At 60.8% G+C, this 115,343-nt stretch carries 104 protein-coding genes (2 of these 104 only partly in view); 54 read left to right on the top strand and 50 right to left on the bottom strand.

All coding sequences use genetic code 11. From position 1 onward, the window contains the following. The 4 genes from KW846_RS14420 to KW846_RS14405 all read left to right on the top strand — a co-directional run. A protein-coding gene (locus tag KW846_RS14420; protein WP_102700850.1) for a metal ABC transporter substrate-binding protein crosses the window boundary here: on the top strand, window positions 1-704 show its 3' portion. 223 nt of this gene lie to the left of the window's left edge; 704 of the gene's 927 nt are visible here — the last part of the coding sequence; its start codon lies off the left edge, out of view; its stop codon occupies window positions 702-704. A gap of 101 nt (window positions 705-805) precedes the next feature. Then, window positions 806-1,564, top strand: a complete 759-nt coding sequence (locus tag KW846_RS14415; RefSeq protein ID WP_218482983.1) for a metal ABC transporter ATP-binding protein — start codon at window positions 806-808, stop codon at window positions 1,562-1,564. Then, window positions 1,564-2,463, top strand: coding sequence for a metal ABC transporter permease (locus KW846_RS14410; RefSeq protein ID WP_095968106.1), 900 nt, complete (start codon window positions 1,564-1,566; stop codon window positions 2,461-2,463). Before KW846_RS14415 ends, KW846_RS14410 begins: the two co-directional genes overlap by 1 nt. Further along, on the top strand, window positions 2,464-3,375 hold the full coding sequence (locus KW846_RS14405) for a metal ABC transporter solute-binding protein, Zn/Mn family (protein ID WP_218482939.1): 912 nt from the start codon (window positions 2,464-2,466) through the stop codon (window positions 3,373-3,375). It begins immediately after the preceding gene. A gap of 96 nt (window positions 3,376-3,471) precedes the next feature. Here the strand turns inward: KW846_RS14405 and KW846_RS14400 are convergent, their stop codons facing one another. The 4 genes from KW846_RS14400 to KW846_RS14385 all read right to left on the bottom strand — a co-directional run bounded on the left by KW846_RS14400 (window position 3,472) and on the right by KW846_RS14385 (window position 7,385). Then, on the bottom strand, window positions 3,472-3,702 hold the full coding sequence (locus tag KW846_RS14400) for an MbtH family protein (RefSeq protein WP_116580111.1): 231 nt from the start codon (window positions 3,700-3,702) through the stop codon (window positions 3,472-3,474). An 81-nt stretch (window positions 3,703-3,783) separates the two neighbouring features. Further along, on the bottom strand, window positions 3,784-5,184 hold the full coding sequence (locus tag KW846_RS14395; RefSeq protein ID WP_218482937.1) for an aspartate aminotransferase family protein: 1,401 nt from the start codon (window positions 5,182-5,184) through the stop codon (window positions 3,784-3,786). A gap of 198 nt (window positions 5,185-5,382) precedes the next feature. Then, a complete protein-coding gene (locus tag KW846_RS14390) occupies window positions 5,383-6,708 on the bottom strand; it encodes an ATP-binding protein (protein WP_218482934.1) in 1,326 nt (441 codons plus the stop codon). Then, entirely contained in the window at window positions 6,705-7,385 is a 681-nt protein-coding gene (locus KW846_RS14385) for a response regulator (RefSeq protein WP_095968102.1), read from the bottom strand. Before KW846_RS14385 ends, KW846_RS14390 begins: the two co-directional genes overlap by 4 nt. Before the next feature lie 294 nt (window positions 7,386-7,679). Between KW846_RS14385 and KW846_RS14380 the strand changes: the two genes are divergently transcribed. From KW846_RS14380 to dsbG, 4 genes are all read left to right on the top strand, one after another. After that, entirely contained in the window at window positions 7,680-8,399 is a 720-nt protein-coding gene (locus KW846_RS14380) for a hypothetical protein (RefSeq protein ID WP_218482931.1), read from the top strand. Window positions 8,400-8,494: 95 nt separating this feature from the next. Next, window positions 8,495-10,231 (top strand): protein-disulfide reductase DsbD, encoded by a 1,737-nt coding sequence (gene dsbD, locus KW846_RS14375; protein ID WP_218482929.1) that lies wholly within the window; start codon window positions 8,495-8,497, stop codon window positions 10,229-10,231. Then, window positions 10,231-11,085 (top strand): TlpA disulfide reductase family protein, encoded by an 855-nt coding sequence (locus KW846_RS14370; RefSeq protein ID WP_218482927.1) that lies wholly within the window; start codon window positions 10,231-10,233, stop codon window positions 11,083-11,085. Before dsbD ends, KW846_RS14370 begins: the two co-directional genes overlap by 1 nt. Beyond that, the gene (gene dsbG / locus KW846_RS14365; RefSeq protein ID WP_102700840.1) at window positions 11,061-11,828 is read left to right on the top strand and encodes a thiol:disulfide interchange protein DsbG; all 768 of its coding nucleotides are present in this window, start codon (window positions 11,061-11,063) and stop codon (window positions 11,826-11,828) included. Before KW846_RS14370 ends, dsbG begins: the two co-directional genes overlap by 25 nt. Before the next feature lie 62 nt (window positions 11,829-11,890). Here the strand turns inward: dsbG and KW846_RS14360 are convergent, their stop codons facing one another. Together KW846_RS14360 and KW846_RS14355 are read right to left on the bottom strand one after the other, a co-directional pair. Beyond that, window positions 11,891-12,709 (bottom strand): alpha/beta fold hydrolase, encoded by an 819-nt coding sequence (locus KW846_RS14360; protein ID WP_218482925.1) that lies wholly within the window; start codon window positions 12,707-12,709, stop codon window positions 11,891-11,893. A 203-nt stretch (window positions 12,710-12,912) separates the two neighbouring features. After that, window positions 12,913-25,911 (bottom strand): non-ribosomal peptide synthetase, encoded by a 12,999-nt coding sequence (locus KW846_RS14355; protein WP_218482923.1) that lies wholly within the window; start codon window positions 25,909-25,911, stop codon window positions 12,913-12,915. 375 nt (window positions 25,912-26,286) lie between these two features. Here KW846_RS14355 and KW846_RS14350 point away from each other — a divergent pair, with 375 nt between their 5' ends. Continuing rightward, a complete protein-coding gene (locus KW846_RS14350; protein WP_218482921.1) occupies window positions 26,287-26,835 on the top strand; it encodes an RNA polymerase factor sigma-70 in 549 nt (182 codons plus the stop codon). A gap of 126 nt (window positions 26,836-26,961) precedes the next feature. Here KW846_RS14350 and KW846_RS14345 read toward each other — a convergent pair whose 3' ends face one another. The 3 genes from KW846_RS14345 to KW846_RS14335 form a co-directional block, all read right to left on the bottom strand. After that, window positions 26,962-27,966 (bottom strand): GNAT family N-acetyltransferase, encoded by a 1,005-nt coding sequence (locus KW846_RS14345; protein WP_218482919.1) that lies wholly within the window; start codon window positions 27,964-27,966, stop codon window positions 26,962-26,964. 76 nt (window positions 27,967-28,042) lie between these two features. Next, entirely contained in the window at window positions 28,043-28,801 is a 759-nt protein-coding gene (locus tag KW846_RS14340) for an ABC transporter substrate-binding protein (RefSeq protein ID WP_256356715.1), read from the bottom strand. 153 nt (window positions 28,802-28,954) lie between these two features. Continuing rightward, on the bottom strand, window positions 28,955-29,581 hold the full coding sequence (locus tag KW846_RS14335) for a TetR/AcrR family transcriptional regulator (protein ID WP_218482914.1): 627 nt from the start codon (window positions 29,579-29,581) through the stop codon (window positions 28,955-28,957). 177 nt (window positions 29,582-29,758) lie between these two features. On the opposite strand from KW846_RS14335, the gene KW846_RS14330 reads away from it, so the two are divergent. The 8 genes from KW846_RS14330 to KW846_RS14295 all read left to right on the top strand — a co-directional run bounded on the left by KW846_RS14330 (window position 29,759) and on the right by KW846_RS14295 (window position 39,092). Further along, complete coding sequence (locus KW846_RS14330; RefSeq protein WP_218482912.1) at window positions 29,759-31,561, top strand: acyclic terpene utilization AtuA family protein; 1,803 nt, start codon at window positions 29,759-29,761, stop codon at window positions 31,559-31,561. Window positions 31,562-31,573: 12 nt separating this feature from the next. Beyond that, window positions 31,574-32,443: an SDR family oxidoreductase gene (locus KW846_RS14325; RefSeq protein WP_007973449.1), complete on the top strand. Its 870-nt coding sequence runs from the start codon at window positions 31,574-31,576 to the stop codon at window positions 32,441-32,443. Between the two features lie 3 nt (window positions 32,444-32,446). Further along, complete coding sequence (gene atuC, locus KW846_RS14320) at window positions 32,447-34,063, top strand: geranyl-CoA carboxylase subunit beta (RefSeq protein ID WP_218482910.1); 1,617 nt, start codon at window positions 32,447-32,449, stop codon at window positions 34,061-34,063. Window positions 34,064-34,087: 24 nt separating this feature from the next. After that, a complete protein-coding gene (gene atuD, locus KW846_RS14315) occupies window positions 34,088-35,245 on the top strand; it encodes a citronellyl-CoA dehydrogenase (RefSeq protein ID WP_007973453.1) in 1,158 nt (385 codons plus the stop codon). Continuing rightward, window positions 35,242-36,039: an enoyl-CoA hydratase/isomerase family protein gene (locus KW846_RS14310; protein ID WP_218482908.1), complete on the top strand. Its 798-nt coding sequence runs from the start codon at window positions 35,242-35,244 to the stop codon at window positions 36,037-36,039. The genes atuD and KW846_RS14310 overlap by 4 nt, the downstream gene beginning before the upstream one ends. Window positions 36,040-36,163: 124 nt before the next feature. Further along, window positions 36,164-38,125 (top strand): acetyl/propionyl/methylcrotonyl-CoA carboxylase subunit alpha, encoded by a 1,962-nt coding sequence (locus KW846_RS14305; RefSeq protein WP_218482906.1) that lies wholly within the window; start codon window positions 36,164-36,166, stop codon window positions 38,123-38,125. 70 nt (window positions 38,126-38,195) lie between these two features. After that, on the top strand, window positions 38,196-38,738 hold the full coding sequence (locus KW846_RS14300; RefSeq protein WP_218482904.1) for an exonuclease domain-containing protein: 543 nt from the start codon (window positions 38,196-38,198) through the stop codon (window positions 38,736-38,738). A gap of 69 nt (window positions 38,739-38,807) precedes the next feature. Beyond that, window positions 38,808-39,092 carry a pyrimidine/purine nucleoside phosphorylase gene (locus tag KW846_RS14295; RefSeq protein ID WP_007940055.1) on the top strand — a complete coding sequence of 95 codons (285 nt, stop codon included), beginning with the start codon at window positions 38,808-38,810 and terminating at the stop codon, window positions 39,090-39,092. Between the two features lie 85 nt (window positions 39,093-39,177). On the opposite strand, the gene KW846_RS14290 is transcribed toward KW846_RS14295, so the two are convergent. After that, window positions 39,178-39,984: an MOSC domain-containing protein gene (locus KW846_RS14290; protein WP_218482902.1), complete on the bottom strand. Its 807-nt coding sequence runs from the start codon at window positions 39,982-39,984 to the stop codon at window positions 39,178-39,180. 191 nt (window positions 39,985-40,175) lie between these two features. Next, the gene (locus tag KW846_RS14285; RefSeq protein WP_007973464.1) at window positions 40,176-41,111 is read right to left on the bottom strand and encodes a chemotaxis protein CheV; all 936 of its coding nucleotides are present in this window, start codon (window positions 41,109-41,111) and stop codon (window positions 40,176-40,178) included. 463 nt (window positions 41,112-41,574) lie between these two features. Here KW846_RS14285 and KW846_RS14280 point away from each other — a divergent pair, with 463 nt between their 5' ends. From KW846_RS14280 to KW846_RS14270, 3 genes are all read left to right on the top strand, one after another. After that, the gene (locus KW846_RS14280) at window positions 41,575-42,045 is read left to right on the top strand and encodes a hypothetical protein (RefSeq protein WP_218482900.1); all 471 of its coding nucleotides are present in this window, start codon (window positions 41,575-41,577) and stop codon (window positions 42,043-42,045) included. A gap of 475 nt (window positions 42,046-42,520) precedes the next feature. Further along, window positions 42,521-43,414, top strand: coding sequence for a sensor histidine kinase (locus KW846_RS14275; protein ID WP_218482981.1), 894 nt, complete (start codon window positions 42,521-42,523; stop codon window positions 43,412-43,414). Beyond that, entirely contained in the window at window positions 43,411-44,070 is a 660-nt protein-coding gene (locus KW846_RS14270; protein WP_218482897.1) for a response regulator transcription factor, read from the top strand. The genes KW846_RS14275 and KW846_RS14270 overlap by 4 nt, the downstream gene beginning before the upstream one ends. On the opposite strand, the gene yegS is transcribed toward KW846_RS14270, so the two are convergent. Then, window positions 44,054-44,971 carry a lipid kinase YegS gene (gene yegS / locus KW846_RS14265; RefSeq protein WP_218482895.1) on the bottom strand — a complete coding sequence of 306 codons (918 nt, stop codon included), beginning with the start codon at window positions 44,969-44,971 and terminating at the stop codon, window positions 44,054-44,056. The genes KW846_RS14270 and yegS overlap by 17 nt on opposite strands. A 174-nt stretch (window positions 44,972-45,145) precedes the next feature. Here yegS and KW846_RS14260 point away from each other — a divergent pair, with 174 nt between their 5' ends. Continuing rightward, complete coding sequence (locus tag KW846_RS14260) at window positions 45,146-45,433, top strand: hypothetical protein (RefSeq protein WP_371321748.1); 288 nt, start codon at window positions 45,146-45,148, stop codon at window positions 45,431-45,433. Window positions 45,434-45,498: 65 nt separating this feature from the next. Here the strand turns inward: KW846_RS14260 and glp are convergent, their stop codons facing one another. Then, window positions 45,499-46,686, bottom strand: coding sequence for a gephyrin-like molybdotransferase Glp (gene glp / locus KW846_RS14255; RefSeq protein ID WP_218482979.1), 1,188 nt, complete (start codon window positions 46,684-46,686; stop codon window positions 45,499-45,501). Between the two features lie 22 nt (window positions 46,687-46,708). Then, a complete protein-coding gene (gene moaB / locus KW846_RS14250) occupies window positions 46,709-47,248 on the bottom strand; it encodes a molybdenum cofactor biosynthesis protein B (protein WP_015094061.1) in 540 nt (179 codons plus the stop codon). An 81-nt stretch (window positions 47,249-47,329) separates the two neighbouring features. On the opposite strand from moaB, the gene mobA reads away from it, so the two are divergent. Both mobA and KW846_RS14240 read left to right on the top strand, forming a co-directional pair. Then, window positions 47,330-47,944 (top strand): molybdenum cofactor guanylyltransferase MobA, encoded by a 615-nt coding sequence (gene mobA / locus KW846_RS14245; RefSeq protein WP_218482893.1) that lies wholly within the window; start codon window positions 47,330-47,332, stop codon window positions 47,942-47,944. Between the two features lie 76 nt (window positions 47,945-48,020). After that, on the top strand, window positions 48,021-48,242 hold the full coding sequence (locus KW846_RS14240) for a YgdI/YgdR family lipoprotein (protein WP_007973479.1): 222 nt from the start codon (window positions 48,021-48,023) through the stop codon (window positions 48,240-48,242). 85 nt (window positions 48,243-48,327) lie between these two features. Here the strand turns inward: KW846_RS14240 and KW846_RS14235 are convergent, their stop codons facing one another. From KW846_RS14235 to KW846_RS14220, 4 genes are all read right to left on the bottom strand, one after another. Next, window positions 48,328-49,218 (bottom strand): pseudouridine synthase, encoded by an 891-nt coding sequence (locus KW846_RS14235; RefSeq protein ID WP_218482891.1) that lies wholly within the window; start codon window positions 49,216-49,218, stop codon window positions 48,328-48,330. A gap of 120 nt (window positions 49,219-49,338) precedes the next feature. Beyond that, complete coding sequence (locus KW846_RS14230; protein ID WP_007973482.1) at window positions 49,339-49,656, bottom strand: hypothetical protein; 318 nt, start codon at window positions 49,654-49,656, stop codon at window positions 49,339-49,341. A gap of 172 nt (window positions 49,657-49,828) precedes the next feature. Continuing rightward, window positions 49,829-50,065: a glutaredoxin family protein gene (locus tag KW846_RS14225; protein ID WP_007973483.1), complete on the bottom strand. Its 237-nt coding sequence runs from the start codon at window positions 50,063-50,065 to the stop codon at window positions 49,829-49,831. Between the two features lie 104 nt (window positions 50,066-50,169). Next, window positions 50,170-51,378, bottom strand: coding sequence for an ammonium transporter (locus KW846_RS14220; RefSeq protein WP_007973484.1), 1,209 nt, complete (start codon window positions 51,376-51,378; stop codon window positions 50,170-50,172). 328 nt (window positions 51,379-51,706) lie between these two features. Here KW846_RS14220 and KW846_RS14215 point away from each other — a divergent pair, with 328 nt between their 5' ends. From KW846_RS14215 to KW846_RS14180, 8 genes are all read left to right on the top strand, one after another. Then, complete coding sequence (locus tag KW846_RS14215) at window positions 51,707-52,021, top strand: YqjD family protein (RefSeq protein ID WP_007973485.1); 315 nt, start codon at window positions 51,707-51,709, stop codon at window positions 52,019-52,021. Window position 52,022: 1 nt separating this feature from the next. Beyond that, the gene (locus KW846_RS14210; RefSeq protein WP_218482890.1) at window positions 52,023-52,412 is read left to right on the top strand and encodes a phage holin family protein; all 390 of its coding nucleotides are present in this window, start codon (window positions 52,023-52,025) and stop codon (window positions 52,410-52,412) included. Continuing rightward, window positions 52,409-52,753 carry a hypothetical protein gene (locus tag KW846_RS14205; RefSeq protein WP_126050018.1) on the top strand — a complete coding sequence of 115 codons (345 nt, stop codon included), beginning with the start codon at window positions 52,409-52,411 and terminating at the stop codon, window positions 52,751-52,753. Before KW846_RS14210 ends, KW846_RS14205 begins: the two co-directional genes overlap by 4 nt. Window positions 52,754-52,970: 217 nt before the next feature. Continuing rightward, complete coding sequence (locus tag KW846_RS14200; protein ID WP_015094053.1) at window positions 52,971-54,299, top strand: deoxyguanosinetriphosphate triphosphohydrolase; 1,329 nt, start codon at window positions 52,971-52,973, stop codon at window positions 54,297-54,299. A 176-nt stretch (window positions 54,300-54,475) separates the two neighbouring features. Continuing rightward, window positions 54,476-54,868 carry a response regulator gene (locus KW846_RS14195; RefSeq protein WP_218482889.1) on the top strand — a complete coding sequence of 131 codons (393 nt, stop codon included), beginning with the start codon at window positions 54,476-54,478 and terminating at the stop codon, window positions 54,866-54,868. A 247-nt stretch (window positions 54,869-55,115) separates the two neighbouring features. Further along, complete coding sequence (locus tag KW846_RS14190; protein WP_007973494.1) at window positions 55,116-55,742, top strand: response regulator transcription factor; 627 nt, start codon at window positions 55,116-55,118, stop codon at window positions 55,740-55,742. Between the two features lie 8 nt (window positions 55,743-55,750). Further along, window positions 55,751-59,392, top strand: a complete 3,642-nt coding sequence (locus tag KW846_RS14185) for a transporter substrate-binding domain-containing protein (protein ID WP_218482888.1) — start codon at window positions 55,751-55,753, stop codon at window positions 59,390-59,392. Window positions 59,393-59,441: 49 nt separating this feature from the next. Next, window positions 59,442-62,387, top strand: a complete 2,946-nt coding sequence (locus KW846_RS14180) for an HD domain-containing phosphohydrolase (RefSeq protein ID WP_218482886.1) — start codon at window positions 59,442-59,444, stop codon at window positions 62,385-62,387. On the opposite strand, the gene KW846_RS14175 is transcribed toward KW846_RS14180, so the two are convergent. Further along, on the bottom strand, window positions 62,388-62,870 hold the full coding sequence (locus KW846_RS14175) for a GAF domain-containing protein (RefSeq protein ID WP_095966417.1): 483 nt from the start codon (window positions 62,868-62,870) through the stop codon (window positions 62,388-62,390). It abuts the gene before it with no gap. Further along, the gene (locus KW846_RS14170; protein ID WP_218482884.1) at window positions 62,867-63,757 is read right to left on the bottom strand and encodes an ATP-binding protein; all 891 of its coding nucleotides are present in this window, start codon (window positions 63,755-63,757) and stop codon (window positions 62,867-62,869) included. The genes KW846_RS14175 and KW846_RS14170 overlap by 4 nt, the downstream gene beginning before the upstream one ends. A 165-nt stretch (window positions 63,758-63,922) precedes the next feature. Here KW846_RS14170 and KW846_RS14165 point away from each other — a divergent pair, with 165 nt between their 5' ends. Continuing rightward, window positions 63,923-66,244, top strand: a complete 2,322-nt coding sequence (locus tag KW846_RS14165) for a response regulator (RefSeq protein ID WP_218482882.1) — start codon at window positions 63,923-63,925, stop codon at window positions 66,242-66,244. Here the strand turns inward: KW846_RS14165 and KW846_RS14160 are convergent. From KW846_RS14160 to msrB, 3 genes are all read right to left on the bottom strand, one after another. Beyond that, window positions 66,228-66,689, bottom strand: a complete 462-nt coding sequence (locus tag KW846_RS14160) for a MarR family winged helix-turn-helix transcriptional regulator (RefSeq protein WP_007973507.1) — start codon at window positions 66,687-66,689, stop codon at window positions 66,228-66,230. The two genes, KW846_RS14165 and KW846_RS14160, sit on opposite strands and share 17 nt — an antisense overlap. Next, window positions 66,686-67,171 (bottom strand): glutathione peroxidase, encoded by a 486-nt coding sequence (locus KW846_RS14155; RefSeq protein ID WP_008002671.1) that lies wholly within the window; start codon window positions 67,169-67,171, stop codon window positions 66,686-66,688. Before KW846_RS14155 ends, KW846_RS14160 begins: the two co-directional genes overlap by 4 nt. A gap of 227 nt (window positions 67,172-67,398) precedes the next feature. Then, window positions 67,399-67,794, bottom strand: a complete 396-nt coding sequence (msrB, locus tag KW846_RS14150) for a peptide-methionine (R)-S-oxide reductase MsrB (RefSeq protein WP_007973511.1) — start codon at window positions 67,792-67,794, stop codon at window positions 67,399-67,401. Window positions 67,795-68,020: 226 nt separating this feature from the next. Here msrB and KW846_RS14145 point away from each other — a divergent pair, with 226 nt between their 5' ends. Both KW846_RS14145 and htpX read left to right on the top strand, forming a co-directional pair. After that, on the top strand, window positions 68,021-69,232 hold the full coding sequence (locus KW846_RS14145) for a pyridoxal phosphate-dependent aminotransferase (RefSeq protein ID WP_007973513.1): 1,212 nt from the start codon (window positions 68,021-68,023) through the stop codon (window positions 69,230-69,232). Window positions 69,233-69,549: 317 nt separating this feature from the next. After that, window positions 69,550-70,440, top strand: a complete 891-nt coding sequence (htpX, locus tag KW846_RS14140; protein ID WP_007973520.1) for a protease HtpX — start codon at window positions 69,550-69,552, stop codon at window positions 70,438-70,440. A gap of 95 nt (window positions 70,441-70,535) precedes the next feature. Here the strand turns inward: htpX and KW846_RS14135 are convergent, their stop codons facing one another. Further along, on the bottom strand, window positions 70,536-71,192 hold the full coding sequence (locus KW846_RS14135; RefSeq protein WP_218482880.1) for a thiopurine S-methyltransferase: 657 nt from the start codon (window positions 71,190-71,192) through the stop codon (window positions 70,536-70,538). Between the two features lie 102 nt (window positions 71,193-71,294). Here KW846_RS14135 and KW846_RS14130 point away from each other — a divergent pair, with 102 nt between their 5' ends. Next, on the top strand, window positions 71,295-72,062 hold the full coding sequence (locus tag KW846_RS14130; protein ID WP_218482878.1) for a class III extradiol ring-cleavage dioxygenase: 768 nt from the start codon (window positions 71,295-71,297) through the stop codon (window positions 72,060-72,062). Window positions 72,063-72,216: 154 nt separating this feature from the next. Here KW846_RS14130 and KW846_RS14125 read toward each other — a convergent pair whose 3' ends face one another. Further along, on the bottom strand, window positions 72,217-73,890 hold the full coding sequence (locus tag KW846_RS14125; protein WP_007973525.1) for a DEAD/DEAH box helicase: 1,674 nt from the start codon (window positions 73,888-73,890) through the stop codon (window positions 72,217-72,219). 424 nt (window positions 73,891-74,314) lie between these two features. Between KW846_RS14125 and KW846_RS14120 the strand changes: the two genes are divergently transcribed. Further along, window positions 74,315-75,106 (top strand): crotonase/enoyl-CoA hydratase family protein, encoded by a 792-nt coding sequence (locus KW846_RS14120; RefSeq protein WP_218482876.1) that lies wholly within the window; start codon window positions 74,315-74,317, stop codon window positions 75,104-75,106. Between the two features lie 92 nt (window positions 75,107-75,198). On the opposite strand, the gene KW846_RS14115 is transcribed toward KW846_RS14120, so the two are convergent. Next, a complete protein-coding gene (locus KW846_RS14115; RefSeq protein ID WP_116580074.1) occupies window positions 75,199-75,954 on the bottom strand; it encodes a spermidine synthase in 756 nt (251 codons plus the stop codon). Between the two features lie 150 nt (window positions 75,955-76,104). Between KW846_RS14115 and KW846_RS14110 the strand changes: the two genes are divergently transcribed. Beyond that, on the top strand, window positions 76,105-77,451 hold the full coding sequence (locus KW846_RS14110; protein ID WP_007973530.1) for a class II 3-deoxy-7-phosphoheptulonate synthase: 1,347 nt from the start codon (window positions 76,105-76,107) through the stop codon (window positions 77,449-77,451). Window positions 77,452-77,544: 93 nt separating this feature from the next. Here KW846_RS14110 and KW846_RS14105 read toward each other — a convergent pair whose 3' ends face one another. Next, a complete protein-coding gene (locus KW846_RS14105; RefSeq protein ID WP_218482873.1) occupies window positions 77,545-78,774 on the bottom strand; it encodes a winged helix-turn-helix domain-containing protein in 1,230 nt (409 codons plus the stop codon). An 80-nt stretch (window positions 78,775-78,854) separates the two neighbouring features. Continuing rightward, window positions 78,855-79,070, bottom strand: coding sequence for a DUF1127 domain-containing protein (locus tag KW846_RS14100; RefSeq protein WP_218482871.1), 216 nt, complete (start codon window positions 79,068-79,070; stop codon window positions 78,855-78,857). 95 nt (window positions 79,071-79,165) lie between these two features. Here KW846_RS14100 and KW846_RS14095 point away from each other — a divergent pair, with 95 nt between their 5' ends. Further along, complete coding sequence (locus tag KW846_RS14095; RefSeq protein ID WP_007973533.1) at window positions 79,166-80,020, top strand: LysR substrate-binding domain-containing protein; 855 nt, start codon at window positions 79,166-79,168, stop codon at window positions 80,018-80,020. Here KW846_RS14095 and KW846_RS14090 read toward each other — a convergent pair. Beyond that, window positions 80,010-80,759: a sulfite exporter TauE/SafE family protein gene (locus KW846_RS14090; protein WP_371321747.1), complete on the bottom strand. Its 750-nt coding sequence runs from the start codon at window positions 80,757-80,759 to the stop codon at window positions 80,010-80,012. The two genes, KW846_RS14095 and KW846_RS14090, sit on opposite strands and share 11 nt — an antisense overlap. 110 nt (window positions 80,760-80,869) lie before the next feature. Here KW846_RS14090 and KW846_RS14085 point away from each other — a divergent pair, with 110 nt between their 5' ends. From KW846_RS14085 to KW846_RS14070, 4 genes are all read left to right on the top strand, one after another. Beyond that, window positions 80,870-81,826, top strand: coding sequence for a LysR family transcriptional regulator (locus KW846_RS14085; RefSeq protein ID WP_218482868.1), 957 nt, complete (start codon window positions 80,870-80,872; stop codon window positions 81,824-81,826). 67 nt (window positions 81,827-81,893) lie between these two features. After that, a complete protein-coding gene (locus KW846_RS14080; protein ID WP_218482866.1) occupies window positions 81,894-82,355 on the top strand; it encodes a MarR family winged helix-turn-helix transcriptional regulator in 462 nt (153 codons plus the stop codon). A 332-nt stretch (window positions 82,356-82,687) separates the two neighbouring features. Beyond that, window positions 82,688-83,107: an organic hydroperoxide resistance protein gene (locus KW846_RS14075; protein ID WP_218482863.1), complete on the top strand. Its 420-nt coding sequence runs from the start codon at window positions 82,688-82,690 to the stop codon at window positions 83,105-83,107. A 34-nt stretch (window positions 83,108-83,141) separates the two neighbouring features. Further along, window positions 83,142-84,155, top strand: coding sequence for an alpha/beta hydrolase (locus tag KW846_RS14070; RefSeq protein ID WP_218482861.1), 1,014 nt, complete (start codon window positions 83,142-83,144; stop codon window positions 84,153-84,155). Window positions 84,156-84,329: 174 nt separating this feature from the next. Here KW846_RS14070 and KW846_RS14065 read toward each other — a convergent pair whose 3' ends face one another. Together KW846_RS14065 and earP are read right to left on the bottom strand one after the other, a co-directional pair. Then, complete coding sequence (locus KW846_RS14065; RefSeq protein ID WP_007955690.1) at window positions 84,330-84,899, bottom strand: elongation factor P; 570 nt, start codon at window positions 84,897-84,899, stop codon at window positions 84,330-84,332. Between the two features lie 48 nt (window positions 84,900-84,947). Next, window positions 84,948-86,090: an elongation factor P maturation arginine rhamnosyltransferase EarP gene (earP, locus tag KW846_RS14060; protein WP_218482858.1), complete on the bottom strand. Its 1,143-nt coding sequence runs from the start codon at window positions 86,088-86,090 to the stop codon at window positions 84,948-84,950. Window positions 86,091-86,214: 124 nt separating this feature from the next. Between earP and KW846_RS14055 the strand changes: the two genes are divergently transcribed. Next, a complete protein-coding gene (locus KW846_RS14055) occupies window positions 86,215-86,625 on the top strand; it encodes a hypothetical protein (RefSeq protein ID WP_007973545.1) in 411 nt (136 codons plus the stop codon). A gap of 2 nt (window positions 86,626-86,627) precedes the next feature. Next, a complete protein-coding gene (locus KW846_RS14050) occupies window positions 86,628-87,110 on the top strand; it encodes a GreA/GreB family elongation factor (RefSeq protein ID WP_218482856.1) in 483 nt (160 codons plus the stop codon). A gap of 6 nt (window positions 87,111-87,116) precedes the next feature. Here KW846_RS14050 and cysB read toward each other — a convergent pair whose 3' ends face one another. The 5 genes from cysB to KW846_RS14025 form a co-directional block, all read right to left on the bottom strand. Next, window positions 87,117-88,091, bottom strand: a complete 975-nt coding sequence (gene cysB / locus KW846_RS14045) for an HTH-type transcriptional regulator CysB (protein ID WP_015094029.1) — start codon at window positions 88,089-88,091, stop codon at window positions 87,117-87,119. Between the two features lie 113 nt (window positions 88,092-88,204). Then, entirely contained in the window at window positions 88,205-88,708 is a 504-nt protein-coding gene (locus tag KW846_RS14040; RefSeq protein WP_008023285.1) for a universal stress protein, read from the bottom strand. Window positions 88,709-88,803: 95 nt separating this feature from the next. Then, window positions 88,804-89,709: a 5'-nucleotidase gene (locus KW846_RS14035; protein WP_218482854.1), complete on the bottom strand. Its 906-nt coding sequence runs from the start codon at window positions 89,707-89,709 to the stop codon at window positions 88,804-88,806. A 25-nt stretch (window positions 89,710-89,734) separates the two neighbouring features. Further along, window positions 89,735-90,688, bottom strand: coding sequence for a putative 2-dehydropantoate 2-reductase (locus KW846_RS14030; protein ID WP_218482852.1), 954 nt, complete (start codon window positions 90,686-90,688; stop codon window positions 89,735-89,737). After that, window positions 90,685-91,071, bottom strand: coding sequence for a co-chaperone YbbN (locus KW846_RS14025; RefSeq protein ID WP_218479688.1), 387 nt, complete (start codon window positions 91,069-91,071; stop codon window positions 90,685-90,687). The genes KW846_RS14030 and KW846_RS14025 overlap by 4 nt, the downstream gene beginning before the upstream one ends. Here KW846_RS14025 and KW846_RS14020 point away from each other — a divergent pair. After that, window positions 91,070-91,513: a PilZ domain-containing protein gene (locus KW846_RS14020; RefSeq protein WP_218482850.1), complete on the top strand. Its 444-nt coding sequence runs from the start codon at window positions 91,070-91,072 to the stop codon at window positions 91,511-91,513. The two genes, KW846_RS14025 and KW846_RS14020, sit on opposite strands and share 2 nt — an antisense overlap. Window positions 91,514-91,700: 187 nt before the next feature. Next, window positions 91,701-92,777 (top strand): 3-deoxy-7-phosphoheptulonate synthase, encoded by a 1,077-nt coding sequence (locus KW846_RS14015; RefSeq protein ID WP_007973561.1) that lies wholly within the window; start codon window positions 91,701-91,703, stop codon window positions 92,775-92,777. 84 nt (window positions 92,778-92,861) lie between these two features. Here KW846_RS14015 and KW846_RS14010 read toward each other — a convergent pair whose 3' ends face one another. Next, complete coding sequence (locus KW846_RS14010) at window positions 92,862-93,149, bottom strand: GNAT family N-acetyltransferase (protein ID WP_008049058.1); 288 nt, start codon at window positions 93,147-93,149, stop codon at window positions 92,862-92,864. Between the two features lie 641 nt (window positions 93,150-93,790). On the opposite strand from KW846_RS14010, the gene oprI reads away from it, so the two are divergent. Beyond that, window positions 93,791-94,042, top strand: a complete 252-nt coding sequence (gene oprI, locus KW846_RS14005; RefSeq protein WP_003199355.1) for an outer membrane lipoprotei OprI — start codon at window positions 93,791-93,793, stop codon at window positions 94,040-94,042. A gap of 123 nt (window positions 94,043-94,165) precedes the next feature. Here oprI and KW846_RS14000 read toward each other — a convergent pair whose 3' ends face one another. The 3 genes from KW846_RS14000 to KW846_RS13990 form a co-directional block, all read right to left on the bottom strand. After that, window positions 94,166-95,140, bottom strand: a complete 975-nt coding sequence (locus tag KW846_RS14000) for a L,D-transpeptidase family protein (protein ID WP_007973563.1) — start codon at window positions 95,138-95,140, stop codon at window positions 94,166-94,168. Window positions 95,141-95,519: 379 nt separating this feature from the next. Continuing rightward, window positions 95,520-95,813 carry a hypothetical protein gene (locus KW846_RS13995; protein ID WP_003226812.1) on the bottom strand — a complete coding sequence of 98 codons (294 nt, stop codon included), beginning with the start codon at window positions 95,811-95,813 and terminating at the stop codon, window positions 95,520-95,522. A gap of 56 nt (window positions 95,814-95,869) precedes the next feature. Then, entirely contained in the window at window positions 95,870-96,475 is a 606-nt protein-coding gene (locus KW846_RS13990; RefSeq protein WP_007973565.1) for an arylesterase, read from the bottom strand. Between the two features lie 10 nt (window positions 96,476-96,485). Here KW846_RS13990 and KW846_RS13985 point away from each other — a divergent pair, with 10 nt between their 5' ends. Genes KW846_RS13985 through greB form a run of 3 tightly spaced genes read left to right on the top strand, consistent with a single transcriptional unit; the run spans window position 96,486 to window position 100,205 of the window. Next, window positions 96,486-97,169: an ABC transporter ATP-binding protein gene (locus KW846_RS13985; RefSeq protein ID WP_102700327.1), complete on the top strand. Its 684-nt coding sequence runs from the start codon at window positions 96,486-96,488 to the stop codon at window positions 97,167-97,169. Continuing rightward, window positions 97,169-99,673, top strand: a complete 2,505-nt coding sequence (locus KW846_RS13980) for an ABC transporter permease (RefSeq protein WP_218482848.1) — start codon at window positions 97,169-97,171, stop codon at window positions 99,671-99,673. Before KW846_RS13985 ends, KW846_RS13980 begins: the two co-directional genes overlap by 1 nt. Before the next feature lie 34 nt (window positions 99,674-99,707). Then, window positions 99,708-100,205, top strand: a complete 498-nt coding sequence (gene greB / locus KW846_RS13975; RefSeq protein WP_007973570.1) for a transcription elongation factor GreB — start codon at window positions 99,708-99,710, stop codon at window positions 100,203-100,205. 3 nt (window positions 100,206-100,208) lie between these two features. Here greB and KW846_RS13970 read toward each other — a convergent pair whose 3' ends face one another. From KW846_RS13970 to KW846_RS13960, 3 genes are all read right to left on the bottom strand, one after another. Further along, window positions 100,209-100,517: a hypothetical protein gene (locus tag KW846_RS13970; protein WP_007973571.1), complete on the bottom strand. Its 309-nt coding sequence runs from the start codon at window positions 100,515-100,517 to the stop codon at window positions 100,209-100,211. Between the two features lie 248 nt (window positions 100,518-100,765). Then, window positions 100,766-101,200 carry a DoxX family protein gene (locus KW846_RS13965; protein WP_007973574.1) on the bottom strand — a complete coding sequence of 145 codons (435 nt, stop codon included), beginning with the start codon at window positions 101,198-101,200 and terminating at the stop codon, window positions 100,766-100,768. Between the two features lie 103 nt (window positions 101,201-101,303). Next, on the bottom strand, window positions 101,304-102,725 hold the full coding sequence (locus KW846_RS13960) for a transglycosylase SLT domain-containing protein (protein WP_218482846.1): 1,422 nt from the start codon (window positions 102,723-102,725) through the stop codon (window positions 101,304-101,306). 224 nt (window positions 102,726-102,949) lie between these two features. On the opposite strand from KW846_RS13960, the gene KW846_RS13955 reads away from it, so the two are divergent. The 3 genes from KW846_RS13955 (at window position 102,950) to KW846_RS13945 (ending at window position 106,025) form a co-directional block, all read left to right on the top strand. Further along, on the top strand, window positions 102,950-103,759 hold the full coding sequence (locus KW846_RS13955; protein WP_218482844.1) for a TatD family hydrolase: 810 nt from the start codon (window positions 102,950-102,952) through the stop codon (window positions 103,757-103,759). Window positions 103,760-103,956: 197 nt separating this feature from the next. Then, on the top strand, window positions 103,957-105,438 hold the full coding sequence (locus tag KW846_RS13950; protein ID WP_218482842.1) for a methyl-accepting chemotaxis protein: 1,482 nt from the start codon (window positions 103,957-103,959) through the stop codon (window positions 105,436-105,438). A 221-nt stretch (window positions 105,439-105,659) separates the two neighbouring features. Further along, window positions 105,660-106,025, top strand: a complete 366-nt coding sequence (locus tag KW846_RS13945) for an Mpo1-like protein (RefSeq protein ID WP_007973582.1) — start codon at window positions 105,660-105,662, stop codon at window positions 106,023-106,025. On the opposite strand, the gene KW846_RS13940 is transcribed toward KW846_RS13945, so the two are convergent. From KW846_RS13940 to KW846_RS13930, 3 genes are all read right to left on the bottom strand, one after another. Next, entirely contained in the window at window positions 106,026-106,823 is a 798-nt protein-coding gene (locus tag KW846_RS13940) for an acyl-CoA thioesterase II (RefSeq protein WP_218482840.1), read from the bottom strand. A 233-nt stretch (window positions 106,824-107,056) separates the two neighbouring features. Further along, window positions 107,057-107,815 (bottom strand): CHAD domain-containing protein, encoded by a 759-nt coding sequence (locus tag KW846_RS13935; protein WP_218482838.1) that lies wholly within the window; start codon window positions 107,813-107,815, stop codon window positions 107,057-107,059. A gap of 128 nt (window positions 107,816-107,943) precedes the next feature. Further along, window positions 107,944-108,222, bottom strand: coding sequence for a hypothetical protein (locus KW846_RS13930; RefSeq protein ID WP_007973587.1), 279 nt, complete (start codon window positions 108,220-108,222; stop codon window positions 107,944-107,946). Window positions 108,223-108,443: 221 nt separating this feature from the next. Between KW846_RS13930 and KW846_RS13925 the strand changes: the two genes are divergently transcribed. Continuing rightward, entirely contained in the window at window positions 108,444-109,481 is a 1,038-nt protein-coding gene (locus KW846_RS13925; RefSeq protein ID WP_116580055.1) for a patatin-like phospholipase family protein, read from the top strand. Between the two features lie 143 nt (window positions 109,482-109,624). Here KW846_RS13925 and KW846_RS13920 read toward each other — a convergent pair whose 3' ends face one another. From KW846_RS13920 to kdpB, 4 genes are all read right to left on the bottom strand, one after another. Continuing rightward, window positions 109,625-110,314 carry a response regulator gene (locus KW846_RS13920; protein WP_218482836.1) on the bottom strand — a complete coding sequence of 230 codons (690 nt, stop codon included), beginning with the start codon at window positions 110,312-110,314 and terminating at the stop codon, window positions 109,625-109,627. A 48-nt stretch (window positions 110,315-110,362) separates the two neighbouring features. Beyond that, complete coding sequence (locus KW846_RS13915; RefSeq protein ID WP_218482834.1) at window positions 110,363-113,014, bottom strand: sensor histidine kinase KdpD; 2,652 nt, start codon at window positions 113,012-113,014, stop codon at window positions 110,363-110,365. Window positions 113,015-113,145: 131 nt separating this feature from the next. Then, complete coding sequence (gene kdpC, locus KW846_RS13910) at window positions 113,146-113,691, bottom strand: potassium-transporting ATPase subunit KdpC (RefSeq protein ID WP_116580133.1); 546 nt, start codon at window positions 113,689-113,691, stop codon at window positions 113,146-113,148. A 201-nt stretch (window positions 113,692-113,892) separates the two neighbouring features. Further along, window positions 113,893-115,343, bottom strand: partial view of a potassium-transporting ATPase subunit KdpB gene (gene kdpB / locus KW846_RS13905; protein WP_218482832.1) — the 3' portion only. 607 nt of this gene lie beyond the right edge of the window; only the last 1,451 of its 2,058 coding nucleotides appear in the window; its start codon lies beyond the right edge, outside the window; the stop codon is at window positions 113,893-113,895.

The following is a 115,343-nucleotide window of genomic DNA, read 5'->3' as shown; positions in this document are numbered from 1 at the left end:
AAGACATCAAGCGCATCAGCGGCCTGGACGTGATCGTGCTCAACGGCGTAGGCCATGATGATTTCGCCGACCGCATGATCGCCGCCAGCGAAACCCCGAACGTGCCGGTGATCGAAGCCAATGAAAACGTGCCGCTGCTTGCCGCCACCGGTGTTGCCGCCCGGGGTGCCGGCAAAGTGGTGAACCCGCATACCTTCCTGTCGATCAGCGCCTCGATCGCCCAGGTCAACAACATCGCCCGGGAGCTGGGCAAGCTCGACCCGGCCAATGCCAAAACCTACACCGAGAACGCCCGCGCCTACGGCAAGCGCCTGCGCAAGATGCGCGCCGATGCCCTGGCCAAACTGACCCAGGCGCCGAACGCCGAGTTGCGCGTGGCCACGGTGCACGCCGCCTACGACTATCTGCTGCGCGAGTTCGGCCTGGAAGTGACAGCCGTGGTCGAGCCGGCCCACGGCATCGAGCCGAGTCCGAGCCAGTTGAAAAAGACCATCGACCAACTGCGTGAGCTGGACGTGAAGGTGATCTTCTCAGAGATGGATTTTCCCTCCACTTACGTCGACACCATCCAGCGCGAATCCGGCGTGAAGCTGTATCCGCTGTCGCATATTTCCTACGGCGAATACACCGCCGACAAGTACGAAAAGGAAATGACCGGCAACCTCAACACCGTGGTGCGGGCGATTCAGGAGTCGGGGGCATGACTGCCAAGGATATCATCAGTGCACAAAGCCCCGTTCCAAGTGAATCCGAATCCATTGTGGGAGCGGGCTTGCTCGCGAAGGCGGACTGTAATTTGGCAATGATGCTGACTGACCCACCGCTTTCGCGAGCAAGCCCGCTCCCACAGGTTCCCGGCCCGACCCTGGATTTTACCGACATCAGCCTGACCCTCGGGCGCACGACGATCCTCGACAAGGTGACCTTCCAGGTCCGTCCCGGGAGCGTGCATGCGCTGGTCGGCCCCAACGGCGGCGGCAAGAGTTCGCTGATCAAGACCCTGCTCGGGCAAATGCCGCATCAGGGCCGCTTGAGCCTGCAGTGGTCGGCCGAGCCGGGGACCATTGGCTATGTGCCACAGGCGCTGGAGTTCGACCGGGGCTTGCCGATGACCGTCGACGATTTCATGGCCGCCATGTGCCAGCGTCGCCCGGCCTTTCTCGGTTTGAGCAAACATTACACGGCGGCGATTGGCGAGGCCCTTGAACGGGTCGGCATGCAGGACAAGCGCAAGCGCCGCATGGGCGCATTGTCCGGCGGCGAACGCCAGCGGGTGTTGCTGGCCCAGGGACTGATTCCGCCTCCGCAACTGCTGGTGCTCGACGAGCCGATGTCGGCCCTCGATGAAGCCGGGATCCGGGTGTTCGAACGCCTGCTCGGCGACTGGCGAGCGGCGGGCATCACCGTGCTGTGGATCGAGCACGACCTGGAAGCGGTCGGGCGCCTGGCCGATCACGTCACCGGCCTCAATCGCCGGGTGCTGTTCGACGCCACGCCGCAACAGGCACTGACGCCGGAGCGCCTGCTGACGCTGTTCTCGACTCACCCACGGAGCCTTGCCTGATGAGTTACGAAGCTTTTCGCCTGATGGTCCAGGGTTGGGCATCGTCGGGTTATCTGCCCGAGGCGCTGGCCTATGGGTTTGTGGTCAATGCGCTGCTCGCCGGCCTGCTGATCGGCCCGGTGCTGGGCGGCCTGGGTACGCTGGTGGTGGTCAAGCGCTTCGCGTTTTTCTCCGAAGCCGTCGGCCATGCCGCGTTGACCGGCGTGGCCATCGGCATTTTGCTCGGCGAACCCTACACCGGCCCCTACGGCAGCCTGTTCGGCTACTGCCTGCTGTTCGGCATTCTGCTCAACTACCTGCGCAACCGCACCGGCCTGGCGCCGGACACCTTGATCGGCGTGTTCCTCTCGGTATCGCTCGCCTTGGGCGCCAGCCTGCTGTTGATTCTGGCGGGCAAGATCAACGTGCACATCCTGGAAAACGTGCTGTTCGGTTCGGTGCTGACGGTCAACGGCAATGACTTGCTGGTGCTGGCCATTGTCGGTTCGCTGGTGATGGCCCTGGCTTTGCCTTTGTACAACCGCATCATGCTCGCCAGCTTCAATCCGCAACTGGCGGCGGTGCGCGGGGTGGCGGTGAAGGCCCTGGATTATCTGTTCGTGATTCTGGTGACGCTGATCACCGTCGCCGCGGTGAAGGTCATCGGTGCGATTCTGGTCGGCGCGCTGCTGGTGATTCCGGCAGCGGCGGCGCGTTTGCTCAGCCAATCGCTGAAGGGCTTTTTCTGGTGTTCAGTGCTGATCGCCACCGTCAGCACGCTGTGCGGGATTCTCGCGCCGATCGTCTTCGACCTGCCGATTCCGTCCGGTGCCGCGATCATCCTCGTGGCCGGTATCGCCTTCGCCCTGGCCGCCATTGCACGCGGCATCGTCCCCAGCCTGAAAGGGAACCTTGGATAAATGATTTTTTCTCTGCGCCAACTGACCCTCGCGGTGGCCCTGTGCGGGCTGACCGCCACGACTTTCGCCGCAAACAACGGCAAACCGCTGCGCGTGCTGGCCTCTTTGCCGATCACTTATGGTCTCGGTGAAGTGCTGCTCAAAGGCACCGATGTCAGCCTCGAACGCGCCGCGCCGGCCAATCTGCCCGGCAGCCGCCAGACCGCCTACTTCACCGGCCGAGGTGCCCCGGCGCTGGCCCTGCTGGCGAAGGATGCCGATGCGGTGATCGGCCTGCGCTCACTCTGGCCGGATGACCCGCTGTACCCGATCTCCCGGCGCAGCAATATCCGTATCGTCGAAGTCGATGCCGCCCGCCCGGTGGACGGCGCCCTGCCGGGCATCGCCGTGCAGCCGGGCAACAGGGTAGACGGCCTCAACAGCCAGCCGTGGTTTTCCAGCAACAACATGGGCCGTATGGCCGACGTGATGGCGGCGGATCTGGTACGCCTGGCCCCCGAGGCCAAGCCAAAAATCGATGCCAACCTGGCGGCTCTCAAGCAACGCTTGCTCAAGCTCAGTGCTGACAGCGAAGCGCGGCTGGCGACGGCCGATAACCTCAGTGTGATGAGCCTCAGCGATCATTTCGGCTACCTGATCGGTGGGCTCAATCTGGAGCTGGTGGGGCTGGATGCGCGACCGGATGCGCAATGGACACCGGAAGAGCTCGAGGCGTTGAGCGCGATGCTCAAGGACAATGATGTGGCGGTGGTGTTGCATCACCGGCAGCCTTCGGAGACGGTGAAAGCCGCGATTGCTGAGGCCGGGAGTCGGTTGGTGGTATTGAGCACCGATGCTGAAGACCCGGTGAGTGAACTGGAGGGGAATGTGGACAGGGTGATCGAGGGGTTGAGCATCGGGCCTTCGGCCTAAGATCAAAAGATCGCAGCCTTCGGCAGCTCCTACAGGTATTGCGCATCCTGTAGGAGCTGCCGAAGGCTGCGATCTTTTACCAGGAAGCCCGCTGATTCAAGCGGTCTTCTCAGCCGCCTGCTCATCCATCTTCTGGCGCAGGCTCAACGGACGCATGTCGGTCCAGGTCTCTTCGATATAGGCCAGGCATTCCTTTTTCAGCCCGCTTTTGCCCACGGTGCGCCAGCCCTGCGGCACGGCTTTGTAATCGGGCCAGATCGAGTATTGCTCTTCATGGTTGACCACGACCTGAAAGAGGATGTCCTCGCGGTCGAATACTGAAGTCATGCTGTCTCTCCATCGGTGTTGGGCGGGCTGCGCCCTGTGCGCAGCCTTTATGTAGAAGGAACGTTGCGCGGCGCGAAATATTTACTGATCGCGGGTGGCAGCGGCCAGGGCCCGGCCGAAAATCCCGGCCACCTGATCGATTTCCGCAGCGCTGATCACCAGTGGCGGCAAGAAGCGCACCACCGCGCCATGGCGGCCACCGAGTTCCAGGATCAAGCCTCGCTTGAGGCATTCGCGCTGTACCAGGGGTGCCAGGCGGGCGAAGACCGGCGGGTGGCCCTGGGCATCCAGTGCGCCCGTCGGATCAACCAGTTCGACACCGAGCATCAAGCCACGCCCACGAATATCTCCCAATTGCGGGAAGTCTCGTTGCAGGATGCGCAGGTGCTCGGCCAGGCGCTCGCCCATGGCGGCGGCATGCTCGCAGACCTTGTGTTCGACCAGATAACGCATCACCGCGGAACCGGCGGCCATGGCCATCTGGTTGCCACGGAAGGTCCCGGCGTGAGCGCCCGGCAGCCAGGTGTCGAGCCAGTCGCGATAGACCACCACCGCCAGCGGCAGGCTGCCGCCGATGGCCTTGGACATCACCACGACATCGGGAATGATCCCGGCGTGTTCGAAGGCAAACATCTTGCCGGTACGGGCGAATCCGCTCTGGATTTCATCGACGATCAGGGCGACGCCCGCCTTTTCGGTGATCCGCCGCACACCGCGCAACCAGTCCAGGTCGGCCGGGATCACTCCACCCTCGCCCTGCACCACTTCCACGATCACCGCCGCCGGCAATTGCACCCCGGCCTCGGGGTCGTTGAGCAGGTTTTCCAGATAACTCAGGTTGGCTTTCACCCCTTGCGCACCGCCCAGCCCGAACGGGCAGCGGTAATCGTAAGGGTACGGCATGAACTGCACGCCGCTGCCGAGCAAGGCGCCCAGCGGCTTTTTCGGCCCGAGGCTGCCCATCAGGCTCAGCGCGCCCTGGCTCATGCCGTGATACCCGCCCTGGAACGAGATCACGGTGCTGCGGCCAGTGGCGGTACGCACCAGCTTCAGGGCGGCTTCCACGGCGTCGGTGCCCGTGGGACCGCAGAACTGGATCTTCGCTTCAGCGGCCAGGGCAGGCGGCAGCAGGCCGAACAGGTCCTGGACGAACTGATCCTTGACCGGGGTGGTCAGGTCCAGGGTGTGCAGCGGCAGTTCATCGGTCAGCACTTGCTGGATGGCCTGGATCACCACCGGGTGGTTGTGCCCCAGGGCCAGGGTCCCGGCACCGGCCAGGCAGTCGATGAACCTGCGGCCTTCGACGTCTTCGACGTAAATACCCTTGGCGCGCTTGAGCGCCAGGGGAATGCGTCGCGGATAGCTGCGGGCGTTTGATTCCTGCTGGCTCTGGCGGGCCAGCAGCGGTGATTCGTTGAATTGATAAAGCGTCTCGGCGGACGTCGCCGGCTGATCTTCGATAAGGCTGGTAGCGACTGACATCTCTCGACCCCTCAATACGGTTTTCCTGTTCTGGAAACGCATCAGCGCTTGAGGGATTTAGGTGGTAACACGGAAACCTTTGTAGGAGCGAGCTCTGCTCGCGATGGACTCAAGAACACCGCGTGCATTCAGAAAGCACGCGTTATCGTTATCGACCATCGCGAGCAAGCTCGCTCCTACAGGGGGTTGTGGTGATTTTCAGGCTGGTTGCAGCGGCATCGTCAGTTCGACCCGCAAGCCGTCCGGTCGGCTATCGAATTGCAGCGTACAACCGCAACGCTGAACGATCGCCTGGACAATCGCCAGCCCCAGGCCACAACCCGTGCTCTGGCCGTTGCGCCAGAAGCGTTGGGTCAAGTGCTGCAAATCCTCTTCGGCAATCCCCGGCCCATGGTCGCGCACCACAAACTGCACACGATTGCCGGTGGTTTCCAGGCTCAACTCCACCGCTTTGTCGGCGGGAGTATGGCGCAGTGCGTTGTCGAGCAAATTGCGCAACGCGGCGATCGACAGCACGGCGGGCATTTGTACTGGCGCAGCGGAGACCTTGCCCGGTGCCTGAAACCTGATGCGCTGGCGATCGCCGCTCGCCGCATCCTGGATCGCCAGTTTTGCCACTTGCTCGGCGTTGCACTGCACACCGTCGTCAAACGACAGGCTGCCCTCGACTCGCGCCAGCAACAGCAATTGCTCGAGGGTGCGGTGCATGCGATCCGCCCCTTCTTCGGCGCGTGCCAGGGATTGGTCCCGGGCACTACCGTCGGTCATGCGTGCCACTTGCAGGTGGGTCTTGATGGCGGTCAGCGGGCTGCGCAACTCGTGGGCCGCGTCACCGGTCAGGCGACGTTCGCGCTCGATGGTCTTGCCGATGCGCTGGAGCAACTGGTTCTGGGTTTCCAGCAAGGGTTGCAGCTCGCTGGGCAATGGCTGGATCTGCAAGGGTTCCAGGGAGTCGGCGCTGCGGCGCATCAAGGCGTCGCGCATGCGGTTGAGCGGCGCCAGCCCCTGTCCGATGCCCAGCCAGAGCAGGCACAAGCAACCGAGCAGCGCCACGCCCACCGGTACCGAAGCGGCCAGCAGGATCGACATGTTCAACGCCTCACGCTCGATCTGCCGGTCGGCGGTGGTGATGCGCAGATCGCCACGGGCCAGTGTGAAACTGCGCCACGGCGCGCCGTCGATCATCTGATCGTGAAAGCCCAGCTTCTCGGCCTCCAGCGTCTGCTGCGGATCGGTGTGGCTGCGGGCCAGGATTTCACCGCGCAACGAGCTGACCTGGCACGCCATGCCACCCGGTATGTTCAATTGTTCGGCGCTGAAGTGGGTGCCCTCGCCCTTGCTCGGCACGGGCGGCAGTTGCTCCATCAGGCCGGCGACCATGCGTGCCGACGCCACCAGGCGCTGGTCGAGGGAAAACATCATTTGATTGCGCAAATCGCTGAGCATCCAGGCCGCGGCCAGGGCCCAGATCAGCGCAAACGCGGCGCCGAGCGTCAGGCTCAGGCGCAAACGCAGACTCATCACTTCGATTCTTCTCCGCCATCAGCCGGCCCCAGGCGATAGCCCAGGCCGCGCACGGTCTCGACAATGCCATTGCCGAGCTTGCGCCGCAGGTGATGGATATGGACGTTGAGGGCGTTGCTTTCCAGCTCGTCGTTGAAACCGTAGACGCTGTCCTTCAGTTGCTCGGTGGACAGCACCCGGCCACGGTTATGCAACAAAGCTTGCAGCAGCGACTGCTCGCGGCGCGAGAGGTCCACCGGCTGGCCGGCGAGTGTGGTTTCGCGGCTGCTCGGATCGTAGGTCAGGGCGCCGTGTTCGATCAGGTTGACGCTGCGCCCCGCCACCCGTCGCAACAGCGTGTGCAGTCGTGCGGCGAGTTCGCGCAGGTCGAAGGGTTTGAGCAGGTAATCATCGGCACCGGCTTGCAGGCCATCGACGCGGTCGGTGACCGAATCACGCGCGGTGAGGATCAAAACCGGCAACTCCAGGCCTTGATGGCGCAACTGCTGCAGCAGCTTGAGGCCGTCTTCGTCCGGCAGCCCAAGATCGAGCACCATGACATCGAACTCCGCGACCCTGAGCATGGCCCGGGCAGCGGACGCCGTGGCCACGTGCTCCACGGTCAGGCCTTGGGCAGTCAGGCCGGCAACGATGCCGCTGGCGATCAGCTCATCGTCTTCGCAAACCAGTACGTGCATGACAGCTCCATGGGTAAAAACATGAGTCAAGCAGGTGAGGATTAAGGCCCAATTATGACAAGCCATGTGAATGAGGAGAAGCGCAAAGACCGCGCATAGCCGTTGTATTGGCTATTACTTGCCGTATGAACAACTAACATTTACCCCGACCATTTAAATAACGAAACAATGCTCAATAAACAAACCTTTAACAACTGCATAGAATCATGCATCTGGCGGATCACTGTTGTCAGACTGCAAATGGATTTAAACGCACCACTGAACAACATCAATAAAACTGAAAGGAATCAGACTATGCGTACATTAAAAAACGTGGTCGCCGTAGATTGGCGATCCGGAAAAGACCGTTATTACTTCTTTTTCAAAGATACCGAAACCTACACTCGAATCGATGCTGAATACCGCAACCTTCCAGACGGATACCCCGCATCAGTCAACTCAGGTAATTGGGACAGTTTTCACTCAGACGTCAAAAATCTGAGATTCGGGTTCTCAACCACCAATATTTACAGCTTCGATGGGCAAGAAGCTTTTGACCGGGATTATCTTATGCTTTTCTATTACAAGGGCGAAACCCCCATGTGCTGCTGGTACGATCAGGATGATGACAAGGTCACTCGCCGTCGACCTGTGGCAGATACTCACTATCGCCCTATTCTTCCGTACTTTGACAGAATTGTGGCGGCCACATGGTGGGAAAGCTTCGGTGTAAACTGGATAGGAAAAACGTCACCCGTTCGATTCCTTATGAACGACGGGCACACTTTCATGTTTGATATGTACGAGAAAAATGTGCGCCTTGAGCCCATCGATGAGCGCACCTGGCCTGGCTTGGCACCGTACAAGGATCGGATCCTCACCGGCGTGCAAAATGACCGAACGCTGGCGGAAAGTCTTTTCCATATCTTCCTGACCGATAATGAATTCATGACCTATACCATTCCCAATGGCGAACTCGTGCACGGCCCCGAGAAGGTCGATGAAAACAGCTGGCCGGGTCTGCTTCGCGACTGAGCCTGGTCAGACCATGGCAAGCGAGCGGCGGTTAATCATCGGTTAATCGCCGCCGCACATTGTGCACCTCACCTGCACTGAGCCAAGGTTTTTCCATGCGTCGACTGTTTTTGTTTTTTGTTCTCTTGATCTCGGGTCTGGCCCAGGCGGGAACCAATCCGTTCGAAACCCAACCTGACTTTCTTCCGGTCGGCAAAGCCTTCATTTTTACTTCCGAACGCCTGGAATCTGGTGAAACCCAGCTGTTCTGGCAGATTGCCGACGGCTATTACCTGTATCAGAAGCGCCTGAAATTCGATGGCCTGCCGGAACAGCACAAACCCGTGCTACCGGAGGGCGAGGCCCACAGCGACGAGTTTTTCGGTGAGCAGCAGGTTTATCGACAAGGCCTGGAACTGAAAATCCCTGCCGGGGCCAGTGGGCAGATCAAGGTGGGCTTCCAGGGCTGTGCGGATGCCGGTTTGTGCTATCCACCGCAAACCCAGGTCGTAAACCTGGGCGACAGTGCCACAGTCAATTCAGCCAACGAAGCGCCAGACCTGGCCTTGGCCAGCGACCTGCAACAACGGGCGCTGGGCTGGAGCCTGCTGGTGTTCTTCGGTCTGGGCCTGCTGCTGGCCTTCACCCCTTGCTCACTGCCGATGCTGCCGATTCTGGCCGGGCTGATCGTCGGCAGCGGCGCCTCGCCCAAGCGTGGTTTCGCCCTGGCCGGCAGTTACGTGGTCAGCATGGCGCTGGTGTATGCGGCGATGGGTGTCCTGGCCGCCTCGCTGGGGGCGAACCTGCAAGCCTGGTTGCAGAACCCTTGGCTGCTGGGCAGTTTCGCGGCGATTTTCGTGTTGCTGGCGCTACCGATGTTCGGCTACTTCGAGCTGCAACTGCCGGTGGCTGTGCGGGATCGACTGGAAAACGTTTCGCGTAATCAGCGCGGCGGAAGCCTGGTCGGCGCGGGTGTGCTGGGTGCATTGTCGGGGTTGTTGGTCGGCCCGTGCATGACCGCACCACTGGCCGGCGCGCTGCTGTACATCGCGCAAAGCGGTAACGCGTTGCATGGCGGATTGATTCTGTTCGCCCTGGGCATCGGCATTGGTGTGCCGCTGCTGTTGCTGGTGACCGTTGGCAATCGCTTCATGCCCAAGCCGGGTGCGTGGATGAACCTGGTCAAAGGCATTTTCGGCTTCCTGTTCCTCGCCACGGCGCTGCTGATGTTGCGCCCGGTGCTGGATGAGTCGCTGTGGGTCGGCCTGTGCGGGGCGTTGTTGTTGATTGCGGCGTACAGTGCCTGGAAACAGTCGGATGGCTTCGGTCGCATTGCTCACCTGTTCGGTGCCATCTCGTTGCTGCTCGGCTTGTGGGGCAGTCTGTTGATGATCGGTGCGGCCGGCGGCAGTGATGATCTGCTCAAACCGTTACAAGTCTTCCGCGCGTCCAACTCCGCCGTCGCTGCCATGCCGACCGGCCACGACGCCTTCACTACGATCAAAGACCCGGCTGCACTGCAAAGGGAGCTCGATGTGGCGCAGGCTCAGGGCCAGTGGGTGCTGCTGGATTACTATGCCGACTGGTGCGTGTCGTGCAAGGTCATGGAAAAACAAGTGTTTGGCAAACCCCAAGTGCTTGAAGCCTTGAGCGATGTGCGCTTGCTCCGCCTGGACGTCACCGCCGACAATGCCGCCAGTCGCGAGTTGCTCGGCCGTTACAAAGTGCCAGGGCCACCGAGCCTGCTGTGGATTGGCGCTGACGGTGAAGAAAGGCGCAGCCAGCGCATCACCGGCGAGGTCAATGCCGACACTTTCCTGCAACGCTGGATTACCACCCGAGACGCCCGTTAATGCTGACCTTCACCCTCGGCACCTTTGCCATCGCGCTCAATCACCTGCTGCTGATCAGTGCGCTGGCGCTGGCCACTTTTGTCGGCTGGCGGGTGGCCAAGCGTGGCGGTGATAACCCCGAGTCCGCGCTGTTCAGCCTGTTCCTGCTGGGCATGCTGGCGGCCCGGATCGGTTTCGTGGCGGTCTATTGGGCGCACTACCGCAATGATCCATGGCAGATCATCGACCTGCGCGATGGCGGTTTTCTCGCCTGGCCGGGGGTGATTGTCGTGCTGATCGCCACGCTGTATCGCGGCTGGCGTCGCCCGGGTTTGCGCCGCCCACTGGGTTTTGGCGCGGCCAGCGGCCTGGCGTTCTGGTTGTTGGCAACGTTCTCCCTGTCGATTTATGAACAAGGCACACGCCTGCCGGAAATCACTTTGCGCAACGCCGCCGGCGAAACCGTGCAACTGGCCGACTACAAGGGTGGCCCGTTGGTCATCAATCTCTGGGCAACCTGGTGCCCGCCGTGCCGCCGGGAAATGCCGGTGCTGGAAAGCGCCCAGCAACAACGTCCGGACCTGACGTTCCTGTTCGTCAATCAGGCGGAAAGCATGCAAAGCGTCGCGACCTTTCTGGAAACCCAGGGCCTGAGCCTGTCCAACGTGCTGTTCGACGGCGGCGGGCGACTGAGCCAGGCCGTCGGTTCCATGGCATTGCCGACTACGCTGTTCTACAGCCCCGAAGGTCGCCTGCTGGGCAGCCATCTGGGTGAGCTGTCAAACGCCAGCCTGGCTCGCGCGCTGGAAAACTTCGACACCGTTCCCGTCACCTCTTCAAGGAAACTGCCATGCCCCGCCTCCGCCACCTGTTGACCCTGAGCCTCGGTGCTGCCCTGCTGCACCTGCCATCGGTGCAGGCCGAAGAGTTGCCCGATGCGATCAGGAAAATCGAGGCCAAGGGCGCGAAAATCGTCGGCCAGTTCGACGCCCCCGACGGCTTGCGCGGGTATGCCGCGCAATACCAGGGCCGCGGCATGGCGCTGTACCTGACCCCGGATGGCAAACACGTTTTGCTGGGCAACCTGTATGACGCCGAGGGTAATGACCTGAGCAGCGCGCCACTGCAGAAACTGGTGTACGCGCCGATGGCCAAGGAAGTCTGGGCCAAGTTCGAAACCAGTAACTGGATCGGTGACGGCAAGAAGGATGCGCCGCGCGTGGTGTACCTGTTCAGTGACCCGAACTGCCCGTACTGCAATATGTTCTGGGAACAGGCCCGGCCGTGGGTCAAAGCCGGCAAGGTGCAGTTGCGCCACATCATGGTGGGCATCATCCGCGAAGACAGCCCGGGGAAATCCGCCGCACTGCTCGCCGCCAAAGACCCGGAAAAAGCCCTGCAGGACCACGAGGCCGCCGGCAAGGGCAGCTCGCTCAAGGCCTTGAAGGAAGTGCCGCCAGCGATTCAGGCAAAGTTCGCGGCCAACATGCAATTGATGGAAGAGCTGGAGTTGCAGGCGACCCCGGCGATTTTCTACATGGACGACAAGGGTAACCTGCAACAACAGCAAGGCGCGCCGTCACCGGACAAGCTGGTGAAGATTCTCGGGCCGAAGTAAGCAAGATCAAAAGATCGCAGCCTTCGGCAGCGCCTACAGGGCTGCGATCTTTTTCGTTAAACCTACGCCGGATTGCGCCCAGCCAAAAACTCCAGCAGCGCCTGGGTGACAAACTGCGGATTCTCCAGACTGGAAATATGCCCCGCCTCCGGCACCAGCACCCACGGGCAGCCAATCAGCTCAGCCATTTCACGGGTTTCCTCCGGCGGACGCGGAATGTCCTGATCACCGCACATCACCAGTGTGCTGGCACCGTCCAGCTCGCCCAGCCGGTTCATACAGTCATCACGGCCAAAGGTAATGCGCCCCATCGGCACGATGCTTTCACGCAGGCGATCGGCGGGCAAGGCAGCCAACGCAGCACGGAAGTTTCGATACAGCGCCGATTGCGGGTCGATACCGGGACGAAAGAAGATCGGCACCACGATGTCCAGCAGCGCAGGAGTGATGACACCCGCCTCTTCGATCTGCTTCAACAGTGAAAAGTAATACTGGCGGGTCGGCTCAGGTTCAGCGCCGACGTAGGTGTCCATCAGCACCAACCCGTTGATCCGGTGTGCAGCCGATAAGGCCAGGCGCGTTCCCCACATGCCACCGACCGACAAACCGACCAGCGTGACCCGCTCGATGTCCAGATGATCGAGCAAGACCAATGCCTGACGCGCCAGGTCATCCAGCGATACAGTGCCGACAGGCAACGGCCCGGATTGACCATGCCCCCACAGGTCCAGGGCTAACACACGATACTGTTGTGCCAGCGCGGCAATCTGCGGCGCCCACATGCCCTGATCCCACAGGTAACTGCCGGCAAGCAGTACAGCGGGGCCGGTGCCTTGATCGATGTAGTGAAGGGCTTGTCCGTCTATCGTTACGAAGGGCATCGACTGTCTCCGCGAGCAAAAAGGAGCCGGAAGACTGAGCGGCTCACGGATCACAGTCAATCACGAGAGTGTATGCGTTTGTACCGCCGCCTTCGCGGGCAAGCCCGCTCCCACAGGGTTTCAGGTGTTCATGCATCATGAGTACACCACCGAACCTGTGGGAGCGGGCTTGCCCGCGATGAGGCCGGTACAGCCGCTGGAGATTAAAACCCCTCCAGCTCCGCCATCAGGTCATTCAGGCGATCCACCTTCTCCTCAGTGATCTCGCTGGCCGACAATCCGTCGATGTACCCGGCCAACGCCTCCACCGTGCTGCACTCGAACATCGCCCGCAACGGCACGTCCCGTTGCAGGGTTTTCTGCACTCGTGAGGCGATCTGCGTGGCCAGCAGTGAATGCCCGCCGAGTTCGAAGAAGTTGTCGCGAACACCCACCTTCTCGACCTTCAGTACCTCAGCCCAAATGTCCGCCAGGGTCTGCTCCAGGTCATTGCGCGGTGCCTGGTAATCCTGGCTCTGCATCTGGCCGATCTCCAGCGCCGGCAGGGCCTTACGATCCAGTTTGCCGTTGGCATTGAGCGGCATCTTGTCCAGCCACAGCCAGTGCAGCGGCACCATGTATTCCGGCAAGTCGGCGCGCAGGCGTTGCTTGATCCGCTCCAATCCCTCGGCCGGACTCAACGCCACATCCGCCGCGACCAGATAGCCCACCAGATGCTTGCCGTTCGCCCCTTCCTGCACACCCACCGCCGCATCGCGGACTTCCGGTTGTTCATGCAGGCGAGCCTCGATTTCACCCAGCTCGATACGGTAACCGCGAATCTTCACCTGTTGGTCGATGCGCCCCACGTACTCCAACACGCCGTCGCTGCGACGGCGAGCCAGGTCGCCGGTGCGATACAGACGTTCACCCGGTGTGCTGAATGGGTTCGGCACAAACACCGGAGCCGTGCGCAGCGGATCGCTGACATAACCGCGCCCGACCCCGGTGCCGGCGACGCACAGTTCACCCACGGCACCCAGCGGCACCAGTTCCAGTGCGCCATCGAGCACATACAACAGGTTATTGTCGGTCGGCGTACCGATCGGCAAATAGCTGCCGCGGGTCGAGGCCAGGTCGACACGGAAGAACGCCACGTCGTCCGAGCACTCCGCCGGACCGTAGGCATTCACCAGGCCGATCTGCGGATAGCGCAGCAACCATTGATGCGCCAGCTCCGGCGGCATTGCCTCACCGGTCGGCAGCATCCAGCGCAGGCCGTCGAGGCTCATGCGCTCCTGGGCGAGCATGCCCTGGATCAGCGACGGCACGCTTTCCAGCACGGTGATGCCCTGGGCGGCAACATGCGCCAGCAAACCCTGCGGATCGTGGGCGATGGTGTTCGGCACGATGTCCACCCGTGCGCCGAACAGCGGCGCGGCGAGGAACTGCCACACGGAAATGTCGAAGCTTTGCGAGGCGGTCTGGGCGATCACGTCGGCGTCGCTCAAGTTCAGGTACGGCACTTTGCTCAATTGGTTATTGAGCATGCCGCGCTGCTCGACCATCACGCCTTTGGGCAAACCGGTGGAACCGGAGGTGTAGATCACATAAGCGAGGTTGTCCGGGCCGCTGTAGATGCCTGGGTTGTCCGCCGACAGCGCAAGGGCCTGGACCTCCTCCCAGACCAGCAGCCGTGGCCGGCTGGCGCAGCCGAACTCGTCAAGCAAGGCCTGCGCCTGTTCACGGCACGCTTGCGTGCACACCAGCAGTGGCGTGCGGCTCAGTTCGATGATCCGGCTCAGACGCTGGCTGGGCAGGCCCGGGTCCAGCGGCAGGTAACCCGCGCCGGCCTTGAAGCTGCCGATGATCATGCCCAGCAGATCGAGGCTGCGTTCGGCCAGCAATGCCACCGGTTGATCGCGCCCGACGCCGGCGGCGATCAATGCAAGACCGAGACGGTTACTGCACTGGTTCAGCTCCGAATAACTGTACTGGCGGTCAAGACAACTGGCGGCAATCCGCTGCGGGTGTCGGGCGACCTGCGTCTCAAACAATGAAACGTAGCTCTGCTCCAGCGGATATTCGTGTTCGCTCTGGTTGCAGCCATGGAGGAGGAAGTCCTGCTCCTCGGCCCCCAGCAACGGCAGGTCGGCCATGTCGCCATGGAAACCTTCCACCAACGCCAGCAGCAAACGCTTGAACTCGCCGAGCATGCGCTCGACCGTGGCTTCATCGAAGTAGCGCTGGTCGTAGGACAGGTGCAAGCCCAGGTCATCCCCCGGATAGCACACGGCCGTCAGCGGGAAGTTGGTGTGGGTCCGGCCCGAATCCGAGGTCGCGTTGAGGCTCTGCGCACGGTCCAGCACCGAGACTTCCACCGGGGCGTTTTCGAACACGAACAGGCTGTCGAACAGCGGCTGGCCCTTGGGCAGCTCGCTTTGCTCCTGGATGTTCACCAGCGGCAGGTATTCGTATTCACGCAGTTGCATGTTGCTGTCGAGCAGACCGCTGAGCCACTGGCGCACGCTGCATCGCTGACCGTCCTCGGGCATCTTCACCCGCAGCGCGATGCTGTTGATGAACAGGCCGACGGTGCGCTGCATCTGCGGCATCTCCACCGGACGCCCGGCCACGGTGACGCCGAACAGCACGTCGCGATCACCGCTCAAGCGTCGCAGCACCAGCGCCCACGCCGCCTGGGCGAAGGTGTTGATGGTCAACTGATGGGCCTGGGCCAGTTCGCGCAATTGCGCACCGTCACAGGCATCGAGCCGGGTGTAGCGGTCGCCGACGATCATGCCGCCACTGTTGCCGGCATGTTCACGCAGGAACGGCCGGTCGCTCGGGATCGGCGTGGTCCGTTCAAACCCCTGCAGGTTGGTTTTCCACCATTGCCGCGCTTCGTCCAGGCTCTGGCGTTGCAGCCAGCCAATGTAGTCGCGATAACGCGACACAGGCCCAAGCTGCGCTTCCCGGCCTTCGCCGAGGGCGCTGTAGATCTCGAAGAAATCGTTCATCAGCAGCGAACGGCACCAGGCATCGATGAGGATGTGGTGGTTGCTCATCATGAACCAGTAACGCGCCGCGCCGACCCTGATCAGACGCAAGTGGAACGGCGCCTGGTTGAGCAGATCGAACCCGGCCTCGCGTTCGGTCCTGAGCAAGGTTTGCAGCTTCGGCTCTTGCTCGGCTTCGGCGATATCACGCCAGTCGAGGTACTCGATCGGTGTGCTGCCCGGTTTGTGGATCACCTGCAGCATGTCTGTGCCGACGTTCCAGCAGAACGACGCGCGCAACGCTTCGTGGCGGGCGACGACGGCTTGCCAGGCCTGGGCGAAACGCTGCGGATCCAGCTCGCTGTTGATGCGGTAGCGGTCCTGCATGTAGTACAGGCCGGTGCCCGGCTCCAGCAAGGTGTGCAACAGCATGCCTTCCTGCATAGGGGTCAGTGGGTAGACGTCTTCGATAACAGCGGCCGGCACCGGCAACGCATCCAGTTGCGTCTGATTGAGCTGCGCCAGCGGGAAGTCCGACGGCGTCAGGCCACCGACGTCGTCGCGCAGGCAATGCTCGATCAGACTGCTCAACTCACTGAGGTAGGCATCGGCCAACTCGCCGATGGTTGACGGATCGAAGCGTTCGGCACTGAACGTCCAGCGCAATAGCAGTTCACCGCCATACACCTGACTGTCGACGCTCAGCTCGTTGGGCAACGGTGCATTGGCATCGTGGGCCGCGCCGACGCCTTCATCCAGCGGATGGAACAGCGCGTCCGCACCGAAGCTCTGGTCGAACTGGCCAAGGTAGTTGAAGGTAATCGGTGCCTGCGGCAACGCCGCCATGCTGCGGCGACTCGGCTCATCGGCGAGGTAACGCAGCACGCCATGTCCCAGGCCTTTGTGCGGCACGGCACGCAACTGTTCCTTGATCGCCTTGATCGAGGCCCCCTGCCCGGCGGCTTCTTCGATGTTCGACGGCGTCAGGCGCAACGGATAGGCACTGGTGAACCAGCCCACCGTGCGGGTCAGGTCGATGTCGTCGAACAGCGCTTCGCGGCCGTGGCCTTCCAGCTGGATCAGCGCCGATGGCTGACCGCTCCAGCGGCACAGCACGCGGGCCAAGGCGGTCAACAGCAAGTCGTTGACCTGGGTGCGATAGGTACTTGGCGCCTGTTGCAGCAACTGCCGCGTACGCTCGCTGTCGAGACGCACGCTGACGGTTTGCGCATGACGGTTCTGTCGCCCGCCTTCAGGGTGATCGCAGGGCAGATCGGCATTTGGCCCGGCCAGTTGCGCCTGCCACCAGCCCAGCTCTTCGCGCAGGGACTCGCTGCCGGCGTAGGCCTGCAAGCGTGCGGCCCAGTCCTTGAAGGCACTGGTTTTCGCCGGCAGCTTCACCGACTGCCGCGCCTCCAGTTGGCGATACAGGGTTTGCAGGTCATCGAGCAGCACCCGCCACGACACACCATCCACCACCAAGTGGTGAATGGCGATAAACAAGCGTTGCTGGCCCTCAGGTCCATCGACCAGCAACACGCGCAGCAAGGGCCCCTGTTCAAGGTCGAGGCTGCGCTGGGCATCGGCGAACAAGGCCGCGCATTTATCCATCGACGAAACACGCACTTGCCACAACACCGGCGCATCGGAGATCGGCTGATGCAAGGCCTGCCACTGGCCGGCAACCTTGCCAAAGCGCAGGCGCAAGGCGTCGTGCTGTTCGATCACCGCCAGCAACGCTTGCTCCAGGCGATGAGATTCCAGCACCACCGTCGGTTGCAACAACAACGCCTGGTTCCAGTGTTGGCGTTGCACGATATCGGTGTCGAAGAACCAGTGCTGGATCGGTGTCAGGCGCGACTCGCCCATGATCAAGCCCTGCTCGGCATTGACCTGCTCGCTGCGGGTGGCCACGGCGGCGAGGGACTGCACGGTCTGGTGCTGGAACAGGTCGCGAGGGCTGAAGTGAATGCCCTGCTGCCGCGCCCGGCTGACCACCTGGATCGAGAGGATCGAGTCGCCGCCCAGTTCGAAGAAGTTGTCGTTGAGACCGACCTGCTCGACGTTCAGCACTTCGCACCAGATCTGCGCCAGCGTGACTTCGAGTTCGTTGGTCGGCGCCACGTAGTCTTGGCGATTCAGCTCCGCGTCCGGTGCCGGGAGCGCACGGCGGTCGAGTTTACCGTTGCCGGTCAACGGCATGCTCGCCAGCAGGATCAGGTGCGTGGGCACCATGTAATCCGGCAGTTGCGATTTCAGATGCGCCTTGAGGGATTCGCGCAACATCGATTGCTGCGCTTCGTCCTGTTCGGCGACATCCGTCACCAGATAGCCGACCAGTTGTTTGCCGCTCGGTGCGTCAAGCGCCAGCACGACCGCCTCGCGGACTGAATCATGGTCCAGCAGGCGGGTTTCGATTTCACCGAGCTCGATGCGGAATCCGCGAATCTTCACTTGATGGTCGATGCGTCCAAGGTACTCCACCAGGCCATCGGCACCCTGGCAAACCAGGTCACCGGTGCGATAGATACGCCCGCCATCGGCGGCAAACGGGTCGGCCACAAAGCGCTCCGCCGTCATGCCCGGACGCTGGTGATAACCCTGGGCCAGACCCGCGCCACCGACATACAACTCGCCCGTCGCGCCTTGCGGCACTAACGCCAGGTCGGCGTCGAGAATGTAGGCCACGCGGTCGCCGATCACACTGCCGATCGGTACGCTGCCGGCGCCCTCTTCCAGCACTTCAGGCGCAAGGCTGGCCAGCGGCATGACCACGGTCTCGGTGGGGCCGTAGGCGTTGAAGAACCGGCTCGGTTTGAACGCTGCACGAATACGCGCCAGGTGCTCACCAGTCAGCGCTTCGCCGCCGGTGATGATCATGCGCACCGGCAGGGTCTGGTCCTGGGTCGCCAGCCATTGCGCCAACTGGCTGCCGTAGCTCGGCGTGAAACCGAGTACGTTGATTTGATGACGACGGATCAGGCCGCAGATTTCTTCCGCGTCCCACTGCCCTTGCGCTCGCAATACCACGTGCGCGCCACTGAGCAGCGGCACCAGCAAACGCTCGGTGGCGGCGTCGAAGTTGATCGAATAGAAGTGCAGCTCGCAGTCGTCGGGGCGCATGCCGAAACGCTCGATCACCGCGCGGCAATGCATGGCGATTTCACCGTGGGACACCACCACGCCTTTCGGTTTTCCGGTCGAGCCCGAGGTATAGATCAGGTAGGCCTGATGCTGCGCCAGACTGATCGACGGCAATTCGCTGGCCGGGAAATTGGCCAGCGCAGCGGCATCTTCTTCAAGACACCAGCGGCCGACGGTCGCCGGCAACTCGCCCAGGGCCTTGAACATCGCCGCATCGCTGAGCAGCAAACCGATGCCGCTGTCTTCGATCATGTAGTGCAAGCGGTCCAGCGGGTACTCCGGATCCAGCGGCACATAGGCACCGCCTGCCTTGAGGATCGCCAACAGGCCGACCACCATTTCCAGCGAACGCTCGAGTGCCAGGCCCACACGAACCTGCGGTCCGACACCTCGCTCGCGCAGCATCCAGGCCAGGCGGTTGGCGCGGCTATCGAGTTCGGCGTAGCTCAGGGTCTGCCCGGCGAAGGTCAGTGCCGGTGCGTCCTGGCGCACCAGGGCCTGCTCGGCGAACAGGTGATGGATGCACTGATCCAGCCGATGTTCGCCCGCCTCGACGCCGAGGCTGTCGAGCAGAAGCTGTTGCTCGCCGGACGCCAGCAGCGGCAGTTCACTCAAGCGTTGTTGCGGATCGGCAATCAGCGCCTCCAGCAGGTTGCGCCAATGCCCGGCCATGCGGGCGATGCGCGGTTCGTCGAACAGATCGGTGCTGTAGGTCAGGCAGCAGCCCAGGCGATGGTCGAGGTCGGTGACTTCCAGGTTGAGGTCGAACTTGGTCGCGCGGGCATCGTTGGCCAGGTACTCGACCGTCATGCCGGCCAGGGTGCGGCTTTGCTGGAACTCCCAGCGCTGCACGTTGCACATCACCTGAAACAACGGGTTGTAGGCCGCGCTGCGTGGCGGTTGCAGGGCTTCCACCAGATGATCGAACGGCAGGTCCTGATGGGACTGGCCTTCGATTACCGTGTGGCGCACCTGCTCGAACAGCTCGCCGACAGACATCTGGCCGTCGAGCTGGCAGCGCAGCACCTGGGTGTTGAGGAATGCGCCGATCAGCCCTTCGCTTTCCGGACGAATGCGGTTGGCCACAGGCGCGCCGATGCGCAGATCAGTCTGGCCGCTATAGCGGTACAGCAGGGTCGCCAGTGCGGCGGTCATGGTCATGAACAGGGTCAGGCCGTGCCGGGCATTGAAGGCACGGACCCGTGCCGCGAGCTCGTCGCTCAGGTCAAAGCGATACAGCTCACCCTGATGGCTTTGTACCGGCGGACGCGGACGGTCAGCCGGCAACTCCAGCAGCGGATGCTCATGGCCCAGTTGCGTGGTCCAGTAATCAAGCTGACGCTGACGCTCGCCCGACTCCAGCCACTGACGCTGCCACACGCTGTAATCCAGGTATTGCACCGGCAACGGCGCCAGCGGCGACTCACGGTCGTCGACAAAGGCTTCGTACAGCGCGCTGAGTTCCCGGGCAAAGATGTCCATCGCCCAGCCTTCGGTGACGATGTGGTGCAAGGTCAGAACGAAGTAGTGTTCCTGCTCCGCGGTCTTGACCAGGCACGCACGCAACAGCGGTCCAGTTTCCAGATCAAACGGCTGGTGCGCTTCGTCGTCGGCCAGTTGCTGGACCTGCCACTCGCGGCCTTCGGCATCCAGCGCGGTGAAATCCTTCCACGCCATGCGCACGCCGGTCTGCATGCGCACCTGTTGGCGAGCGACGCCGTCAACGCTCGGGAACGTCGTGCGCAGGGTTTCATGGCGCATGATCAAGGCTTGCAGCGCCGCTTCGAAACGCGCGACATCCAGCACGCCGCGCAGCCGCGCCATGCCGCCGACGTTGTAGGCCGGGCTGTCCGGCTCCATCTGCCAGAGGAACCACATGCGCTGCTGAGAATAGGACAGCGGCACCGCCTGACTGCGGTCGATTGTTTCAATCGGCGGCTGTTTGTTGGTGCTGCCGCTGGCCTGGATCAGGCGGACCTGTTCGGCAAATGCACCCAGTTCGCTGTGTTCGAACAGCGCCCGCAGCGGCAACTCGACGTCACAGGCCTGACGGGTGCGGGAGATGATTTGCGTGGCCAGCAGCGAGTGGCCGCCAAGGGCAAAGAAATCATCGCGCAGGCCGACTGGCGTCAGGCCCAGCACTTCGCGCCAGATGCCGGCGATCTGTTGCTCCAGTTCGGTGACTGGCTCAACGTGTTCGCGAACCTGCCACTGCGGCTCCGGCAAGGCGCGACGGTCGAGTTTGCCGCTCGGGCCGAGGGGCATTTGGTCCAGCCGCATCAGCTGGGCCGGGACCATGTATTCCGGCAGCTGCGCCGTCAGCGCCGCTTTCAGGCGAGTCGTTTGCGCATCGACGGACTCAGCAGTGTCGGTGGTGGTGAAGTAACCGACCAGTTGTCCACCCGCCGCCGTTTCGCGCACCAGCACCACCGCTTGGGCGACCCCCTCCTGCGCCAGCAGACGGGCTTCGATTTCCTGCGGCTCGACACGGAAACCGCGCAGCTTGACCTGCTGATCGAGGCGACCGAGATACTCGATCACGCCATCGCCAGTCCAGCGTGCACGATCTCCGGTACGGTACAGACGCGCGCCGTGCTCGCCCAATGGATCGGCGACAAAGCGTTCGGCCGTCAGGCCCGGACGGCCCAGATAGCCGCGCGCCAGACCGCTGCCACTGATGCACAACTCACCCGGCACACCGGCCGGAACCGGATTGAGCTCGCTGTCGAGCACGCGGCAGATCACATTGCCCAGTGGCCGGCCAATCGGCGAGCGTTCGCCGTCGGCGCTGGAGCACTGCCAATGGGTGACGTTGATCGCGGTTTCGGTCGGGCCGTAGCGGTTGTGCAACTGTACGGCCGGCAGTTGCGCCAGCACGCGGTTGCGCAGCTCAGCAGGCAAGGCTTCGCCGCCGGAGAATACGCGGCGCAGGCTGGAGCATTGCGCGCTGAGCGGTTCGTCGATGAACAACGAAAGCAGCGGCGGCACGAAGTGCAGCGTGGTCACCCCGTACGCTTGCACAAGCTGCGCGATGCGATGCGGATCGCGGTGTTCGCCGGGGCCGGCAAGCAACAGGCGACTGCCGGTGATCAGCGGCCAGAAGCACTCCCACACCGACACGTCGAAACTGATCGGCGCCTTTTGCATCAGCACATCGGTTTCGTTCAACTGATAGGTTTGCTGCATCCATCGCAGGCGCTCGGCCAGCGCCGCGTGGGTGTTGCCGACGCCCTTGGGTTGGCCGGTGGATCCCGAGGTGTAAATCACATAAGCGAGGTTGTCGCCCTGCAGATGCAGGCCCGGCGCCTGGCTTGGCCAGTTGTCCAGGTGCAAGGTGTCCATGGCGATCACGCTGACGCCCTGGCTGGCCGGCAAGCGATCGAGCAAGCAGGTTTGCGTCAGCAGCAATTGGACACCGCTGTCGCTGAGCATGTAGGACAGGCGTTCGGCCGGGTAGTCCGGATCCAGCGGTACATAGGCACCACCGGCCTTGATGATCGCCAGCAGGCCAATCAGCAGTTGCGGCGAACGCTCGCAGGCAATGGCCACGCAGACGTCCGGGCCGACGCCCTTGTCGCGCAGGTAGTGGGCCAGACGGTTGGCCTGAGCGTGCAGTCCAGCGAAGTCCAACTGACCGCCGTCCCACAGCAACGCCGTGCGCTGCGGGGTCCGCCGGGCTTGTTCGTCAAGCCGTTCCGGCAGCCATTGACTGGCCGGTGTGCAGGGTGCAACGGACCAGTTCGCTTGTTGGTTGTGCTCAGGCTCAGTAAGCAGTTGCAGATCGCCGAGGGCCGTTTGCGGACGCTCGCAGACTTCACGCAACAGGTTGGCGTAATGCCCGGACAGACGCTCGATGGTCGCCGCATCGAACAACTCGCTGGCATAGTCGAAGGACAGGCTCAGGCGACCGTTGCGATCTTCCTCACTGTTCAATTGCAGGTCGAACTTGGCTTGCCGGCTGTGCCACGGCAGCTCTTCGGCCAGCAACCCCGGCAGGCGTTTCAAGGCACTGAGGTCGCGCTGCTGGTGGTTGAACATGACCTGGAACATACCCTGTTCACGGGCCTGCGGAAAAGCTTCAAGCAACTGCTCGAACGGCAAGTCCTGATGCGCTTGCGCACCCAGCGCTGCCTGACGGGTTTGCCCAAGCAGCTCAGTGAACGGCAGCCGTGAATCCACCTCGGCGCGCAGCACCTGGGTGTTGATGAAAAAGCCGATCAGGCCCTGGATTTCCAGGCGCGGACGGTTGGCGTTCGGTACGCCGATGCGGATGTCACGCTGACCGCTGTAGCGATGCAGCAAGGCCTGGAACGCGGCGAGCAGCAGCATGAAGGAGGTCGATTCGTGGGCCTGGGCGGTCTGGCGAATCGCATCACTGAGGGTCGCACCCAGACGCAGGGTATGGCGGGCGGCGCTGTGCAGTTGTTGGGCGGAGCGGGGATGATCGGTGGCCAGGCTCAGGGTCGGATGCTCATCGCCCAAACGGGCTTTCCAGTAGGCCAGTTGCCGCTCGCCCTCCCCTTGCGCCAGCCATTGGCGCTGCCAGCTGGCGTAATCGGCGTACTGCGTCGGCAATGGCGCCAGCAGCGCTTGCTGGCCTTGGGAGGCCGCCGCATACAGGCGCGAGAACTCGTCGATCAGCACATTCAGCGACCAGCCATCAGCGATGATGTGGTGCATCGTCACCAACAACTGATGGTCTTCGTCGTCGAGGCGCACCAGCGTCACCCACAGCAGCGGGCCTTTCTCCAGGTCGAACCGGGTCCGCGCTTCATCCTCGCGGATCTGCAGCGCGCGGGCTTCACGTTCGGCGGCCGGCAAGTCGCTGATGTCGATCATTTGCAGGTTGAACTCAGCACCCGCAGTGACCTGCTGCAGAGCCACGCCATCACGCTCGAAGAAGCGCGTGCGCAAGGATTCGTGGCGCTCGATCAACTGCTGGAAACTGGCGCGCAATGCGTCCTCATCCAGCTCACCACGCAAGCGCAAGGCACCCGGAATGTTGTAGGCGCTGCTGTGGGGGTCGAGTTGCCAGGTGATCCACAAACGGTTTTGTGCCAGCGATTGCGGCATCGGTTGCTGGCGCGACAGCGCCGTGATCGCGCTCTGGGCCACGCAACCGTCCTGTTGCTGACGGGCCACGACATCGGCGAAGGAGCCGAGGGTCGGAGCTTCGAACAGCAGGCGCAGGTTCAAATCCAGTCCCAGCGCTTCACGCAGACGCGCCACCACTTGCGTCGCTGCAATGGAGTTGCCGCCGAGCAGGAAGAAATGATCGTCGGCGCCCACCTGCCCGACCTGCAATTGCTCGCACCAGATCCGGCCGATCAGGCTTTGCAGCTCAGAGCCCGACTCGACCTGGCTTGCATTTTCGGTGCTGGCCGACGGGAACACCGCGTAGCTGTCCAGGCTGCCGTCCGCCAGTCGACTGCGGCACGCCGAGCGTTGCAATTTGCCGCTGGACGTCTTGGGCAGCGCACCCGGATTGAGCAGCACCACCACGCTCGGTGCTTCCTGATACGCCTCGGCAACGGCCTGGCGAATGGCTTTGATCAGGGCCTCGGGCGGCAGGATTTTCTGCACGCTGCGGCTGATTTCGGCGGCGATGCCGATTCCCTCCTGACCACCGACCGTGACGGCAAAGGCGGCAACGCGGCCCTTGCGTACCACTTCCACTTCGCGCTCGACGGTCTGTTCGATGTCCTGCGGGTACAGGTTGTACCCGCGCACGATCAGCATGTCCTTCAGGCGGCCGGTGATGAACAGCTCGCCGTTGCGCATGAAACCCAGGTCACCGGTTCGCAGCCAGGTCTGGCCGGCGTGCCGGACGAACGTCCTGGCGGACGCCTCAGGGTTGCGCCAATAACCGAGGGCGATGCTCGGCCCGCTGGCCCAGACTTCGCCGACGGTGTTGTCGGCCTGTTCGCTGAGCGAGACCGGGTCGACGATCAGCACCGCGTGAGCCGGCTGGCTGATGCCACAACTCATGATCGGGCTGCCCTCGCCCGCTTCCACTCGGTTCTGCGCCAGGGCCTGATCGTCTACCCGCAGGTTGCCAATGCCTTCGCCGCGCGCTGTGCCGGCCACGAACAAGGTGGCTTCGGCCAGACCGTAAGAGGCCATGAAGCTGTCCGCGGTGAAACCGCAGGTCGCGAACTTCTCGGCGAAGCGTTCCAGGGTGTCGAGGCGAATCGGCTCGGAACCGGAATACGCCACGCGCCAGCCACTCAGGTCCAGCCGTTCCAGGGCCGATTCGCTGACCCGCTCGCTGCACAGGCGATAAGCAAAATCCGGCCCGCCGCTGATGGTGCCGCCGTATTCGCTGATCGCTTCCAGCCAGCGCAACGGCCGGCCGAGGAAGTACGCCGGTGACATCAACACGCAAGGCACGCCGCTGAAAATCGGCTGCAGCAAGCCGCCGATCAAGCCCATGTCGTGGTACAGCGGCAGCCAGCTGACGATTACATCGTCGGGGTTGAGGTCGATGCCGAAGCCGTGACGAATCAGCAATTCGTTGGCGACCAGATTGCCGTGGCTGACCTGCACGCCCTTGGGCAGTGCGGTGGAGCCGGAGGTGTATTGCAGGAAGGCGATGTGATCGTCCTGCAAATCCGCCGCGACCCAGCGTTCGGCCAGTGCGCCGTCGAGGGTGTCGACACACAGCAACGGCGGCGCCCCTTCGATTGACTGCAATGCATCGCGCAGCCCGGCGCTGGTCAGCAGCAGGCGCGGCTGGGCATCGCTGATGATCGACAGCAGGCGCTCCTGGTGATGACGGCGCGTCGACTCCGGCGGGTAGGCCGGTACCGCGATCACCCCGGCATACAGGCAACCGAAGAACGCCGCGACGTAATCCGGGCCGCTGGGGAACAACAGCACGGCGCGGTCGCCAACATCCGCTTGAGCCTGCAAGGCACCGGCAATCGTCCGCGCCCGCTGATCCAGCTCGCGATAACTGAGCACCACAGCCTGTTCCGGGGTCTCGGCAAGAAAACGCAGGGCCACCCGATCCGGCGTCAGGGCCGCGCGGCGCTGAAGGGCTTGGACCATTGTGCTGGGGAGTTCGAATGCGTCGGTCATGAGGTTTCCTGCCTGATTTCGGCTTGCAAATGGAATCGGTTTTCTGGCGTCGCACCCTGATCGAGGGCGCGCGGGACGCGGTCTTCGCCGACCGCGCAAGGCATTGGCAATGCGGTTGTGACCGGGGCTGCTGCCCGGTGCCATTCACCAATGAGAACGGATGACGTCTTGAAATAATTAGTCGCCAGGTTGCAACGCCAGGCGGGCTGAAGGGGCGTCAATGTGTCGCAGTTCGCACTCTGCCCACTTGTCGCGCATCAATTCTTTTTCTCATTTGACAATCATTATCATTAAGCCTAATTTGTCGCTCGATTGTGCAGGACGGCCCCCCGGTTTATCCCCGTCCCACTAACCTTTTGCAGCAAGGTGATTTCCATGATGGAACCAGTATCCACAAGCAGGTGCGATACACCGCTACTTCAGGCATTCGTCGATAATCGACTGATTCTGGTGAAGATCGCAGCCCGTATTACCGGTTGCCGCTCACGTGCCGAAGATGTTGTGCAGGACGCGTTCTTCCGGCTGCAATCGGCCCCACCCATCACCAGTTCGATCAAGGCCCAGCTCAGCTACCTGTTCCAGATCGTGCGCAACCTGGCGATCGACCACTACCGCAAGCAGGCGCTGGAGCAGAAGTATTCCGGCCCTGAAGAGGAAGGGCTGAATGTGGCGATCCAGGGTGCGTCACCGGAAACCTCGCACATCAATTTCTCGACGCTGGAGCACATTGCCGATGCGTTGACCGAATTGCCGAGTCGCACCCGCTACGCCTTCGAGATGTATCGCCTGCACGGCGTACCGCAAAAAGACATCGCCAAGGAACTCGGCGTCTCGCCGACCCTGGTGAACTTCATGATTCGCGATGCGCTGGTGCACTGCCGCAAGGTGTCGGGGAATCGTGGCGATATAGCCGCTCGCCACTAAGATCTGAAATCTGCTTCGCTCCCTTCGCGAGCAAGCCCGCTCCCACAGGTTCAGCACACATCCTGTAGGAGCGAGCTTGCTCGCGATAGCGGACTCAAGGTCTATACAGAGCTTGAGCCGTACCTATCAAGCCAGTGCGCAGCGATCGAAAAACCGCTCCCGCCCCAACACCATCAAAGCCGCGCGCTTGTGCGGGAAGTCGAACTCTTTCTCGCAGTGAAAGCACTGGTTGTGCATGTACCCGATCATCTTCGCGTTATCGGCACGCGGCTCCGCCACTACGCGCTGCGTGCGCGGATCATCGAGAAACAGGTAATGCACCAGCGCCGATAACCAGCTCGCCACCTTGTGCGGACCGCGATGGTTTTCCTCACCCACCAGCATGTGAATGCCACGGTCGTAATCGCCGGCATCATAGAAGGGTGCGATGCGATCCTCCTTGGCCCAGTAGGCTTCGAAGTAGGCGAACGGCTGTTCGTCGAAACACCCGATAAGCGTCAGGGTGTGCGGATCGGCCTCGAGTTTGCTCAGGTATTGGCGATGCTGTTCGAGGCTGCCCTGCTCCTGCCAGAAGCTGGCGACACGCGGACTGTTCTGCCAACGATTGAAACGCGCCAGGTCCTGCTCGATTTCCAGGGTACGCAGGGAAATCCAGGCGCCCAGCCGCGCATCGAATCGTCGATACACCTCACCCCGGGGTTTCACTGCTCGCAGCGGATGACGCTTGCCGCCGGTGATGACCATTTGCTGTGGGTAGCTGCCGGTCAGGGAGTGCCCCAGCCATGGCTGCGGCAACTGCCAGAACAAGGTGCGCTCGCAGCAATACTGGCCATTGAAGGGAGTTGGAATCAGCAAACCACTGAGCACAGCTTCGTGCGGCACCTCTTGCAGTTGCCAGACCAGACGCTGACAGTCGGGGTCGCGGGCGAACAGCCAGTAACAGGCCGCCCATATCGCTTGCCCTTCGGGATGACTGAAGCACTCCAGCAATTGCACGTGCAACTCGGGGCCACGATTGAGCCGCAGGGTGAGCAAGGGCTGGCCTTCCAGGCTGAGGCTCAGGCGGCCTTGCGTTTCATCAGCGCCAAGACGACTGCCGGTCGGCAGGCACAGGTCATTCAGATTGGACATGGGGGCGGGCTCACGATAATCGTCGACAGTTCAACGAGGTGACGTCAGCCACGGCGGGAAATTTAGGACAAGAAGGTCAATTGACGACGTGAGGTAGGGGTTCGTTGTGCGGGACCGGCACCACCGCAATCTTGTACGGATCGAAAATCCTCAGCATCTGGCCACTGTCGCGCAAGCCCTGCAACAACTTGCCGAAGGCTTCGCCGCTGATGGGGGCCGCCGGGCGCAGGATGGCGTAATGGTGATAGACCTGATCGATGCGATCGGACGCCAACAACTCCTTGGCGACATTCGGATTGCGCAAAAAGTAGTCGTTCAGGTAAGAGCGCGTGACCAGGGCGATGTCGGCGCGACCGCGTAACACCATCAGCAGATTGCTGTCATGGGAATAGGTCAGCGTGGCGTTGTAGTTTTTCGCCAGGTACTGGGGCTCGGCATTGAAGTTGGCAAACTCGTAGTGATAACCACTGAAGAGTGCCAGGCGCTTGCCGCTCAGGTCGGAAAAATAGATTTGCTGCCGATCGGGCAGGCGTTGCGCGACAAAAATCTCGGCGTCTTCCAGTCCCATGTCGACGGCCGTATGGGGAATGTCTTCCCAACCCCAGGCCGGATTTTCGAAGATGGCCATGTCGACCCGGCCCTGCTTCAAGTCACCGAAACGCCGTGGAATGGACGTGGGCACCAGGACAAACTGATAGTCACTTTGCGCTGCGTTCAGGGCCTCGACCAGTTGCGGCAGCAACCCGGTATCGGCCCCGGATTCCGGGCGCACGGTGTAGGGCGGAAAATGCGCAGCACCAATGCGCACCAGTTGCGCAGCCTGGGATGGCAGCATCGTTGACACCGCAAGCGTCGCGAGCAAAAGCCGCGAAGCTGTCCGAATTGGCGACCCCCTCAAAACAAGCTCACTCCCCAATAAAACGGCATCAATGACTTCAAGCTAGGCGTTTTCTTCAAGTTAGCCAGTTTAATGCTGGCCAACACAAGTTTATTGCCGGTCATCCAGCACCAGAATCAACGCTTCATCGGCCAATTGATCAAGGCTCATGCTACCGCCGGCGCGAAACCAGGTGGTGGTCCAGGACAATGCGCCGGTCAGGAAGCGGCGGGTAATGAACACATCGCCGCGGATAAACCCGGCGCTCTTGGCTTCGCCCAGTACCTGCAGCCAGATGTCTTCGTAGATTTCGCGCAGCGCCAGGACCTTGGCCTGGCCCTCTTCGGACAGCGAGCGCCATTCGTAGACCAGCACGGCCATGGCCTCGCCGCTGCCACCCATGATCGACTGCAATTCACAGCGGATCAGCGCCAGCACCCGTTCGCGCACATTGCCGGCCTCGGCGATGGCCGCACGCATCAACGCGGTGTTGTAGCGGATGGTTTCCTCCATCACGGCGCGCAGGATTTCGTCCTTGCTTTTGAAGTGGTGGAAAATACTCCCGGACTGAATGCCCACGGCGCCGGCCAGATCACGCACGGTGGTGCGCTCATAGCCTTTATTGCGGAACAGGTGGGCCGCCACTTGCAGCAGCTTGCCACGGGCGCTGTCCGGGTCGGTCAATTGGCCGTCGTCTACCAATTCACGCATGACCCTCAGGGCTTTTTGCTCGTCCACCCGTTCTCTCCTACAGTCGATCAATCAATAACGCCGATCACCCCGAAAACAACGGGGTTGCGCGGGCAATTTAAGCTCATGGATGCAACCAAGCAAGCGCTTGGCAGAAGATAACCCAGTCATTTACAAACCAAGCGCTTGCTTGGTAATGTCGACGCACTTGAGTTGGAGGTGGCTATGGAACGGACTGCGCCAAAATCAATTCGCATCGGTTGCGCCAGCGCCTTCTGGGGCGATACCTCGACCGCTGCCGCGCAACTCGTGGAACACGGGCATCTGGACTATCTGGTCTTCGACTACCTGGCCGAGATCACCCTGTCGATCATGGCCGGCGCACGGATGAAAGATCCCCAGGCCGGGTATGCGGGCGACTACATCGAAGTACTCGCACCCTTGCTGCCGCAGCTCGCGCAGCACAACATCCGGGTCATCAGCAATGCCGGCGGGGTCAATCCCCAAGCCTGCGCCGCCGCCCTGCAAGCGGCCTGCGACAAGGCCGGGGTGGCGTTGAAAATCGCCGTGCTGCTGGGTGACGACCTGCAACCGCAGTTCAAACAGCTGGGCAGCCAAGGCATTCATGAAATGTTCAGCGGTGCGCCCCTGCCATCGAGGTGCGTCTCAACCAATGCCTACCTCGGCGCCCCCGGCATCGTCGAAGCCCTGCGTCTGGGCGCGGACATCGTGATCACCGGGCGCGTGGTCGACAGTGCGGTGGTCAGCGCCGCGCTGGTGCATGAGTTCGGCTGGTCGTGGCACGACTACGACAAACTCGCCCAGGCGGCATTGGCCGGGCACATTATCGAATGCGGCGCCCAGTGCACGGGCGGTAACTTCACCGATTGGCGCGACGTGCCCGACTACGAACACATCGGTTTTCCCATCGTCGAAGTCAGCGCCGACAGCCAGTTCATCGTCAGCAAACCGCAAGGTACCGGCGGGCTGGTCACGCCGCTGACGGTGGGTGAACAGATGCTGTATGAAATCGGTGACCCGCGTGCGTATCTGCTGCCCGACGTGGTGTGCGATTTCACACAGGTCAAACTGCTGCAACAAGGCAAGAACGCGGTGCAGGTGCGCGGCGCCAAAGGCCTGCCGCCGACGGCTCAATACAAGGTCAGCGCCACGTACCCCGATGGTTTTCGCTGTACTGCCAGTTGCCTGATTGCCGGCATCGATGCCGTCGACAAGGCGCGGCGAGTCAGCGCGGCAATCATCAACAAGACCTCGGAAATGTTCAGCCAGCGCGGCTGGGCGCCGTACAGCGAGGTGAATATCGAGTTGCTGGGCAGCGAGGCCACCTACGGCCCCCACGGCCAGCGGCAGGACAGCCGCGAAGTGGTAATCAAACTCGCCGTGCGCCATCCGGACAAGCAGGCCTTGATCGTGTTTTCCCGGGAGATTGCCCAGGCGGCCACCGGCATGGCGCCGGGGCTGACCGGCATTGTCGGTGGCCGGCCTACGGTGTATCCGCTGATCCGACTGTTCTCGTTCCTCATCGACAAAACCGCCTGCACGCTGGACATTGAATTCATGGGCCGGCGCCACCCCTGTGCCCTGCCCGCCCTCGATACGCTCGACCCGCTGGACCTGCCAGCCCCGTTCGCCGCGCCGGAGCCGACTGGCCAGGCCGACGCCAGCGTGGCCTTGGTCAAGCTGGCGGTCGCCCGCTCTGGCGACAAGGGCAACCACAGCAACATCGGCGTCATGGCCCGCGATCCCGAATTCCTGCCATGGATCGCCGAAGCCCTGACCCCGGAGGTGATCGTCGACTGGATGGGCCACGTCCTCGATCCCATCCACGGGCGGGTCGAGCGCTGGTACTTGCCCGCCAGCCACAGCCTGAATTTCCTGCTGGAAAACGCCCTCGGCGGCGGCGGTGTCGCCAGCCTGCGCATCGACCCGCAAGGCAAGGCCTTCGCCCAGCAACTGCTGGAAATCCAGATCCCGGTGCCGCAGCGCATCGCCGACCAGTTCAACTAGAGGAATGCCGCCATGGCCTACGATTCGATTTTCAAAGCCGATTTGTTTGCCGGCCAAAACATCATCGTCACTGGTGGCGGCAGCGGCATCGGCCGCTGCACCGCCCACGAACTGGCGGCCCTCGGCGCCCATGTGCTGCTGGTCGGGCGCAAGGCCGACAAGCTCAAAACCGTTGCAGCGGAAATCGCCGAAGACGGCGGCAAGGCCGACTGGGCCGTTTGCGATATCCGCGAGGAAGAAGCGGTGACGCATCTGGTCAGCGAGCTCATTCGCAAGCATGGTCCGATCCATGGCTTGGTCAACAATGCCGGCGGGCAGTACCCGTCGCCCTTGGCCTCGATCAATCAGAAAGGTTTCGAAACTGTGATGCGCACCAATCTGGTGGGCGGCTTCCTGATGGCCCGGGAAGTGTTCAACCAGTCCATGAGCCAGCACGGTGGCGCCATCGTCAACATGCTCGCCGACATGTGGGGCGGCATGCCCGGCATGGGCCACTCCGGCGCGGCACGTTCGGGCATGGACAACCTGACCAAGACCGCCGCGTACGAATGGGGTCATGCCGGGGTGCGGGTCAACGCCGTGGCGCCGGGCTGGGTTGCCTCCAGCGGCATGGACACCTACGAAGGCGCCTTCAAGGCCGTGATCCCGACGTTGCGCGAACACGTGCCCCTCAAGCGCATCGGCACCGAATCGGAAGTCAGCGCGGCGATCGTTTTCCTGCTCAGCCCGGCAGCGGCGTTCGTCAGCGGCAGCACCCTGCGCATCGACGGCGCCGCCAGCCTCGGCGGGCGCGCCTGGCCGATCCACAAGGCGACAAACAGCGAGTCGTACAACGGTTTCCACCGCGCCTACATACCCGACGTGTTGAAGGACAAGGAATAACCCATGCCGGTGATTCAGTCGCAACTCGATCCCCACAGCGAGCCGTTCGCCCAGAACCGTACGGCGATGCTGAGCGCCATCGAACAAGTCCGCGTGCTCGAACAGAACCTGCTGGACAAGGCCGCCGAAGCCAAACCCAGGTTTGAAAAACGCGGTCAGTTATTGCCCCGCGAGCGCCTCAATCTGCTGCTCGACCCCGGCGCGCCGTTTCTCGAACTGGCGAGCCTGGCCGGCTACAAGCTGCACGACGACAAGGACGGCAGCTCCGCCGGTGGCGGCCTGATTGCCGGCATTGGCTATGTGTCTGGCGTGCGCGTGCTGGTGGTGGCGAACAACAGCGCGATCAGGGGCGGGACCATCTCCCCCAGCGGCTTGAAGAAATCCCTGCGCCTGCAACAGATCGCCATGGAAAACAAACTGCCGGTAATCACCCTCGCCGAAAGCGGCGGCGCCAATCTCAATTACGCGGCAGAGATTTTCGTCGAAGGCGCGCGCAGCTTTGCCAATCAGGCGCGAATGTCGGCCATGGGTTTGCCCCAGGTGACGGTGGTGCACGGCTCGGCCACGGCGGGCGGTGCCTATCAGCCGGGTTTGTCGGATTACGTGGTGGTGGTGCGCGGCAAGGCCAAGCTGTTTCTCGCCGGGCCGCCCCTGCTCAAGGCCGCCACCGGCGAAGTCGCGACCGATGAAGAACTGGGCGGCGCCGAGATGCACGCACAAATCGCCGGCACCGCCGAATACCTGGCTGAAAACGACGCCGACGGTGTGCGCCAGGTACGCGAGATCATCAGCCTGCTGCCGTGGAACGAGCAGTTGCCCCCACTCCCCGATCGACGCTGGGAGGAGCCGCTGTACCCCATCGACGAACTGCTCGGCCTGATCCCGGATGACCCAAAAAAACCCTACGACGTGCGCGAAATCATCGCCAGGCTTGCCGACGCCTCGAACTTTCTCGAGTTCAAGGGCGAGTTCGATCAGCAGACCGTCTGCGGTCACCTGAAAGTTCAGGGACGCGCCTGTGGCTTCATCGGCAACAACGGACCGATCACGCCCAAGGGTGCGAGCAAGGCCGCGCAGTTCATCCAGCTGTGCGACCAGAGCCAGACGCCGTTGCTGTTTTTCCACAACACCACCGGGTTCATGGTCGGCACCGAATCCGAACAGCAGGGCGTGATCAAACACGGCGCGAAGATGATTCAAGCGGTGGCCAACGCCCGGGTGCCGAAGCTGACCATAGTCGTCGGCGGCTCCTACGGTGCCGGCAACTATGCAATGTGCGGGCGCGGTCTCGACCCGCGTTTCATCTTCGCCTGGCCCAACAGCCGCACCGCCGTGATGGGCGGCGCGCAAGCGGGCAAGGTCCTGCGCATCGTCACCGAGGCCAAACAGGCCAAGGACGGCCTGGTGCCCGATCCGAAAATGCTCGACATGCTCGAACAGGTCACCGCGCAGAAACTCGACAGCCAGTCCACGGCGCTCTACGGCAGCGCCAATCTGTGGGACGACGGTTTGATCGACCCGCGCGATACCCGGACCTTGCTCGGTTACTTGCTGGATATCTGTCACGAGGCCGAGGTGCGGCCATTGCAAGCCAACAGTTTTGGCGTAGCCCGGCTCTAGGCCGGCTCAAGGAGAACAATAAAAATGATCTTCACCCAGGAACACGAAGCACTGCGCCGCACCGTACGCCAATTCGTCGAGCACGAGATCAACCCGCACGTCGAGGAATGGGAAAAGGCCGGGCGCTTCCCCATCCACGACATCTTCCGCAAGGCCGGCGATCTCGGCTTGCTGGGCATCTCCAAACCGGAAAAATTCGGCGGCATGGGGCTCGACTACAGCTATTCGATCGTCGCCGCCGAAGAATTCGGCACCATTCATTGCGGCGGCATCCCGATGTCCATCGGCGTGCAGACCGACATGTGCACCCCGGCACTGGCCCGGTTCGGCTCCGATGAATTGCGCGAGGAATTCCTGCGCCCGGCCATCAGCGGCGAGCAGGTCGGCTGCATCGGTGTTTCCGAAGTCGGTGCCGGCTCCGACGTCGCCGGGCTGAAAACCACTGCGCGCAAGGACGGCGACGACTATGTGATCAACGGCAGCAAGATGTGGATCACCAACTCGCCGAGCGCCGACTTCATCTGCCTGCTGGCCAATACGTCGGACGACAAGCCGCACATCAACAAGTCGCTGATCATGGTGCCGATGAAGACGCCGGGCATCAGCTTGAGCTCGCACCTGGACAAGCTCGGCATGCGCAGTTCGGAAACCGCCCAGGTGTTTTTCGACAACGTGCGCGTACCGCAGCGCAACCGCATCGGTCATGAAGGCGCGGGGTTCATGATGCAGATGCTGCAGTTCCAGGAGGAGCGCCTGTTCGGCGCAGCCAACATGATCAAGGGCCTGGAATATTGCGTCGACAGCACCATCGAATACTGCAAGGAACGTAAAACCTTCGGCAATGCGCTGATCGACAATCAGGTCATCCACTTCCGTCTCGCAGAACTGCAAACCGAAATCGAATGCCTGCGGGCGCTGGTCTATCAGGCCACCGAGCAATACGTCAAAGGCCAGGACGTCACGCGCCTGGCCTCGATGGCCAAGCTCAAGGCCGGGCGGCTGGGCCGCGAAGTCAGCGACAGCTGCCTGCAATATTGGGGTGGCATGGGCTTCATGTGGGACAACCCGGTGGCCCGCGCCTACCGCGATGTGCGGCTGGTGTCGATTGGCGGCGGCGCCGACGAAATCATGCTGGGGATCATCTGCAAGTTGATGGGCATCCTGCCGGGGAAAAAGAAATGAACAACCTGCCGGTTTGCCAGACCTTGCTGCTGGAACTGCACAACGGCGTGTTGCACGTCACCCTCAATCGCCCGGAATGCCGCAATGCGATGAGCTTGCAGATGGTCGCCGAGTTGCGCGCGGTGCTGGCGGCGGTACGCGATAAACCGGGGGTTCGTGCACTGGTGATCGGTGGCGTCGGCGGGCACTTCTGTGCTGGCGGCGACATCAAGGACATGGCCAACGCCCGCGCTCAGGGCCCCACTGCGCACCGGGACCTGAACCGGGTGTTCGGCGCGTTGCTGCAAGAGGTGCAACACGCACCGCAAGTGGTGATCACGGTGCTGCAAGGCGCGGTACTCGGCGGTGGTCTCGGCCTGGCCTGCGTCAGCGATATCGCCCTGGCTGATCACCAGGCGCAATTCGGCCTGCCGGAAACCAGCCTGGGTCTTCTGCCAGCGCAGATCGCGCCATTCGTGGTCCAGCGCATCGGCCTGACCGAGACCCGGCGACTGGCCCTGACCGCGGCCCGGTTTGATGGCCACCAGGCACGGCGCATGGGGCTGGTGCATTTTGTCGAGCATGATCCGCAAGCCCTGGCCGAGCGTCTCGATGAGGTGTTGGCCCATGTCTTGTGTTGTGCGCCAGGGGCGAATGCGGCAACCAAGAAACTCTTGCTGGCGAGTGCCGGACAACCGTCGGATGCCCTGCTGGATCAGGCTGCCGAATGGTTCAGCGAAGTGGTGACCGGAGCAGAAGGCGTCGAGGGAACGATGGCTTTCGTGCAAAAGCGCAAACCGGGCTGGGCCATTTGAAAGCTTCGTCGGAACGCCGCCCGGAGCAGGCTCGCTCCCATATTTGAAATGCATTCCCCTGTGGGAGCGAGCCTGCTCGCGAAGAGGCCAGCACTATCTCCGCACAATTTGAGAGAAACATCCCATGCCCGGACTTAAAAAAATCCTCATCGCCAACCGCGGTGAAATCGCCTGCCGCATCCAGCGCACGGCCCAGGCGCTGGGCTATCGCACGGTCGCCGTGTTCAGCGATGCCGACGCCGATGCCTTGCACGTGCAGATGGCCGACGAGGCGATCAACATCGGTCCGGCCGCGGTGCAACAGTCTTATTTGAACATCCCGGCCATCCTCGACGCCGCCCGGCGCACGGGCGCGGATGCGGTCCATCCGGGCTACGGTTTCCTCTCGGAAAACGCCGGGTTTGCCCGCGCCTGCCAGGATGCCGGCATCACCTTCATCGGCCCCAGCCCCGAGGCCATCGAACTGATGGGCAGCAAGCGCCTGTCGAAGATCGCCATGATCGAAGCCGGTGTGCCCTGCATTAAAGGCTATCAAGGCGCCGAACAGGACGACGCCACCCTGAGCCGCGAAGCCGCGCGCATCGGCTATCCGTTGATGATCAAGGCCAGCGCGGGTGGCGGTGGACGCGGCATGCGCCTGGTGCACGAAGCCGGCAACCTGCTGGAACAGATTCGCACGGCGCGCTCCGAGGCCCTGAACGGATTTGGCAGCGACGAACTGATTCTCGAACAGGCATTGATCGAACCCCGTCATGTCGAGATTCAGCTGTTCGGTGACCGGCATGGCAACCTGATTTACCTCGGCGAGCGCGATTGTTCGGTGCAGCGCCGGCACCAGAAAGTCATCGAGGAAGCCCCCTGCCCGGTAATGACGACTGAACTGCGGCAGGCCATGGGCGAAGCAGCGCTCAAGGCCGGCCGGGCAGTACATTACGTCGGCGCGGGCACCGTGGAGTTTCTGCTGGATGCCCGCGGGCAGTTCTATTTCCTGGAGATGAACACCCGACTGCAAGTCGAGCACCCGGTGACCGAATTGATCACCGGGCTGGACCTGGTGGCCTGGCAACTGAACATCGCCGAAGGGCAACCCCTGCCCTTGCGCCAGGAACAGGTGCAACTCACGGGCCACGCCATGGAAGTGCGCCTGTATGCCGAAGACCCGACCCAGGGTTTCCTGCCGCAAATCGGTCGCGTCGTTGCCTGGGAACCGGGAATGCAGGAGGGCGTGCGGATCGACCACGGCCTGATCGAAGGTCAGCTCATCAGTCCCTTCTACGACCCGATGCTCGGCAAGCTCATCGCCCACGGCGCCACCCGCGAGGAGGCCCGGCGCAAATTGCTGCGAGCGGTACAAGACAGCGTGCTGCTGGGCGTGCAAAGCAATCAGCGTTTGCTCGAAAGCCTGCTGGAGCACCCGCAGTTCGCCAGCGGTGACTTCAGTACCGGGTTCATCGCCCAGCACTTTGCCGACCCTGCCTGTCTGCAGTCTCATGCCCCGGACGCGCAACACCTGGCCATCGCAACCGCCCTCTTCTATCAAGATTCGGCACAGGCTCATCCCGCCCCGCTGGGCGGTTGGCGCAACAATGCCAGCGTGCCCCTGCACTATCGCATCGGCCTTGAGGATCAAGACTGGGTGGTGACGTTGCAGGCAATCCCGGGTGAACCATTGCGCATTCAGGTCGCCGAACGTTGCCTCGAGCTGAAGGTCCTCCACTGCGACGGACGCTGGGCCACCCTCGAAATCGATGGCATCCGCCAGCGCCACGCCTATCGCCTGGAGGCAGGGCAACTCTGGCTGTTCAGCCGGCCGGGCAGCTTGCAGTTTGCCGATCGCACTCAGGCGCAGGTTTCCAGCCGGGCCAGTGTCAGTTGCGGCACCCTCAAGGCCCCGATGGACGGTGCGATTGTCGACGTCCTGGTCAATGAAGGCAGCCCGGTCACCAAGGGCCAGCTGCTGGTGGTGCTGGAAGCGATGAAAATGGAGCACCCCTTGAAATCAGGCATCGACGGTGTCCTGAAACGCTTGCAGGTCAAAGTCGGGGATCAGGTGAAAAACCGGCAGATACTGTTGGAAGTCGAATAAGGCGCTAGGCGGAACCGCCGGGTTTGGCTACGCTCAAACCCTACAGGACGCGGATACCAGGAACCCTGCAATGCCTCATTGGCTGGTCATTGATCTGGAGGCCACCACCGATGAGGGTGGATGGCCCGTAACGGATATGGAAATCATTGAAATCGGCGCCACCCTGGTGGACCGCAAGGGACGCGAACTGGACCAATTCCAGCGCTTCGTCCGCCCCTTGCGGCGGCCGTTGCTGACGCCGTTTTGCCGCGAGCTGACGCATATCACCCAAGCCAACATCGATGCGGCGCAACCGCTGGGCGAAGTCTGGCCGGCGTTTGAACGCTGGCTCGGCCATCACCAAACGCGACTTGAAGGCTGGGTCAGCTGGGGCGATTACGATCGCAAACAGTTGTTTCAGGAATGGCAGCGACTGGGGCTCGCCAGTGTGCTGGCCAACTTGCCCCACATGAACCTCAAACAGCGCTTTGCCAAGGCCAGACGCCTGGAACGCCCGCTGGGGCTCAACGGCGCCCTGCAACTGGCCGGCCTGCAGTTCACCGGCCAGCAACACCGGGCGCTGGAAGATGCGCGCAATACCGCACGCCTGCTGCCACTGGTTCTTCCGCTTTAGACAGGTGACGACACTCAGGGCCTTGTGCATACTGGCCGGCCCTTTTTAGCCCTTTTCGAGGAATCGCCCATGTTTAAAGTCAACGAGTACTTCGACGGCACCGTCAAGTCGATCGCCTTTGGCACCGCAGAAGGTCCAGCGACCATCGGCGTCATGGCTCCGGGCGAATACGAATTCGGCACCAGCCAGCGTGAAATCATGCACGTGGTCAGCGGCGCATTGACCGTCAAACTGCCAGACAGCAGCGACTGGGAAACCTTCGCCGCCGGCAGCCAGTTCAACGTGCCGGCCAACAGCAAGTTCCAGTTGAAAGTGGCCGTCGACACCGCTTACCTGTGTGAATACCGCGGCTAAACCCGCAGGCTTTGCCGAAATAAAGGTCAGCGCAATAAAAATGCCCGTGTTTTTCGACACGGGCATTTTTTTGCTCTGCGCAAAATTATTCGAGGATCTCCACCGGCATGCCGACCTCGAGTCGACCGTTGCCGTCGTTCACCAGGTTCTGGCCAAACATCGCGCCGTCCGCCTGCGAACGGTATTTCTGCAGGGTTGCCAGGGGTTCGCGGTCGTCGCTGCGCTCGCCGGTTTGCGGGTCGATGGTGGTCAGGATGCAGCGTGAGCAGGACTTGACCACGCGGAACTCGACATCGCCGATGCGGATACGCTTCCAGCCGTCCTCGGCGAAGGCTTCACTGCCTTCGATCACCAGGTTTGGCCGAAAACGCAGCATCTCCAACGGACGCCCGACCCGTTTCGACAAGTCCTCGAGGGAGGCCTGCCCAATCAGCAACAGCGGATAGCCATCGGCGAACGCCACCTGGTCGTCATCCTTGCCGTAGCCCGCCTCTGTCATCCGCGCCCGTTCAAGCGGCACTTGCACCAGGCGTGTCGGTTTACCAATAAATTCGCTGACCCAGGCTGCGGCTGCATCGCCTGCATCGGGGACCCGCAAGGTATCGCGCCAGATCGTCACGCCACGCAGTTCTGCATCAAGACCGGGCAAGGCTATGTCGATCGGCGAATGACCAGGCGCACTGAGGGTCAAGCCGCCTTCGGCATTCCACAACGCCGACAACTGGCTCATCTGCGCCACCGCACGCTGGGTCAGGAAACGACCGCTGGCTTCATCCACCAGCATCCAGCGGCGATCGCCGTCCAGACCCAGTTTATCGAGACCGGTCTGTTGCAGCGTCTCGCCCTTGGCGGACTTCAACGGATAACGATACAGCGCGCTCAGACGCAACATGGCCAGCTCCCTGTCAGGCAAAACGCCACCCTATACGAGCTTGAACGCCGAATCAAAGAGTGACGATCAAACACTACACCCCTTGTGGGAGCGAGCCTGCCCCCGAAGTGGGAGTGTCAGTCGATAACTATGCCAACTGTCACACCGCCTTCGCGAGCAGGCTCGCTCCCACAGATTGTCCGCAGTTTTATTCAGGCCGGTACTTCGTCAAGCATCAGGCGCTGGCGTACCACGTCAACGAGTTTGTCCGGCTGGAATTTGGAGAGGAAATTGTCGCAGCCGACCTTTTTCACCATCGAATCGTTGAAGCTGCCGGACAAAGATGTGTGCAGCACCACGTACAAGCCACGCAGACGCGGATCGTTGCGAATTTCGGTGGTCAGGCGATAGCCATCCATTTCCGGCATTTCCGCATCGGTGAAGACCATCAGCAGTTTTTCGGTCATGTCCACGCCGGTGTCGGCCCAGGCCTTGAGCATGTTCAAGGCCTTCAATCCGTCGCTGGCGATGTGCATCTTCACGCCCAACTGTCCCAGGGTATCGCGCAATTGCGCCAGGGCCACGTTCGAGTCATCCACCAGCAGCACCTCACGGCCACGGGCGCGCTCCAGTACCGGATCTTCGAGCTTGTCACGGGAAACCTTGGCGTTGTACGGGACGATTTCGGCCAGGACCTTTTCGACGTCAATGATTTCCACCAGTTGATCATCGACCTTGCTGATGGCGGTCAGGTAATGCTGGCGACCGGCACTGCTCGGTGGCGGCAGGATGGCTTCCCAGTTCATGTTGACGATCCGGTCCACGCCACCAACCAGGAAGGCCTGAACCGAACGGTTGTATTCGGTGACGATAATCGTGCTGCCGGGCCCCGGCACCAACGGACGCATGCCGATGGCCTGGGACAGGTCGATCACCGGCAGGGTCTGGCCGCGCAGATTGACCACGCCGCAGACAAAAGGATGGCGCTGCGGCATCAGCGTCAACTTTGGCAACTGCAGGACTTCCTGTACTTTGAAGACGTTGATCGCGAACAATTGCCGTCCGGCGAGCCGGAACATGAGAATTTCCAGGCGATTCTCACCCACCAGTTGCGTGCGTTGGTCTACCGTGTCGAGAATGCCGGCCATCAATGACTCCTGGTCTTGTTCGGATGAATTCACTTAGAGAAGGTTATCGGCTGTTTTTGCCGAAGCTTGACTCTCTCTAAAATGCCACGCATAGGCATTGATGTCACATTAACATCATGCTTTACTGGCGCCGTAATTACATCTGCTGCACTTCTGCGCCGCGCGACCCTGGTTCTCGCGAAAGGTTCCCTTGCGTAAGGGTTTCCCCTATCAACAATCAGGTGCAACCTGATATTCGCAATATCCAATAGCCATTAATGTGACGCCATTCTCATTGCATGAACGGAGTCAGGCTTTTGTGTGCGATCGCAAGCCAGTGGCCAACCACCCTCTCGTGTTCCCCAGCCTGCCTCCGGGCCAGCCGCCGTTCGCTCACCCGACGACTCGGCAATGCCGGGGTTCCGAGCGCCCTCGTCGACACACACGATATCCCCTCATTTGACATGACGTTGTGGAGATAAGTATGCCGAACGACCGTAAAGAGTGGGCCCAGCGGCTCCCGGAGTTTCTCGTCGAGGCTGAAACACTCCTGGCCAAGACCGAGGAATGCCTGAGCCATCTGCAGTTGATCAGCAATGACAAGGACGCCATCGACTGCATGCTCAGCACGCTGCTCAAGCTGGCCAACAAGGCCGATGCCCTGGCGTTGGCGGCTGTGTCTGAGTTTTCGCTGCATATTCATGGATTGCTGAACCACGCACAGAACACCATGAGCCTGCACGACGAGGCACTGAGCGCCCTGAAAGACTGTCTGACCCTGATTGCCTGGCAACTCGAACTCATCGACCAGACCACCGGGCAGCTCAGCCTCGACGACAGCGAGCAGGTCACCCTTATCGAAGCCTTTGCCTTCCAGGTCGGGCAAAGCCGGTTTCAGCCGCCGGTCAATTCCAGGCCGCTCACCCTCGTGCCCTATTCGGAACGACGGGCCTGAACTGATCCAACTATGCCGTATGGCGTGGTTTGGTTATCAGTACCGCGCTGTTACTTGAGTGCTTATATGTCGCAAATGAATATTTCATAGCTATAAGCGACATTCTTAAAACAACCACTTTTGCCCATCGACAATTGCGCGCCCGGCTTGATCAGGTATTGCCTGGTATCAATTGCAAAACCCCGGGAGCTATCGGCATTTTGCGATAGCAACAACCAACTTGCTCCATTATGGAAGCATCTTCTAAACGACTGGATTCCTGACTTTTCGGACATGCATACGGACGCGACCAACGGTATCTTAAGTGCTACTATGCCGCCTGTTAGTTGACGCCAATTAATGGCTGTGTGATCGCAGCCGGACACAGCTCGCTGCAGTTCGCAGCTGAGCTCGTCGGCGCTCCACATAAAAACAGGGGCCTGTCAGCCAGCATGACCGGTCAGCCCGCAGCGAACATCCATTGGCTCCATCCGCTATGTACGCCAGCCTCAAGTCAATCGCCAAGTGGCCACCCTCCCGGGAAAATGCTCGCAGATTCACGCTGTTGCTATGCGCCTGCTCGACCCTCGGCAGTTTGCTGGTCCATCGCTTGTCCATTCCGCTGCCCCTGTCATTGCTGTTGCTCAACATTGCGGCGCTGAGCAGTGTTGCCGTGCAGTACTGCCTCTCGCGTAAATCGATCAAATTCCAGCCTCAGGAGCTGGCCGACCGGCTGTTGCAGGTCCAGGAAAACGAGCGTCACCGACTGAGCCGCGAACTGCATGACGACATCGGTCAATTGCTGACCGCCGCAAAATTGCAAAGTGACTGGCTCAAACGCCGGATGCCCGAAGAGCTCCAGGGACAATGCACGGTCCTTTGCGACACGCTGGAAGAAACCCTGGCCAAAGTTCGTGACGTATCCGCCATTCTCAATCCCCGGCAGTTGACCAGCCTCGGGCTGGAAGCCAGTCTGCGGGCACACCTGCTCAAGACCCTGGCCAACACCCCGGTGCACTGGAGCCTGGAATGCCAGCAGCGCCTGACCGGCATACCGGAGGAAATGGCCGTGGCGGCTTTTCGCATTACCCAGGAAGCGGTCACCAACATCCTGCGACATGCCCAGGCCAAGAACCTGCTTGTATGCCTGCAGCGCCTGCCCCAAGGCATGAGGTTGCAGATCAGCGATGATGGTCAGGGCTTCGCCCCCGCAACAGACCCAGGTCGCGAAGGGCAACGCGGTATGGCCGGGATGTCGGAACGGATCGATCAACTGGGCGGCACGTTGACCGTTATCAGCGAGCCGGGCAAAGGCACTCAAATCGAAGCTCTATTTCCCTGGGCGCCCCGTGCGCTCGAACGGGCCAGTTCGAATAAGGTTATGCATTGACTTGTAATTTACTACTGGTGGATGACCACTCGCTGATCAGGGCTGGCGTGCGCGCCCTGGTAATGGACCTGCCCGGCTACGCCGTCATCGGTGAGGCCAATGACGGCTCGCAGTTGCTCGAAATGGTCGGGCATCTGTCCCCGGATATTGTCCTGCTGGATATTTCGATGCGCCAGACCGGCGGCCTCGAAGCCTTGCAACAGCTCAAGCGGGTGCGCCCGCAGAGCAAGGTCCTGATCCTGTCGATGCACACCGACCCGGCCCTCATCATGCAGGCCCTGGAGTCCGGCGCCCACGGCTACCTGCTCAAGGACACCACGGCGACCGAACTCGAGCACGCGCTGGACGCCTTGCGCAATAACGAGCGCTATCTGAGCCCGGCCATTGCCCACACGGTGATCACTCAGGCCCTGACCCGAAATCAGAAGCACCAGCCCGAACCTGCCGACTCGCACAACCTGACGGCACGCCAGCTGGAAATCCTGCGGTTGATCGTTCGCGGCAAGTCCACCCGAGAGATCGCCAACGGCCTGGGGTTGAGCGTCAAGACCGTCGAAACCCACCGTTCGCAGATCATGAAGCGTTTGCAGATCTACGATGTGGCCGGTCTGGTGCTGTTCGCCGTGCGTGAACAAATCATCAGCCTTGATGACTAGGCACTTCACTGGCCCGTAGCAACGGCGAATCTTCAGGCAAATGCACGAGCAACGCCGCCGGGCGGACCGAGAAACGCAGGTTGTCCCCTTCCAGCGGTTCACCATCCAGGTTGATGTACAACCCTTCCGAGACCTTGATCTCGATCCAGGGCAAGCGCACCCGGACAAACATGCTGTCGATGCCGAAACCTTCGGTCAGCAGGTTTTTCAATGTACCGACCACCTCCTGCGGTGCCGGCAGGATACTGATGTCGAGCAAACCATCATCGACCAGGGCCTGTGGGCACAATTCCCGCCCACCACCGGCCTGTCGGCCGTTGCCGATACCCAGCGCCAGCAGATCGCCGCTCCAGTGGAAATCCGGACCCTGCAATTCACCGTAGGCGGTATGCAGCTCATTGAAACGTGACAGGCCGGTGAACAGGTACGCCGCACCGCCGAGGATTTTTTTCAACTCCTCCGGGGTGTTCGCCGTGACATGACTGCCAAACCCACCGGTCGCCATGTTCAGGAATATCTGCCCGTCGACCTCCCCCAGATCAATGGCGGTCGGCGCGGCATCCAGCAACGCCAACGCCTGATCAGGCTGCAGGGGCACGCCCGCCGCACGCGCAAAATCGTTGGCGGTTCCCAGCGGCATCAGTACCAGGCTGGCCTTTTTCGAGTGCTCCGCCATTGCCTCGGCGATATCCCGCAAGGTGCCATCACCGCCACCGGCAATGATCTGTCGATAACCGGCCGCCAACGCTTCGCCCACCAGTCTCTGCGCATCGCCGGCTTCCCAGGTCAATCGAACAGCCAGCTCCCAGCCTTGCTCACGCCGGCTTTCGACGGCGGCGCGAACCGCCTCGTTGAGTGCCTGTTTGCCATGCAGTATCAACAGTGCCTTGCGATCGCTCATTGCTTCACTCCCCGGTTTGGATGGCATCTGGGAGATGTTGACCGCGCAGGCGCCGTTAAAGGTCGCCGGAAAACCAATTATTTCCAGTCAGGCAACTTGACTCCCCAAGGCAGGATTTTTCTTACAAAACATGAGGAATCTGCTCAATTGACCGGAAATCCGAATTGGTAGACCTTGGGGCTTGCGCAGGACACCACTGGGACGTGCCATGCAAGGCCAAAACCCTGGATACCGGCCAGCACAAAAGCCACGGGAGAAAATGATATGGAACCTCGCGTCACCGAGCTGGAAACACACCTCAAGCACATACGCAGGGACCTGGACGACATCCGCGGTGACGTCAAATCCATCAAGCACAGGCTCGCCTACTCCGCCTGCGGAACGGTCGTGATCCTCGGTCTCCTTGGCTGGATCGCCAATAGCCGTTTCGAGCAGGTCATTTCATTGTTCCTGGCACATTGAATGGCCATCAAGTAAAAACCCGGTTCAATCAACCGGGTTTTTGCTTGGCCAATCCGCTGAAGCGGTCAGCCCAGGACTTCGCTCAACGGAATGAAGAAAACGCTTTCGCCCTGAACCAGCGTGCGACCTTCCAGGACTTCTACCAACCCATCAGCCCAAGCAGCGCTGCGCAGTACGCCGGAACTCTGGTTTTTGTAGATCATCGCCTTGCCGTTCTCCAGCCGTCCACGCAAATACTCCCGTCGATTGCCAGGTTGGGGCCAGTCGAACCCTGCCGGCACCCGCACCTTCAGCGGCTCGACGTCCTTTACACCCTGACGACGCAGGAGATAGGGCCTGGTCAACAAGGCAAAGGTCACGAGGGTCGATGCCGGATTGCCCGGCAAGCCGATCACGGGTACACCGCGGAAATGCCCGAACGTCAGTGGTTTACCGGGCTTGATGGCGAGCTTCCACAGCGTCAGTTCGCCCTCTTCGCGCAAGGCGACACCCAGAAAATCGGCTTCTCCCACCGATACGCCACCGGTCGAGAGGATCAGGTCGACATCTTTCAACTCACCCAATCGGGAACGAGTGGTTTGCAGATCGTCCGGAAGAATGCCCGCGTCGACGACCTCACAGCCCAAACGCTGCAACCAGCTACACAACAACACCCGGTTGCTGTTGTAGATTTGTCCCGGCCCCAGCGCCTGGCCCGGCTCAATCAATTCGTCGCCGGTCGACAGCACCGCCACACGTACCTTGCGAACCACCTCCAGCTCGGCGCAGCCCAATGAGGCAGCCAATCCTTGCTCGATCGGCCCCAGCCGCGTGCCTGCGGGCAGAATCAACTCGCCGACGGTTGTTTCCTGGCCTTGCGGGCGGATGTTCTGGCCCTGGCTCAAGGCTTGCGTGAAACGCACTCGCCCATCCGCCTGGACCTCGGCGTTTTCCTGCATTTCGACGCTATTGGCTCCGGCGGGTACAGGCGCGCCGGTAAAAATGCGCGCACAGGTTCCAGGTTGCAACGGATCGGGGGCCTGGCCGGCAAACACCTTCTGGCTGACCACCAACGGCTCTCCCGTCCAGTCAGCCAGGCGCAAGGCATACCCGTCCATGGCACTGTTGGGCCAGGGCGGCAGATCAAGGGTCGACAGCAGATCTTCAGCCAGTACACGCCCCTGCACCTGCGCCAACGGCAAGCGTTCACGCTCGACAATCTGCGTGGCCTCGGCCATTTCCAGCAAGCGTGCCAACGCCTCCTCGACGGGCATCAGGCTGCCGGTCTTGCCCGGCTTACCCACGGGATTCACAAGGCGCGGCCTGTTTCAGGTGAGGCACGAAATTGCACGGGCGATGCCGCGAATCCAGCTGTTCGGCCAGAATGCCGTCCCAACCTGTGCGCACGGCATTGGTCGAACCCGGCAAGCAGCAAACCAGCGTGCCATTGGCCAGACCGGCCAACGTCCGGGACTGAACGGTCGAGGTGCCGATATCGGCAACCGAGATCTGGCGGAACAGCTCACCGAATCCATCGACCTGCTTGTCCAGCAGGCAGCTGACGGCTTCCGGTGTGCTGTCACGCCCGGTAAAGCCGGTTCCGCCGGTGATCAGCACCACCTGCACGACATCGTCGGCAATCCAGTTGGCGACTTGCGCACGAATTTTGTAGAGGTCATCTTTGAGCAACACCCGGGCTGCCAGGTAATGACCGGCGGCGCTCAGGCGGTCGACAAAGAGCTGGCCCGAAGTGTCGGTTTCCAGTGTGCGGGTATCGCTGACAGTCAGCACTGCAATGTTCAGCGGTGCGAAAGGTACATCAGCCTTGGCTTTCATAGGCTCGTCCAGTTGTAGGAGAAACAGCCCGGTGTTATATCACAGCGCTCCGTTTTTTCGCCGCTCCCATGGAGACCTGCCATGACCATGAATTCACAATTACCACCCTGCTCCATTCTGCTCCTGGCGGGCGGTCGCGGCCAACGCATGGGGGGGCGGGACAAAGGGTTGCTGGACTGGCGCGGCGAACCGCTGATTGCTCACTTGCATCGCAAGACCCGCCCGCTGACCGATGACCTGATCATCTCCTGCAACCGCAACCTTGAGAAGTATGCGCCCTACGCCGACCAGTTGGTCCACGACGATGAAGGTGACTTCCCCGGCCCCCTGGCGGGAATTCGGGCGGGCCTGGAAGCTGCTCGCCATACTCATATGCTGGTCCTGCCCTGTGACGTTCCGGGCATCGATGCGGCGCTGATCGGCACCATGCGCGAGACCGCCAACCTGAATCCGGACAAGCCGCTGATGGTGCGGCACGATGACCACTGGGAGCCGTTGTTGTGTGTAATTCCAGTGCTGCACCGGGCAGCCTTTGAAAAGGCCTGGAAAGAGGGTGAGCGCAGCCCTGGCCGGCTGATGCGCAAGCTCGGCGCGACCGCGCTGCAATGCCCTGACAAGGACCCTCGGCTGGCCAACCTCAATACGCCGGAACTATTAAGCGGTCATGTAAGCGGTCATGACACTGTGTCAGACTGACATTGATCAGGAACTTGCGCGGACGGTTCACGTCTCAAGTTCACTAACCAAAGAATTCTTATTCGGAGACACACTCATGATGCAACGGACCCTCGCCACTTTCATGCTCGCACTGGGCCTCGCCACCCTCGCCGGTTGCGCGTCGCCTACGGTGATCACCTTGAATGACGGTCGCGAAATCCAGGCCGTCGACACGCCAGAGTTCGACAAGGATTCCGGCTTCTACGAATTCGAACAGCTCGATGGCAAACAGACCCGCATCAACAAAGATCAGGTGCGTACCGTCAAGGAGCTGTAATCGGGTGCCGCCGGATACAGAAAAGCCCGCTTGATGCGGGCTTTTTCATGCCTGAAAAACAGCACTTCAGGGGCGCCGTTCAGGATCACCATTGCAGGGTGATTTCACTCTCGAACTCACGCGCCTGGCCCGTGACCGGGTCGATGAACCTCAACCCCTGAGCCAGCAGTTTCAAAGGATTGGCGTAGTCATCCTGCGCATCCTTGAGCACCTCGGGGTAAAACGGGTCGTTGCAGATAGCGGCGCCCAACGCCGCCATGTGTACCCGCAGCTGATGTTTCTTGCCTGTCACCGGGTAAAGAGCATACCGCCAGAGTTTCTCCTGCTTCTCCCTGACTTCGATCGCCGTCTCGGTGTTGCAGGCCCCAGGCCCTTCCTGCATGCGGAAGAACGGCTCGCCATCGACCAGCCGGCTTTTATGAACCCGCGGGAAAGCAAGTTCAGGCAACGCCGCTGCGATGGCCTCGTAGCGCTTTTCGATCTGCCGGGTTGGAAACAACGACTGATAAGCCGAACGACTCTGCGGATTGGCGGAAAACAGTACCAGCCCTGCGGTATGCCGGTCGATGCGATGCAATGGCACCAGATGCGGATTGTCCAGGCGACGGATCAAGCGCCTGAGCAGCGTCTGTTCGACGTATTCGCCAGCCGGCGTCACCGGCAGAAAGTGCGGTTTGTCGGCCACCACCAGATGCTCGTCCGCGTACAGAATCGACTCGATCACCGGGATCGGCTTTTCATCCGGCACTTCGCGAAAATAATGTATCCGCAAACCTTCCCTGTAGGCCAGATCGAGGGCTATCGGCATGCCCTGCCCATCGAGGACCCGGCCACGGGCGATTCTGTCCAGCCATTGTTCACGACCGATGGCACTGAAATGCTCGCACAGGCAATCGACAACGGTCTGCCACGGGCCAGGTGGCAAGTACAGCGTACTGGCCTGACTGTGTGCCGCGGAAAAAGAAGAAGTGGACATACGAAAGCTCTAACCTCAGTGCAGGGCGGCATTATCCAACAGCACGGGGATTGAACCTAGGGGGCGCTCCCAATTAGTTTTCCCGGCGTGAAAACCAATTGAGAACGCCCGCTGAGATCCTCAAGCCGGGATCTGCGTGCGCGCCGCCGCTTCGGTGTATTCCTTGAGCCAGCGCAATACATCGACCGCCTCCCAGCGAGCGGGGTCATAGAGGGCGTACAACAACCCCTGATAACCCACGACATCGAGTTGCCGGTGATACCCCGCGCGTTGAAACAAGGCTTCGATTTCTGCGAAACAGGTATTGAAATGCGTTTTGTTGAAGGGTGTCTTGCCCTCGGTCACCAGTCCATCCAGACGCAACTCAAGAACGGCTTCACTCACGACGTCTGCAGACATCCGGTTCACGCTGTTCTTCAACTGTTCGACATTGACCACGATTCATCCCTCTCACGCCCGGGCTTGTCTACTCGCTGCCGAAAATCAGCAGCGGCAATGCAGGCACCACGAATAACTGTATACGCATACAGTATCCGATCAGTACCGGATAAGCCAAGGGGATCAATCGTAAAGTTCGACAGGCGGGAAGTAACATCGGCGCAAAAGCCACTTAACGCAAGAACGCCACCACCTCATCGGCACTGAACGGCCAGCCCAGTTCAGCGCCGGTGTCGACCCGCCGCAACACCGGAATACGCAGGCTGTAGGCGGCGAACCAGGTTTCATCGTCGGCGATATCCACCAGTTCCACCAGCAGACCGCGCTCGACAAACTCCATCAACATGGCTTCGGCTACTTCACAGAGATGGCATCCAAGGGTGCCGAACAGCTGACATTCGGGAAGCATGAGCGCTCAACCAGAAAATGAAGTGACCATTCTAGGCCTGCTCCGAAAAACCGTCGAGCCATTGAGTCTCCTGCCTGATGCCACCGACGATGGTGAGACCTGTGTCAGTCCTGGCTCACGGCGCCGATCTTGTGGATCGACAGGTCCGCGCCGTAATACTCCTGCTCCTGACTCAGGCGCAATCCATGCAGAGCCTTGATCACGCCATACACGGCAAACCCGCCGGCCAGTGCCACGGTGACGCCCAGTGCCGTGCCGATCAACTGGCTGATCAGGCTGACCCCACCCAGCCCGCCCAAAGCGCTCTGGCCGAAAATGCCGCAGGCAATACCGCCCCACACGCCGCACAAGCCGTGCAGCGGCCAGACACCCAATACATCGTCGATTCGCCATTTGACCTGAGCGGCGGTAAAGCACCAGACAAACAACGCCCCCGCGACGGCGCCGGTCACCAGCGCCCCCACAGGATGCATCAGGTCGGAACCGGCGCAGATCGCCACCAGTCCAGCCAACGGTCCGTTGTGCAGAAAGCCGGGGTCGTTGCGCCCGACGATCAACGCTGCCACCGTACCGCCCACCATGGCCATCAATGAGTTCACCGCCACCAGTCCACTGACACCTTGCAGGGTTTGCGCGCTCATGACGTTGAAGCCGAACCAGCCAACAATCAGGATCCACGAGCCCAACGCCAGAAACGGGATGCTCGAAGGCGCGAACGCAACCAGTCGACCTTCGCGATAGCGGCCATTACGCGGCCCGAGCAACAGCACCGCCGCCAGTGCCAGCCAACCGCCCATGGCATGCACCACCACCGAACCTGCGAAATCATGGAAACCGGCGCCAAAGCGCTCCAGCAGCCAGGCTTGCAAACCCAGGTTGCCATTCCAGACCATGCCTTCGAAGAACGGATAGATGAACGCGACAATCAACGCGGTTGCACACAGCTGCGGGACAAACCGGGCGCGCTCGGCGATTCCTCCGGAAATGATCGCGGGAATCGCCGCGGCAAAGGTCAGCAGGAAGAAAAACTTCACCAGCCCATAACCATGGTCGGCATTGAGCACGGCCGCCGGTTGCATGAACGTCACGCCATAAGAAATCCAATAGCCTATAAAGAAGTAGGCCAGTGTCGATACGGCGAAGTCGCTGAGGATTTTCGACAAGGCATTGACCTGGTTTTTCTGTCGCACGGTTCCGACTTCGAGAAAGGCAAAACCGGCGTGCATGGCCAGAACCATGACCGCACCGATCAGAATGAACAGCGTATTGGAGCTATGGACCAGGGTGTCCACGGCGCTTTGCAGATTTTCCATGGGATGGGCAGACCTTATGGCAGAAAAAAGCACCAAAGCAGTTCGCGATGACTACCCATGCACCAAGTTGCAGCTTCGAAGCATCAGAGGACTGATCTCGTTGAACCGCCTTGGTGCACGGACACCGTCCGGGAAAAACGTGACCCGGACGTTTGCGCGAGTTTTTGATTGTTGGTCCTACGGTTTTACTGAAATCATGCCCGGCTATAGCGCAATGGTGCGGACCGGCGCACCACGACACAGCAAAAGTTGTACCAGTCATTTGTACTGAACCTTCGCCGAAGGCTCATACTCGAACGCATCAGAAAGCCACTTATGGAGATCCACCATGGCCCGCATCCAGGCAAAGACTGCTCAAGAAATCCTGATGAACGACTTTCAGACACTGGTCAGTGACACCGAACGGTTGCTGGAGCACACCGCGACCCTGGCCGGCGACCAGGCCGACGAGTTGCGCGAGCAGATTCACGACAGTCTCTTGCGTGCCCGTGAAACCCTGAAGTTGACCGAAGACTCCCTGCGCGAACGCGGCAAGGCGGCTGTCACCGCCACCGAAGACTATGTCCAGGCCAACCCTTGGCAATCGGTCGGGATCGCGGCCGGCGTAGGCTTCCTGATCGGCCTGCTGGCCAGCCGGCGCTGATATGTCGATCGGTGAATCCGACCCGTCTGCGACGGGAACAAGCTCCTCATCGCGGCGCCTGGGTGCTGCCTTCCTGGGGTTGCTGCACAGCCATGTCGAACTGTTCGGCATCGAGTTGCAGGAACAGAAAGCCCGCACCGTCAGCCTGTTGCTGTTTGCCGGTCTGGCGCTGGTGTTTGCGTTGCTGCTGTTGGTAGGGCTGTCGACGCTGGTGCTGATCGTGTTCTGGGACACCTATCGCCTGACCGCCATCATCGGGCTCTGCGTGTTCTACAGCCTCGCCGCCATATTCTGCGCCATGCGTTTGAGGGCAGCGATTTTCGATGAGTCCTCGCCCTTCCACGGTACGCTAGAAGAGCTGGCCAACGATCGGGAGCGCCTGCTGCCATGAACCTGCCTGAATTGCCACACAACAGCTCACGCACGGAAATGCGCAAGGCCCTGATTCGCCTGCGCATGGAAATGCACCGCCAGGAAATCCGCCACGAATCCGCGCAGCTGCTGCAACCGTTGAAACGCGTGCGCGGGATGACGCAGAACCTGCAGGACGGTTTCGGCATCAAACACGCGCCACTCTGGGGCGTGGCCGCCGTCACCTTGCTGGGCTTTCTGACCGGCAAGGGCGCAAAGAACGGTGGCGGCCTCAGCAGCCTGACCCGGCTGATCCGTCTCGGCACCACACTGGGGCCGCTGATCAAACTGATCATGCAGGGCTCTTCGCGCAAAGACTGATCAGTTTCCTTCTGGCTACGCTCTGCAGTGTCGACGGGATGCCCCCTCTCTATCGAGGGGGGCGCGATCCTGTGCGCCAGTCCGGTCAATTGCCCCCTGCGAAAAAAGTTCTTGCAAGGTGACCTCGATATCGACGCCGCCGGGTTGTAGTTCCGCTTGCAGGTCATGACGCGAAACGGGAAGCTAGACCATCAGTCACCTGACGGAGAGTCCCGCCTTGGATTGGCACACCCTGCTTACCCGCGAACGCCTCGGAAAGCCTCTGCACAGCCCAGAAGAACTCGGCCGCAGCCCTTTTCACAAAGACCACGACCGCATTATTTTCTCGGGGGCTTTCCGCCGCCTCGGGCGCAAGACCCAGGTCCATCCGGTGTCCAGCAATGATCACATTCATACGCGCCTGACCCACTCGCTGGAAGTCAGTTGCGTGGGGCGCTCGCTGGGCATGCGGGTCGGCGAAACCATCCGCAATGCCCTGCCCGACTGGTGCGAACCCAGCGACCTGGGAATGGTGGTGCAATCGGCCTGCCTGGCACACGACATCGGCAACCCGCCTTTCGGCCATTCCGGTGAAGATGCGATCCGTCACTGGTTCCAGCAAGCCGCCGGCCGTGGTTGGCTGGATGCGATGAGTGAAGCAGAGCGCAATGACTTCCTGAATTTCGAAGGCAACGCCCAGGGCTTTCGGGTCCTCACTCAACTGGAGTATCACCAGTTCGACGGCGGCACCCGACTGACCTATGCAACCCTGGGCACCTACCTGAAGTATCCATGGACGGCCAGGCACGCCGATTCGCTGGGCTACAAGAAACACAAGTTCGGCTGTTATCAGAGCGAGCTGCCACTGTTGGAGCAGATCGCCCATAAACTCGGCCTGCCGCAACTTGAAGAGCAACGCTGGGCGCGGCATCCGCTGGTGTACCTGATGGAGGCCGCCGACGACATCTGCTATGCGCTGATCGACCTGGAAGACGGCCTGGAAATGGAGTTGCTGGAATATGCCGAAGTCGAGTCCCTGCTGCTGGACCTGGTGGGCGACGACCTGCCGGAAACCTACCGCCAGCTCGGTCCCGGCGATTCGCGCCGACGCAAACTGGCGATCCTGCGCGGCAAGGCCATCGAACACCTGACCAATGCCGCGGCCCGCGCTTTCGTCGAGCAACAGCACGCGCTGCTGGCCGGCACATTGCCCGGCGACCTGGTGGAGCACATGCACGGGCCCGCCAAGCGTTGCGTGCTGAACGCCAAGGACATGGCCCGCAAGAAAATCTTCCAGGACAAGCGCAAGACCCTGCACGAGATCGGCGCCTACACCACGCTGGAAATCCTCCTCAACGCCTTTTGCGGCGCAGCACTGGAGCAGCACAACGGTCGGACCCCGTCATTCAAAAGCCGCCGAATCCTTGATCTGCTGGGTAACAATGCACCCGATCCTCACGGCCCGTTACACACGTCGTTTTTGCGCATGATTGATTTCATCGCCGGCATGACCGACAGCTATGCCAGTGACATGGCCCTGGAAATGACGGGCCGTGCCAGCCACTGAGGTGCTTCGTTTGATCAGCCATTACGGCCTTCGTTTTGGCTGATCCCCCTTTAACCTCCAACAGCACTCAAGTCTCGTCGAATCGCCCTACAACACATGGCGAGCGAACTGATCGCCTGTCCGACCCTCTCGCGAAACAATCGCCCTCCCTCTGTTCGACAGATGAAGTGTGCAGCATGGCCGAAGACGATCTACGCATCCTCGTGGTGGAGGACCACCCCTTCCAACTGATAGCCACTCAATGCCTGCTGGAGAGTTATGGCTTCGCCCGACTGACTACTGCCGACAGCGCCAGAAGCGCCATGCAGCAGATGCTCGGGGTCGAACAGCCATTCGACATCCTTTTATGCGATCAATGCCTGCCCGATCTGACAGGACTCGATCTGGTCCGGTTCGCCAGTCACCGAGGGCTGATCAGGCAGGCGATCATACTGAGCAGCCTGACGACGTCTGAACTGGATGAACTTGTAAAAACGGCCAACGAATACGGGCTGCCATTATTGGGTTACTTGATAAAACCATTGAAACAATCTGAATTTAGAGACCTGTTGAGCCTGGCACCAACATAGACAAAAAGCACATATAAGAACCGACAAATGCACAACGTAAAACCTACAAACAACTTCCTTAAAAAGTGCAAAAAACTGCCAGACTTCCCCGGACTTCCTAACAAGAAACCTAGTTAATACGTAGTCCCATTCCTCTTAATTTGTAGGATTTCTCCTATATTGCTGCTACAGCCCGGTCCGTTCATGCGTCCCTTCAAGTAACTGAGCTAAGGTGCGCGCTTTATTTGAGCTCGCATGGGACTTGATTATGAACTCCGTTTTTATTGTCGACGATCACCCGGTTATCCGCCTTGCCGTTCGAATGTTGCTGGAACACGAAGGTTACAAAGTCGTCGGCGAAACTGACAATGGGGTCGACGCCATGCAAATGGTTCGCGAATGCATGCCGGACCTGGTCATTCTCGATATCAGTATTCCAAAACTGGATGGCCTGGAAGTGCTGTCCCGGTTCAACGCAATGAGTAATCCTCCTAAAACACTGGTACTGACCGCACAATGCCCGACACTCTTCGGTATACGTTGCATGCAATCCGGAGCCTCGGGTTATGTCTGCAAACAAGAGGACATCAGCGAACTGGTGAGTTCCATAAAAGCGGTATTTTCAGGTTACAACTATTTCCCGAGTGAAGCATTGAACCCCATCCACGGAGATGAAACACGCTGCATCGAATTGGAACTGTTCAAGTCCGTAAACGACCGGGAACTGATGGTCCTGCAACTTTTTGCCCAAGGTCGCACAAACAAGGAAATCGCCAAGGGCATGTTTCTGAGCAACAAGACCGTGAGTACCTACAAAAAGCGCCTCATGCAGAAACTCAAAGCCAAATCCCTGGTTGAACTGATCGAGATGGCAAAACGTAACGCACTCGTGTGAGAACCTGGATGCCCAGCCGTTTGAAGGTCTATCTGATTCAAGTGACCGCAGGTCTATGCGTGAGCACCTCGTTGTTCGGAGCACCGGGCAATGAACTCTACACGCTGCTCAGTCGCTCGAAGGTCGGCGCGCTGGAGATTCGACTGGATGAATCCCAGCAACAATGGATAAAAAGCAAAAATCAACTGACGCTCGGCACGTCGGCTCCGGACTACCCCCCTTTCGACCTGACCACCAGTGGGCAGGACTATGAAGGTTTTACCGCCGATTACGCTGGCCTTCTGGAAAAAGCCACCGGTTTGCCCGTCAAGGTTCAGCGTTTCGAATCCCGAGGGGCTGCGATCGCTGCGCTGCAGAACGGCAATGTCGATCTGCTTGGCACTGCCAATGGATTCGAGGCTGGCATTGCCGGGATTGCGCTGTCCATACCCTATGCCGTCGATCAACCCGTATTGGTGACCCGCGAAGGGGAACCCCGATCTCTCACCGATGGCCTGGCCGGATTGCGCCTGAGCATGGTGTATCACTATTTGCCGCTGGCGGAAGTCAAGGCGTTGTACCCAAAGGCGATCATCACGTCCTATCCGTCCTACCAGAATGCGATCAATGCCGTTGCCTTCGATCAGGCGGATGTGTTTCTCGGTGACACGATTTCAACTCACTACATGATCAACAAGGGGTACCTGAACAACATCCGGATGGCCAACTTCGGCAAACATGAAGCCCATGGTTTCAGCTTTGCCGTCAACAGGAACACCCCCGAGCTGCTCGGCATCATCAACACGATGATCAAGGCCATCCCCTCCAGTGAGCGAGAAAACATCGCCAAACGCTGGAGTGCCGGCAGCGACATTCTGCTGACCGATCAAAAGCTGCAACTCACTGACCGGGAAGAACGCTGGCTGGCACATCACCCGATAGTGCGGGTCGTCGTCAACGAAGCCTTTGCGCCACTGACGTTTTTCGATAGCAATGGCAACTTTCGCGGGGTCAGCGCGGATTTGCTTGAGCTGATCAGGCTGCGCACCGGCTTGCGCTTTGACATCCAGCGCAGTCGAAACGATGACGAGATGATCAAACAGATCAAAAACAATCAGGCCGATGTGATCGCCGCGTTGCTCCCCAGCGCCAAACGTCAGTCCCAGCTGAACTTTACCCGCCCATTTCTGGAAAATTCCTACGTCCTGCTGACCCGTAAAGCCGCCGACAGCCCAACCAACCTCGAGCAGTTACAGGACAAGCGCCTGGCCATTGCCCGCGGCAATCCACTCAAGGATTACCTGCGCAGAGAGTTTCCCCGGATCAAGCTGATCGAAACCCCGGACACTTTCAGCGCCGTAGAGATGCTCGCCGAAGGTCAGGCCGAAGGCGTGGTGAACTCACTGGTCATTGCCAACTACTTCATTTCGTCGCGGTTGTTCGAACACACCTTGCAAATCAGCACCACCATCGGCACCGAGCAGGCAGCGTTCTCGCTGGCCACTGCACGGGACGCCAAGGAACTGAACGCCATTCTGAACAAGGCGCTGCTGAGCATCTCGCCGGAGGAGCTGGGCATCATCAACAGTCGCTGGCGCGGCTATTCGGCGTCCTCGCAAAGCACCTGGCGCAACTATCAAAGATTGTTCTACCAGATCGCCATCGGTGCCGGAGCGCTATTGCTGATTTCCATAGCGTGGAACGACTACATGCGACGCCAGATCAAGCAGCGCAAAGCCGCCGAGCGTGCATTGAACGATCAGTTCGAATTCATGCGATCGCTGGTCAATGGCACGCCCCATCCGATCTACGTACGTGATCGCCAGGGGTTGCTGCAAAGTTGCAACGACAGTTACCTGCAAGCGTTCTGCGCCAGGCGCGAAGATGTCATCGGCAAAAGCGTCATGCAGGGGGCGATGAGCAATGTGTTCGAGGCCCGGGAGTACCAGGCTGACTACCAGCGCGTGGTGGCCGAGGGCAGACCGTTGATCGTCGATCGCGAACTGCACATTGGTGGCCGGCGGCTGACGATCTATCACTGGATTCTCCCCTACCGAGATTCCAGCGCGAAAGTGCAAGGCATTATCGGTGGCTGGATCGACATCAGCGAACGCCGGCAACTGCTCGATGATCTGCGTTGCGCGAAAGAACACGCCGATAACGCCAACCGGGCCAAAAGCACGTTTCTGGCCACGATGAGCCATGAGATCCGCACGCCGATGAATGCAATCATCGGCATGCTTGAACTGACACTCAAGCGTCTTGATCATCGGCACCCGGAGCGTCCGGCCATCGATGTCGCGTACAACTCGGCGAAAGGGTTGCTGGAACTGATTGGCGACATCCTCGACATTGCCAGAATCGAATCCGGGCGCTTGAGCCTTAGCCCGGAGCGCGTTAATCCGGCTGAACTCGTGGCCTCGGTCGTACGGATTTTCGATGGCCTTGCCCGACAGAAGGAACTCGAACTGAAGCTGGAATTTTCTTCGCCCAACCCGACCTTCGATGTGTTGCTGGACCCTTTGCGCTTCAAGCAAGTGCTGTCCAACCTGATCAGCAATTCCATCAAGTTTACCGAGCAAGGCCAGGTCCGGGTCATTGTCGACCTGCAGCCAGCAATGCAGCCTGATCGTGTGCAAATGCGGGTACAGGTTCACGACAGTGGCATCGGGATCAGCGAACAGGATCAATACCGGTTGTTCGAACCCTTCGCCCAGGCCGACAACGCCATTCAATCGGCCAGGGGGGGCGCAGGGCTGGGGCTGGTCATCAGCCGCAATCTCTGCGAGATGATGGGCGGCAGTCTGCAATTGCGCAGCGAGCCGGGTGTCGGCACTCAAGTGGAGGTATTGCTGCACCTGGAAACGTTGCCGCTGCAGCAATTTGCCCAGGTGGCCGAAACGCAAATTGTCGTCGCCACAACCCCATTGAATGTTCTGGTCGTCGACGATCATTCGGCCAATCGTTTGCTCACCTGCCAGCAATTGGAGTTTCTAGGCCATCGATTTACCGTCGCGGCCGATGGCCAGGAGGGATTGGAGGCATGGAAAGACCAACCGTTTGATCTGGTGATCGCCGATTGCAACATGCCGGTCATGAACGGTTACGAGCTGGCCCGTGCCATTCGCCAGCATGAAAGCCAAAACCATCGCCCTCCCTGCACCGTGCTCGGCTTTACCGCCAACGCGCAACCGGAAGAAATACAGCGCTGCAAACAGGCCGGAATGGATGACTGCCTGTTCAAACCCCTTAGCCTTGGAGCCTTGAGCCAGTGGATGGAAAACATTGAACCCACCCATATTGCCCCGGCGTTCAGCCTGCACGGGTTGAAACTGCTGACCGGGGGCAACCCCATGTTGAACCGCAGATTGCTCAACGAGTTGGTCAACAGCAACCGCCAGGATCTGCAAACGCTGCTGTCGCTATCCAGCTCCGGGGATCCGCAGGCGCTGCAGGACATTGCCCACAAAATAAAAGGCGCAGCCCGGATAGTGCAAGCCTCCCCCCTGATCGACCACTGCGAGGCGCTTGAAGTCGCCTGCCATGAGGATTTCGATCGCGAAAAAGTGGCCAGATGCTGCCAATCCATGGAGCGCACCATACTTGAGCTGGAGGACGCGTTACTACGTCAGATCAAGCATTACGACGAAGGAAAAATGGCAGAGCCTTAACTATGCTTGGACCCTCAGCAGGGTGTTGACTCTCATGGAGAAACCCGCAATGCCTGACCCACTGCGCAAGGATCCACGCCGGTTTCCACTGCATGTCCATATCAGTGTGATGTTCACCTTTCTGTTGTTGCTCACCGGAGTGCTGCTGGGTCTTTTCAACTACCGGCAAACGACCCAGATCATACTGTCCAGCAGTGAAAAACTCTTCAACCGTATCGAGCAGGATGTCCGGCTGGACCTGCACGCCACCTATCAACCCATTCGCCACCTGTTGAGCCTGCTGGCACTCAATCCGGCGGGCCAGTCCGCTGATCTGGAACACCGCCTGGCACTGCTCGAACCGTTCAGCCAGTCACTCGAGGACAACCCCAATCTGGCGTCGCTGTACCTGGGCTACGACAACGGCGACTTTTTCATGGTCCGCCCGCTGCATACCCCAGAGGTCAAAGCCCTGGTCAAGGCTCCGAAAATGGCGGCTTTCCAGGTCTGGAGCATTGAGCACGACAGCAGCGGCCAGGCTCGTTCCCAGTCTTTGTTTTTCGACCGTAACCTGGCCCTCGTCAGTCGCCAGGACAACCTGAACGACACCTACGACCCTCGCAGCCGTGCCTGGTTTACCAGCGCCCGTAGCGACAATGAACAGATTACGACCGAACCCTACATCTTTTTTTCCACCCATGACATTGGCACGACGCTGGCACGACGCAGTGGCGACAAGGCAATCCTGGCCGCCGACCTGACCCTGGCCGAACTCAGCGCGACCCTGGCCAAGCACGTCGTGACCCCTCATACCGAAATCGTGCTGTTCGATGCCGAAGGCAATGCCATTGCCTACCCCGACAGCCGCAGACTGATCATCGATGATCAGACATCCCGGCTGATCAAGGCCGCGGACCTGAGCCCCAGTCTGGGTGCGTTGCTCAACAACTCCTCTGAAGGCAATCGCCTGGATGCCAACGGCCGGCAGTGGATCGTGGCCCGCAGCAGCATGCAGGAAGGCGGCCCCCAAGGCCTGCAACTGGCGCTGCTGGTTCCGGAAGACGAGCTGCTCGTCGATGCTTACCGGATGCGCTGGCAAGGTGCGCTCATTACCCTGGCAACGCTTCTGTTATGCGTGCCGCTGGGTTGGCTGACCTCCAGAGTCCTGGTCAAACCCTTGCGCGCCCTGGTGCAGGAGGCCGATGCGATTCGCAGTTTCGATTTCAATTTTCCGCTTTCCCGTCGCTCGCCGGTGCTCGAAGTCGACCAACTGAGCGTGTCGATGGCACGGATGAAAGACACGCTGGCGAGCTTCTTCCAGATCACTGACAGCCTCAGCGCCGAAACCCGTTTCGCCCCCCTGCTGGAACGCGTGTTGTTTGAAACCGTGAAAATCGGTCAGGCCCAGGCCGGCCTGATCTATCTGCGCGAAGGTGATGGCGGGCACATGGAACCCCACGGACTGGTCATCAATGACGCCGCCGAAAACCTGCAATCCTTCGACATCCGCGGACATTCACTGGAAAACCCGCAAAGCCCCCCATGGTTGCAGCAGCTGGCAAACGTCGACAACGTCGTCAGTAACCTGGGGTTCGAGCAAGCGGGCGATCTGCAGAAAGTCTTGCTCGCGCTGGAAAGTCCCCGGGTCCATCTGATCGGAATCCGCCTGCATAATCGTCACAACGAAACCGTGGGCTTGCTGGTGTTGCTATTGGCCGACAGCGGCGAGCAAAGCGATCTGGAAAAACTGCGGCCGGACCGAATTGCGTTTCTCCAGGCGGTGTCCGGCGCGGCGGCCGTGTGCATTGAAAGCCAGCGTCTGCAAGCCCGACAAAAACAGCTGCTGGACGCCTTCATTCAACTGCTGGCCGGTGCCATCGACGCCAAAAGTCCCTATACCGGCGGCCATTGCCAGCGCGTGCCGGAACTGACCCTGATGCTTGCTCGCGCGGCGGCAGCCAGCCAGGACCCCGCCTTCAGCGCCTATCGGCCGACCGACGATGAATGGGAGGCACTGCACATCGCTGCCTGGTTGCACGATTGCGGCAAGATCACCACACCGGAATACGTCGTCGACAAAGCCACGAAGCTGGAAACCCTCACCGATCGCATCCACGAAATCCGCACCCGCTTCGAGGTACTCAAGCGCGATGCCTGGATCAGCTACTGGCAGGCCATTGCCCTGGGCGGTGACGAACAAACGCTGGCAGACCTGCGTGATGCCTGCCTGGCCGGACTGGATGATGATTTCGCCTTCATTGCCCGTTGCAATCTGGGGGGCGAAGCCATGGCCGACGCTGATCTGCACCGGCTGCGCAGCGTGGCTGAACGCACCTGGACCCGGACCCTGGATGACCGGCTGGGCGTGTCCTGGGAAGAGAACCGGCGTCAGGCCCGAACACCCGCCCCCACCCTGCCCGTCAGCGAACCCTTACTGGCGGACAAACCCGAGCACCTGTTCGAACGCAGCGAAAACGAAGTGATACCGCACAACAACCCCCTGGGTTTCAAACTCGACGTTCCGCCCCACAAATACAATCGGGGCGAGCTGTACAACCTGAGCATTGTCCGGGGCACCCTGACGAGCGAGGAGCGTTATGTCATCAATAACCACATCGTCCAGACGATTCTGATGCTCAACCATCTGCCGTTCCCCGGACACCTGCGCAGCGTTGCGGAAATAGCCGGCGGGCATCACGAAAAAATGGACGGCAGTGGTTATCCAAAACGCTTGAAGCGAGAAGACATGAGCCTGCCGGCGCGAATGATGGCGATTGCCGATATTTTCGAAGCGCTGACGGCCGCCGACCGCCCTTACAAAAAAGCCAAGACCTTGAGCGAGGCGCTGGGCATCATGGCGTTCATGTGCCGTGATGCCCACATCGACCCGGAACTGTTCGGGCTGTTCATCAGGGCACAGATCTATTTGCAGTACGCCAGGCGCTTCCTCGACCCTGCGCAGATTGATGCGGTGGACGCATCGGGTCTGCTGGTCAAGGCAGGCCTGGCGTCTTGATCAGCAGTCGGTCAGGCGCAGGAAAATCGCCGCCAGTTGCTCGATACCGGCCTGGTCCTGCGGGGTGAACCGCGCCAGTTTCGGGCTGTCGAGGTCGAGCACGCCGATCAATCGGCCGTCCTTGACCAACGGCACCACCAGTTCGCTGTTCGAGGCGCTGTCACAGGCAATGTGACCGGGGAATGCGTGCACATCTTCGACCAACTGGGTCTGCAAGGTAGCGGCTGCCGTTCCGCAGACGCCACGCCCGAACGGAATTCGCACGCAAGCGATCTGCCCCTGAAACGGGCCCAGCACCAGCTCCTCATTGCGGTTGAGGTAGAAACCGGCCCAGTTCAGGTCATCGAGCTGATTGAACAGAAACGCCGAGAACTGCGCGGCATTGGCGATGAAGTCCCGCTCGTCCGCCAGCAAGGACTCAAGCTGCGCGTGCAGCATGCCGTAGCCTTCGAGTCCCTGGCCGCTCTTTTGTAAATCGATCATGCCTTGTGCTCCAACAGTTTCAGCCCGACCCAGTAACGGGCAAATTGATAAGCGCAACGTCCATTGCGATTGCCTCTGCCGGTGGCCCAGCGTACCGCCAGGATGTCCAGTTCTTCGCTGCGCTGCCATGCAAGTCCGGCCTTGCCGGCCAACTGGCCGATCCAGTGCTCGACGACGTCGAGGAAGTGTTCCTGGGTAAACGGATAGAACGATAGCCAGAGGCCGAAGCGGTCCGACAGCGCGATCTTGTCTTCCACCGCCTCGCTCGGATGCAGCTCGCCGTCGACCCGCTTCCAGTTCTCGTTGTCACTTTCCTTTTCCGGCACCAGGTGGCGACGGTTCGACGTGGCGTACAGCAAGACGTTGTCCGGCGCCTGTTCCAGCGAGCCATCGAGTACGCTTTTGAGCACTCGGTAATCGCCCTCGCCCGACTCGAACGAGAGGTCATCGCAAAACAGCACGAAACGCTGGGGCAGTTTGCCGATCTGTTCTACCACGCGCGGCAGGTCTGCCAGGTGATCGCGTTCAATCTCGATCAGACGCAAACCGGCTTGAGCGTGCTCGGCCAACAAGGCGCGCACCAGCGACGACTTGCCGGTGCCGCGCGAGCCCCACAGCAAGGCGTGGTTGGCGGGCATGCCATCGAGGAACTGTTGGGTGTTGCGCCCAAGCTGCTCAACTTGCCGGTCGACGCCGATCAGGTCCGACAGGCGCATGTCGAGGCTGACCTGCAGCGGCATCAGATAACCGCCGCGAGACTCACGCTGCCAGCGCGCCGCCAGGCATTGCGTCCAGTCGATGGCTGGCCGGGGTGCCGGCAGCAACGGCTCGATACGGGCCAGAACGGCATCGGCGCGTTCAAGAAAAGCATTCAATCGGGAATCCACGACTTCTCCTCGGGCACGTTCACAGTAATGATGGTGATATAGCGACGAAACACAGCGTCACACAAGCGGCTGCCCCCGCGGTACAGGCCTCGCGAGAACATCAACAGGCAGGCATGATCGACTATGCTTGAGCAGCGAAAGGAAACGGAAGTGGTTCACCCCCCCATGGACATCAAATTCACCAACCGGCTGTCATTCAAGCAAGCCCGGCTTACCGTGCTGGTCGGTTTCATTCTGGGCACGCTGCTCAGCCTGCTGCAAATAGGCATCGATTATGCCAGTGAAGACGCCTCCATCAATCGTGAAATCCTTTCATTACTGGAAATCAGCCACAACCCGGCCTCGCGAATCGCCTACAACATCGACGCCGAACTTGCCAAGGAACTGACCCAGGGCCTGCTGCGCTCGCCGGCGATCATCGGCGCGAAACTGACCGACAACAACGGCACCGTGCTGGCCAACGCCAAGCGACCCGAGGTGCAAAACGGCTACCGCATGCTCAGTGACTTCCTGTTCGGTGCCAGCCGACAGTTCGAAGACCGGCTTTACCTGGATCATTTACCCAGCGAATCCCTGGGTACACTGCGGCTGAAGGTCGATACCTACGCCTTCGGCAACCGGTTCCTGCGCCGGGCCGAAGTGACCCTGATCAATGGCTTCGCCCGCAGCCTGCTGCTGTCCGGCATCCTGCTGGCGTTGTTCTATGTGATGCTGACCAAACCCCTGGTGCGGGTGATCCGTGAGCTCAGCGGTCGCGACCCGGGCAACACCGAACCGACGTCGCTGGAGTGTCCCGTCGGGCACGCCAACGATGAGATCGGTGTACTGGTCAAGGTTGCCAACCAGCAATTCAAAAACATCGCCACCGAAATCCGGCAGCGGCGCAACGCGGAAAACCGCCTGACCGAATATCTTGGCCAACTGGAAAACATCGTCTCGGCCCGCACCGCCGAACTCAAGGCAATCAACGCCCGGCTGAGTCAATCCAACGAGGAACTGGAAGCCGCGCGCAGTACCGCCCTCGACATGGCCGAAGCCCGCTCGGTGTTCCTGGCCAACATGAGCCATGAAATACGTACGCCCCTCAATGGCTTGCTCGGGATGATCGCGCTGTCCCTCGACGGACCGCTGAATGCCGAACAACAGCAACAGCTGTCGATTGCCCACGACTCGGGCAAGGTACTGGTGGAACTGCTCAACGATATCCTCGATTTGTCGAAGTTCGATGCCGGTCAACTCGAACTCGAACACATCCCCTTCGATCTCGGAGCGCTGATCGAGGACACCGCCAACCTGCTGTCGCAGAACGCCGCCCCCAGCGTCGAACTGACCTGCCTGATCGATCCGCATTTCCCGGCACTGGTGCTCGGCGATCCGACCCGGGTGCGGCAGATCGTCAGTAACCTGCTGTCCAACGCCCTCAAGTTCACCCGATTCGGGCGTGTCGACGTGCGCCTGTCAACGTTCGGGGACGGCGTCAGAATCGAAGTGTGCGACACCGGCATCGGCATCCCCCAGGAAGCCCAGGCCAGGATCTTCCAGCCTTTCACCCAGGCCGGTGCCGGTATTACCCGCCAATTTGGCGGCACCGGGCTGGGCCTGGCGCTGACCTGCAACCTTTGCGAAGCCATGCAGGGGCGCCTGACGATCAGCTCCGAAGCGGGTTTTGGCAGTCAGTTCTGCGCCGATCTGCCGTTACCCAGCCATACCCGCGCAATGCCTGCTGTTGCGCTCAATGGCAAAGTCGTCGCCATCACGGCCGCCAGCAGCGGGCTGGGCGAACTGCTGAACAGCCTGCTGCCTGGCTGGGGGCTGGATTATGAACGGCGCTCCATGGATGACTCACTGCTTGGCCTGGCAGCCGACGTGCTCATCACCGACTGCCCTGAATGTCTGTTCAATTTGCGCCCCGCCCTCAGCGCGCCGATCCTGTTGATCACCGCTTATGGCAATTTCATGCCCAGCGAAGAGGTAAACGCCCTCGCCCCCTTGCAACAACAGGCACGTCCCCTGGCCCGCAATACGCTGTATCGGAGCTTGCGACGGATCCTGCAACCGGAAATCCACCCGGTCAACGATGTCCGGCTCGAAACGCAATGCCCGCTACGCCGCGGGCGCGTACTGCTGGTGGAAGATAATCCGGTGAACCAGCTGGTGGCCAAGGGCATGCTCGGCAAACTCGGCTGCGAGGTCACCACCGCGGCCCATGGTGCCGAGGCCCTGGATCAACTCGAACAACGGGAGTTCGACCTGGTGCTGATGGACTGCAACATGCCGGTGATGGACGGCTATGAAGCCAGCCGGCAGATCCGCCGTAGCGGACGCTGGCCCCAGCTGCCCATCGTCGCCCTGACGGCCAACGCCATGTCGGAGGAGCGCGAACGCTGTCGTGCCGCGGGCATGAGCGACTACCTGGCCAAACCCTTCCGGCGCGAAGAACTGGCCGCCCTGCTGGACTTGTGGATCCCCGCTACGACAGCGCCCTGATCTGTCCCAACAGGTGGTCGAGACCATCGCGCAAGTCGTTGAGACGATTCAGGTCGACCCCGCTGTCGCACAACAACCGCGCCTTGAGTGGCCCGACCTGATCGCGCAAGGCCGTTCCGGCGGGCGACAGGCTCAGGTGCACCTCACGCTCATCGCGCGCCGAACGCTGACGCTGCACCAGTTGCAGTTGTTCGAGGCGCTTGAGCAAGGGGGTCAACGTGCCGGAATCCAGGGCCAGACGCTCACCCAATGCCTTCACGGTCGGTTGTTCGGGGGCTGCTTCCTGCCACTCCCACAGCACCAGCATCGCCAGGTACTGAGGGTAAGTCAGGCCCAACTGATCGAGCATTGGCTTGTAGGCGCGAATGACCGCACGGGAAGCTGCGTACAGCTTGAAACACAGCTGGCTGTCGAGCTTCAGGGAATCGACGGACAAGGTGTTCATTTGAGCAGGGCTTCGATCTCGCGGGTCAGGTCCTGCGGCTTGGTCGCCGGGGCGAAGCGCTTGACCAATTGCCCGTCCTTGCCGATCAGGAACTTGGTGAAGTTCCACTTGATGCCCTGGGAACCCAGTACACCCGGAGCGCGCTTTTTCAACTGCACGAACAAGGGATGGGCGCCGGCGCCGTTGACTTCGATCTTTTTGAACAGCGGGAAACTGACACCGAAGTTCAGCTCGCAGAATTCGGAGATCGCGCCTTCATTGCCCGGCTCTTGCTTGCCGAACTGGTTGCAGGGAAAACCGAGCACCACCAGGCCCTGGTCCTTGTAGGTCTGCCACAACTCCTCCAGGCCTTTGTACTGCGGAGTGAAACCGCACTTACTGGCCGTGTTGACCACCAGCACGGCCTTGCCGGCGAAGTCCGCCAGGGTCTTTTGCTCTCCCTTGATTGTGGTGCAAGGGATGCTCAGCAGGTTGTCGCTCATGTTTGAGGTTCCGAGTGAATGCCAGAGACGCTAAAATAGCGAGCAATTGAATTGTGTGCAATCTAATTGCTCAAGTCAGGCCAGCTATCCGGCACGCAACCCTGTAGGAGCTGCCGCAGGCTGCGATCTTTTGATCTTGATCTTCTGCGATCCAGAAAAAACAAAATCAAAAAATCGCAGCCTGCGGCAGCTCCTACAGGTTCAGCGCATGGTCCGCTCGCTTCGGATCAGTCGCGAGGAACGAGGTCCAGGCACACGGAGTTGATGCAATAACGCAGGCCAGTCGGCGGCGGACCATCAGGGAAAACATGCCCCAGGTGCGCGTCGCATTTGGCGCAGACCACTTCGGTGCGAATCATGCCGTGGCTGACATCACGGATCTCGGTCATGGCGCTGTCGCCGATCGGCGCGTAGAAACTCGGCCAGCCGCAGCCGGAATCGAATTTGGTCCTGGAGTCGAACAGCGGTTCGCTACAGCAGATGCAGTGGTAGACACCGTCGGTTTTGGTGGCGTTGTATTTACCGGAAAACGGACGTTCGGTGCCTTTGAGGCGGCACACGTTGTACTGCTCCGGATCGAGCATCGCCTTCCATTCTTCCAGGGTTTTTTCCAACTTTTCCATCATCACACCTCAGCGGCTGAAAAAGCCCGATCTGTACCTTTTCCACGGATCGGGCGGCACGTATGATTGCGCCTCGTCAAACGCCAGTCTGGCAGCCAGACCACGCGCATTCAAACGGAAATATGGGTGCTGCATCTCAAGGCGCCGGGCCTGTGTGAATACGCAGGATTCCCAGCACGGCTGCCCAAACGCCGTCTGGATCGTTCATTTTCGGGAACACATCGCCATGCAGGTCAGCAAATCGAACAAGCTCGCCAACGTCTGCTACGACATTCGCGGCCCGGTGCTCAAGCACGCCAAGCGCCTGGAAGAGGAAGGCCATCGCATCCTCAAGCTGAACATCGGCAACCCGGCGCCTTTTGGTTTCGAAGCGCCGGATGAAATCCTCCAGGACGTGATCCGCAACCTGCCGACCGCCCAGGGCTATAGCGACTCCAAGGGCCTGTTCAGTGCGCGCAAGGCCGTGATGCAGTATTACCAGCAAAAGCAGGTAGAAGGCGTCGGCATTGAAGACATCTACCTGGGCAATGGTGTTTCCGAACTGATCGTGATGTCGATGCAGGCCCTGCTCAACAATGGCGACGAAGTGCTGGTACCTGCGCCTGACTACCCGCTTTGGACCGCCGCCGTGAGCCTGTCCGGCGGTAATCCGGTGCATTACCTGTGCGACGAGCAAGCCAACTGGTGGCCAGACCTGGCCGATATCAAGGCCAAGATCACCCCGAACACCAAGGCCCTGGTGATCATCAACCCGAACAATCCGACTGGCGCCGTGTATTCGAAGGAAGTGCTGCTGGGCATGCTGGAACTGGCCCGCCAGCACAACCTGGTGGTGTTCTCCGACGAGATCTACGACAAGATCCTCTACGACGATGCCGTGCACATCTGCACCGCCTCCCTGGCGCCGGACCTGCTTTGCCTGACCTTCAATGGTCTGTCCAAGTCCTATCGCGTGGCCGGTTTCCGTTCCGGCTGGATCGCCATCTCCGGTCCGAAACACCACGCCCAGAGCTACATCGAAGGCATCGACATGCTGGCGAACATGCGCCTGTGCGCCAATGTGCCCAGCCAGCATGCGATCCAGACCGCCCTGGGTGGCTACCAGAGCATCAATGACCTGGTGCTGCCGCAAGGTCGCCTGCTCGAACAGCGCAACCGAACCTGGGAATTGCTCAACGACATTCCGGGCGTGAGCTGCGTCAAGCCGATGGGCGCCCTATACGCTTTCCCGCGCATCGACCCGAAAGTCTGCCCGATCCACAACGACGAGAAATTCGTCCTCGACCTGCTGCTCTCCGAAAAGCTGCTGGTGGTTCAAGGCACCGCATTCAACTGGCCATGGCCAGACCACTTCCGCGTCGTGACCCTGCCACGTGTCGACGACCTGGAGATGGCCATCGGACGCATCGGCGGCTTCCTCAAATCCTACCGCCAGTAAGCGCCCGCCACCGTGCGACACGCCTGACCGTCGCACGGTGATTTTCATCCGGCAACATTTGTTTGCATTGCGTCACTGGCAGTTGTCTTGCCCGCTGCCGGACAACGCCGTGCCTGCTCGCGCCCAACAAAGGCAGGGCCTTCGACAGGAATTGACTGACAAACACTTCCCGCACTCGCGTCGGAAATACCCTGCAAGCAGCTAAACTATTGCCGTAGGACACAGTTTGAAATAGTCACCCGGTTGAATACCCCGGTGCAGCACCTTATATACCCCGCAGTACGCTACATCTTTAGCATGAGGAGATTTCTACAACCATGATGCGCATCCTGCTGTTCTTGGCCACTAACCTGGCGGTCGTGCTGATTGCCAGCATCACCCTGAGCCTTTTCGGCTTCAACGGGTTCATGGCGGCCAATGGGGTTGATCTCAACCTCAATCAGCTGCTGATTTTCTGTGCGGTCTTTGGTTTCGCCGGTTCACTGTTCTCGCTGTTCATCTCCAAGTGGATGGCGAAGATGAGCACCAGCACCCAGATCATCACCCAGCCACGCACCCGTCACGAGCAATGGCTGCTGCAAACCGTCGAGCAACTGTCCCGCGAAGCCGGGATCAAGATGCCCGAAGTCGGTATTTTCCCCGCCTACGAGGCGAACGCCTTCGCCACCGGCTGGAACAAGAACGACGCACTGGTCGCCGTAAGCCAGGGCTTGCTCGAGCGCTTTTCACCCGATGAAGTGAAAGCCGTCCTGGCCCACGAAATCGGCCACGTGGCCAATGGCGACATGGTTACCCTGGCACTGATCCAGGGCGTGGTGAACACCTTCGTGATGTTCTTCGCCCGGATCATCGGCAATTTCGTCGACAAGGTGATCTTCAAGAACGAAGAAGGCCAGGGCATTGCCTACTACGTGGCGACCATCTTCGCCGAACTGGTTCTGGGCATCCTGGCCAGCGCCATCGTCATGTGGTTCTCGCGCAAGCGCGAATTCCGTGCCGACGAAGCCGGTGCAAACCTGGCCGGCACTGCCGCAATGATTGGCGCCCTGCAGCGCCTGCGAGCGGAACAAGGCCTGCCGGTGCACATGCCCGACACCCTGAACGCCTTCGGCATCAATGGTGGCATCAAGCAAGGGTTCGCTCGCATGTTCATGAGCCACCCGCCACTGGAAGAGCGTATCGACGCCCTGGCTCGTCGTCGCGGCTAAGAGGCTCCACCGCAAATGAAAAGGCCCGCAGCGATGCGGGCCTTTTTTTGTCTGCTTGAATACTTCGGTGTGTTTCAGGGTGCAGACAGTCACTATTACCGACTGGTAACCCGATACACCCGCTCCTCCAGCCGCGTGACACCTGCCTCCAGAAACTTCCCGCTTTCGCTCAACACATCCTGATCTTCCAGGATCTTCAGCGCCCATGAGTCCCCGAACAACCGCCGCACCTCATCATCGAGCACAGCAAACGGCGGACCGGGCATTTGCGCCTGGTCATAGTCCAGGGTTATCACCAGACCATGGGACTCCTTCGGCAGTATCCGCTTCAAGTGAGCGGCATAGCGCTCGCGCATTTCCGCCGGCAACGCAATCAACGCGGCGCGATCATAGAGCGCGGAGCAATCAGCCGTGTCACCGGCCGTCAGCTCAAAGAAATTGCCACACCAAAGCTCAATGGAGCCTGCCCGATAGACCTTGAACGGCCCCTGCTCACTGACGGCCGGATCAAAGCCATGCTCACTGAAAAACTCTTCGATGGCTTTTTCCGACAGTTCGACTCCCAGGACCTCATGGCCTTGATGGGCGAGCCAAAGCAAATCCAGGCTTTTGCCACATAACGGCACCAACACGCGCGCCCCCTCTTCAAGGCTTAACGCTGGCCAGAACCGCTTCAGATGAGGGTTCACCTGCGGCAGGTGAAAGCCGATCTGATTCGCCGCCCATTTCTTGTGCCAAAACTCCGGCTGCATAAATAACCCCGAAAATTCGATCAAAACACCCTAAAACTTATATTAGATTTAGATTAATGATCTGACTGAAGATGTTGCATCTTAACTCTCAGGAGCTCATTCATGTTCCCCAGCCTATACATATCCCACGGCTCCCCCATGCTCGCACTGGAACCCGGCGCCAGCGGACCGGCACTCGCCCGCCTGGCCGCCGAGATCCCCAAGCCCACAGCCATCGTGATTGTGTCTGCACATTGGGAAAGCAATGAGCTGCTGGTCAGCGGCAATCCGCAGCCTGAAACCTGGCATGACTTCGGTGGATTCCCCAAAGCCCTGTTCGAGGTCCAGTACCCGGCACCCGGCGACCCACGACTCGCCGCAGAGGTTGCCGAGCTACTGAAAACCGCTGGCTTTCCTGCGCGCATCGACAGCAATCGGCCTTTCGACCATGGCGTCTGGGTGCCTTTATCGCTGATGTACCCGCAAGCAGACATCCCGATTGTCCAGGTTTCGCTGCCCACCCGGGCCGGCCCCGCTCTACAGACCCGCGTTGGCCACGCGCTCGCCAGCCTGCGCGAGCACGGCGTCCTGCTGATCGGCTCCGGCAGCATCACTCACAACCTGCGGGAGCTGGACTGGCACGCCGGCCCCGAGAGCGTTGAGCCTTGGGCGCTGGCGTTTCGCGACTGGATGATCGAGAAACTCGCAGTGAACGACGAAGCCGCACTGCATGACTACCGCGCGCAGGCACCGCATGCCGTGCGCAACCACCCCAGCGACGAACACCTGTTGCCGCTGTACTTCGCCCGCGCCGCCGGCGGGCCGTTCAGCATTGCCCATCAGGGGTTCACCATGGGCGCACTGGGCATGGACATCTATCGTTTCGGCTAACCCAAAAATCAAAGATCGCAGCCTTCGGCAGCTCCTACAGAAGGAATGCGATCCCCTGTAGGAGCTGCCGCAGGCTGCGATCTTTTTTACAGGCAAAAAAATCCCCGAACCAGTCGGGGATTTTTCATGTTCGATCAATCAGCCCGAGAGCGGATCAATCTTCGCGGTAGCGACGCAGCTTCAACTGCTTGCCGGCAACGCGAGTGTCCTTCAGCTTGGTCAGCAACTTCTCGAGACCATCTTCCGGCAGCTCGACGAGGCTGAAGCTGTCACGCACCTGGATGCGACCGATCGCTTCACGCGCCAGGCCACCTTCGTTGAGGATGGCACCCAGCAGGTTCTTGGCGGCAATACCGTCACGCGCGCCCAGCGCGGTACGGCAACGTGCACGGCCTTCGCCCAGCGGCATCGGAGCACGACGCTCGCGGTCGCCACGCTCAGGACGATCACCGGAACGCTCTGGACGATCGCCACGCGGTGCATTGTTCGGCACCAGTGGACGCTCTTTCTCGATAGCGGCCAGGTTCAGCGCTTGACCGTTGGTTGCCTTGCGCAGCAGGGCTGCGGCCAGGGCACGCGGGCTGCAACCGATGTCGGCGGTCAGGCGATCGAGCAGATCACCGTGGGTCGATTCGGCCTCGGCCACCAGCGGCGACAGGCTGTTGGTCAGTTTCTTGATGCGCGCATCCAGAACGGCTTGAGCGTCCGGCAGGCGAACTTCAGCAACCTTCTGACCGGTTACACGCTCGATCACTTGCAGCATGCGGCGCTCACGCGGAGTCACCAGCAGCAGTGCACGACCTTCGCGACCGGCACGGCCGGTACGGCCGATACGGTGAACGTAGGATTCCGGATCGTACGGCATGTCAACGTTGAACACGTGAGTGATGCGCGGAACGTCCAGGCCACGAGCGGCAACGTCGGTCGCCACAACGATGTCCAGACGGCCATCCTTGAGGGAGTCGATCACGCGCTCACGCTGGTTCTGGGCGATGTCACCGTTCAGCGCAGCGGCTTTGTAGCCTTTGGCTTCCAGGGCACTGGCCAGGTCCAGGGTCGCTTGTTTGGTGCGCACGAACATGATCAGGGCGTCGAAATCTTCCACTTCCAGCAAGCTGAGAACGGCCGAAGTCTTCTGGTCAGCGTGAACCAGCAGGTGAGCCTGCTCGATCGCGGTAACGGTCTGGGTCTTGCTCTGAATCTTGACGTGCTTCGGATCGCGCAGGTGGCGTTCGGCGATGGCACGGATCGACTGAGGCAGGGTTGCCGAGAACAGTACGGTCTGACGGGTTTCCGGCATGGCCTTGAAGATGACTTCCAGGTCGTCCATGAAGCCCAGCTTGAGCATTTCGTCGGCTTCGTCGAGAACCAGGTGGTTCACGGTCGCCAGTACTTTTTCGTCGCGACGCAGGTGGTCGCACAGACGGCCCGGAGTGGCGACAACGATTTGTGCGCCATTACGGATTGCTTTCAGTTGTGGGCCCATCGGCGCGCCGCCGTAGACAGCCACAACAGTCACGCCCGGCATTTGCTTGGCGTAGGTTTCGAAAGCGGTTGCAACTTGTAGCGCCAACTCACGAGTTGGGGCCAGGATCAGAGCTTGCGGCTCGCGCTTGGACGGATCAATGCGGTGCAGAATTGGCAGGGCAAAGGCAGCGGTTTTACCGGTACCGGTTTGCGCCTGACCAATCATATCGTGACCGGCGAGAATGATCGGGATCGACTGCTGCTGAATGGCCGAAGGCTCTTCATAGCCGGTAGCGACTACTGCAGCGACAATATTTGGATGAAGTTCAAGAGCGGCGAAGCCGCCGATTTCCTGGGTCATGGGTCTGCCTCTAAGTGCATCCGCAAAGACCCATGCTCCAAAGCTGCACATGCCGTGTTGAGACTCAAGAGTCGCCCTGGCAGCTTTGTCGGCGGGGATTTGCGAAAACGAATGAATGAAAAGAATCGTCAAGGAAGAGTCCGCTGGGCGGACGTGCAGCCGAAGCTGGCTTCGGGGAATTGCGCTACCTAAACGCGGCCCGGTTAAAGGCCGGCGCGCACTATACCGGAATTCGTCAAAAAAGGGAGCTTTTTTTATCGGAAATCCGCCGGATACACCGTTGTGTCACAGGCTTTGCGAATAATCGGTCAGCCGTCTATTTTTCAAAGGCCCGGCCTTGCGGGTGATGGCGCTAAAACGGTTCACCCTTTACCGTGCAGACCGCAGGTCCCCGCACGCCTTTCCCACCCCCGAGGACCGCTCCATGAATCAGTCCAGCTCCAGTCGAGTCAGCCGCGAACGGCGCGGCCATGTGTTCCTGATCGGCCTGGATCGGGTGGCCAAGCGCAACGCCTTCGATCTCGATCTGCTCAACGCGCTGAGCCTGGCCTATGGCGAGTTCGAGGCCGATAGCGAGGCGCGGGTGGCGGTGGTGTTCGCTCATGGTGAGCACTTTACCGCCGGGCTCGATCTGGTCAATGCCAGCGTGGCACTGGCAGATGGCTGGCAGGTTCCACCCGGCGGCTGTGATCCGTGGGCGGTGTTCGCAGGTCCCAGGGTCAGCAAACCGGTGATTGTCGCCGCCCAGGGTTATTGCCTGACCATCGGCATCGAGTTGATGCTGGCCGCCGACATCAACCTGTGCGCCAGCAACACCCGGTTCGCACAGATGGAAGTCCAACGCGGGATCTTTCCGTTCGGCGGTGCCACCCTGCGCCTGCATCAAGTGGCCGGCTGGGGCAATGCCATGCGCTGGCTGTTGACCGGGGATGAGTTCGACGCCCGTGACGCCTTGCACCTGGGTCTGGTGCAGGAGGTCATGGCCAGCGAGGACTTGCTGCCCCGGGCGATTGAACTGGCCGAGCGGATCGCTCGTCAGGCGCCGCTCGGCGTTCAAGCGACACTGATGTCCGCGCGACAGGCCCGCTATGAAGGGGAAACCGCGGCAGCAAAGGCATTACCACTGCTGGTGAAGAAGTTGATGGCTAGCGAGGACGTCAAGGAAGGTGTGCGGTCGATGGTGGAGCGGCGGCCCGGTATTTTCAAAGGCTGCTGAAAATCCGTGTAGGAGCTGCCGAAGGCTGCGATCTTTTGATTTTGTTTTTCAAGATCAAAAGATCGCAGCCTTCGGCAGCTCCTACAGGGGCCTCAGGTCGCCGGGCGAATCGCCTTGATCAACGACTGCAACGAATATCCCAGCCGCGGCGCCAGCGCTTCGGCGCGGTTGATCAGGCCGTCCATGTCCAGCTCCTGATCCAGCTCCGAAGGCACGATCAGGATCACGTTGCCCTCCTTCACCGGCAGTTCCCAATAGTGGCGGTGATACAAACCGCGCAACAAGGCAGCGCCCAGGGGTTTGCCATCGTCGGTCGCCCACTGATTGATGACCAGCCAGCCACCCGGATTCAATCGCTTCTGGCAGTTTTCCAGAAAGCTCCAGGCCAGGTGGCCGACACCGGGGCCGACATCGGTATAAAGGTCGACGAAAATCAGGTCCGCCGATTCTGCGCTATCCAGCAACTCCAGCGCATCGCCAACGCGGATGTACAGGCGCGGATCATCATCCAGTCCCAGATATTCAATGGCCAGGCGCGGCACGTCCGGGCGCAGCTCGATGGCTTCGACATCTTCCAGCGGCAGGAACTTGAGGCAGGCCTGGGTCAGCGTACCGGCGCCGAGACCGAGAAACAGCGCACTTTCCGGTTGCTCGTGGCACAGCGCGCCGATCAGCATCGCCCGGGTATAGTCGTACTCGAGCCAGCTCGGATCGGCGGTGAACACGCAGCTTTGCTCGATGGCATCACCGAACTCGAGAAAACGGTAATCGGCCACTTCCAGCACACGAATCACACCGAACTCGTCCTGTACCTCGGCGAGCAGATGCTCGACGCGTTCCTCAGTCATTTCATCTCCTGACCGTCACCGGGGCCGGCAACGCAATAACACCGCGCGTAGAGAGCGGCAAAGGCGAGATTGTCAGCGATGCGACGGGAACAGGTCACGCACTAATTTGCTGATAACATGGACGTCCGAGCGAAAACACTAGAGACCGTGATGAGCCAACCCTGGAGCCCTGACAGCTGGCGCGCCCTGCCGATCCAGCAACAACCCCGATACCCCGACGCCGCGCATTTGCAGCAGGTCGAGCAGACCCTGGCCAGCTATCCGCCACTGGTGTTTGCCGGTGAAGCCCGTGAGTTGCGCCGTCAGTTTGCCGAGGTGACCCAGGGCCGCGCGTTTCTGTTGCAGGGTGGCGACTGCGCCGAAAGCTTCGCCGAGTTCTCCGCGGCGAAAATCCGCGACACCTTCAAGGTGTTGCTGCAGATGGCCATCGTGATGACTTTTGCCGCCGGCTGCCCGGTGGTCAAGGTCGGGCGCATGGCCGGGCAGTTCGCCAAGCCGCGTTCGGCCAACGACGAAACCATCGATGGCGTGACGCTGCCCGCCTACCGTGGCGACATCGTCAATGGCATCGGTTTCGACGAAAAAAGCCGCGTGCCGGACCCCGAGCGCCTGTTGCAGTCCTATCACCAGTCCACCGCCACCCTTAACCTGCTGCGCGCGTTCGCCCAGGGCGGTTTTGCCGATCTGCATCAGGTGCACAAGTGGAACCTGGACTTCATCGCCAACTCGGCGCTGGCGGAAAAATACAGCCACCTGGCCGATCGCATCGATGAAACCCTGGCATTCATGCGCGCCTGCGGCATGGACAGTTCGCCGCAGCTGCGCGAAACCAGTTTCTTCACCGCCCACGAAGCGCTGCTGCTGAACTACGAAGAAGCTTTCGTGCGTCGCGACAGCCTGACCAACGATTACTACGATTGCTCGGCGCACATGCTGTGGATCGGCGACCGCACCCGCCAGCTCGACGGCGCCCACGTCGAATTCCTGCGCGGGGTGAACAACCCGATCGGGGTCAAGGTCGGCCCGAGCATGAACCCCGACGACCTGATTCGCCTGATCGATGTGCTCAACCCGGACAACGATCCGGGCCGCCTGAACCTGATCGCGAGGATGGGCGCGAACAAGGTCGGCGATCACTTGCCGCAACTGATCCGCGCCGTCCAGCGTGAAGGCAAGCAGGTGCTGTGGAGTTCCGACCCGATGCATGGCAACACCATCAAGGCCAGCAGCGGCTACAAGACCCGCGACTTCGCGCAGATCCTTGGCGAGGTGAAGCAGTTCTTCCAGGTGCACGAAGCCGAAGGCAGTTATGCCGGTGGTATCCATATCGAAATGACCGGGCAGAACGTTACCGAGTGCATCGGTGGTGCGCGGCCGATTACCGAAGACGGTTTGTCGGATCGCTACCACACCCATTGCGACCCGCGGATGAATGCCGATCAGTCGCTGGAACTGGCGTTTTTGATTGCTGAAACACTGAAGCAGGTCCGTCGATAAACGATAACTGTAGGAGCTGCCGCAGGCTGCGATCTTTTGTTTTTTCAAGATCAAAAGATCGCAGCCTGCGGCAGCTCCTACAAAAGCAGTGGTTCAGTCAGCCTCAAATTGTGCCAATGCCACGCGCAACCTTGCCGCACTCGCCCGCGGGCAGTTCAACTGAACCTGCGCCAGCCCCAGCCAATCCGCCATCTGCCGCAGATTGATCGCCAACGCCAACATTCCCTCGTCATCCAGCCCCGTTTCTTCTTCATGCACCGCATGCACAGCCAAACGACCCGCCGCCCGCTCGGCACGCAAATCGACCCGTGCGGCAATCCTTTCGTTGTGCAGAAACGGCAGCACGTAATAGCCGTAAATGCGCTTGTCCTGCGGCGTGTAGATTTCCAGCCGATAACGGAAATCAAACAGCCGCTCCGTACGGCTGCGCTCCCAGATCAGCGAATCGAACGGCGAGAGCAAGGCACTGGCCGCGACTTTGCGCGGTACCTTCGGCTCGGGCAGACAATAGGCCGCTTGTCGCCAGCCCTGGACTTCGCAGGTCAGCAATTCACCGGCCTCGACCAACTCCGCCAAACGTGGACGACTGTCCGCAGGGTTCAGGCGGAAATAGTCACGCAAGTCCTTCTCCGTACCGACACCCAAGGCCGTTACCGCATGCCGTAACAGGCCGCGCTGGGCGTCAGTTTCATCGAGGACGGGCTGCGCAAGCACCGCCGAGGGAATCACCCGCTCCGGCAAATCGTAGAGCCTTTCGAACCCGCGCCGTCCGGCGACGGTCACTTCACCGGCAGCGAACAACCATTCCAGCGCATGCTTTTCCGCACTCCAGTCCCACCAGGGCCCGGCACGCTCCTGACGGGTCGACAGACTCCCGGCACCCAGCGCGCCCTGCTGCTCGACCGAAGCCAGCACGCGACGAATCGTGTCTTGCTGTTCTCGCCCAAAACGCGCCAGTTGCTGATAGATGTATTCGCCACGGCTCGCTCGCTGCATGCGCCAACGCATCAGCGGGTACAGGGAAAGCGGTAACAACGAGGCTTCATGGCCCCAATACTCAAAGAGTGTCCGACGCCGGCCCTGGCTCCAGGCAGCCTGGTCGAGCAAGTCGGAGGAGTAATGGCCGAGGCGGGAAAACAGCGGAAGGTAGTGCGAACGCACCACTGCATTGACCGAATCGATCTGCAAAATGCCCAGCCGTTCGATCAGTCGGTTGAGCGCAACAGCCTTGATCGCCGCTGGCGACTGCCGCCCGTTGAACCCTTGGGCGGCCAGCGCCAGACGCCGAGCCTGTTTGAGGGTAAAGGACAATGTTGCGGGCATGGGCATCTCCTTGTCTGCTCGCAACCTACCTCACCGGTAAGGGGTTTGTGTAGCGTGGGATTCATCATTTATTGATCGGATCATTTATGCATCGGGTCGCTCCAGAACGGCTTGACCGACTCGTTCTCCACATCCGCACGACTCATGCCGATGTCCTTGAGTGCTTCGTCGCTCAAGCTCGCCAGCAGTTCGCGCTCGCGATGCAGTTCGTACCAGCGGCCGACCTTGTGCAGCAGATCGGATATCAGGTGAATGGAGTGTTTTTCCGCACCGTGGAACTCATGTTGACCTTTCATCTTGTTGCCCTCCGTTTGGATGGCTCCAGTCTCGCGCCGGGTCTAAGATCAATCCAACGAATGTTTCTGATGTCACATATCTCGGAGATTGATGAATGTCGGCCTACCCGAGTATCGATACCGAAGTACTGCGCACCTTCGTCGCCATCGCCGACCAGGGCGGCTTTACCCGCGCCGGCGAAATGGTCAACCGCACCCAGTCAGCCGTCAGCATGCAGATGAAACGACTGGAAGAGGATGTGCTGCAGCGCCAGCTGTTCCAGCGCGACGGACGGCAGGTGCGGCTGACGGCCGAAGGTCAGGTGCTGCTGGGCTATGCGCGGCGGATCCTCAAGCTGCACAGCGAGGTCTTCAATACCCTGCGTGAACCCGACATGGTCGGCATGGTGCGCATCGGTACGCCGGACGATTATGTGATGCGATTTCTCCCGGGGATTCTGCGCCGGTTTGCCCAGTCATATCCGTTGATCCAGATCGAAGTGCACTGCGAATCATCGAAACAGCTGTTGATGCGCCAGGACCTGGACCTTTCCATCGTGACCCGCGAGCCGGGCAGCGAAATCGGCCAGTTGTTGCGCAAGGAACGTTTTGTCTGGGCCGAGGCGCAATGCTACAGCGCCCACGAACAGACGCCGCTGCCGCTGGCGATGTTCAACAGCGATTGCTTCTGCCGCCAGTGGGCCTGCAATGCCCTGGATGCCCGGGGGCGCGATTACCGGGTGGCGTACAACAGCGACAGCCTGTCAGCGATCATGGCCGTGGTCAGCGCCGGCCTGGCAGTGACCGCACAGCTTGAAAGCCTGATCACCGCGGACATGCGCATTCTGGGTGAAGCCGAGGATCTGCCGTTGTTGCCCGAGGCCAGCATCATGCTCGTGCGCAACCTGCATAACCCGTCACCGATCACCGAGTGCCTGGCCGACCACATCATTGATGGCTTCAAACTTTGAAGACGAGCATCACCGCACAGAACACCAGGAACCCGCAAAACAGCCCGCGCAGCAGCCGCTCCGGCAAAGCGTGGGCAACCTTCACGCCCCAACTGATGCTCATCAGCCCCCCGACCGCCAAGGGTAAGCCGATTCCCCAGTTGACCTGATGGTGCACGGCATAAGTCACCAGCGTCACCCCCGTGCTCGGCAAGGCCAGCGCCAAGGACAACCCCTGTGCAACCACCTGGCTGGTGCCGAACAGGCTGGTCAGCACCGGTGTCGCCACCACTGCGCCTCCCACGCCGAACAATCCGCCCATCGTGCCGGATGCAGCGCCCAGCACGCCCAGCCAGGGCCATGAGTAGTTCATCCGTGACGCCGCCGAGGCGTTGGCGGCGAACATGCGTACGAGGTTGTACGCCGACAGTGCGATCAGAAACGCCACAAAACCTATGCGCATGGTTCGCGCATCGATGCCCACCGCCCAGATCGACCCGAGCCAGGCGAAGCAGAACCCCATGATGGCCAACGGTAGCGCGTGTTGCCGCTCGATCCGGTTGCGCTGATGGTAGCGCCACAGCGCCAGCATCACGTTCGGCACGACCATCACCAATGCCGTGCCTTGGGCAATCTGCTGATCGAGCCCGAACAGCACGCCCAACAGCGGAATGGCAATCAGGCCACCGCCGATGCCGAACAAACCGCCGAGCGTGCCCAGGGCGGCACCGAACATCAGGTACATCAGAAACTCAATCACGGCCGATTTCTCCTCACATCACGCCATTGATCCTACGCAGTTGCTTATGGCACGGAAACGCACAGCGACGCACAATGGCTGTGCCAAATTCGCACAAGCGCAGACTTGCCATGAACCCCAACCAACTGACCGACCAACTGGCTTTATTCCTCGATGTACTGGAAACCGGCAGTTTTTCCGCCGCCTCGCGCCGTCATCCGATGACCCCTTCGGCGGTGGCACGGCGTATCGACAGCCTGGAAAACGCGGTCGGCAGTCAGCTGTTCATCCGCAGCACGCATGCGGTGCGTGCTACCCCGGCAGGATTGGCCTTCGCCGAGCGAGCACGGCGGATCGTCGCCGAATTGCGTCTGGCCCGGGCCGAGGCCGTATCCTTGAGCAGCGCGCCGGAAGGCCTGATTCGTATCGATGCGCCAGCAGCCTTTGGGCGCCGGCACCTGGCACCGGTGATTGCCGATTTCCTCATGCTCTATCCGGGACTCGATGTGCAACTGCACCTGATCGACAGTTTTGTCGACATGCAAGGCCAGAACCTCGGCAAGGTCGATCTGGTGCTGCGCGCCGGGCAATTGGCCGACACCCGGCTGGTGGCCACGCCACTGGCGAGCATGTTGCGTATTGCCTGCGCCAGTCCTGACTATTTGCGGCGACGTGGCGTGCCGACCGATCCGTCGCAGCTAATTGAACACGACGGACTCGATTGGGATGGCCTGGCCCCGCCCTTCGCCTGGCGTTTCGAACGGGACGGGCAAATGCAGTTGCATCGGCCGGCGCGGGTGCGCATGAGCGCCAACAATGCCGAGGCGCTGGTATGCGGCGCATTGGCCGGATTGGGTATCGCGCACCTGCCGACCTGGCTGGCCAGCGAGTACCTGTTGCGCGGTGAGTTGCTGCCGCTGTTCTGCGACAGCGGCCTGCCAAAACCGGAAAACGCCGGCATCTATGCCTTGCGCCTGGAGCAACAACCCAACTCCCGAAGCCGCTTGTTGCTGGAGTACCTGAAAACCCGCTTCAGCCCGGTGCCGCCCTGGGATCTGCTGTTGCAAACCCATTTGCAACGGCACTGATCAAAATTATCTGGCGCATTAAAGATTCGCCCGCTAGATTCCAAAGATCACAGATCAAGGCTTCGACATGAGCACCGAGCGCAACACCCCGGACAACTGCGACAACCTGCTGCTGGATAATCAGGCCTGCTTCGCCCTGCACTCCACTTCGCTGATGATGACCAAGGTCTACAAGCCCCTGCTGCAAGCGCTGGGCCTGACCTACCCGCAATACCTGGCGATGATGGTGTTGTGGGAAAGGGACGGTTTGACGGTAGGCGAAATCAGCACTCGATTGCTGACCGACCCGGGATCCTTGACACCGCTGCTCAAGCGCCTGGAAGCCGAAGGCCTGCTCAGCCGAACCCGCAGCCGCGAAGATGAACGCGTGGTGATCGTCGAGCTCACCGAACAGGGCCGGGCGTTGCGCGCCAAGGCGCGTGATATTCCCCAATGCATCCTCGGCGCCAGCGGGATGACGCTGGAGCGCCTGCAAAACCTGCAAGCGGAGCTGCAAGCGCTGCGTCGTCACCTGCAAGACAGCCTGTAATTTCAAGCCCCTCTCTGTGGGAGCGAGCCTGCTCGCGAATGCAATGTCACATTCAACATAGATGTTGACTGACACGCCGCAATCGCGAGCAGGCTCGCTCCCACACTGATTTTGCACAGTACCGAAAAACCGGGTTAGCCACCTTCTCCTGCCCCCGACAGCTCTAACTCAATACTTCCAATCCAAACCGCCTCACAGCCCTTCGTCTTTTCTCAAATTTCTTTGAAAATTTATCTTGCGCACTAAACATTAGCGCGATACATTAATTTCGCACTTACTTAGCGCGCAAACATTTAGCGCAAACACATCAAACCCCGAACGAGGCTTTCACCATGCAAACTCTCTACACCGCAATCGCAACTTCCACCGGTGGCCGTGACGGTCGTGCGATCTCCAGCGACAGCATCCTCGACGTCAAACTCGCCACGCCGAAAGAACTCGGCGGTGCCGGCGGCGCAGCCACCAACCCTGAGCAACTGTTCGCCGCCGGCTATTCCGCCTGCTTCATCGGCGCCCTGAAATTCGTCGCCAGCCAGACCAAGCGCAGCATCCCGAGCGACGCTTCGATCACCGCCCATGTCGGCATCGGCCAGATCCCTGGCGGTTTCGGCCTGGACATCGACCTGCACATCAGCCTGCCGGGTCTTGAACAAGCCGATGCCCAGGCACTGGTCGACGCCGCCCACCAGGTCTGCCCGTACTCCAATGCCACCCGTGGCAACGTCGATGTCCGCCTGCACGTAACCGTCTAAGCGCCGACTTCCCAGGCCCGAACAGGAAACGAACATGAACACTCTCAGCAAAGTCTTGACCGGTACCCTTCTCGCTCTGTCGATCAACGGTGCGTTCGCAAGTGACGGGGTTGAACACAACACCCAGGCGTTCCTCGATGTGCTGAATGCCGGTACCGGCAAGCCGCTTGAACAACTCAGCCCAAAAGACGCCCGCGCCGTGCTGACGGGCGCGCAGGCCGGGGTGAAACTGACACTGCCAAAAGCAGATGTCAGCCAGAAGACCATTCAAGTCGACGGCCAACCGCTGAACCTGACCATCGTCCGGCCAGCCGGGGTCAAGGGTGAGCTGCCCGTGTTCATGTTCTTCCACGGCGGCGGCTGGGTACTGGGGGACTTCCCGACCCACGAGCGGCTGGTGCGTGACCTGGTGACGGGTTCGGGGGCAGCGGCCGTGTTCGTGAACTACACGCCGTCGCCGGAAGCCCATTACCCAGTGGCGATCAACCAGGCTTACGCCGCGACAAAATGGGTGGCCGAGCACGGTAAGGAGATCAACGTCGATGGCAAGCGCCTGGCGGTAGCCGGCAACAGTGTCGGCGGCAACATGGCGGCCGTGGTTTCGCTGATGGCCAAGGACAAGGGAACCCCGGAGATCAAGTTCCAGGTATTGCTGTGGCCGGTGACGGATGCCAACTTCGAAACCGCGTCCTACAACCAGTTTGCCGAAGGGTACTTCCTCAGCAAAAATGCGATGAAGTGGTTCTGGGACAACTACACCACCGACGCCAACCAGCGTAACGAGATCTATGCCTCACCTCTGCGCGCAACCACCGCCCAGTTGAAAGGGTTGCCGCCAGCGCTGGTACAGACCGCCAGTGCCGACGTGTTGCGCGACGAAGGCGAAGCCTACGCCCGCAAACTCGATGAAGCCGGCGTGCCGGTCACCTCAGTGCGCTACAACGGCATGATCCACGACTACGGTCTGCTCAACGTGGTGAGCCAGGTGCCAGCGGTGCGTTCGGCGATGTTGCAGGCGTCTGAAGAGCTCAAGCAACACCTGAAATAGAAACTGTAGGAGCGAGCTTGCTCGCGATGGACTTGCAGGCGACGCGTTTCACCGGGAAATACGCGTTATCGTTGACCTCCATCGCGAGCAAGCTCGCTCCTACATAGGATGGAATGTTCCAGGCACAAAAAAGCCCGACTCAATGGTCGGGCTTTTTCATTCCTCAAGCAGTGCTTATTTGGCACGGCCTTTGTAGGAACCGCCTTCGCGGGTATCGATCTCGATCATGTCGCCGATTTCGATGAAGTCAGCAACCGACAGCTCGGTACCGTTCTTCAGTTTGGCAGGCTTCATCACCTTGCCGGAAGTGTCGCCGCGAGCGGAACCTTCGGTGTAGTCAACCTGACGCACGATGGTGGTCGGCAGCTCTACGGAAACCAGACGGCCTTCGAAGAACACGGCTTCGCAAACGTCGGTCATGCCTTCTTCCACGAATGGCAGAACGCTTTCGATGTCTTCGGCGTTCAGCTCGTACATGGTGTAGTCGGTGGTGTCCATGAACGTGTAGGAGTCGCCGCTGATGAAGGACAGGGTCGCTTCCTTACGGTCGAGGATCACGTCGTCCAGCTTGTCGTCCGCACCGTATACGGTTTCGGTCTTGTAGCCGGTCAGCAGGTTCTTCAGCTTGGTCTTCATGATCGCGCTGTTACGACCGGACTTGGTGAATTCAGCTTTCTGAACCAGCCAAGGATCGTTGTCGATACGGATCACGGTACCGGGTTTGAGTTCTTTACCAGTTTTCATTGCGAATATCCGAATTTGGATGGGATTTACAAAAATCTAGGCCGCGTATCATATCCAATTTCCATAAAACTGTACCAGCGCCGTGGCAAGATCGGCCTGCAAGGCCTGTTCCAGACACCACGCCTCGGCGTGTTTTTCCAGCTCTGGCCAGTGTTTACGGGTGGATTGCCAGTGGTCGGGCATTTTTTCACCGGCGTTCCAGGCCCGCCAGAGACCGCTGATCGCCTCCCGCGCAGGGTCCGATAACCCATTCACATAGAGCTCGAGGAAGGCTTCGAGCTTGTCCAGATGGATATCTTCTTCCTGCCGGTAGATGTGCCAGAGAAATGGCCGGCCCGCCCATTGAGCGCGCACAAAGGAATCTTCGCCACGCACGGCATTGAAATCGCAGCACCACAGCAACCCGTCGTATTGGTCCTGGCGGACGAATGGCAGCACTTGCACGGTCAAGGCGTCACGCACATGCACGGCACCGGCCGCCAAACCCTGCACACCGAGCCAACGCTCGACGTCGCCGAGAATCCGCCCTTCCGGCACCAGCAGATGAGTGGCCGTCGAATCTCCAGCCATCGCATCGAGCCAACTGGCCAGCCCGGTGTTTTCGTAGGCAAACAATGAGATCAACTGAGCGCCGGGCGCAGGATCAATCCCTAAACCGTGCAGGAATTCTCTTTGAGCTTGCGGGTCCTGCTGAAATTGCCGACGGCGCTCAAGCAGTCCGCGCTCACGCAACAATCCGCCAGTGCCCTTCTGGAAACCCGGGAAGAAAAAGAACTTCTGTACATTTTTGTACTTCACCGAGGGCAATCCGTGACAGCCGATCACCCAGTCCTCGGCACTCAGGTAGTCGAGGTTCATCCACAGCGGAGTTTTTTCCCGTTCGACCATGGCATCCATATAGGCGCTCGGCAATTGGCAGGCGAATGCAGCAATCACCACATCGGCAGCTTCAGTCCGTTGCCACTCGGCTGGCCATTGGCGCACTTCGACGCCTTGCTGCCATTGCTGCGCAGCGTGGATGTCGATTGGCGGACACAGGCGCTCGAACGCTCGCAGATCATCGACCCATAGACGCACTGCCAGTCCATGTTCGGCCACCAGTTGCCGGGCCAGTCGCCAGGTCACGCCGATGTCGCCGAAATTGTCGACCACGGTGCAAAAAATATCCCAGCGGGTTTTCAGTTCAGGCATTCCAGGCTCCCGTTGGCAAAGGCGCCGATTGTCCGCATAAATTACCCCGTGCAGAAGAGCCGACGACGATTATTCTTCATGCGACAATCGCCACTCGCCAGTGACCTTTCGCCAGGAGGCAACCATGCCCCACCGCCCCGCTCCGCGCCGATCCTTCCCGATCAGCCTCAATGCCCTGCAACTGACCGGCAGCATCGCCCTCGGCATGTGGCTGGGATTCATTGCCATTGTGCTGACCTGCTGGCTCGCTTCACGCCTGCTTTTCAGCGAACAATTGGCACCCGTGGCGGCAGCTGTGGAGCAATTGGCCAAGCCACCGGTGGTGACTCAACCGGTGCCGGACATCCCGCCACAGAGTCCGCTGTTCGAGCAATATGAAGAAAACCTGCGCAAGAGCGAGCAGGCACAACGGCTCGATCAGGCACGCGGCAGCACTCGCAACCTGGCCAACCCGAACTGTCAGTTCTGGCTGCAACAGGACCGGACTGCACCCAGCGAAAAAAGTCGCGCCAACGTTCTGCAATTCTGCGATTGATCATGAATAAGCACACCGTCCACCAACTGATTCTCGACAAGCTGCAGATCGATCTCGACATCGCCGAACGGGCTGCGCAAACCGCCTACGAAACGGCGACCCACGAAGAAAACATCGCCGAGAACAAATACGACACCCTGGGGCTCGAGGCGTCCTATCTCGCGGCCGGGCAAGCCAGGAGGGTCGAGGAAATCCGCCAGTCACTGAGCCTCTGCCAGAACCTGGCCCTGCGCCCGTATGACGAACAGCGGGGCATCGAAGTCGGCTCGCTGCTCGGGCTCGAAGACGAAAAGGGGCGCGAACAATGGCTGTTCCTCGCCCCTGATGCAGCCGGGTTGAAAGTCGACCTGGTGGGGCAACTGATCACCGTTATCACCCCGCGCTCACCGCTGGGCAAAAGCCTGCTGGGCAAGTTCGAGGGCGACGAGGTGGAAATTACGGTGGCGGGCGCTCGGCAACAGTTCGCTGTCACCGAGGTCGTTTAAACGGGCTTAATGGACTGGCAGTTCGACACCTTCGAACAGCTCTTCCAGTTCCTGCTTGTTGTGGCATTGAATGGCCTTGGCCATGACTTCGCGGGTCAGGTGCGGTGCGAACTTCTCGATGAAGTCGCACATGAAACCGCGCAGGAAAGTGCCGCGTCGGAAGCCGATCTTGGTCACGCTGGACTCGAACAGTTCGCTGGCATCAAGTACGACCAGGTCGCTGTCGAGTTTGGTGTCGACGGCCATTTTCGCCACGATGCCCACGCCCAGGCCCAAACGAACATAGGTTTTGATCACGTCGGCGTCGGCGGCGGTGAACACCACTTTCGGCGTCAGGCCTCGATGGCTGAACGCTTCGTCGAGTTTCGAACGGCCGGTAAAACCGAACACGTAAGTGACGATCGGGTATTCGGCCAGCGCTTCGAGGGTCAGTTTCGACAGTTTGGTCAGCGGGTGCCCCTGAGGCACGACCACGCAGCGGTTCCAGCGGTAGCACGGCATCATCACCAGATCACCGAACAGTTCGAGCGCTTCGGTGGCAATGGCGAAATCCACGGTACCGTCAGCGGCCATTTCGGCGATTTGCATCGGCGATCCCTGGTGCATATGCAGGGCAACGTCCGGGTATTGCTTGATGAAATTGCTGATCACCGGCGGCAACGCATAACGTGCCTGGGTGTGAGTGGTGGCAATCGACAGGGTGCCTTTCTTCTCGTTGGAGAATTCCTGGGCGATCTGCTTGATGCTTTCAACCTTGCGCAGAATTTCGCCAGCGGTGGTGATGATGCGCTCACCGGCCGGGGTGACCCGGGTCAAGTGCTTGCCGCTGCGGGCAAAGACTTCGACGCCCAGTTCATCTTCCAGCAGGCGGATCTGTTTGCTGATGCCCGGTTGAGAGGTGTAAAGGCTTTGGGCTGTAGCGGAAACGTTGAGGTCGTGGTGCGCCACTTCCCAGATGTAGCGCAATTGTTGAAGCTTCATATGAATCCCTCAAAGCAGGTAGACGCCACGGGCATCAGCGACGATATATAACTATATTAATGGCTCGAAGAATAAATCTAGAACTTTTTTATCAGATTGCCATTATTCGGGTCCTAGAGGTCCCCTTGACGACGACGTTGCACCAGCGGCACCAGATAGACCGGCACCTTGGACAGTTGCAAAACACGGGCGGCGGTCCGGCCCAAAGGCGTTTCCGCACCCGCACCGTGGCTGTGACTTCCTACGATCAACAAATCCACGGAGAGTTTCTGCGCCTGGTCCAGAATCACCTGCGATGGGTCGCCCTGCAGCACCCTGACTGCCTGAATCCGCTCCAGGTCGTGCTCCCCTTCGTCCCCCAGTTCCTCACGAAAACTGTCGAGCACCCGCTGCTCGATACTGGCAATCACAGTATTCAGGCCCTGGCTGTGAAATTCGTTCAGCGCCTGTTCATCGAGATAACTTTGCAGCACCGATTCGGCAAACAACCCCATGGGCTCCACCGCATGCACGACGTACAAATTGGCATTGAAGGTGCGGGCCAGCTCCAGGGCATGCTGCATCACCACGGGCGCGTACAGGCCAAGGTCAGTGGCGTACAGCATCGAACGAATCATATGACCTCCTCGACTGCCAACATGGCGGAGATTTGATTCAGCTTAGCAGTGCCTTGGCGACTACGACGTCCGGCGCAACACATTGAACGGCGGGCTTAAACCTTTTGCTCGTTGCTTATGCCGTGGGGCACATGACCGGTGGCGACGACTTCACGGGCCAATTCGCAGTGCCCGGCCTGATCGTCGAAAAACACATCGGCGGCGAAGGCTTCGAGAAAGGCGGACTTGGTCAGGCCACCGAGGAACAGCGATTCGTCGAGACGAATATCCCACTCGCGCAACGTGCGAATCACCCGCTCATGGGCGGGCGCCGAGCGCGCCGTGACCAGCGCAGTACGAATCGGACAGGCGTCCTCCGGGAACTCACGCTGCAACAGGTTCAGGGCCGCGAGAAAGCCCTTGAACGGCCCTCCGCGCAACGGCTCGCGAGCGGCCTCACGCTCGCTGACCTGGAACGCCTCCAGACCACCGGCCTGATAAATGCGCTCCGACTCATCGGAAAACAGCACCGCGTCTCCGTCGAAGGCGATGCGCAACTCGTCGCTGGCCGCACGGCTGGCACCGCCAGACAGAATGGTCGCTGCGGCGAATCCGGCGTCCAGGGCATTGCGTACGTCTTCGGCGTGGGTCGAGAGAAACAGATCGCAGCCAAAGGCCTTGAGGTAGGGATACGGACTACGCCCGCCGACGAATGCCGCACGGGAAATCGCCAGTCCGTAATGGTCGATCGAATTGAATACCCGCAGCCCGGTGTCGGCGCTATTGCGCGACACCAGAATCACCTCGACCCGGGCGCGGCCCAGGCTATTGTTGAGGTTCAGGAGTTTCTGCACCAACGGAAAAGCATCGCCGGGGTGAAGGATTTCGTCTTCGTGTTCGATCTGATACTGCCGGTAGGCTTCGACGCCGCTCGACAGATAGACCTTGTGGCTTTCGCTCAAATCAAACAGCGCCCGCGAAGAAATCGCCAGCACCAGCTTGTCGTCAATTGCCTTTGGCATGCCCTTCCCCCTCAGGTCGGTCGACTCAGGTGTTGCGTCGGTCAATGAAACTCAAGCTGCGATACAAAGCCTCAATGCGCGGCATTTCACATCCCGCGGCCCGGGCGGCCGCCAGTGGTCGAGCGTAGATCGCCGCCAGCTCCAGCGGCCGCTTGTGCAGGAAATCGTGGTACATGCTCGGCCAGTAGTCGGGCATTTTCTCGGTCACCATGAACAGGTGCTCGGCATACCCTGCCGGTACGTCGTGCCCGCAGGCAATTGCGCCTTGCACCACTTCAGCCATCAGCGCCTTGATCAGTTCGCGACTGTCGGCATCGGCCATCAACGGTGTAGTACTCGCCCCGAGCAAAACCGAGAGACCGTTGTAAGGGATATTCCAGACCAGTTTTTGCCAGCGCGCCTGATGCAGATTCGCCATGGCCTGGGAATCGAGGCCGGCGCTGCGGAACAGGCCGACGCCCTCCTCGACTATCGCAGTGCGTGTCGGCCCATCGGCGGGACCGCTGTGATAACCCACGTGCACCGCGCCCAGCGCCTGATGGGTGATGACCCCCGGCGCCTCGCGATGGACGCAGATGTAGCAGAGTCCGCCGAGCACATGCAGCGAATCGGGGAGCAACTCGCGCAGGCTGTCTTCCACGTCCAGGCCATTTTGCAACAGCAGCACTTTGGCATCCGGTGCCGCCGCCTGCAGGATGGCCGGTGCCAGATCTGCGTTGCTGGTGGTTTTCGCGCCCACCAGCAGCCAATCGCAGGGCGGCATGTCTTCAGCCTTTGAGTAAGCCTGTACCGGGTTCAGTTTCAGCGCACCGTGGGGCGCGCTATCGACTTGCAACCCGTGCTCGGCCACCGCGGAAAACTCGCTGCGCAGCAGAAAATGCACATCAAAACCGGCACGCGCCAGCATCACCCCGTAGAACCCGCCGATTGCACCGGTCCCGATAATGCCGATTGTCGGCCTGGCAACTGTCCCCATCATGGCAACTCCTCTGCTGTTCGACTCAACGCCTGGCGCACGGCTCGATTGAGCTCTGTGTCGGTAAGGCGCGATTTCAGTGCTCCGAAAAACTCGCCGTCGCGAACGACAAACAGCGCCGGCAAATGAAAGACCTGATAACGCTCGACCAGCCCGCCGTTATTGCCGGCATCGATCCAGCACAGTCGATCGACGGCCAGATCGAGTGTCGGTAATTGTTCGCGGGCAAAACGGCAGCTGGCGCAGCCGACACTGGTGAAAATGACCAGCGAAACACCGCTCATCGCCAGCAGCCGTTGGTCGGCGTCAAAATCGGTCAGTTCCAATTCGACCACTATACTGGGGAGAACAATGTCAGATGGCCGACACATGGAGTCTGTGTTCATGGGACGATTCATTCCTCACCCTGACGATGTGCCCGTCGAATTAACGTTGCTGAAACCTGAGTGTATTTCGCGACGGCAGCTGCACACTATCAGCCTCGGGGGCATGGCTTGCAATTATCACCGCGCGTGGCGCCACGGCACGGCGCTGGAAGTACGCATGCCGACCGTGAACCCGGACATGCGCTACCTGGGTTATGTCGCCTGGTGCCTGCGGCGCAAACGCGGTTATCTGGTGGGCATCGCCTTCGTTGACGAACAAACGCTGTTCAGCGCCCGAATGGGTGAGCAGGTGTGCCAGATCGAACGCTACTGCCGCCTGCATGAGACCCACGAAGACTTGCAGGATGTTCAGGCCCTGGCCCTCGAATGGGTCCAGGAGCATGCCGACGAGTTCTCTCACGATTCGGTGCGCAAGGCTTTTGCGCAACCTGTGCCGGAATAGGGGCGTACTTGATCAGTTTGCCCCTCACGACAGGGAAACTGACTGCGAAAGCCCACCAAACCGGCGTCTGCCCATTGTCGAGCCACGGTGTAACGCGCTAAGGTTCGGGTCCCCGACGCGCTTAATTTGCTGTGCTCCGCCGCGCGGGTTCGCTGGCGGCCGGCACCCGTGACCTGACGAGTAAACGATGGCTGATTTACCGATCAACGACCTAAACGTCGCCTCCAACGAGACGCTGATCACTCCCGATCAGCTCAAGCGCGATATTCCCCTGAGCGATGCCGCACTGCGCACCGTCACCAAGGGCCGCGAAGTCATTCGTAACATTCTGGATGGCACCGACCACCGCCTGTTCGTCGTCATCGGGCCTTGCTCGATCCACGACATCAAGGCCGCCCACGAATATGCCGAGCGCCTGAAGGTTCTCGCTGCCGAAGTGTCCGATACCCTGTATCTGGTCATGCGCGTGTATTTCGAGAAGCCGCGTACCACCGTCGGCTGGAAAGGCTTGATCAACGACCCGTACCTGGATGACTCGTTCAAGATCCAGGATGGCTTGCACATCGGTCGCCAGTTGCTGCTGGACCTGGCCGAAAAAGGCCTGCCGACCGCCACCGAAGCCCTCGACCCGATCTCCCCGCAGTACCTGCAGGACCTGATCAGCTGGTCGGCCATCGGCGCGCGCACCACCGAATCCCAGACTCACCGTGAAATGGCGTCCGGCCTGTCCTCGGCCGTCGGCTTCAAGAACGGTACCGACGGCGGCCTGACCGTGGCGATCAACGCCCTGCAGTCGGTTTCCAGCCCGCACCGCTTCCTGGGTATCAACCAGGAAGGTGGCGTCTCCATCGTGACAACCAAGGGCAATGCCTACGGTCACGTAGTGCTGCGCGGCGGCAACGGCAAGCCGAACTACGATTCGGTCAGCGTTGCGCTTTGCGAGCAGGCGCTGAACAAGGCGAAGATCAAGCCGAACATCATGGTCGATTGCAGCCACGCCAACTCCAACAAGGATCCGGCCCTGCAACCGCTGGTGATGGAAAACGTCGCCAACCAGATCCTCGAAGGCAACAAGTCGATCATCGGCCTGATGGTTGAAAGCCACCTGAACTGGGGCGCCCAGGCAATCCCGAAAGACCTCGCCGACCTGCAGTACGGCGTGTCGATCACCGATGCCTGCATCGACTGGACCGCGACCGAAAACACCTTGCGCAGCATGCATGCCAAGCTCAAGGATGTGTTGCCTAAACGCGATCGCAGCTGATCGCCTCACGGCCTGTTCAAAAAGCGCACAAAAAAACGCCGGGTAGAACCCGGCGTTTTTTTTATGCATTCGTTTGACTGAAAGTCACTGACTCAGCTTGGCCGCATGCCGCTGGTGACGCTCCATATAGCGTTCGACGTAGGAGCACGATGGAATGACGGTGTAGCCCATTTCGTCAGCGTACTCCAGCGCCCTCTCGGTCAAGGCTGCCGCAATACCGCGACCACGCAATGCGTTGGGCACGAAGGTGCGATAGATATCCAGGGTCTGTTTCCCCAGATCCATATAGGTCAGATAGGCACGATGACCGTCCACATTGGTCTCGAACTGATGACCAGCCTGGTCATGGTGGATGGACAACGCCTCGCTCATCACTACTCCTCGCGGGTCTGGAATTCCGACCCCTACCTTACCGATGTTTTTCCGGCGAAGGAACATCTACGCCACCCCGTGCCTGAATGGACACCGAGAAGAGCTGCACCGATCTCGCGCTACCGAGCACGTACAAATAGTAGGCACCATTGACAGAAATGCTCAAGGTACGCTCGTCATCATGCCCGTTGGCGGGTGCTGCTCCGTAATCACGCAGGAATGGCTCGACCGAAGGTCACTCCGGGTCGATAGCCTGAACATTGCCGGATGTTGAGACTTAAGACGAACGCCCGTTGTTAAAGTCACCTGAACATCGAGAAAGATAGTGAGAGGCGCCACGCAAAAGCCGAACAAAAGTGTAGACGAATCCATATAGGCGGACTTTAGCCAGCCGGGGAAAAAGAGCGCTGTGCCGAAGGAACTTTTTCTCGGCAGTTCGCTCAGCCACGGGCCTTGCAGCTGGATATTTTTTAAACAATTCAGTTAAAAGTTGCTCGAAAAAGAATCAACGCCTACAATTTTTTTGGCTTCTTGCTTCACGTCAGTTTTACTTACTACAAGTAATGGGTAGTATGTACGCCGGCTATTTCCTCAATCGGAGGAGATAGCTACTTAATAGAAAGTCCTTGAAGGGGAACACGATGAACAACGTTCTGAAATTCTCTGCTCTGGCTCTGGCCGCAGTTCTGGCTACCGGTTGCAGCAGCGCATCGAAAGAAACCGAAGCACGTCTGACCGCTACTGAAGACGCAGCTGCTCGCTCCCAGGCTCGTGCAGACGAAGCTTACCGTAAAGCTGATGAAGCTCTGGCTGCTGCTCAAAAAGCACAACAGACTGCTGACGAAGCTAACGAGCGTGCTCTGCGCATGCTGGACAAAGCTAGCCGCAAGTAATAATCCCTCGGGATTGTTATCAAGCCGACCCATTTTTTGGGTCGGCTTTTTTATTGCCCGGCGTTTCTCCAGGCAATAAAAAACCCGTCGACGCGGTCTGCGTCGACGGGCTCATAGCAAGCGTTACTGCAGCGGATCGATCGGCGTGCTCGACACCATCGGCGCGACGCCGTTGCCCGGCACTGCGATCTCTACCGGCAGGCCGTCCTCAGCGGCCACCACGTCCCGCACCACATCCCAGTTCATGCGCAGGTTGTTGGTGATGTCTTCACGCTTGAGCATCGCATTGATGACCGCTGTGTGCTTGTCGACCACCGACGGGTTGCCCTTGTCGTCCAGCGGCGTGTGCGCCTCCAGATAGACCTTGCCGCCACTCATGCCGAACTTGTACGGGTCGTTGATGATCCGTACCGAGGTACCGACCGGCACCATGCCTGCCATTTCCAGCACGTTGTTGTTGAACATGCGGAAGCAACCGTGGCTGGTGCGCATGCCGATACCGAACTTCTTGTTCGAACCGTGGATCAGGTAGCCCGGAGTGCCCAGGGTGAACTTGAACGGGCCCAGAGGGTTGTCAGGGCCTGCCGGCACGACGTTGGGCAGCGGATCACCATCTGCCGCGTGCTCGGCCTTGATCGACGCCGGAGGCGTCCAGGTCGGGTTAGGCGTCTTGGCGGTGATGCTGGTGTGGGCAATCGGCGAGCCCCAGCCTTCACGACCGATACCCAGCGGGAACGTGTACACCACGTTCTTGCCTTTCGGGTAGTAGTAGAGGCGGTACTCGGCCAGGTTGATCACGATGCCTTCACGCGGGCCTGGTGGCAGGATGAAGCGAGTCGGCAGAATGATTTCCGTGCCGGCGCCCGGCAACCATGCATCGACACCCGGGTTGGCCGCGACCATTTCCGTGTAGCCCAGGTCATAGGCAGTACCAAGGTCGGCGAAGGTGTCTTCGTACTTGGCCTTGATCACCTGCACCTGGCCGATGATGTCCTCACCGGGCGGTGGCAGGGGAAACTCCAATGCTGCAACAGGACCGGCCACAAAAAGGGCGGCAAGAGTCAGGCAGCGGGTGACGGCAGGAAAGCGCGGCAACATCCGGAAAATCCTTCGCATGATCAACTGAGGGTATAAGGACGCGATTGTACACTGCCGCCCGTTATTTCGGGGAGATGGCCCGATTGCAGGCAGTGCAAGGCGGTAATGGCCACTCGGAACGCCACCTCACAAGGGAGCCCTGGTCCTGATGCATGCGCGTTTCCCTGTAGGAGCTGCCGAAGGCTGCGATCTTTTGATTTTGATTTTTTGCGTGTCGGAGAGGCACAAGATCAAGATCAAAAGATCGCAGCCTTCGGCAGCTCCTACAGTGGGTCGGTGCTTGCCAAAAGTGACCCGCGGCAAGGGTGAAACCATAATCCGCCGTTACCTCAACAACGGATATGTACACAAAATAACGGGGCTAGTGCACGACGACAGACTAAAGCTCAAACCGCAATTCAGGCCAGATCGGCGACGTCCCCCGCTTCTGCGACTCAAGAATGGCCCTGCACAACGAACACAGCCGCTGATCCTGAAACACCCGGCGATCAACACTCGACCAGCGCGGTTGCGCCGGCAACAGGCTGCCGCAAAGAGTCCGGTCCGCCGAGCCGCCCAACTCCAGCTGACGGGTCACCAGATGCACCCGCACTTCCTGGCAGGCGAACAGATCCAGCTGTTCGTCAGGCTCGATCAGTTGATAGGCAAATAGTGACCAGGCGGGACGCGGCATCGGGGGCTCCAAATCGGGGGCGCCACCTTAGCCGAAAGCCTGCGTCTAGAAAAGTGTCATAACAGCGGTTTTAGAGTAGGCCAGACATTTTCCAGCAACTTGTCCTGGGCCCCGGCGGCCGGGTGTATGCCGTCGGCCTGCATCAACTCCGGATGACCGCCCACGCCGTCGAGGAAAAACGGCACCAGCGGGATCTTTTTCTCATCGGCCAGGTTGCTGTAGACCTCGGCGAACGCCTTGGTGTATCGCGCACCGTAATTGGGTGGCAATTGCATGCCGAGCAACAGCACCTTGGCGCCGCTGGCCCGGGAGCTGTCGATCATCGAGGCAAGATTTTGTTGCAATTGAGTTGGCAGCAAGCCGCGCAGACCGTCATTGCCCCCCAACTCGAGGATCACCAGTTCCGGTTTATGCTCTGCAAGCAGCGCGGGCAGGCGCGCCTGGCCTCCGGCACTGGTGTCGCCACTGATAGACGCATTGATCACTTTGTCGTCGAAACCTTCGCGCCTGAGCCGCTGTTCAAGCAGCGACACCCACCCCAGCCGGGTATCCAGTCCGAAACCGGCGCTGATACTATCGCCAACGATCAGGACTGTACCCGCCGCTGCGTTTTGGGCCATGCACATCAAGGCCAGGCCAGCACTCAAAAACCAGACACGCATCGGACTCTCCATGGGCGCAAGCATTCTCATCGCGAAGGACCTTAGCAAAGTGGTTCCCAGCGCGGAAGGTGAACTGACCATCCTGCACGAACTCAGCCTGGAACTGAACAAGGGCGACAGCCTGGCCATCGTCGGCGCTTCCGGTTCCGGCAAATCCACCCTGCTGGGCCTGCTCGCCGGTCTCGACCTGCCGAGCAGTGGCGAAGTCACCCTCGCGGGGCAGGGTCTGAGCAACCTCGATGAAGACCAGCGTGCGCGCATCCGCGCCGAGCACGTGGGTTTTGTCTTTCAATCGTTTCAACTGCTCGACAGCCTCAATGCCCTGGAAAACGTCATGCTGCCGCTGGAGCTCGATGGCCGCAAAGACGCCCGCGAACGCGCCACCGAGTTACTCCAGCGTGTAGGACTCGGCCAGCGCCTGACGCATTCACCGCGCCAGCTATCCGGGGGCGAGCAACAACGCGTGGCGATTGCCCGTGCGTTTGCCGCCGAACCCGATGTGCTGTTCGCCGACGAACCGACCGGCAACCTCGACAGCCACACCGGCGAGCGCATCAGCGACCTGCTGTTCGAACTCAACAAGGAGCGCGGCACGACCCTGGTGCTGGTGACCCACGATGAACGCCTGGCCCATCGGTGCCGGCGCCTGATCCGTCTTGAAGCCGGCCTGCTGGTCGCCCCCGTGGAGCCTTGATGGCACGCCTGCCGCTGTTGCGCCTGTTCAGTCTCGCCATCCGCCAATTGCTGCGCGACGCCCGCGCCGGTGAATTGCGTGTCTTGTTTTTTGCCTTGCTGGTGGCCGTGGCCGCGAGCACTGCCATTGGCTATTTCGGCGCCCGCCTGAATGGCGCCATGATGCTGCGCGCCACTGAGTTTCTCGGTGCCGACCTGCTCCTCGAAGGCAGTTCGCCCGCGCGCCCCGAACAGATAAGAAGCGGCACGGAGCTGGGACTGCAACATGCGCAGGTGGTGGAGTTTTCCAGCGTTATCGCCACAGACAGCGGCATCCAGTTGTCCAGCATCAAGGCGGCCGATGACACCTACCCGCTACGCGGCGAGCTGAAGAGCGCGCCCGCCCCGTTCGCCACGCAAAGCGCCGGTGGTGGACCGCAACCCGGTGAAGCCTGGGTCGAGGCACGCCTGCTGACCGCCCTGGACCTGAAGATCGGCGACAGCATCGATGTCGGCATGAAAACCCTGAAACTGGCGCGGGTGCTGACCTACGAACCCGACCGCGCCGGCAATTTCTACAGCCTGACGCCGCGGGTGCTGATCAATCTCGACGATCTTGCGGCAACCGGCGTGGTGCAACCCGGCAGCCGGGTCAGCTATCGCGAATTATGGCGAGGCAACGCCCAGGCACTCGAGTCGTACCGACAACTGATCAAACCGGGGCTCGCCGCCAACCAACGCTTGCAGGACGCCCGGGATGGCAACCGGCAGATCGGCGGCGCCCTGGGCAAGGCCGAACGCTACCTGAACATGGCCAGTCTGGTGGCGGTGTTGCTGTCCGGCGTGGCGGTGGCGTTGTCGGCGACCCGCTTCGCCACCCGCCGCTTCGATGCCAGTGCCTTGCTGCGCTGCCTCGGTCTGTCACGCCGGGAAACCCTGGTGTTGTTCAGCCTGCAACTGACCGTGCTCGGGCTGCTGGCCAGCATCAGCGGCGCTCTCCTCGGCTGGTTCGCACAACTGGGGTTGTTTGCCCTGCTGCACGACTTGCTGCCGACCGACGTACCTCCGGGCGGACTGTTTCCGGCCGTCGCCGGGATCGGCACCGGACTGGTGGCCCTGGCCGGTTTCGCCTTGCCGCCACTGGCGGCTCTGGGCCGGGTTCCGCCATTGCGCGTGCTGCGCCGGGACATGCTGCCGATCCCTTCCAGCACCTGGATGGTCTATGGTGCAGCGCTGGGCGCCCTCGCCCTGATCATGTGGCGCCTGAGCCTGGACCTGGTGCTGACCTTTGCCCTGCTCGGCGGCGGCGTGATTGCAGCGCTGGTGCTGGGCGGTTTGTTGCTGCTGCTGTTGAAGAGTCTGCGGCGCTTGCTCGCGCGTGCGTCCTTGCCCTGGCGCCTGGGACTCGGGCAATTGCTGCGTCATCCGCTCGCTGCCGCAGGCCAATCCCTGGCGTTCGGCCTGATCCTGCTGTCGATGGCGCTGATTGCGCTGCTGCGCGGTGAATTGCTGGATACCTGGCAGAACCAGTTGCCGAAAAACGCCCCCAATTACTTCGCCCTGAACATCCTGCCTGCGGATAAACAGGCCTTCACCGATCACCTGATCGCCGTGTCGGCAAAATCGGCACCCTTGTACCCGGTGGTGCCGGGGCGCTTGATCAGCATCAACGGCGAACCGGTACAGCAGATCGTCACCAAGGAATCGGCCGGCGACCGGGCAATCCAGCGCGACCTGAGTCTGACCTGGGCGGCGGACCTGCCGGCGGGCAACAAGCTCACGGCGGGCAATTGGTGGAATGAACAAACGCCCGACGATGTTCCCGGCGTGTCGGTGGAAGGCAAGGTCGCTGAGAGCCTGAAACTCAAGCTCGGCGATCATCTGGTTTTCAGCGTGGGCGGGGTCAATCGCGAGGCGAAGGTCACCAGCCTGCGGGAGATCAACTGGGACAACTTCCAGCCGAACTTTTTCATGATCTTCCAGCCCGGCACCCTCAAGGATCTGCCGGCGACTTACCTGACCAGTTTCTATCTGGCATCGGGACATGACCAACAGATCGTCGACCTGTCCAGAGCCTTCCCGGCGGTGACGATCCTGCAGGTCGAAGCCTTGCTGGAACAATTGCGCAGCATTCTCGCCCAGGTCACCCTGGCGGTGGAGTACGTATTGTTGTTTGTGTTGGCCGCGGGGATGGCGGTGCTGTTTTCCGGCCTGCAGGCGACGCTGGACGAACGCATTCGCCAGGGTGCGCTGCTGCGGGCGCTGGGGGCCGAACGGCAACTGCTGGTCAAGGCCCGACGCATCGAGTTCGGTTTGCTGGGGGCGGTCAGCGGTTTGCTGGCGGCATTGGGGTCGGAACTGGTGAGCCTGGTGCTCTACCGCTATGCCTTTGACCTGCCGTGGCATCCGCATCCATGGCTGTTGCTGCTGCCCCTGCTGGGCGCGGTGCTGATCGGCGGTGCCGGGGTGTTCGGCACTCGTCGGGCATTGAACGCCAGCCCGCTGACAGTCTTGCGCGAGGGTTGATAAACTCCAGCCGTCTCCACCACAAGAAGTTGCCATGAGCCGTTACCGCCCTCCCCGCACCGCCGGCACCGCGCTGATCACCCCCGAGGGTGAAGCGCGGATGCGCGCCGAATTCCATGAGCTGTGGCATGTGCGTCGGCCCCAGGTGACCCAGGCTGTCAGCGAAGCCGCGGCACAGGGTGATCGCTCGGAGAACGCCGAATACACCTACGGCAAAAAGATGCTGCGAGAGATCGACAGCCGCGTGCGTTTTCTCACCAAACGCCTGGAAGCGCTCAAGGTTGTCAGCGAAAAACCCAGCGATCCGAACAAGGTGTATTTCGGCGCCTGGGTCACGATCGAGGACGAGGATGGCAAGGAGTCGCGCTACCGCATTGTCGGACCGGATGAACTGGACCTCAAACAAGGCCTGATCAGCATTGACTCGCCATTGGCCCGAGCCCTGATCGGCAAGGCACTGGACGCCGAGGTCCGGGTCCAGACACCGACCGGTGAGCAGTGTGTTTATATCGTGGCGATCGACTACCCGTAAAACTCAAGGGCGGGTGATCAGCCCTTGCCGGGCAACGCGGGTCAGTTGCCTGATCACCTCGGGAGCGTCTTCGAGGCTGGGAGATTGAATCACTGCCAGATCAAAACTGTCGTCGGCGAAACGCGCGAGCGACTCACCGTCTTCGACAAACTGGATCAGAAAGGCAGCGGGACCGCCGGTACGACGTGGCCAGCCATCGAGATAACGCAAGAGCGTCGGCTGATGTTTGCCGCCAAGCAGGATTTTTGGATTGCGCTGGGTGAGATGTGCCGTGATCGGCGCGGGACGTACAACCGGGTTTAGTGCATTCATTGTGTCGTGTCTCTGCCTCAAAAGTCTGCATGGCAGGTGAGAGGCAACACCGAACCAGCGCTTTAGCGGTATTTCGAAGCCTGTTCCGGCTTCTATCGGCAACTGGATGAGTCACCTGGCGCCCCGCAAGTAGCTGTTTAAATCGGCGCATGAGCAACATCCTAGAGAAGCTGACTGGACAGTGTCAAGAATGACGCTCAACAAAAAAGGTCCGCACGATGCGGGCCTTTTTTGTTGAGCCAGAGCGGTCAACCGGCGATGACACGGTCCGCCGAGAGTTTGCCCGCACCTTCGATCAATACCGCGATACTGCCACCGAGCAGGGCCAGGGCGAATTCATAACCATTGTTGGCCATGAACAGTCCGTTGCTGATGTGCACCGAGAAAATCGCGACCAGCGACAGGAAGATCAAGCCCAATGCAGCCGGGCGAACCAGCAAGCCGATGATCAATGCCAGGCCGGCGAAGAATTCGGTGCCGCCCGCCAGTGCCGCCATCAGGTAACCCGGCGTCAGCCCGAGGCTTTCCATGTACTGCGCGGTTCCGGCCAGACCATAACCACCGAATGCCCCGAAGAGTTTTTGCGAGCCGTGAGCGGCGAAAATTATGCCGACCACGATGCGCAGAACGGTCAGGCCGTAACCGGCGCGGGTAAACAATACCTTGTTGATCAGAGTGCTCATGCTGTTTCTATCCTTGTCAGTGTGTGTGGGTTGGGCGCCATATTAATCAATAAATCACATGTTAAAAGCAGAAAAAACCCACCATTACAATCAGATTAGTTGATCATTTGCGAGAAACAACCTTTTGTCCCTGAGGCTCCAACGATTCCCGCTCCCGGTCGAACGCCAGGTAATACTTGTTCACGCTATTAACATAGCTGACAGGCCCCATACCCACCTGCTCCATGGCGACGCGTTCGACCTGGAAGAACCACTGGTTGGGATTCAGTCCTCGCCGCCGGGCTTCGGTGCGCATGCCCTGAACCCGCTCCGGCCCGATGTTGTAGGCCGCCAGCACGAAGGCCATGCGTTCGCGCTCGTTGAGTTTCGGGCTGGCAAAGAACTTGCGCCGGATCATCGCAAGGTACTTGGCCCCGGCCTGCACATTGCCGTCTACGTCCTGAATATTGCTGACCCCCACCCGCTGCGCCGCAGAAGGGGTGATCTGCATCAGGCCGGTCGGGCTGCCGCCACTGCGGGCAGTGGGCTGCAACGCTGACTCCTTGAAGGCCAGTGCCGCCAGGTTCAGCCAGTCCATGCCCTGGGCATCGGCGTGTTTCTGCAGCACCGGACGCAGTTTTTCCAGGCGCTGCCGGTCCGCCTTGGCCAGTGGATAGTGCACTTGATAGAGACGACGATAGATGCGCAGGAATGCAGCGTCCTGATCCGACGGTTTTTTGTAGACGGTGAGGAAGCGATCAATGCTGGCCCGCAGCATCGACGCATCGCGGCGCACGAACCAGAACTCTTCGCCCGGCTCACTGATGACGACCTGCTTGTCGAAACGCAGCTTGGGCAGGATCTTGCCCCAGCGTTCGGCAATCGGCTGCTCGACGATGGTCAGGTGAAAGATTCCGCCCTGGACCATCTCCAGTACGTCCTCGACGGCAAGGCTCGGATCGACCCACTCGATGTTGACCGGCGGCAGCTTGTGCAGGGCGAGCTTTTGATTGATCTGGCTGATGGCATCCCCGGCGGCGCTGCCGGCGGGTAGCGCCAGGGTCTTGCCGGAGAGCTGTTCAAGCCGGGTGTAGCGGCGTTCGCCCTTGATGCCCACCAGGACCAACGGGATGTTGCTGGCAATCGGCTCACTGGTGCTGACGGCGAAGCCCGGTTGCAGGTCGAGCAACTCGCCTGGCGCCACCAGATCACCCTCCCCGCGCTGCAAGGCGCCGAGCAGTTGATCCTTGGCCTTGGGAATGATCTTGAGGGTGATTTCCTGACCGTCACGGGCGTGGCCGTTGAGGTATTGCTCGAACGCTCTCAGGCGATGGTATTCAACCCCGATCGCCTGCCCCTGGACTTCGCCGGAACTGTTGCGGCTCTGGTTGACCAGCACCCGCAACACACGACTGCTGCGGATCTGCGCAAGGTCGCGCACCTCGCTGGTCGGTACGGCTTGCAGCGGCCCGGGCAGACGCGCGACCGCCGTCATCGGCAGTAGCAGCGAACAACACAGCAGTAGCAAAACCGAGGGACGAATCATCCACTCTCCGGAAAGAATATGAGGCCGCTTCAATGTAGCGCGGCGACAAAAACAGGGCGCCCAGGGCGCTGACAACGCGCGAAAGACTGGCACAATGATGGCAAAACTACCAACCCAGCCAGGTCCGAGGCTCAAGAGACAGCGTTAACCCGTTGTAGTTCTTGGCTTTTCTTATAAATCCACGGCTCTGATATGCTTTCCGGCCTTTGAGCCGAGGTAGCACCATGCAACTCATCGATATCGGCGTCAACCTGACCAACGCCAGTTTTGCCGACAAACACCAGGCCGTTCTCGATCGCGCTTACGCGGCCGGCGTGTGCCAACTGGTGCTGACGGGCACCAGCGTCGAGGGCAGTGAACAGGCCCTTGAGTTGTGCCGGCAACTGGACGCAAGCAATCAGCGCCTGTTTGCCACCGCCGGTATTCACCCTCACTGCGCCAGCGACTGGAACACCGACAGCGCCCGCCGTCTGCGCAGCTTGCTCAACGAGCCGAATGTGGTGGCCGTGGGCGAATGCGGGCTGGATTTCAACCGTGATTTCTCGCCGCGCCCGCAGCAGGAAAAGGTCCTCGAAGAACATCTTGCCTTGGCCGTCGAATTGCAGCTGCCGGTTTTTCTGCACGAACGTGACGCCAGCCAGCGTTTGCTGGAGATCCTGCGCGACTTCCGCGACCAATTGCCGGCCGCGGTGGTGCACTGCTTCACCGGGGAGCAGAAGGCACTGTTCAGCTACCTCGACCTGGACCTGCACATTGGCATTACCGGCTGGATCTGCGACGAACGCCGGGGCACGCATTTGCATCCGCTGGTCAAGGAGATCAAGCGCGGACGCCTGATGCTCGAAAGCGATGCGCCGTACCTGCTGCCGCGCAGCCTGCGCCCCAAGCCGAAAAACGGGCGAAACGAGCCAGCGTACCTGACCGAAGTATTGCGCGAAGTGGCACTGCATCGGGGGGAAAGCCAGGAGGATCTGGCGGCGCACACCACAGCCTGTGCACGCGCGTTCTACGGCTTGCCATCAATCCCCCAGTAACCACAAATCCCCTGTGGGAGCGGGCTTGCTCGCGAAAGGCGTCGTGTCTGCGAGCATCGGGTTGAATGACAGGCCGCTATCGCGAGCAGGCTCGCTCCCACACTGGCCCGTTGATCTGCATCAAGAATCAGCCATCTGAGTAGCGGCACAATGCTGGCACCTTGCCAAAACTGTTTCCGCTATCAGAGAAGACCTCCATGGGTGCCTGGCTTAGCAATATCTCGCTGAAATACAAGTTCTGGGCGGTCAATGCCGTCGCGTTCGTCACCACCCTGTTGCTGGTGCTGTACGCGGTGCAGCTTGAACAGCAGGCCCGCAGTCACGCGTCCCAGGCTTCGACCCAGGCCCAGGCGCGATTGCTCGAAGCCTGGCCCGCCGGGCAACCGCTGCCCCATACCGCCAACCTGCTGGCGTTCAGCCGCGGGCAAGTCCCCATGCTCAATGAGCGCCCCGTGCAAGAACTGGCCGACGCCAATGGCTGGGTCGAGATCAACCCGATGCCATTGTTCGGTGACAACCCGTTGATGGGCGCCGAAGTGTTCGCGCGCGCCGACGGGCAGCGGGTCGCCGTGATCGCCCATGGTCCAAGCCTGAGCCAGGTATTCAGCGAGCGCTTCGCCCACTACGCGGTGGCAGTGTTCGTCCTGATGCTGGCCATGCTCGGCGCATCGCAGTTGTTGATCCGTTTCCTGCTCAGCCAGCTCAACACCTTGAAAGACGTCATGTTGCACGTGGAGAAAACCGGCGACCTGTCGACCCGCGTGCCATTGGCTTGCAGTGACGAAGTCGGGCAGATGGCCAACGCCTTCAACGCCATGCAGGCCGGTTATCAACGGGTGGTCAACACCGTCGCCAGCACCGCCCGGCAACTGGACACCGGCGCTGCACGGCTGGCGGCGAGCATGAATGAAGTGCGCCACGGCATGCTCGGTCAGCAAAGCGAAACCGACCAGGCCGCCACGGCGATCAATGAAATGACTGCCACGGTCTATCACATCGCCCAGCATGCGGGTGCCACCCGTGACCTTTCGCAATCGGCCGATACCCTGGCCGGTAGCGGGCAGGAAGTGGTGACGCGGGTGCAGCGCTCGATTGCCGGGCTGTCCACAGGCGTGCAGCAGACCGCCGAGATGATTCAACGCCTGGCCGAGGACAGCCAGAAGATCAACGGCGTGGTCAACGTGATTCACAGCATCGCCGAACAGACCAACCTGCTGGCGCTCAACGCCGCCATCGAAGCGGCCCGGGCTGGCGAGATGGGACGCGGCTTTGCGGTAGTCGCCGATGAAGTACGTAACCTGGCCAAACGCGTGCAAACCTCCACGGATGAAATCACGATCATGGTCTCGGCGTTGCAGGCCGGGACGCGGGACGCCGTGGATTTCATGCAAGAGAGCTCGTTCAAGGCCGACGACTGCGTACGACAAGCGCAAGAAGCCGGCGCGGCACTGGCCGAAATCACTGGCGCAGTGGCACAGATGCGTGAAAGCAACACACAGATCGCCGTGGCGGCCGAGCAACAGAGCCAGGTGGCGGAAGAGATGAACCGGGCGGTGGTGAGCATCCGTGACGTGACTGAAAACACGGTGCAGCAGACGGTGTCTTCGGCGACGACCAGCAATGAACTGGCGGCGCTGGCCGGAGAGTTGAGCAAGGCGATAGGTCAGCTCAAACTCTGAGGGCCCTTTCGCGAGCAAGCCCGCTCCCACAGGTGACCGCATTCTTTCATAGGAATACGCTCAAAATGTGGGAGCGGGCTCGCTCGCGAAGGCGTCAGAACTGGCACCCTCTTTTCCAGTCATGGCTCCTATCAAGCCAATAGCCAGCCTTGATTCGCCGCCGGCATTGACCGAGCCTATTCTTCATCACATGTGTTCAACATGGATCGAGGATCAGCATCATGGGCAAACGTCACCCCAACCTTCCCGCCTGGCAATGGCGAGCGTACCCGAACAATCATCAGCACCCGACCAATCTGGTGTTGCACCTGATCGCGGTGCCGCTGTTCATCGTGGCATTTCTGCTGATCGTATCCGGGGTCTTCAGCCTGAGCCTGGCCAACATCGCCATTGGCGTGATCGGCGTGATTGCGGCGCTGGCCCTGCAACGCCACGGCCACAGCATGGAGACGCAAGCCGCCGAGCCGTTCAGTGACCGCAAGGATGCAATATCGCGCCTGTTGGTCGAGCAGTTTCTGACCTTTCCGCGGTTCTTCCTCAGCGGTGGCTGGTGGCGCGCCTGGCGTGAGCGCCACCGTCGTCACTGATCAGGCGAACACCGTCACCGTCTGCCGGCTCATGGCGATCAACCGGCCATCGGCGCTCCACATTTTCGCGGCGGCGTGCCCGTAACCATCCGCGGCGTGCTCGGTCTCGACGAGGTATTTGCACCAGTCCAGGGTGGTCAACTCCAGCAGTGGTTGCACGAACTCGATGGTCCAGGTCAGCGTGCTGCCCATCGCCGGCTTCTTCAAAAACGGCATCAGGGCCGGCGGCCAGGCGTCCACCAGTGCGAGGATATGCGCCTCGCTGATGGCCTCTTCCTTGACATCGCCGCGCAAGCGCACCCAACCACCCATTTGCCGCGATGTGCTACCACTGAACGGCAGCCCGCCAACACTCCAGCGCATCGCCAGGTGCCGCATGAACTCCGGAATGACGCCTTCGACAAAAGGCAATTCCTGGCACTCGTCCCAGTGCTTCATTTCAGGTGCCGGCTCAGCGGCCACGGCCACTACCGAAGGGCGTGAAGCGCCGAAACTCCCCTGGATCAACGTCACCACCTGGCCCTTCTGCACCACCCGACCCAACACCTGGCTGACCGCCTTGCCTTCGCGCAATACGTCGACTTCAAAGCTGACTGGAACCTCAGGCTCAACCGGGCCGACAAAGGTGATCGCCAATGAGCGCACCGGGCGATCCGCTGGCACCCGCGCACGCATGGCTTCGTACTGCAGCGCCGCCACCAAGCCACCGAAACTGGCGCGCCCCTGGGCCCAGGAGGCCGGAATGGACAGCTCCAGCGGCTGGCTACGGACAGCGTCAAGCAGTTCGGAAAAACGCATGAAAACCTCAGGGATCGGAAAAAGATGAGGGGGATCTTAACCATCTGGCGAGAGGGATACATCGCCTATTCCGGACAAATTGACTGACAGATAAGTCGCGCAGGCTTCACGTCGAACATAAAACCCTGTGGGAGCGGGCTTGCTCGCGAAGACGGTTTGTCAGTCACCAACAATGTCCGGGCTGATGGCCTTTTCGCGAGCAAGCCCGCTCTCACATTTGTTCGGTGGTGATCTCAGGATTTGAAGCAATCGCGACTGAGCTTTTCCAGCACCCGGTCCGCACGCTGTTCAGCTTCCGCCATGGTGGCTGTCCAGACCGCGACACAGGGCTGCAGATCCGTTTCCTGCTCAGCCATGGCCAGCCATTGCACGCAATCGTGCCAGTCACCCAGCGCGCCCTGGGCCGATTTCAATCGGGGCATGGCCGCTTTCGGCAAACGGTCCAGCTCGGGGTAAGCGTCGATGCCATAGCGTACGCGCTTGATAAGCAGGCGTAGCCGATGACGGTCGTGGGCCGGGTCGTGCAGTGCTTCGTCGAGTTTTTTCCACTGTTTGCCCAGGCGTTTTTCGATGCGCTTGCGCAGGCCCTTGAGCAATCCCTGGCGCTGGGCAGCGCGCAGAAAACGCGGAAACGCATCGAGGACGATCAGCAATTGCGCGAGCTGGGGACTGGCCGCCACGGCCGGATAGGCTTCGGCCATTTGCGCCATGCGCCACTGTGCAGCTTGGGGTTGACCGTACTGAAGCAGGTAAGCCGCCAGCACTTCGCGATCACGCAACGGCGTGGTCAGATCACCCACCCGCGAGGCAGCCGCTTCCAGTTGTTCGACACCGGGTAAACCTTGCAAGGGTCGCAACAGGCTGCGTAACCGACGCATGGTGGTGCGCAGATCGTGTAAAGCTTCAGGGTCGGTGCGCTCTTTCAAGCGGGCCTGACAGGCCAGCAGACGAACTTCCAGGCTCAGGACATGAGCCACCAGCCGATCGATCATGGGGGTTTACTCCGTAAACAACGCCATACATCTGTAGGAGCTGGCTTGCCAGCGATGGCGACATCAGGTCGCATAATGTTCAACGGCCTATCGCCGGCAAGCCGGCTCCTACAGGACTAGCAGAGTTTTCAACGCCCCGCGCGCGACTCACGAATATAGAAGCGGGCCTTCTCGGCTTTCCTGGTGCAGCCTTCGAACCCTTCGAATTGCTGCTGGGTCTTGGCCGCGGTTAACAGCGACAGGGCCTTGGAGTAGCTGACGGTCCCGGCGAAACCTTCGGCTTTGGCCAGGTCCAGTTCATGCCATGCCGCATCCAGGTTACTTCCGCAACTGTCGCGGTAGGCGGTTTTGCCGGCACAACCGGCGAGCGCCAGGGCAATCAATGGCACGCAGATCCAGGCTTTCATCACTTACTCCTCAAAAATAGGTTAACAGTCATGCAGATAAGACGGTGTGGCAGCTGAAAAGTGCCGTTGGTCCGCTGTGCGAACTATAGCGCTGACGCGAACAACCCTGTGCCGCCATGGAGTGTCGAAAATACGACGCTCTTGCCCCCTCGAACGACCATGACGATTGAAGCATGCCCCTCGATGGGTGCATTGTTGAAGCATTCAAACGAGGGCGATTCATGAAAAAGCGTGTCGCACTGGTATTGGGCTCGGGTGGAGCCCGGGGTTACGCACATATTGGGGTCATTGAAGAGATCGAACGGCGCGGCTATGACATTGCCTGTATCGCCGGTTGCTCCATGGGCGCGGTGGTGGGCGGGATCTATGCCGCCGGCAAACTCAACGATTACCGCGACTGGATCGAGAGCCTGGATTATCTCGACGTGTTGCGCCTGGTGGACGTCAGCTTTCGTCTGGGAGCGATTCGTGGCGAGAAGGTGTTCGGGCAGATTCGCAAGATCGTCGGCGAGATCAACATCGAAGACCTGCGCATCCCCTATACCGCCGTTGCCGCCGACCTGACCAACCAGCAGGAAATTTGGTTCCAGGAAGGTTGCCTGCACCAGGCGATGCGCGCCTCGGCAGCGATTCCCAGTCTGTTCACCCCGGTGATGCAGGGCAACCGCATGCTGGTCGATGGCGGCATTCTCAACCCGCTGCCGATCGTGCCCGTGGTGTCGAGCCATTGCGACCTGATCATCGCCGTCAACCTCAACTCCACCAACCAGCGCCACTACCAATTGCCGGTGATCCAGCGCCCCGCCGCGTTCAAGACCCGCTTCGACAACCTGATCAGTTCAGTCGGCTCGAAGTTGCCGTTCCGGCGTAAACAGGCGGAACAATTGTTGATCCTGGAGCAGGAAGCGTTGAAAGCCGAAGGGGCGGATTTCAACCCGTGGATCGAGTCCGCCGAACCCGAAGCCCAGCAACCCGCGGCCGCCCCGGAAGCCAGTGGCGCGCCCCGCTCCGCCACCGGTTCGTTCATCATCGACAACGTCGGACCGGCGTCCTTGCTCGACTTGATCAACCAGAGTTTCGAGGTGATGCAGACGTCGCTGGCGCAGTACAAGATCGCTGGGTATCCACCGGACATCCTGATCAACGTGCCCAAGCGCGTGTGCCGGTTTTTCGAGTTCTACAAGGCGCCTGAGCTGATCGCGCTGGGACGGGAGATTGCGCGGGATACGCTGGATCGGTATGAGAATGAACAGAATTGAAAGCCTGAAAGTTCTCGATTGAATGTAATGCCCTCTTCGCGAGCAAGCCCGCTCCCACATGGGATTTTGTGTACACCAAAGATTCACTGTGGGAGCGGGCTTGCTCGCGAAAGCGCCAGATCAGTCACCACAAAATTTCAAAACTACTCACTCAACAACCGATACCCCACCCCCGCCTCGGTCACGATAAACCTGGGTTGGGTCGGGTCGTCCGCCAGTTTCTGGCGCAAGTGCCCGACCACGATGCGCAGGTAGTGAGTGTCTTCGGTGTGCGTCGGCCCCCAAATGTCCTTGAGCAATTGCTGCTGGGTGATCACCCGCCCTGGATGCCGCGCCAGTTGCGCCAGCACGGCGTATTCCTTGCGAGTCAAGGCGACTTCGCTACCGTCGAGCAGCACCCGGCGATACGCCAGGTCGACCGTCAATGGACCGAAGTTCAGCGCCGCTGGCTGGGCTTCGCCCACGGGCGCCTGGCGCAGCAACGCACGAATCCGCGCCAGGAATTCCTGGATGCCGAACGGCTTGGTCACGTAGTCATTGGCGCCGCCATCCAGGGCCTCGACTTTCTGCCCTTCACCGGCGCGTACGGAGAGCACCAGCACCGGCACCGTCGACCACTCGCGAAAATCGCGCAATACCTGCTGGCCGTCCATGTCCGGCAAGCCGAGGTCGAGCACCAGCAAGTCCGGTTTGTTCAATGCTGCCTGGGCCAGGCCTTCACTGCCCGTGCCGGCCTCCAGCACTTTGTAGCCCTGTGAAGCAAGGCTGATGCGCAGGAATTTGCGGATCTGCGGTTCGTCGTCGATGACCAGGATGGTCGCGGTCTGGCTCATGAGTTCACATCAACACAAAGAAGTGGCAAGAGATTAGCGCAAGCAGGATCAGGCTTCACTCTCGTATCCCGGCTGAGCCTGTAGCGGCAGGTGCAACGTGATGCAGGTGCCGCGCCCCTCGATGCCGTCGGCGACGCTGATACGCCCGCCATGGGCACCAACCATGCCCTGACAGATCGCCAGCCCCAGCCCGGTCCCCTGCCCACCCCGATCACCTCGTGCCGCGGTGTAGAACATGTCGAAAATCTTCGCCCGATCCGCCTCCGGAATCCCCGGGCCTTCATCGCTGACCGAAAAGAACAGCTCACCGTCGTCGGCCCCGGCGCGCAATTGCAAACGCCCGTGGGGCGGCGAAAACCGCGCGGCGTTTTCCAGCACGTTGACCAATGCCTGTTCGATCAGCGCGGCGTGCACATACAGCAGCGGTAACTCGGCCGGCACGTCGGTGCTGACTTGCAGCGGCGCAAGGACTGCGCGCAGGCGATTGAGCGCACTGCCGACGATATCGGCCGGTGACACCCAGTCCCGCGCCAGCTTCAAGGCGCCGTGGCCGAGGCGGGTCATGTCGAGCAGATTCTGGATATAACGATCAAGACGCTCGGCTTCATCGCGGGTGCCTTCGAGCAGTTCACGCCGGTCCTCCAGCGGGATCGCTTCTCCCAGGGCCAGCAGGCTATCGATACTGCCGCGCATGGACGTCAAGGGTGTGCGCAAATCGTGGGACACCGAAGCCAGCAAGGCACTGCGCAACTGCTCGGTTTCACCGTGCAGCCGCGCCGCTTCCAGATCATCGGCCAGTTGCGCCCGGGCCAGCGCCTGGGCCAGCGGCTGGCTCAGCGCGGTCAACAAACGACGGCGCTGGCCGCTCAGGGTCTGGCCTTCCTTGGCGCACACGCCAAGCAGCGCGAGCGGGCCGTCCTCGACCGATAACGGCCACCACCACCAGCGGCCGAACGGCAAGGTGCCGGTGCCCGCACCTGCCGGTTGATCGTGCTGCCAGGCCCAATCGGCGGCGGCGCGCTCAGCTTCGGTAAACTCCAGCGGGCCACCGGTTTCGACTTTCCAGCCGCTCTGCCCGTCGCGATTGAGCAGACACAGTTGCACGTCGCTCCAACCGTTGAGGTGCTGGGCGGCCGCACTGACCACGGCCTGGCGGTCGGTGGCGGCCGTCAGTTTGCGTGACAGGTCGAGCAATTCAGTGGTCTCTTCCTGGGTATCGCGCAGTGCCTGCAATTGCCTGCGCTGGCGCGCCGCGAGGTTGCCGGTGAGGGCTGCCATCAGCAGGAAAAACAGCAAGGTCAGCACGTCTTCTTCGCGCTGGATGCTGAAAGAAAAAGTCGGTGGAATAAACAGGAAGTCATAGGTCAGGAACGACAGCGCCGCACAGGCCAGCGCCGGCCCGAGACTGCTGCGCACCGCCACCAGCAACACGGCGGCGAGGAACACCAGTGAAATATTGGGCAGTGGCAGGACACTCGCCACCGCCCAGGCCAGGGCACTGGCCAGAACCGTCGCGACCACGGCCAGCGCGTAGTCGAACCAGACCAGTGCCCCCATCGACCGCTGATGGGGTTGATGCTGTTCGTGGTCGCTGTCGAGAACGTTGATTTCCAGTCCGCGCGCATTGCGCAACAGTCGCGCCGCCAACCCGCCACCGAACAGGCGTCGGCGCAATCTCGGTCGGGACTGGCCGACCAGCACCAGGCTGGCACGACGCTCGGCAGCATGCTGGATCAGGGTTTTCGCCACTTCACCGGCGCGCAGCAACACCACTTCACCGCCCAGACGTTCGGCCAGTTGCTGGGCGCTCTGCAGGCGCAGGCGGGACTGCTCGTCACGCACTCGACCGTTGTCCACGTGCACCAGGCTCCAGGGCAGGTGCCGCCGTTGGGCCACGCGACTGGCATGCCGTACCAGACGCTCGGCCTGGGCATCGCCGTCCACCCCTACCAGCAAACGCCCGCGCACCGCTGGCGCCGCTTGTCCGAGTTGGCGATAGCCCAGAGCCAGATCGTTATCGACCTGAGCCGCTGCGGTTTGCATCGCCAGTTCGCGCAGGGCTGTCAGGTTGGTCTGGGAAAAGAACGCGTCAATGGCCGCCCGCGCCTGCTCCGGCACATAGACTTTGCCATCGCGCAGGCGCTCGAGCAGTTCCCGTGGCGGCAAGTCGATCAGCAGCAATTCGTAGGCTTCTTGCAGCACCCAGTCCGGCAAGGTCTCACGGACCTGCACGCCGGTGATGCCACGCACCTGATCGTTGAGGCTTTCCAGGTGCTGGACGTTGACTGTCGTGTAGACATCGATGCCGGCGGCGAGCAGTTCCTGAATGTCCTGCCAGCGTTTTTCGTGACGGCTGCCGGGTGCGTTGGTGTGCGCCAGCTCGTCGACCAGCACCAGTTTCGGTTTGGCTTTGATCAGCCCGTCCAGGTCCATTTCTTCGAGCAACACACCACGGTATTCCGAGCGCACCAACGGCTGCTGCGGCAAGCCGCTGAGCAGTACTTCGGTTTCGGCGCGACCGTGGGTTTCGACGACGCCGGCAATGACCTTTACCCCTTGGCGCAACTGAGTGTGGGCCGCCTGGAGCATGGCGTAGGTCTTGCCGACTCCGGGGGCGGCGCCGAGAAATACCTTGAGCCGGCCACGGCCATCGCGGGGCAGGTCTGCTAACAGCGCGTCGGCGCGGCCGGAGTTGCTCATGCTTGGAGTTCTCGTCTTTCAGATGTTGATGTAGTGATTGTCAAACCGTCTTCGCGAGCAAGCCCGCTCCCACAGGAGTACGCATTCCAATTGTGGGAGCGGGCTTGCTCGCGAATGGCAGCACCACGGACCTAAAGCTTTTCCAGCGCCAGATTCAACTCAAGCACATTCACCACAGGCGGGCCTACCAATGGCTGCTCGATGTGCGCGTCCAGCAGCTGTTGCAGTGACGCGACCGGCAGGTTGCGCGCCGCCGCGACACGCGCCAGTTGATAGGCAATCGCCGCCGGTGGCAAGTGCGGATCGAGACCGCTGCCCGAGGTCGTGACCAACGCCAACGGCACCGGCCCCTGGCCGGGCACCAGCAGCTTGCCGGCTTCGTCGATCACCCGCGTGGCCAGGGCCGGGTTGCTCGGCGACAGGTTGCTGGCGCTGCTCGATACGGTGGCAAAGGCACCGGCCGAAGGACGCGGGTGGAACCAGGCGTCGCCGACGAAATCCTGGGCGATCAGCGAGGAACCGCGGACCTTGCCTTCGGCATCGCGCACCAGGCTGCCGTTGGCCTGATCCGGGAACGCGACCTGGGCCACGCCTGTGACCACCAGTGGATAGGCGACGCCGGTGATCAGCGTCATCAGGACCAACAGGCTCAGGGCCGGGCGTATCAATGTGGACATTTCAAAATCCTCGAATTCACGGAATACTCATCACTCATGGGCACACCCATCACCTGTGGCGAGGGAGCTTGCTCCCGTTCGGCTGCGAAGCAGTCGTCAGCCGGGTATGCGATGCGCCCGAAAAATACCTATGGTCTGGACGGGGCTGCCATGCAGCCCAGCGGGAGCAAGCTCCCTCGCCACAAAAACCAGCACCGACCATCAAACCAGATGCAACGCCGTCAACAGCATGTCGATCGCCTTGATGCCCACGAACGGCACCAGGATCCCGCCCAGGCCATAAATCAGCAGATTGCGTCGCAACAGCGCCGCCGCACTCGCCGCCTGCACGCGCACGCCGCGCAATGCCAGGGGAATCAGCACCACGATGATCAACGCGTTGAAAACGATCGCCGACAGAATCGCGCTCTGCGGGCTGCTCAGGTGCATCACGTTGAGCACACCCAGTTGCGGGTAGATCGCGGCGAACAGCGCCGGCAGGATCGCGAAGTACTTGGCCACGTCGTTGGCGATGGAAAAGGTCGTCAGCGCACCGCGGGTGACCAGCAATTCCTTGCCGATCTGCACCACGTCCAGCAACTTGGTCGGGTCGCTGTCGAGGTCAACCATGTTGGCCGCTTCACGTGCCGCTTGCGTGCCGTCGTTCATCGCCATACCGACGTCCGCCTGGGCCAGTGCCGGGGCATCGTTGGCGCCGTCGCCGCACATGGCGACCAGACGCCCGTCGTTTTGCTCGTGGCGAATGCGCGCCAGTTTTTTCTCCGGCGTGGCTTCCGCCAGCACATCGTCCACACCGGCCTCAGCGGCGATGGCGGCTGCAGTCAACGGGTTGTCGCCGGTGACCATGACCGTGCGAATGCCCAGCTTGCGCAACTCGGCGAAACGCTCGCGGATACCGGGCTTGACCACGTCCTTGAGGTGGATCGCGCCGAGCAACTTGCCGTCGGCGCAGACCAGCAAGGGGGTGCCGCCACTTTGTGCGATCTTGTCGATCTCGCGGGACAAGGCCGGTGCCAGGTCAGCACGTTTCAGGCCGACGAAGGCCAGCAATGAATCCACCGCCCCCTTGCGGTACACACGCCCTTGATAGTCGACACCGGACAAGCGGGTTTCGGCACTGAAGGGCACGGCTGTCAGCAGGTCGGCGGACGGTTCCGGTTGCGGATGAGTGCCACGCAGGTACTCGACGATCGACTTGCCTTCAGCCGTGTCATCGGCCAGCGACGCCAGCAACGCGCCTTCGGCCAATTCCCTGGCTGTTACGCCAGGCGCGGCATACACCGCCGAGCAACGACGGTTACCGAAGGTGATGGTGCCGGTCTTGTCCAGCAGTAGGACGTGCACGTCCCCCGCCGCTTCCACCGCACGCCCGGACTTGGCGATCACGTTCAGCCGCACCAGACGATCCATGCCGGCGATACCGATGGCCGACAACAGGCCACCGATGGTGGTCGGAATCAAGGTGACCAACAGCGCCACCAGGAACACCAGCGGTAGGCTGCCATTGGCGAAGTGGGCGAACGGTTGCAGGGTGACGACCACCAGCAGGAAGATCAGGGTCAGGCCGATCAGCAGGATGTCGAGCGCCACTTCGTTCGGGGTTTTCTGGCGTTTGGCGCCTTCGACCAGGGCGATCATGCGGTCCAGGGTCG

The sequence above is a fragment of the Pseudomonas sp. PDM32 genome (assembly GCF_019219225.1).
GTDB classification, from domain to species: domain Bacteria; phylum Pseudomonadota; class Gammaproteobacteria; order Pseudomonadales; family Pseudomonadaceae; genus Aquipseudomonas; species Aquipseudomonas laurylsulfatiphila.
This window is presented reverse-complemented; position numbering and strand designations above follow the sequence as displayed.

Bases quoted from the DNA above. Each gene is read 5' to 3' on its own strand.
- KW846_RS14415 (WP_218482983.1), top strand. From the start codon at position 806: ATGCTGACTGACCCACCGCTTTCGCGAGCAAGCCCGCTCCCACAGGTT.
- KW846_RS14410 (WP_095968106.1), top strand. From the start codon at position 1,564: ATGAGTTACGAAGCTTTTCGCCTGATGGTCCAGGGTTGGGCATCGTCG.
- KW846_RS14405 (WP_218482939.1), top strand. From the start codon at position 2,464: ATGATTTTTTCTCTGCGCCAACTGACCCTCGCGGTGGCCCTGTGCGGG.
- KW846_RS14400 (WP_116580111.1), bottom strand. From the start codon at position 3,702: ATGACTTCAGTATTCGACCGCGAGGACATCCTCTTTCAGGTCGTGGTC.
- KW846_RS14395 (WP_218482937.1), bottom strand. From the start codon at position 5,184: ATGTCAGTCGCTACCAGCCTTATCGAAGATCAGCCGGCGACGTCCGCC.
- KW846_RS14385 (WP_095968102.1), bottom strand. From the start codon at position 7,385: ATGCACGTACTGGTTTGCGAAGACGATGAGCTGATCGCCAGCGGCATC.
- KW846_RS14380 (WP_218482931.1), top strand. From the start codon at position 7,680: ATGCGTACATTAAAAAACGTGGTCGCCGTAGATTGGCGATCCGGAAAA.
- dsbD (WP_218482929.1), top strand. From the start codon at position 8,495: ATGCGTCGACTGTTTTTGTTTTTTGTTCTCTTGATCTCGGGTCTGGCC.
- KW846_RS14370 (WP_218482927.1), top strand. From the start codon at position 10,231: ATGCTGACCTTCACCCTCGGCACCTTTGCCATCGCGCTCAATCACCTG.
- dsbG (WP_102700840.1), top strand. From the start codon at position 11,061: ATGCCCCGCCTCCGCCACCTGTTGACCCTGAGCCTCGGTGCTGCCCTG.
- KW846_RS14360 (WP_218482925.1), bottom strand. From the start codon at position 12,709: ATGCCCTTCGTAACGATAGACGGACAAGCCCTTCACTACATCGATCAA.
- KW846_RS14355 (WP_218482923.1), bottom strand. From the start codon at position 25,911: ATGACCGACGCATTCGAACTCCCCAGCACAATGGTCCAAGCCCTTCAG.
- KW846_RS14350 (WP_218482921.1), top strand. From the start codon at position 26,287: ATGATGGAACCAGTATCCACAAGCAGGTGCGATACACCGCTACTTCAG.
- KW846_RS14345 (WP_218482919.1), bottom strand. From the start codon at position 27,966: ATGTCCAATCTGAATGACCTGTGCCTGCCGACCGGCAGTCGTCTTGGC.
- KW846_RS14340 (WP_256356715.1), bottom strand. From the start codon at position 28,801: ATGCTGCCATCCCAGGCTGCGCAACTGGTGCGCATTGGTGCTGCGCAT.
- KW846_RS14330 (WP_218482912.1), top strand. From the start codon at position 29,759: ATGGAACGGACTGCGCCAAAATCAATTCGCATCGGTTGCGCCAGCGCC.
- KW846_RS14325 (WP_007973449.1), top strand. From the start codon at position 31,574: ATGGCCTACGATTCGATTTTCAAAGCCGATTTGTTTGCCGGCCAAAAC.
- atuC (WP_218482910.1), top strand. From the start codon at position 32,447: ATGCCGGTGATTCAGTCGCAACTCGATCCCCACAGCGAGCCGTTCGCC.
- atuD (WP_007973453.1), top strand. From the start codon at position 34,088: ATGATCTTCACCCAGGAACACGAAGCACTGCGCCGCACCGTACGCCAA.
- KW846_RS14310 (WP_218482908.1), top strand. From the start codon at position 35,242: ATGAACAACCTGCCGGTTTGCCAGACCTTGCTGCTGGAACTGCACAAC.
- KW846_RS14305 (WP_218482906.1), top strand. From the start codon at position 36,164: ATGCCCGGACTTAAAAAAATCCTCATCGCCAACCGCGGTGAAATCGCC.
- KW846_RS14300 (WP_218482904.1), top strand. From the start codon at position 38,196: ATGCCTCATTGGCTGGTCATTGATCTGGAGGCCACCACCGATGAGGGT.
- KW846_RS14295 (WP_007940055.1), top strand. From the start codon at position 38,808: ATGTTTAAAGTCAACGAGTACTTCGACGGCACCGTCAAGTCGATCGCC.
- KW846_RS14290 (WP_218482902.1), bottom strand. From the start codon at position 39,984: ATGTTGCGTCTGAGCGCGCTGTATCGTTATCCGTTGAAGTCCGCCAAG.
- KW846_RS14285 (WP_007973464.1), bottom strand. From the start codon at position 41,111: ATGGCCGGCATTCTCGACACGGTAGACCAACGCACGCAACTGGTGGGT.
- KW846_RS14280 (WP_218482900.1), top strand. From the start codon at position 41,575: ATGCCGAACGACCGTAAAGAGTGGGCCCAGCGGCTCCCGGAGTTTCTC.
- KW846_RS14275 (WP_218482981.1), top strand. From the start codon at position 42,521: ATGTACGCCAGCCTCAAGTCAATCGCCAAGTGGCCACCCTCCCGGGAA.
- yegS (WP_218482895.1), bottom strand. From the start codon at position 44,971: ATGAGCGATCGCAAGGCACTGTTGATACTGCATGGCAAACAGGCACTC.
- glp (WP_218482979.1), bottom strand. From the start codon at position 46,686: ATGCCCGTCGAGGAGGCGTTGGCACGCTTGCTGGAAATGGCCGAGGCC.
- moaB (WP_015094061.1), bottom strand. From the start codon at position 47,248: ATGAAAGCCAAGGCTGATGTACCTTTCGCACCGCTGAACATTGCAGTG.
- mobA (WP_218482893.1), top strand. From the start codon at position 47,330: ATGACCATGAATTCACAATTACCACCCTGCTCCATTCTGCTCCTGGCG.
- KW846_RS14240 (WP_007973479.1), top strand. From the start codon at position 48,021: ATGATGCAACGGACCCTCGCCACTTTCATGCTCGCACTGGGCCTCGCC.
- KW846_RS14235 (WP_218482891.1), bottom strand. From the start codon at position 49,218: ATGTCCACTTCTTCTTTTTCCGCGGCACACAGTCAGGCCAGTACGCTG.
- KW846_RS14225 (WP_007973483.1), bottom strand. From the start codon at position 50,065: ATGCTTCCCGAATGTCAGCTGTTCGGCACCCTTGGATGCCATCTCTGT.
- KW846_RS14220 (WP_007973484.1), bottom strand. From the start codon at position 51,378: ATGGAAAATCTGCAAAGCGCCGTGGACACCCTGGTCCATAGCTCCAAT.
- KW846_RS14215 (WP_007973485.1), top strand. From the start codon at position 51,707: ATGGCCCGCATCCAGGCAAAGACTGCTCAAGAAATCCTGATGAACGAC.
- KW846_RS14210 (WP_218482890.1), top strand. From the start codon at position 52,023: ATGTCGATCGGTGAATCCGACCCGTCTGCGACGGGAACAAGCTCCTCA.
- KW846_RS14205 (WP_126050018.1), top strand. From the start codon at position 52,409: ATGAACCTGCCTGAATTGCCACACAACAGCTCACGCACGGAAATGCGC.
- KW846_RS14195 (WP_218482889.1), top strand. From the start codon at position 54,476: ATGGCCGAAGACGATCTACGCATCCTCGTGGTGGAGGACCACCCCTTC.
- KW846_RS14190 (WP_007973494.1), top strand. From the start codon at position 55,116: ATGAACTCCGTTTTTATTGTCGACGATCACCCGGTTATCCGCCTTGCC.
- KW846_RS14185 (WP_218482888.1), top strand. From the start codon at position 55,751: ATGCCCAGCCGTTTGAAGGTCTATCTGATTCAAGTGACCGCAGGTCTA.
- KW846_RS14180 (WP_218482886.1), top strand. From the start codon at position 59,442: ATGCCTGACCCACTGCGCAAGGATCCACGCCGGTTTCCACTGCATGTC.
- KW846_RS14175 (WP_095966417.1), bottom strand. From the start codon at position 62,870: ATGATCGATTTACAAAAGAGCGGCCAGGGACTCGAAGGCTACGGCATG.
- KW846_RS14165 (WP_218482882.1), top strand. From the start codon at position 63,923: ATGGACATCAAATTCACCAACCGGCTGTCATTCAAGCAAGCCCGGCTT.
- KW846_RS14160 (WP_007973507.1), bottom strand. From the start codon at position 66,689: ATGAACACCTTGTCCGTCGATTCCCTGAAGCTCGACAGCCAGCTGTGT.
- KW846_RS14155 (WP_008002671.1), bottom strand. From the start codon at position 67,171: ATGAGCGACAACCTGCTGAGCATCCCTTGCACCACAATCAAGGGAGAG.
- msrB (WP_007973511.1), bottom strand. From the start codon at position 67,794: ATGGAAAAGTTGGAAAAAACCCTGGAAGAATGGAAGGCGATGCTCGAT.
- KW846_RS14145 (WP_007973513.1), top strand. From the start codon at position 68,021: ATGCAGGTCAGCAAATCGAACAAGCTCGCCAACGTCTGCTACGACATT.
- htpX (WP_007973520.1), top strand. From the start codon at position 69,550: ATGATGCGCATCCTGCTGTTCTTGGCCACTAACCTGGCGGTCGTGCTG.
- KW846_RS14135 (WP_218482880.1), bottom strand. From the start codon at position 71,192: ATGCAGCCGGAGTTTTGGCACAAGAAATGGGCGGCGAATCAGATCGGC.
- KW846_RS14130 (WP_218482878.1), top strand. From the start codon at position 71,295: ATGTTCCCCAGCCTATACATATCCCACGGCTCCCCCATGCTCGCACTG.
- KW846_RS14125 (WP_007973525.1), bottom strand. From the start codon at position 73,890: ATGACCCAGGAAATCGGCGGCTTCGCCGCTCTTGAACTTCATCCAAAT.
- KW846_RS14120 (WP_218482876.1), top strand. From the start codon at position 74,315: ATGAATCAGTCCAGCTCCAGTCGAGTCAGCCGCGAACGGCGCGGCCAT.
- KW846_RS14115 (WP_116580074.1), bottom strand. From the start codon at position 75,954: ATGACTGAGGAACGCGTCGAGCATCTGCTCGCCGAGGTACAGGACGAG.
- KW846_RS14110 (WP_007973530.1), top strand. From the start codon at position 76,105: ATGAGCCAACCCTGGAGCCCTGACAGCTGGCGCGCCCTGCCGATCCAG.
- KW846_RS14105 (WP_218482873.1), bottom strand. From the start codon at position 78,774: ATGCCCGCAACATTGTCCTTTACCCTCAAACAGGCTCGGCGTCTGGCG.
- KW846_RS14100 (WP_218482871.1), bottom strand. From the start codon at position 79,070: ATGAAAGGTCAACATGAGTTCCACGGTGCGGAAAAACACTCCATTCAC.
- KW846_RS14095 (WP_007973533.1), top strand. From the start codon at position 79,166: ATGTCGGCCTACCCGAGTATCGATACCGAAGTACTGCGCACCTTCGTC.
- KW846_RS14085 (WP_218482868.1), top strand. From the start codon at position 80,870: ATGAACCCCAACCAACTGACCGACCAACTGGCTTTATTCCTCGATGTA.
- KW846_RS14080 (WP_218482866.1), top strand. From the start codon at position 81,894: ATGAGCACCGAGCGCAACACCCCGGACAACTGCGACAACCTGCTGCTG.
- KW846_RS14075 (WP_218482863.1), top strand. From the start codon at position 82,688: ATGCAAACTCTCTACACCGCAATCGCAACTTCCACCGGTGGCCGTGAC.
- KW846_RS14070 (WP_218482861.1), top strand. From the start codon at position 83,142: ATGAACACTCTCAGCAAAGTCTTGACCGGTACCCTTCTCGCTCTGTCG.
- KW846_RS14065 (WP_007955690.1), bottom strand. From the start codon at position 84,899: ATGAAAACTGGTAAAGAACTCAAACCCGGTACCGTGATCCGTATCGAC.
- earP (WP_218482858.1), bottom strand. From the start codon at position 86,090: ATGCCTGAACTGAAAACCCGCTGGGATATTTTTTGCACCGTGGTCGAC.
- KW846_RS14055 (WP_007973545.1), top strand. From the start codon at position 86,215: ATGCCCCACCGCCCCGCTCCGCGCCGATCCTTCCCGATCAGCCTCAAT.
- KW846_RS14050 (WP_218482856.1), top strand. From the start codon at position 86,628: ATGAATAAGCACACCGTCCACCAACTGATTCTCGACAAGCTGCAGATC.
- cysB (WP_015094029.1), bottom strand. From the start codon at position 88,091: ATGAAGCTTCAACAATTGCGCTACATCTGGGAAGTGGCGCACCACGAC.
- KW846_RS14040 (WP_008023285.1), bottom strand. From the start codon at position 88,708: ATGATTCGTTCGATGCTGTACGCCACTGACCTTGGCCTGTACGCGCCC.
- KW846_RS14035 (WP_218482854.1), bottom strand. From the start codon at position 89,709: ATGCCAAAGGCAATTGACGACAAGCTGGTGCTGGCGATTTCTTCGCGG.
- KW846_RS14030 (WP_218482852.1), bottom strand. From the start codon at position 90,688: ATGATGGGGACAGTTGCCAGGCCGACAATCGGCATTATCGGGACCGGT.
- KW846_RS14020 (WP_218482850.1), top strand. From the start codon at position 91,070: ATGGGACGATTCATTCCTCACCCTGACGATGTGCCCGTCGAATTAACG.
- KW846_RS14025 (WP_218479688.1), bottom strand. From the start codon at position 91,071: ATGAACACAGACTCCATGTGTCGGCCATCTGACATTGTTCTCCCCAGT.
- KW846_RS14015 (WP_007973561.1), top strand. From the start codon at position 91,701: ATGGCTGATTTACCGATCAACGACCTAAACGTCGCCTCCAACGAGACG.
- KW846_RS14010 (WP_008049058.1), bottom strand. From the start codon at position 93,149: ATGAGCGAGGCGTTGTCCATCCACCATGACCAGGCTGGTCATCAGTTC.
- oprI (WP_003199355.1), top strand. From the start codon at position 93,791: ATGAACAACGTTCTGAAATTCTCTGCTCTGGCTCTGGCCGCAGTTCTG.
- KW846_RS14000 (WP_007973563.1), bottom strand. From the start codon at position 95,140: ATGTTGCCGCGCTTTCCTGCCGTCACCCGCTGCCTGACTCTTGCCGCC.
- KW846_RS13995 (WP_003226812.1), bottom strand. From the start codon at position 95,813: ATGCCGCGTCCCGCCTGGTCACTATTTGCCTATCAACTGATCGAGCCT.
- KW846_RS13990 (WP_007973565.1), bottom strand. From the start codon at position 96,475: ATGCGTGTCTGGTTTTTGAGTGCTGGCCTGGCCTTGATGTGCATGGCC.
- KW846_RS13985 (WP_102700327.1), top strand. From the start codon at position 96,486: ATGGGCGCAAGCATTCTCATCGCGAAGGACCTTAGCAAAGTGGTTCCC.
- KW846_RS13980 (WP_218482848.1), top strand. From the start codon at position 97,169: ATGGCACGCCTGCCGCTGTTGCGCCTGTTCAGTCTCGCCATCCGCCAA.
- greB (WP_007973570.1), top strand. From the start codon at position 99,708: ATGAGCCGTTACCGCCCTCCCCGCACCGCCGGCACCGCGCTGATCACC.
- KW846_RS13970 (WP_007973571.1), bottom strand. From the start codon at position 100,517: ATGAATGCACTAAACCCGGTTGTACGTCCCGCGCCGATCACGGCACAT.
- KW846_RS13965 (WP_007973574.1), bottom strand. From the start codon at position 101,200: ATGAGCACTCTGATCAACAAGGTATTGTTTACCCGCGCCGGTTACGGC.
- KW846_RS13960 (WP_218482846.1), bottom strand. From the start codon at position 102,725: ATGATTCGTCCCTCGGTTTTGCTACTGCTGTGTTGTTCGCTGCTACTG.
- KW846_RS13955 (WP_218482844.1), top strand. From the start codon at position 102,950: ATGCAACTCATCGATATCGGCGTCAACCTGACCAACGCCAGTTTTGCC.
- KW846_RS13950 (WP_218482842.1), top strand. From the start codon at position 103,957: ATGGGTGCCTGGCTTAGCAATATCTCGCTGAAATACAAGTTCTGGGCG.
- KW846_RS13945 (WP_007973582.1), top strand. From the start codon at position 105,660: ATGGGCAAACGTCACCCCAACCTTCCCGCCTGGCAATGGCGAGCGTAC.
- KW846_RS13940 (WP_218482840.1), bottom strand. From the start codon at position 106,823: ATGCGTTTTTCCGAACTGCTTGACGCTGTCCGTAGCCAGCCGCTGGAG.
- KW846_RS13935 (WP_218482838.1), bottom strand. From the start codon at position 107,815: ATGATCGATCGGCTGGTGGCTCATGTCCTGAGCCTGGAAGTTCGTCTG.
- KW846_RS13930 (WP_007973587.1), bottom strand. From the start codon at position 108,222: ATGAAAGCCTGGATCTGCGTGCCATTGATTGCCCTGGCGCTCGCCGGT.
- KW846_RS13925 (WP_116580055.1), top strand. From the start codon at position 108,444: ATGAAAAAGCGTGTCGCACTGGTATTGGGCTCGGGTGGAGCCCGGGGT.
- KW846_RS13920 (WP_218482836.1), bottom strand. From the start codon at position 110,314: ATGAGCCAGACCGCGACCATCCTGGTCATCGACGACGAACCGCAGATC.
- KW846_RS13915 (WP_218482834.1), bottom strand. From the start codon at position 113,014: ATGAGCAACTCCGGCCGCGCCGACGCGCTGTTAGCAGACCTGCCCCGC.
- kdpC (WP_116580133.1), bottom strand. From the start codon at position 113,691: ATGTCCACATTGATACGCCCGGCCCTGAGCCTGTTGGTCCTGATGACG.